Here is a 115343-nt window from a genome sequence, read left to right as displayed (position 1 = left end):
GACGGTTCGTTTGTCGGGACAGTCGAATCCATTGACCTGCGCTCCACCCTAATCCGTGGGTTCGATCAGATCCCACGGCATGTTCCGAACTCCGAGTTATCCAACGCAGTTGTCCTAAACTATTCACACCGCCGACATCGAAGGGTCATGCTTAGCATACCGTTGCTTCTAGACAGTACCGAGGCTCAGGTCCTTCAGGTGCGTGATACGTTGCGGGAACATTTGTCGGCCTGTGGAGATTTCGAATTGTCTGAAGAGGCACCGAAACATGTCTATGTCGAAGGGTTGTCAGAATGCGCCGTAACCATCATTTTTTACGCGTGGACGACTACCCCTGAATACGACAATTTCCTCCGTGTGAATGAAAGTCTTTCGCTCAAAATCCTTGAGACGGTGCGCGCGGCAGGAACAGAACTGGCCTATCCAACACAATCGATCAATCTGCGCGGGTCAGCCATTCCGTGACCTCCTGATGATACCGATCAGTATTTCCCAAGCGTCTAGCTCTGGTTGTCTAAGTTTTGCTCAAATTCCTGACGGATTGCTTCTGTTTCGGTATCTAGTTCGGATTTGGATACCGTCAGCTTAGATTTTCGAGGTGCAGCTTCAGTGGCTTCGCCCTGTGCTACTTCCCTTACTGGATTGTCTTTGTGACTACCGTCGGACAAGTTACCATCGCCCGACATCAGTATTGCGAGTGACGTCGTCGATGGGATGTTGGCTAACACGATCATAGTACAGACGGTAATCGGCACGCTTAGTAGAGCCCCTGGGATACCCCAGATTGCGGTCCAGAACGTCAGTGCGAGGATGACCATCAAAGGCGACAAGTTTAGTGATTTTCCGGTTAGCGATGGTTCCAGAATATTCCCGATGATGAACTGAACCGCCCCACAGCCCACCAAAATAATTAGAAAAGGCGTGCTAGTATCAAACTGCACAAGAGCAACGAGCGACGGCAACGCTACCCCGATGATTGAACCAATCGTTGGAATGAAGTTCAGTACGAATGCCAGGATGGCCCAGGTTTCGGCAAAATCCAATCCCACGGGCTTCATTATCGCGTAGCTACCGACACCCGTTAGGAAACTAACGAGTGTTTTGATCCCTACATAGCGCTGCACGCTTTCCGAAATGCGTGTCAGCACGCGGTGTAAGTTTTGTGCGGATTCCGCATCTGGCGCTGCCAGTGCGACTTTCAACCTCATGGGCCCCTGTTCCAGCATCATGAAAGGAATATAAAGAAGGATCAGAAAGAAGGCGCTCAAAAAGCTTCCGGCTGAACCGATTGCTCCGCCAGCGAAGCCGGTGAAGTCCATCTCCAAGATCGCTTGTTGCGCTGCCTGATAGTTCTTGTCTCCAACAAGAGTGACCACTCGGGCCAAGATTTCAGAGAACCTTGCTTCATATCTAGGCAACGCATCGGCAACCGCGCCCGCTTGACTGGTCAGAATTGACAGTAATCCGAGCAATCCCAACACTAAAAGAGCGGCGCTAATGACATGGGCCAACCATCTGGGGATCCGTGTCCCGAGAATTTCAACCTGACATAACCTGTCGACTGCGGAAGTCAGAAGAATGAAAATCAAGGAAGCAATCGACAATGGAACTAGAACATCAGCCGCCAGGACCAGTCCTGCGATAGTAAAAAAGGCGATCACGACAACCCGGTGCCAAAACGCCAGACTAAAAACGTGTGTTTGCTGTTGATCTGGCACCGGCTGGGCTACTTCCTGTCTATTACCCTACGGATTTCCGAACCTTGTCATATACGGCTTTCATTTTCAAACCAAGTTCCCGCGCAGCTTCGCCGACTTCATCCGCCGACTGATTAAATTGTGATGTAGACAGGAACCTATCCCACTCCGAAACAAGTGAATCCCATTCATCTTCCGCCTCCATTGTTCCAAGGTTCAACTGAAGTTTAATTTCATCTCTCTTTTGTTGTAGCTCGGCCATCATGGCCTTCAGATCTGGCATTTCTTTCACCTTTTGTAACACGTAATTGCCGCGAGACGGCTCTCGGGTTTATCTGCACTGCCAATTTTAAACGGTGCTGGTTGGATTTTTAAACATCTTACTAAAAAGAATTAGGTCAACGCTTCTTTGGCCAGTGACATTGACGCATCTAGCTTGGCCTTTCGTTCTTTGTAGTCTGCCTGAATTTCAGCTTTACGCTTTTCAAACTTGTTCCTTGTATTTTCTTTGGCCACCGCAATTTGCTCTTCAATCGCCTCGAGCCTTGCAGCTGTTTGGCTGTTCAGTTCGGTGATACGTTGCGAGATTTTTTCTTTGGCTATACTTGCCTTTGCCTTGGTTGCGTCGATTTTGTCGTGGATTGCTTGTTTGGTTTCTTCGTTAGATTGCTTCCACTCGTCTTTTAGCTCTGCAATTTCCCGATTAAGTTCCGCCATTTCAGCAGCGTATTGTTCATCGATTGCATCGGCGCGTGGCTTGCGGAAAACCACTCCTCCAGCCTCGCTCATTTTGACATCCAATGGCGATGTCCAAACTTCGTCAACCGAGGCCACCAAGCAAGATTTACCAGGAATAAGTTCGATGCTGATTTCGTCAAGCATCGTAGAATCTATTCCCGCAACCCAAAGATCTCTGTAGACACCAAACAATCCACCTGTCATCGATCCGACAGCCATTCCTGAGGCGGCCACTGATGCTGCAGCCGCAGATCCGGCGACTGCAGCTCCGGATGCGACTGCCACCGGGCCGGCCAAAACACCAACCATTCCGCCGAGAACGAGGCCCAGTGCCGTTCCCAACGGCCCTTCATCTTCCACCTTCTTAACTTCAACTTTGCCTTCGAGATCTTTCCCAATGACTGCAGCGGCATACACCGCGAGATCTCCTTGGGAATGTAGCGCGCGCAGTGCGGTTTCACCCTTGAATGCAGCAGCATCATCCTCGAAAACGACGGCAATAAACTTTTCCATGTTGGTACTCCTGATGGTTGATTTTAGGCGGGAATTTCTTAGTGGACAGGAACTTTTCTAAACACTAAATGCTCATTGAAACTGCATGTTAAGTGCCGCGTAAATTTGCCATTTGGGCAGACCGCTTCCTTTGTCGAAAACCGAGTACTGCGGTTCGACAAAAAAGTTGTAAACGGTATTGCCGCGTTTGGTGACCTTGCCTAGGCGAATGCCCAATGGGACAGAATAGCTGTCATTAACAAAATTGTAGGTCCAGATCGGGGCGCCGCCCGTGTAGTACCCATTGCCCAGTTGGTAAAAAACAAAGGGTTGAAAGGCACCCAAATTGGCACGTGGGCGCCCATTTGTATCCCCAACGCCTCCACGCCATGTCAGAAGATATCCATACTGAAAGACAGGCGAAGTTGCATTGAAATAAACGTTGGCTAACCCAAGCTGCCATTGATCGGCTCCCAAGCGGTCGTCGGAGGCTGTTGGCACGACCACTTGCGGACCAAGCGCAAAACTAATTCCGGGGTTACCCGTACTAAACTGATAGGCCGCAAAAACATCAAAATCTCCGACGCCACTCAAAGTTTGGCCATCTGTTCCCACCGGTAACGAGTTAAATGGCAACGAGGCTCGGATCAGCCAATTTGAGCTGCCTAAAGTGACTGGCTTTGCATAGCGCAGAACAAATTGATTTCCGGTCGCATTACCTGGTCCTGTAAAGTCACCGATATAGTAGTTTTGGATATTGAACGCTGTGATATCAGCCAGAGGATTGTTGGCTTGCGCTGCATCAGATTGCGCATAGGCCGGAGTGCTGGCGACGCACAGAATGGAAAGTTGGGCTAAGCGCATAAAGAAGGATTTCATGGGGCTGCCTTTGTCTCGGGCATCGCTTCTGGCAAAGGTACACCCACCGCTCCGGAAGGGGGCTTAGTACCCAGAAGAGACGCAATCGTAGGCGCGACATCCACAGTTTCGACGCGTCGTGCGACGGTTTGTGGAACAATATTTGAACCTGTAAAAATTAGGGGAACGTGTGTGTCGTATGTCCAGGGAGAGCCATGAGCAGACGCAACGTGCAACCCGTCAAAATCAGCCACAAACCAATGCGGTTCGAACACCACATAGATATCTCCCGACCTATCTGGATTAAAGTTAGCCAAGACGGCATCGCTAATCTTGGTTTTTGCAAACGACCCGCGTCGCAAATCTGAACTCCCAACCGCATAGGCAATGCCGGGGAGCTTTTGAAGTTCCTCAGCAACAGCTCGCTCGACGACCAAAGGATCTAAAGAACGTTTGGAAATAAGATCTTGGTTCAAATAGACGTAGGGGTTGGAAAAGTTCTGAACCAGATCAGCGGATTCACCAAAATCCATTTGAAGACGCACAAATCCTGGTTCTGTATCGACGCGTTCAAAGCTGAACAAACCAGCTTCAATGCCTAGAGTCGCCAGAAACTCCGGGTGTTCCGGTGCGCCGTGATCTGCCGACAAAACGATCAATGTGTTTTCCAGACCAACTACGGCATCCACATGTGTTAAAAGGTCAGCGATTTGCCTGTCGAGATGTGCGAAATTGTCTTCGGCTTCTAGGCTTGAAGGGCCGAACATATGGCCGACATAGTCTGTAGATGACAAGCTGACCGACAGATAATCAGTAACGTCATCTTGCCCCAGTTGTTCTGCATCCAACAGGGCTTTGGCAAAATCTACTGTTATTTCATCCCCAGCCGGGCTGAGGGTTAAGAGCGTTGTGAAGTATTTCCCTTCTGCCGCTCCCCAGTTATGCGGAAATGTCCGGCCAAACCCCTGTATATCGGTTTCCCACGGTTGGTCGTCGCGGTCTGCAAAGGCATACTTCCCGACGTCTCCCAGAAGAGTCCAAGATCGATTGGCATATGATGCGACAAGGCCCTTTGAGTTCCAATCCTCAATCCAACCGGGGTAGGCGTCGCGATAGAACGTGCTTGTAACAAACCGGCCTTCTGACTTTGAGAACCAGTAAGCGTCACCAGCGTGACCTGCCATTGCAATTGCACCGCGATCCTTGACCGACACACCAAACACTTTTGAAGTCGGCCCAAAGTGCAGGCCAATTTCATCGGAGATAGTTGAACTGATGATATTGCGAGGAGACCGACCGTCAGTTGTGGCTGCTCGTTGGGTCGGATCGATTTCGTTCTCCGCATCGACTCCGGAAGCCCCGACCAAAGGATAGTCCGGATCCTGCACGTTATAGAAAGGCTTGCCAGTTTTTCGATCAAACCACAGGTTGGCGACCATACCATGGATAGCAGGGTCCGTGCCGGTTGCGAGCGTCGTGTGTCCGACAATTGTTTCAGTGTTGGCATGGCGGTGATGAGCATTTGTAAAATTGACGCCATGATCCAACAAATAGCGAAAGCCGTCCTCTCCTATGTGGATACTGAATCTGTCGATTAGGTCTCCACGCAACTGATCAACAGTAATTTGAAGAACCAGTCGAGGCTTGCCTTGAGCGCTTGAGACAGACGGAACGACCAAGCTGACTCCAACAACCAACCATTTGATTAGCAGGGGAAGAGTTTTCGGTTCGATCACGTATTTCGTCCTTTTTGTAACAGTAGAATTTGTGTTTACCCAACGTTTGCCGCAGTTTTGGGTCGTTTTTTCAGGCCGCGACCGACACGTCGTTCCTTAGGCCATGGGCAAAGCGGATATATCCTGCGCCCTCACCGATCAGCGATACGCCTGCAACGATCCCCAACAGCATCACGCTCACTTCGGGGTACTTCGCTAACAGATATCCCGATGCCGGTACGGACACACAACCAATGGAAATGACCCAGCCAGAACCTTGATCCGGTCGCGCCAATACGCCCACTGCAATCCGCACCAAGCCATTCACAAAAATTGCAACAATCAAGACCAACGTAAGCGCCATGAGCCCTTCAAGAGGGCGAAATATCAGCAACAACCCGGCAATCAGATTGAAGCCCCCCAAGATGGAATAGATGAGCCTTGCATTCCAGCCATCTTTGGTTGTGAAAACCTGCACTAGCACCACGAAGCCACCTACAGCGAAAACAAATCCCACAGCAAATTCAATGGCCAATGATACCAAAAAAGGTGCAAAAATTGCGAATACACCCCCGATAGCCGACACAATCCCGAGTCCAAGAAACCAGCCCCAGTATTTTTGCAGATCGTTGTCTGAGTTTCCCATACTCATTGTATCTTTCCCTTGGTCGATTGCATTTTCAAACACTGGCGACTGCTTTTGCGTTTAGGCGCCCTCAAGCAGGTCAAAGCCTGTCGAGTGCGACCTTCCGTTAGTTTCGAGCGTAGTGAAAGCGCGGCAGGCTTTTCAGATTTTCCTTGGTCGCATTGGGCAAAACCAGATCGCCATCCGCGTTGATCTCGAAGGCGACCGCTGGCAGCGCGATCAACTTTTCACCGATGTTCAGGAAGCCGGCGACGTTGACGATCACAAAGGTCGTATCACCATCCGGCAAGACGAGCGCATCATGGACATATCCCACAAAGTCGCCACCAGCATTGTATACATCACCGCGTAAAAGCTCGACTACGCTCCAACCGGAAGCGACTAAGGCGACATCAAGATTGTTGTACTCGACAACAACACCGCCAGCCACATGAGGTGTGGACTGTGCGAGCGCATACATTGGGTCTCCAATTGCGAAAGCACACAAGAGAGCCGTTGTTCTCAGAACTTTTTTCATATTACTGATCCCGTCTCGACAATGTGAAAATTGAATTCAGGTCGCCGGGTGATCAAGCAGCCCGCCCCCAAAACAAACTGGTCAGTTTCCGGACAAAGCGGCACGAAGCTCTTTTTCATCACTGACAGACAATGATGTCTCGATAACCTCGCCCTTCATGCCCTCCAATTCGCCCAACAACTTCGTAGGTCGGTTTGACCACCCGATAACGGCCAGAGCCGATAAGTCAGGGCCCATCTTTGAGCCGACGCGAGCTGCCAATGCGTCCTCTTCGTCTGCTTGATCCAGCATTCCTGCAAGTGTCCCAGAGCCAGCACCAACAGCCGAACCTGCAATAAACCCGGCAGCAGGGTTACCGACCATGGCACCGATCAACGTTCCGGTCAGTGCTCCAAGAGACGTGCCTCCGACGAAACCCGTTGCTGTAAGAGTATCGGAATTCCGGGTCCGCACTACGCCGTTCTTATCGCGGGTCATTACCACGACCTCGTCGAGATCGACTTCCCAATCCAGGCTCATTTTTTGCAGACGCAAAAGTGCTTCGTCTGCTGTATGACGGCCCTCGAAAACAATAATGACCAAATCACTCATCGTATCTCTCCCTAGTTGAAAATTGTTTTTTGCAGCGCAGTGACACACAAAAGAATGTACGTCCTGACGCTATCCCGTGACGATGTTTCATCTCTGAACTCCATGCGCGGTTCTCTCCCAACACCGCGCATGAATTAAGTTTACCAAGCTCGAAACTACTTACTTCCGTTATTTGCCGTCATCAGTTCCATGACTTGATCAATTGAAAAGCTGGCTGGCTTCTGACGCGGTGGGAACTCCTGGAATGTAGCTAGGAACTGGCCTACATACTTTTGTGCGGGCACTAGGAAATAGATCCGATCAATCATCCAGTCGTAGTAAGTATTGGATGTTAGATGCGCCTGTTCGAATGGATCACGCCGCAGGTTGGTGATCAAAGGGACGCGAAGTGGGGTCCAAGGTTCGATCCACGCACGCAATGTCGAAACAGCTTTTTGCTCAAGGAAAATCAGTTTCCAATCGTCATAGCGCAAGGCTGTTAGTTCTCCGGTATCCGCGAAATAGAAAATCTCATGTCGCGGGCCGTCTTTTGTTTCACCAGTAAGAATGGGCAAGAAGTTGTAGCCATCCAGATGCACTTTATATTCGCGACCAATGGCTTGAACGCCACCTGCTTTCAAGTCTTCCTTGATGGTCTCATTGCCCGCTGCTGCCAACAACGTCGGCAACCAATCCATGTGGTGCATGATTTCGTTTGAGACAGAGTCAGGTTCTATTTTCCCAGGCCAACGCACGAGCGAGGGCACGCGCCATCCACCTTCCCAGTTGGTGTTCTTTTCACTGTAGAACGGGTTGGTGCCAGCATCTGGCCATGTATTCTTGTGGGGGCCATTGTCAGTCGAATAATGAACAATGGTGTTGTCAGCAATGCCCAGTTCGTCAAGCACATCCAATAGCTGACCGACGTGCATGTCATGTTCGACCATGCCATCGCCATACTCATCTTGTCCCGAGATCCCGAACAATTCGTCTTTCACATGTGTACGGAAGTGCATCCGTGTGCCGTTCCACCAAACGTAGAAAGGTTTGCCTTGTTCGTGCGCATTTTTGATAAAGCCGACGGCAGCTGCAACGGTTTCATCGTCGACTGTCTCCATCCGTTTTTTGGTCAACGGTCCCGTGTCTTCAACAAGCCCATCAGCCGAAGACTTGATAACGCCACGAGGGCCAAATGCCTCGCGGAAGGTCTGGCCGTCCGCCAAAACCGCGTCGCCGGGATAGTCGCGATTTTCTGGCTCTTCTTCCGCATTCAAATGGTACAGGTTTCCGAAAAACTCATCAAAACCATGGTTTGTGGGAAGCATGCTGTCCTGATCACCAAGGTGATTTTTCCCAAACTGACCGGTCATGTATCCTAATGGCTTCAGAAGGCCCGCAATCGTGGGATCTTCTTCCTTCATACCCAAGTCTGCGCCCGGGAGGCCTACCTTGGACAAGCCGGTTCTATAGACAGACTGTCCCATAATGTAAGAAGCCCGACCAGCTGTACAGGACTGCTCCCCATAGTAGTCGGTGAACATCATGCCTTCATCAGCAACCCGGTCGATATTGGGCGTTTCGTAGCCCATTAGTCCCCTAGTGTAAGCGGATATGTTGGATTGCCCAATATCGTCTCCCCAAATCACTAGAATGTTTGGTTTGTCTTGTGCAGAAACTGGTGTGCCAACCACGAGGATAGCGACCGACAAAGCACCCAATATCGCTGACTTTGTTATGCCCAAATTATGTTTCATGTGCTCTCCTGAAGAATTCGAAACCAACGCATCAATCGACAGACTGGTGACATCGCGATCAAAGTTCATTCCCACGATGACCCCATTTGTTAGCGGTGTTTGCCCTTCAATCTGTCGGCAAATACGAATCAAGGCTGCAAAATCAACATTCATATTCACGAAAAACGTGTGTTAGCCTGCCAACGACAGGAAGCATTCATGTATAAGAAGTTGTATGAAGAGATTCGCTAAACACGTCGAAGCACATAATGAATCAGTGTCCGAGCACAGTGTATGAGTGAAAAGATCAACGAATTCACGATTAGAGCGGGCTCATTCCATGGTCCAATCTCCTTGCTTACTGACAACGCTCGGATGTTTCAAAAAACGCTGCTTTCTTTCAACCTGCCAACGGAGCCAGAGGAGATTGTTGACGTTTCCAACTACCTAAAGGGCATGAAGGAAATAACTCGGTTCGCTGGCGATGATGATTTCTTTGCCCGAGCAGGATATGTTCAAAAAGTGGAAGATTTGGGCGTTTTTGGTCGCGCAATCGTTTCTGCTGATACCTTGTGGGACGCTTTGCAGATCGCCAAGTCTGCGCTGTTGTACTATCAGAGCGATTCAGAGTTAGTAATCAGAACCTACAAAAAGCGTTGCCATATCTGGTATTTCAATCCTTTTGACGCTTTTGAAGGAGCCAAAGATGTTCAATACACAATAACTCTATTGGCCAACGTTGTCTGCCTTGCAAACAATCGCACCGATCCGGACATTGGTGTTTCCTACCCTAATGGCTGTTCGACGCACGTTCTGTTCAACTCCGCTATCAGTCGCGTTAGGGCTTCCACTCAAGGATACATTTCGTTCGACGAAGAAGCACTCAAGTCGCAGATGTCCAAAGTGGATGCACTGAGAGCCGAAGTGTTTTCGCGCTATTTGGCCGATGAATCCATAAAGGCTTGCGAAAAACCACTGACGAAGGACATTGTCGCCGGCCTAGTTCGTGCTTCATTCGGAGTTGCGCCATGGTCTCTAGTCAACACCTGTGAAGCACTGCAATTACACGAGCGGACGCTTCAACTTCGTTTGAAGTCTGAAGGAACTTCTTTTCGTGAAATCGTTCAGACTGAGCGGCACCTTGCATCAAAGCGCCTCCTAGTGGCTGGAAAAGACATAGTTGAAACTGCCGAAATACTTGGCTTCGAGCATCGGCAGAGTTTTTCAGAGGCATTCTCAAGTTGGGAAGGCCTTTCTCCGTCGGCCTTCACAAGTAGGGTTTAGGTTCATTGTGGCTCATTACATAGCCTATTGCCTGCAAACTGCGAGATGCAACAACCGTAGATTTCCTATTGTCGGAAGGGTCGGTAGATTTCTCTAAGCATGTCCTATAGCAGACGTTGTTTACCGACGAATTATGCTGTCGGTTGCGCTGGTGCGTCACCAAGGGCGTATAGCAATAGGTTGGCCAGAAGTGGTGACGCAACGATACTGATCAACACCCAGATCAGTGCGGGCCGGTTGCGGTTCTGCGCCATCCGCATCGGCACAATGATCCATAATCAGATCACGAACACGAGTCCGACGATAGCGAACAATGCGCCCAGTATTGGTTCCATGGCTTGTGTTACCTTTCGTTCGATGGCGTCACGTGAAGCGCGCCGCTGGGCGGTGTGTAGCCGGCAAAAGGACAATGCGCGATCTAACGCCTGCCGCGATCTCGCTAAGTTCTTCGGGACGCTCCTTGGTTATTCCTGTTCTTGATCCAAACTCTGAAGATAGTTCTCACAGTCCTCAAATGCTCTGAGGAGCTCGAAGTTTGTGTTCGTAGTTACTCCCCTAGGCTCCACCAAATCCCCATGATATGCTTTGAACTCAATAACTTCATGGTTTTCAATGGTTTCCCCAAGGGTCTGTTACATTGAGGTGTTACAGTGAGGAACCTTGAGAAGATGCCTGGACACCCCCGTCTGTACCGCCGTGGATCGACCTATTATCATCGTGCAGCCGTCCCCAAAGATATCGCTGACTCGTACGGTAAGGTCGAAGAAACCTTCTCTCTACGCACCAAAAACAGGGCTGAAGCTCTCGTTAGGGTCCGTATCGAAGCAGCCCGCATTGACCGCCTGTTTGAGAAACACCGGAGAGCGCTGAGCAGGCAACAGGAGAAGGACGCAGAGGAGCCTCTGGAAGAACTCACCCCCACCCAGATAGCCCGGGCAAAGCAAGCCTACCTGCATCATCTCTTGGATGAGGACGAAGAGGCTCGGTTGGAAGGCTTCGAGGACCCAGAAGATCCAGACGAACCCATCGCCTATGAACCACGCCCAACCTTTGAGGAATGGAAACAGGTCAATCAAGACATGAACGAGGTCAACCGAGCCAACCTCGCTCGAGGCAAACGCGATGAGTTCTTCCGGTCAGAGGCCGTGGAGATTCTCACGTGGGAAGGCATTGACCTGAAACTGGCCGAAGGTTCCCCAAGTTGGCCAAGGTTGATCAGGGCGCTCCAAGAGGCATCTGTGGAAGCCCATGAGGCGACGAAGGATAGAGACCTTGGCAATCCAGTTGCTACCCCGCCCTACCCCGAGGTTACTCCAAGCGAAACTGACGGTGGCACGGCGGGTCCTCTCCTGTCTGACGCGGTAACGAGTTGGGAAGCCGAGAAGTCACGAGGCGCATGGTCACCCAAAGTACGCGATGATCATTTGGCTTGGATGGCCGCGCTCAAGGAGATCGCAGGCGACAAGGCCCTCTCTCAGTACAACAAGGACGATGCTCGACGTTTCAAGGCAGTTCTGCTCAAGCTCCCAGCGAACTGGAAGAAGAAACCCGAGGTGCGAGACCTTTCGATCCTAGAGGCCGCTGAGACGGGTATGCCACCGATGAGCAGTGCCACGCTGAACAAAGCCTTGCGCCGGGTCGGTGCCTTCTGGAATTGGGCAGAGGCGCACCATGACGGGATCAGAACCGGGTTATTCAAGGGGTTGACGATCAAAGAGACGGTCAACGCCCGTGAGCAACGCGACCCGTTCAGCACAGAACAGTTGTCCAAGCTGTTCAATAGCCCCCTGTACACTGGATGCCGGTCTGAGCGTTTCTGCGCGGAACCGGGAGATCACTCAATGCGTGGAACCGCGCGTTACTGGTTGCCGCTCCTCGGGTTGTTCACCGGTGCAAGGCTTAACGAACTCTGCCAGTTGACCGTCAAGGATGTACGCAGAGAGAACGGGATCATGTTCTTGGACATCACGGACGAAGCAGAAAACCAGAAGGTCAAATCAGCGAGCGGTAAGCGACGAATACCTGTTCACCGGCGACTTGTTGAACTTGGGTTCCTTGAGTTCCTTATCGAGCAACGGGATGCCGGTGAGGAGCAACTATTTCCGGAACTTAAGGTTGATGCCTCAGGGTATCGCTCAGGAGAGTTCTCAAAGTTCTTCAGTCGCTACCTTGAGCGTATAGGTGTGAAAACAGATAAAACGTCATTCCAATCAAATTTTTCGCACTGGATCAGTATCGAACCAAGCACACGTTCGGGTTGATAGGCTAGGGACACCTCATATTCACTCAGGGAGATGTGGCGGATCTACCCTGCTGAGCGCATTGACGCGCGGGTCAGCCAGGCGACTGATCTCTACTTACTGAAACTCCCAGAACAACAACCGAAATATCAGTTAGTTAATGTTTTTGCGTGAGCAGCCTCAACTGACTGGTCCAAGTTGATTGTTAGTGCATCATCGGCCTGTGATCCATCGGGATGATGGTTTCGGGCGCTGGCGGGCGGTAACCCAGAGCACTGTGGGGTCGTTTTGTGTTGTAGTGTTTTCTCCATTGTTCGATCAGGATTTGTGCTTCGCGCAAGCTGTAGAAGATCTCTCCGTTGAGTAGCTCATCCCTGAACCGGCCATTGAAGCTTTCACAATATCCGTTCTCCCATGGGCTGCCGGGTTCGATGTAAGCCGTCTTGGCGCCGACGGCAGCAATCCAGTCTCGGACAGCCTGGGCGACAAATTCCGGCCCATTGTCAGAACGTATGAAACTCGGCACGCCGCGAAGTATGAACAGATCCGTCAGAACGTCGATTACATCGGTCGAGTTCAGTTTCCGCTCGACCCTGATTGCCAAGCATTCCCTACTGTATTCATCAAGGATGTTCAGCGTTCGGAAGGCTTTTCCATCATCGGTTCGGCAATGGACGAAGTCATACGACCAAACATGGTTGCGAAACTCTGGCCGTAGCCGAACACACGACCCATCGTTCAGCCAGAGCCGTCCTTTCTTCGGTTGTTTCACTGGCACTTTCAGCCCCTCCCGTCGCCAAAGCCGTTCAATCCGCCCATCACTGACAGACCAGCCAGCCTCTCTCAGCAGTGCAGCGATCCTGCGATAGCCATATCGACCGTATTGACGGGTCAGCTCGATCATGTCGGCCACCAATCGGTCTTCGTCTGCGCGACCTTCTGGGACACGCCGTTGCGTGGACCGGTGTTGTCCAAGCACGCGGCAGGCGCGTCTCTCGGAAACGTTCAGATGGCTACGAACATGATCGATGCAGGCACGACGACGAGCGGGGCTCAGTAGTTTCCCTTTGCGGCTTCCGTCAGGATCAGTTTGTCCAGCGTCAGATCTGAAACCGCGCGTCTCAGTCGCTCGTTCTCTTTCTGAAGCCGCTTGAGTTCTTTCAACTGATCTACACCCATTCCACCGTACTTCTTTCTCCAGCGGTAATAGGTTTGTTCAACAACGCCGATCTGCCTGATCGCATCAAGACGGGACATGCCTTGCCCCATCAGAACTTCAACCTGCCGTAACTTCGAGACAATCTCTTCGGGCTTTGGTCTCTTGTTTGCCATTCGTGGTCCTCCGTTTCCTAAACATAACGGTGGACCAGTTCAGTGGGGGAGGCTCAACCATCAGTGCATTAGACGTTCGGCGGCGTTACCCCTAGGCTCCACCAAATCAATTGATTTTTTGGATCGATTTTGGCGTCAGCACCATTGCACCCAATTACCCCTAAATTACCTGGCTTCACGGAGATTTCGTTGGCGCCCACACATCGTCACCCGAGCACGAATGTCGCTCCTCATCCACTGGCCCAACTTGAACACCGCTCGATTTTACTCAAGTCCCACGCCCATCACGCGCGGGGGGGCTGGACTATTTAACTGATAAGGCAGACGAGATGAGGGAACGCGTACGGTTACAAATGCGTTGCGCCGTGAATGAGTGAGATGTTTTGACCTTTTTTTGCACAAAGAACGAACGACCGCTTTGCATTCCAACAAGACCGGGGCCCCCTTGCGATCAGTGTCCGGCTGGCGGACAAAGCCGCTGTTCAGTTTTTGGGTGGTTCGTAGGGATCAAGCGTTCCCGGTGGGATTGGAGGGTACTCCTCGAAGGTTGCAATGTGTTCCTGCAACTGCGGCAGCGCTTTTTCGGCCGCCCATGTGTGCGGGAAGAGTACGCTTTCACGCTCGTGTGGATCATTCAGAAGGTTGTAGACCCTTGGTGTGTCGAAAGACTCCGTCGCGCCAAAAGCCGTTGTGTTCTCTTTGAACAGAACTTTCCAGTCCTTCCATTTTACGCCGAATATCTGCTCACCCATGTAGACGATCACGCCTTCTCGGTTCGATTTTGGCTGGTCGCCAAGAAAGAACTTTGACTGGTCGATGCCATCAAATGCCCGGTCTTCCGGCACGTTGCCGCCTGCGAATGCCGCAAGTGTTGGAAAAAGGTCCATTGAATGGACAACGTCATTGCTTTCTGAACCAGCGGGGATCTTCCCCGGCCACTTGATGGCGAAGGGCACGCGCATGCTTCCTTCGAGGCTGGTAAACAGAGTACCGCGCCAAGGTCCGGCTGTACCATGTACCGCTGGCACCGGCGAGACGTTGGCGTTTCCAACCGGAAGAGCTTCGGGGCCGTTGTCAGCAGTAAATATCACCATGGTGTCGTCGGAAACACCTGCCCCCTCGATCGCATCAACAATACGTCCGATATAGCTATCTGTTTGAAGTAGAATGTCAGCCCAGACACCGTTTCCAGTGGCCCCATCAAATTCTTCGGACACGATGTTTGGATAGTGGGTCTGCGTGTAAGCAAGATAGATGAAGAATGGTGCATCTTCCCCGCTTTTGGTTTCGATGAATTCGATGGCTTTTTGTGTCAGGTCTCCATCTATCTCACCGCGATAATCCAGATCATAGTCGCGCGCTACTGTCGCGGGCTCGCCAGCAACACCTTGCATCACCACAGGTTCGTCCATGTTCGCTTCGGCAAATCCCGGAAGCGTGCGCCAGACTGTAACGTCAGTGGTCTCAACGCCGTAAAACTCGTCGAATCCTTGATTCGTTGGATAGCGCCCTTCGGTCCATCCAAGGTGCCACTTGCCGTACATGGCCGTGTTGTACCCTACCTCCTTCAGCATCTCGGCCATCGTGATTTCCCACTGAGTCAGACCGTAGACGCCGCCGCCCAGTGGAACCGTGTGGTTGCCGCTTCGGATACCGTATCGTCCTGTCATGGTCGCTGCACGGGACGGCGTGCATTGGCTTTCCACGTTGAAGTTCGTGAGTCGTAATCCTTCCGCAGCGAGGGCGTCCATCTCGGGAGTCGCTGTTCCTCGGATTATGCCGCCGCCGTTGAATCCGGGCTCGCCCCAACCAAAATTATCTAAAAATATGAATACGATGTTTGGCTTGTCTTGAGCTGAAGCGACCGTGGCAAACAAAAAAGACAAGGATAGTAGGAATGCTCGCGATAACCACTTCATGACAACGCCTCCAATCAAGATCACGGGCTCAAGACTGACGAAACAGACCACCAGTCGTCAAGAAGTCCACTCGTTGCGGTTCTTTTTGCCCCGGCCGAGCGTCGGAGTTCCGGCGAAGCTGTCGCCTGGGATTAGTCGTCCCTCACCCAAAGTTTCTTGAGCTCACCTAAGAAAAACCTTCGTTTTCCTTGACGAACAGCCACTTCAGATGCTGCCATAGGCTGGCATTCAGCGCGGCTGGGAGGTTCAAATGAAGTTTTTTCTGACGACATCGACAGCAATCGTTTCCGCAGCATTCATATCAAGTTCTTCAAATGCTCAAGAGACCGCACAAGGCGGGCAAGTTGGAGAGATGACCATATCGGTTGATGATATGCGCGAACCCGCGCCTGCTGATTTTTCGCCTTATGCAGGTCGAGACTTTCCTACACGCCCGTTGTGGGGTGACACGCACCTGCACACGTCAAATTCACTCGATGCTCGCGGATTTGGCGTCATTCTGAGCCCCGATGATGCCTATAGGTTTGCGCGCGGCGAGGAAGTCACCACGTCGCACGGCCTCCGCGTGCGGTTGTCGCGTCCGCTTGATTGGTTGGTCGTATCCGATCACTCAGATGCCATGGGCGCCATGAATGAAATCGTCGCCGGGAACTCCACGCTGATGCGTGACCCAACGCTTCGCGACTGGAACGAGCGCCTTAACGCCGGGGGGGACGTCGCTCTCGGCGCTACAATGGAAGTTATCGAGACTTTTGCTGGCATCACCGGGGACGCTCTTCCCGAGGCTGTTTCAGATCGCAGATTTGTACAATCCGTCTGGGACGACTTCACACAGACTGCGGATCATCACAACGCCCCCGGCACATTCACGGCGTTCATCGGATACGAGTGGACGTCTACTGAGGGTGGCAACAACCTCCATCGCAACGTGATTTACCGGGATGATGCCATTCGCGCTCGGCAAATGCTGCCCTTCACAACCGCGGAAACCTTTAACCCGGAACGGTTATGGGACTGGATGGAAACATATGAACAAGAGACTGGCGGTCGTGTGCTGGCCCTCGCCCACAACGGCAATGTCTCTAACGGTCTTATGTTCCCGGTTGAGACTAATCCGGAAACCGGTGAACCGTTGACGGCAGAGTACGCAGAACGGCGCGCGAAGTGGGAACCGATGTACGAAATCACCCAAATCAAGGGTGACGGCGAAACGCATCCGTTTCTGAGCCCAAACGATGAATTCGCAGACTATGAAACTTGGGATAAATCCAACCTTGGCCCAACGCCCAAAGAAGATTGGATGCTCCAATACGAATATGCTCGTGAGGCCTTGAAAAACGGTCTCAAGCTAGAGGCTCAGCTCGGCACCAACCCATACAAGTTCGGAGTAGTGGGCTCGACCGACAGCCATACGGCTTTGGCAACAGCGGAAGAAGATAATTTCTTTGGCAAACACTCTGGAGTCGAACCAGAGCCCGGCCGTTGGCAGCATGTCGTTGGTGAGTTTGATGCCTTGAGGATACTCGGGTGGGAAATGGCAGCCTCTGGCTATGCAGCAGTCTGGGCTCAGGACAACACTCGCGAAGCAATTTTCGACGCTATGGAACGGAAAGAGGTCTATGGGACGACCGGCAGTCGCATCGCAGTACGCTTCTTTGGTGGCTGGGACTTTACGGAAGCTGATGCAAGGTCTCGTTTGCCCGCCGAAATAGGTTATGAAAAAGGCGTTCCGATGGGAGGAGACCTCGCAGACACGACAGAAGGAGCGGACGCCCCAACATTTTTGGTTGCTGCGCTGAAAGATCCGTTCTCCGGCAATCTCGACCGTGTTCAGATTGTGAAAGGTTGGCTAAATTCCAGCGGCGAAACCGAAGAGCAGGTCTATGACGTGGCTTGGTCGGGAGACCGAGAACCCGATGCGGACGGCAACCTGCCAGCGGTGGGGAACACCGTGGATGCAGCAACGGGCACGTTTACGAATTCAATAGGATCTCCGGAACTGATCACTGTTTGGAAAGACCCCGACTTCGACCCTTCTACGCCCGCTTTCTACTATGCCCGTGTTCTGGAGATCCCCACACCGAGGTGGACAATTTACGATGCTGTTCGGTTCGGAGACGAATTGCCAACCGAGGTGCCTACGTCAACTCAGGAACGTGCTTACACTTCGCCAATTTGGTATACTCCCGAGGGCTGAGACCTTTTGAAAAACTCACGTTGGTCACAACTAATGACCAGACCCCCTCGGGTCATTTCGGTAGGAATACTCTATCCACGCGAAAGTGCAGTTAGGACTCAACGCGGTCATTCGTTGCACTTTGTACGAACGAACGCTCTGCGGACAAAACCGACTTTGAAAACTTCGGTTGATATTTGCTCCCAGGAAGTCATTTTTGCGCGCTCTACGGCCAGCCAATTTGACCTTTTCGCCTTATTGGCCCCAGTATGGCCAAACTGCCACTGGAGGCCTCATGCCATATAAACCAACTGACTTGGTCACTTCGGAACAGGAGCTTCGTGCCATTGCTCCCAATCCGCCGCACGGTACGCAGGACGTAAAAATAATCGATCATATCGACAGACACTGTCAGGTTTGGATCGAGCGTTCACCTTTCCTCGTAATGACCACTTCCGATGCCGACGGTCGCCTCGATTGTTCTCCCAAAGGTGACCCAGCGGGCTTTGTGAAAGTGTTGGACGAAAAGACTCTTGCCATTCCAGACCGCCCCGGAAATCGTCGTTTTGACGGGTTTCTTAACATCTTTCAGACAGGGCGCGTCGGGCTAATCTTCTTCGTGCCTAATCGCAACGAAACGGTACGCATCAACGGCACAGCCGAACTCGTGCGCGATCTTCCGTTGCGGGAAAGTATGGCTATCAAGGGACGGGTGCCTGAACTGGCTGTGGTCGTTCACGTGGAGGAAGCGTTTTACCATTGCGGCAAGGCAATCATCCGGGCTGGTCTCTGGTCGCCAGAGAAAGCCACGCCGACTGACGGGTTGCCCACCTACGCAGAAGCGAATGTGGATCATACCGGGCGAAACTATCGGCTCGAAGATGTGACGCAGTGGTTCGACGACAACGATAAGTTTCGCCTGTATGATGACTGATCGTAAAGTCGCATTGTCGTTTGCAGACTGAGTCCGCTTTGGGCTCAAAGCAGCTATTAGCTGCACTCGGCTTGAATGACTGCTATGCGGACGATTTGGTCATTCGCTGCTCTGGCAAGAATGTCAACTTTTTGGGCAGTCCAGAAATTTGGCGGGATTGAGTACTGTTCGCCATGAAGCGGCTTATGAAGAAACGCGGGTCGGATACTCCTGGATACAGTTTCTGTCGAACGCTCAAACAGACGAACACCTAGTTAAGTTCCGAGTATGAGTCCCAATCTACCCAACTGCACCGCTCTGAATTTTTGAGAGTTAATCAAAAGTAGTCTGATCAAGCAGATTTTGGGCGTTGTTCACGTCGACTGTTAGCTCTCCTCCTATGATAGTTTCTAAGACAGCATTTAAGCCAAAGTTGGGAGTGGGGGTCTGTCTAAATTTTTGGCAACTCTTGATGTAGTCTACAACAATCCGAAGTTCGTACATCCTTGCCTGCTGTCGTTTTGCCGTGTTCAAAGCCTCACAAAACTCTACTTCGGCGAACCGACTTTCAGAAATTGCGAGAGCATAAACGCGGTCGGTCTCAGCTTGCGCCCATCCTTCGTTTGTAAGGCTTTGGTACCTGCGGGCCTCGGCTAACAACTGTAAGGCACTTTCCCGATCACCCGTTTTCAACGTGAGTTCCGCAATCATCGTCAAAAAGAAAGGTTTGTAATTCCCAGCTCCGCTGGCCCACCACGCTTCCGATGCTTGTCGCAATGCGTGGATGTTTTCGGGCTCAGGGGAAAGGTAGGCATCCACCCAGCTTCGCCAGAGCGTTGCAGTCAGCGACATGAAGGTGAACGAGTGTTTTGAAGACAGTTCCTCCAACTGAGTTGCGGCTTCTATTACTTTTCCAGGTTCGCGGCGCAAAAGATAGAGCATACACTGGTAGGTTAGCGACTGTGCTATGCTGTGCGCATGCTCCAGCTTTTGAGCTGCAGCAACCGCTTGTTTTTGTATCTCAAGTGCTTTGTCTGGTGCACCGCGCATCCATACAGCCATGCTTAAAAAGCACGACGTTATCGCTGCGTGGTCCGAACCGTATATGTAGGCCAGGTGCCCATCGCGTTTCCGACTGTAAAGCTCTAGCGCTTTACTCAAGTGCTCGTATGCAGGGTTTAGTTCTCCAATATGAAACAGCACTGCGCCCATGGCTCGATGCCCTACCATCTGATGGTGTGTCTCACCCGTTGTATCTGCCAAATTCAGCAACTGCGCTGCAACACTTCTGGCTAAATCATACTCAGCACGCACCAAATGGAAGGAATACAAGCCATTCAAAACAGGGAACAGATGTTCTGTTTCGTCCACCCGTTCACACAAGTCGCGTATTCTTGCATAAACGGTCCCTGTTTCATCAGCAGCTATTCCTGCAGTCGATCGTAGAACACCTGCTCTGAGAACCTGAACCTCAATTTCTTTCTGATCCCGCTCAACACCATGAGACAGTTGGCTCAACTGCTCGATCGCCAAAGAAAGCTGTGTGTTCGCCTCGATATTGGCAGAACGTTGGACTGCGCGTTGGCCTGCGAGATAGCGATAGTCGATTGCCTCCTTGCTCATACCCGCCATCGTGTAGTGGTGCGCAAGTATTTCCGGACTGGCATCGCCAATATGGGTTGATTTACCACTTAACGCTCGCGCAACACGTGCGTGCAAGACCCTGCGCTCGGTCTTCAAGAGACTGTTGTAAGCTGTGTCGCGAATTAGCGCGTGGCGATAGCTGAAAGTTTCAAGGTTTTCTTGTTCAGAAACTGTCACAATGCCTGCGTCGACCAAAAGTTCCAATCCCGCGCGCAACGCCTTGTCGCTGATCCGAGCGACCTTGGCGATCAACGGAAAAGAAAATTGAGGTCCGATAACCGCCCCAATCTGGGCGACCTCCTTGACGGAACTCAGTCGGTCAAGCCGCGCCATTAGTGCATCATGCAACGTGCTTGGGACCGAGCTTGCCGGGGACGCCCCACCCTTTGAGTATGCGTCCCTTCCTTTTGTCAAAACCCCTGATTCCAATAGATCTTTTGTCACTTCTTCGACATATAGCGGGACGCCATCGGATCTGGCAGCGACGACATTGTACATTTCGTCAGAAATCGAATGCCCTTTTGCAACTTCGTCCACAATGTTTTTGACCTGGTGAAAGTCCAATTGCTTCAAGACCAATTTAGAAAGGTTGGATTGCAATGCCCAACCCGGGTCAAATTCAGGTCTGAACGTCATCACGACCAATACTGGAAGGTCACGAATCCGATCGGCAACTCGGTCGAGCAACAATTTAGTTGTCGGATCAATCCAATGCGCGTCCTCAAACAAGAGCAACACTGGCTTTTCCTCAGCCTGCGAAGTCAGATTGCCCAACAGCATTTCTAAGGTCTGATCCATGAGTTGCTGTGGCGTCAGATTCAGTTCACCCAATTGGTCTTCAAAAGGAACTGAAAGTAGGGACGCGGCCAGTTTCAGTGTGTTATCCGACTGGTCACTTAGAACAGAGGATATCTTTCTGAGTTTCACTTCGTTCTTGTCGTCTGAACGAAGGCCCGCTGCATTCTCAATTTGGCGAATGGCCGGATAAAACGCACTCGCGTAATGGTAGGGAGAACACTGATATCGCGTTTGAGCGTGCGACATCGTCGGAATGCTCTGCCTTAATTCTTCAACCAATCTAGACTTGCCAATTCCTGGCTCGCCGGACACCAGCACAACTTGTCCTTGACCGCCACTTGCCAACTTCCACTTTTCATTGAGGGTTTCATATTCTGCGGCGCGTCCGATCAAAGGGTTCAGTAACTCGTCTTCTTCTGCCATGAAACGGCTGACTGTTTCCCGTGCTCCTGTCACCTGCCAAGCTTCGACCTCTCTGGCAAAACCTTTAAGCTTGAATGCGCCACGCAGAACGTATTCGAAAGCATCACCCGCCAAATGATGAGTATTGGGAGCGACGATCAATGTCCCGGGCTCAGCCATTGCTTGTAGACGTGCGGCCAGGTTCGGCGTCTCCCCCATCGCCGTTCCGTCCTCAAACATTTTTTCTCCACGTAAATCACCAACTACAACCAACCCAGTTGCGATCCCAATTCGGACATTCAGTTTCGCATGAGTGCGGATAGCTGGAATTTCCTGGATAATGCGAAGACCTGCGCGAATGGCTCGCTCTGGGTCATCTTCGTGCGCATGAGGAAACCCGAAAAAGACCATTATCCCATCACCATAGTAACTTGCGATGTGGCCATCAAAAGCGGCCACCGACGCAGCGCAGGTTTCTTTGAACAGGCGGAGTACTTCCGCCAAATCTTCCGGATCGACGCGCTGGGATATTTCCGTTGATCCAACCAAATCTATAAACATGACGGTAAGCTGCCGGCGCTCAGCGACGATCGCGGGACCTAACGCGGTGTTGTGCGGGTAAGTCACTCCCTTTGCTTCAGCTCGAACAGCTTTCATGAAACGGCGCCTCGGACCTAGGGGAAGCCCGATTGTAGTGAGATCTTTGTCCGTTAATTCGGTTAAATCACCTAGTTCGATTTCATGCTCTGCAAACGACCCAGCATACTTGGACAAGCCATGTTTCTCTAGCCAGCGCGAGATTTCAGACATTTGATCCTTTCGCGTGCGGCGGCTGCAGAACTATCGCCTGCGATGCACCAGCATGCATCCCTTTCTCCGGTTGGTCGTTGCGGTTTACTGAGTCGCAATTTCCGCGCACTTGAACTCTTTTTACGCATTGAAAATCACCGTATCTAATTTGGTCAAGGACTTCGTCGCTCTGGATGGGACGGGTCCTTCGGCATCGGGTCGGTACAACGTGATGGTATCGTAACATAGATATTTAGTGCGGTTCCGTATCCAGTGGATAGCTGTATTTCTGCTCTGGGCTTGGCACGGACATTCGCTGCACTCGGCGTGAATGACTGTTATGCGGACAAAGCGGTCGCTAGACTGTTCTGGGATAAGAAGCTAGATCATCCAAGCTCAACTGCAAAACTACTCAGTATTTCCACGTTTTTTGCAGTTAGTGCGAGATCGATCTCGGGGGTTATTCCAAACACTCAAGAATTGGTTTCAAGCTAAGAAGATGGAAAATATACGGCTTGCTGGCAGCGAACATTAGCGTTTGCCGCCCTACAACTAGTGATGGCGCTTGTCTGCCTTGAACGGGGCTAGGCTCTCTTGGAACTGCTCGATGAACTCAAGCGTCACTAGTGACGGTTGCTTCAAAATCGGACGCACAAGGGAAAGCGTATGTGACAAGAGCGGTTTGAACGGTCGGTAGCTCAATCCGTTGTCTGCATATTGGACGGCGTCCAACTCGCTGACCACGGAAATCCCGACACCTTTTACAGCCAATTCACAAGCCGCCGTGAACTGCCTGACTTCGATGTGGGAATTCAATTTGACGTTGGCGTTTTGAAACGCTTTTGAAAGCTGTCCAAAAAAATCGCTGTCGCGCCGTGTGTGAATAATCTTGGCGTTTGCAAGATCCGTGGGTGTCACCTCGGAGAGTTTTTCCAATTCATGCCCGGTAGGAAACACGCAAACTGTACGGACATCGATGTCTCTGCTTTCGACGGCCGGATGCCCGTTAAAGTTATCTGTGATTCCGAAATCATATTGCTCACCGATCATCCACTCGAGAATGCGTTCCGGTCTGTCAGGTTCGATCGTCATTGTTACACCTGGCCGATCTTCTAAAAACGTGGCAATGACGTTGGGAAGGTGACTGGTGGCGAACCCGGGCAAACATGCGATGCGGATGTGTCCCGCTTTGCGTTGGGTTATGTCTTGGCTAACGTCCGAGATCTGCTTCATCAATTCCAAAACGCGCTCTACGCTGGGTTGCAGATAACGCACCTCCTGCGAAGGAACTAAGCGACCTTCACGGCGATCAAAAAGTTGAAAGCCAAGCGATTTTTCCAGATCAGAAAGCAGTCGGCTGACCGCAGGCTGGCTTATCCCAAGATCCGTAGCTGCAGCGGTGACCGACCCATTTGTGGAAACTGCCATGAGCGCTTCCAATTGGCGGATCCTCAAAGTTTGACTCATACTTTGAACCTGGTTCGTTGTTTCTTAGTCAGTTTATAATGTAATGTTATGTTTTTCTCAAAAATTAAATGCTTGAATTATAAATTTGTAACGTTAACGTCGTGAAATCGTCATGTGTGCTGATTACGCGTTGCAGTTGGCATTCAACGAAGCATCAAAACTGATGCATGGGAGGAATCATGAATAAGCATTTTCTCGGCGCTCTTGCCGTAACCACTGCGTTGTCCCCCGTGGCGGCGATGGCGCAAACTGAAGTTCAGTTCTGGCACGCCTTCACCGGCCGACTGGGTGAGCTTGTTAAAGCGCAGGTCGAAGAGTTCAACGCCAGCCAGGATGAGTTCGTCGTGGTCGAAAGCCACAAAGGCAATTACTCAGAAACTCTGAACGCAGGAATTGCGGCTTTCCGCGCCGGTGAGCAGCCCCACATTCTAATGGTTTTCGAAGTGGGCACTGCAACGATGATGTCGGCCGAAGGTGCGATCAAACCCGTCTATGAAGTGATGGCTGAAAGCGGTGCGCCGTTCGATCCTGACGCATATATTGGCGCTGTCAAAGGGTACTATACTACAACGGACGGAGAAATGCTCTCACTGCCTTTCAACTCGTCCACACCGGTTCTGTGGGTCAATCGTGATGCCTTCGAAGCGGCGGGTGTTGATCCGGACACAGATCTATCGACCTGGGAAAAGGTTGGCGACGTGCTTGAACAGCTGAAGGCTGGCGGTGAGGACTGCCCGCTGGTGACCGCATGGCAAAGCTGGATTCACCTCGAGAACCTGTCCGCCTATCACGACGTTCCGTTCGCATCGCAGGACAACGGTTTTGCCGGTCTGGATACCGAGCTGATGCTGAACGGTCCGGCACAGGTCGCACACCTGACAGCAATGGGGGACTGGGCCAAGGATGGCAAGTTCATCTACACCGGGCGCAGAAACGAAGGTGGCGCAAATTTCCGGGCTGGTGAATGCGCGTTGTTCACCGAAAGCTCGGCTGGTTATGCCGGTATCAGCTCTGAAGCTGAGTTCGAGTTCGACGTGCGCCCGCTACCCTATTGGGAGGCCGTCACCAGCGAGCCTCAGAACACCATTATCGGCGGCGCATCGCTTTGGGTAATGGAAGGCCATGATCCCGAGGAATACAAAGGCGTTGGCGAGTTCCTGAGCTTCCTTTCGTCGTCGGACGTTCAGGCTTCTTGGCACCAGAATACCGGTTATCTTCCAATCACGTCCGAAGCTGGTGAAGCTACTCGTGCTGCAGGTTTCTATGACGAAAACCCAGGCACCGACATCGCGGTGATCCAGATGACTGCGAAGGAACCAACCGCAAACTCGAAAGGTCTGCGTCTTGGATCGTTCGACCAGATTCGCGGCATCATCGACGAAGAGCTTGAGGCCGTCTGGTCCGGTGAAAAGACCGCTCAGGAAGCGATGGACAGCGCAAAAGAGCGCGGTGACGCACTGCTGCGCCGGTTCGAATCCGCCAATCAATAAGTCTTAATTTGATGCGGGCCTGTTAAGGGCCCGCATTTTCTTTTTTCGGTGGAATATCAGGATGGAAAAACGCGTCACCTTCCGCGGCTGGCTTTTGCCATTGGCGCTGATTGCCCCTCAGGTCATCATTTCCGCCGTTTTCTTCTTTTACCCCGCAGGCCAGGCTGTTTGGCAATCTCTGTTCATACCTGACCCCTTTGGGCTGTCGTCCCAGTTCGTGGGACTCGGCAACTTTGAATTCCTGCTGAGCGATAAATTCTACCGAGCCTCCTTCGTAACGACGGCAGTGTTTTCAACGCTCGTCACATTGTGCTCGATGATACCGGCGTTGTTTCTGGCGGTCATCGCGGACCGCTTGATCAAAGGATCGGGCGTTTACCGGACGTTGCTGATCTGGCCCTATGCCGTTGCCCCTGCGGTCGCAGGCGTGCTTTGGCTGTTCATGTTCAACACACGCGTTGGCGTCGTCTCGTGGTACCTCGGCCAACTCGGTTATGACTGGAACCATGTCCTTAACGGAACCGAGGCCATGGGGCTGGTTGTTGTCGCCTCGGCCTGGGGGCGCATCAGCTATAACTTCCTGTTTTTCTTCGCGGCATTGCAGTCAGTTCCAAGGTCCGTGATTGAGGCCGCTGCAATCGACGGCGCGCGCTTCTGGCGTCGGTTCTTCACGATCGTGCTGCCGCTGTTGTCTCCGACTGCATTCTTCCTGCTGGTGGTGAATGTCGTCTACGCCTTCTTTGAAACCTTTGGCGTTATCCACACGATCACCGGAGGCGGGCCGCAGCAAGCGACGACTATTCTGGTCTACAAAGTCTTCTCGGACGGGTTCGTTGGGCAGGATCTTGGCTCATCGTCGGCGCAGTCGGTCATTTTGCTTATCGTCGTCGGCCTGTTGACCGTCATCCAATTCAAATACGTGGAAAAAAGGGTGCATTACTGATGGCGGCCCAACAACACGGAATGGTCGAAAAACGCGGGATGGGGATCTGGTTGACCCACGCATTGATGATCCTTGGAGTGCTGATCGTCTTTTTCCCAATCTGGCTGGCATTTGTCGCCTCGACTGTCACTCAGCCAGAGATCGTGTCACCGCCTATGCCGTTGGTGCCGGGTGACCAGTTCTGGGAAAACTACAAGGCCGCGCTGTTTTCCGGTGTGAATGTCCCGGTCGCTACAATGTTGTTCAACAGCCTCGTGATGGCCATTGGTATTGCGGTGGGCAAGATCGTAATCTCACTATTGTCAGCCTTTGCGATTGTCTATTTCCGATTTCCCGGGCGCACGACGTTTTTTTGGCTGATCTTCCTGACCCTTATGCTCCCGGTAGAGGTCCGTATCGTTCCAACCTTTGAAGTTGTTGCCGGCTTCGGTATGCTCAACAGCTATTACGGATTAATCTTCCCACTTATCGCTTCGGCTACGGCGACGTTCCTGTTCCGGCAGTTCTTTCTGACCATCCCAGATGAGCTGGCCGAAGCAGCGCGAGTCGACGGTGCTCGCCCGATGCGGTTCTTCATTGATATCGTTGTACCCATGAGCAGGACCAATATTGCGGCGCTATTCGTAATCCTGTTCATCTATGGCTGGAACCAATACCTTTGGCCGCTGCTTATCACCACCGACCCTGAAATGAACACCATTGTGATGGGCATCAAACAGATGTTCCCGTCCGGCGATGATGTGGCCGAATGGCCGGTCATCATGGCCACATCAATTCTGGCAATGATCCCACCGGTCATCGTGGTGGTGTCGATGCAAAAGCTCTTTGTCCGTGGCCTTGTCGATAGCGAGAAGTAAGAAATGGCAACAGTAACCCTAGAGAACGTCAAAAAGAGCTTTGGCCCAACGGACGTCATCCACGGCATCGATATCGATATTGCTGATGGTGAGTTCATCGTGATCGTTGGGCCTTCGGGCTGCGGCAAGTCCACGCTGTTGCGGATGGTTGCGGGACTTGAAACCGTGACTGATGGCGAAATCCGAATTGGAGAGGAACGAGCCAACGACAAAGAGCCGATGGATCGTGACATCGCGATGGTCTTCCAGAACTATGCGCTCTACCCACATATGTCTGTGCGCCAGAACATGGGATATGGCCTGAAAATCGCCGGGTTGCCGAAGGTCCAGATTGATCAGAAAGTGACCGAGGCCGCCAAGCTGTTGCAGCTGGAACCCTTGCTGGATCGCAAACCCAGACAGTTGTCAGGTGGTCAGCGTCAGAGGGTGGCGATGGGTCGGGCTATTGTCCGCGAGCCAGCAGTTTTCCTGTTTGATGAGCCGCTCTCAAACCTTGATGCCAAGCTGCGGGTCCAGATGCGTCTGGAAATTCGCGAACTCCAAGAAAAGCTGGGGATCACGGCGCTCTATGTGACCCACGATCAGGTCGAGGCCATGACGATGGCCGACAGGATGATCGTGATGAATGGTGGCATTGCCGAGCAGATTGGAACGCCGTTGGAGGTTTACGAAACGCCCAGAACTCTGTTCGCGGCACAGTTCATTGGCAGCCCTGCGATGAATGTGTTTGACGCCTTGCGTGAAAACGGGACGATCAAGATCGGTGAAATTTCAGTCGGCCGATCTGCAGGTCCTGATACCGCGTTGAATCTGGGGATTCGCCCAGAGCACCTGCTGTTGGATGATAATGGTCCGCTGGAAGCAGCGATTCAGATGGCAGAACCGTTAGGGGCCAACACTCTGTTGCACGGTCAACTCGCGGGCGTCGGCGGAGCGATCACGATAAGCCTTCCAGGCGTCCATCCGATCGAAGGCAGGCATCCGAACATGCGGTTTTCGGTCGACCCAGAACACATGCATCTGTTTGACCAATCAACCGGCGAAAGGCTGGACGGCTAATGGCGTTTCCTCAAGTCGAAGCCTTTCGTGGTGGAGAAAACCTGATCCGGGTCGTGGGCCATCGAGGGGCAAGAGGCGTTTTGCCTGAAAACAGCATGATTGGCTTCGACTTCTCGCTGTCCATTGGCGTACCGCTTCTTGAATTCGATGTCGTTCTGACGGCTGATGACGTTCCGGTTATTACCCACAATCATCGTCTGCACGCATCTGGCTTTCGCGACGCCAATGGCCTGTTTCTTTCTGGAGAGGAGCCGAAAGTCTCATCTCTGACTTTCGACCAAATCCAGCAATTCGATATTGGACGGTTAGACGGGCATTCTGACTATGGTCAACGCTTCCCAGATCAGGCGCAACTGGACGGTGTTCGTGTCCCAAGGCTGATAGATTTGCTCGATTTGGTCGCCGAACCAAAATACGGCAATGCCTATCTGATGCTTGAACTGAAGTCGGATCCTGACCTGGCTCACGATGCAGTGTATCGAGAGAACTTTGTTGGGCGAGTTCTCCAAGAGGTTCGCGCCAAAGGTCTATCTATGCGCGCGGTTTTGCACAGTTTTGACTGGAACCTTTTAGAAGAATGCCAGCGACAGGCTCCGGATATGCCGTCTTCTTACCTTACGCAGCTTCCGGAAAACGAGGACGATGTGGGCGAGGATTCCTCGAAAGCGGTTTGCCCAGACCTTCGCGGTCGTCGCGATGAAATTCCAAATTTGGTCAAGCAAGCTGGCGGTTCGCTTTGGTGCCCGTACTACGCTGATGCAACAGCTGAAAATGTGGCGCGCGCAAAAGATCTGGGCCTATGTGTTGCCGTTTGGACGGTCAATGAGCACGAAGATATAAGCAGGATGATCGACCTGCGCGTGGATGCAATCGTATCTGACTACCCCGGCCGGGTTCAAAGGCATCTGTCGGATTTAGGCCTGGGATGGCAAATCGAAAACGGGTGAATTCTGCGTCGCTAATTCGTGACGTTTTTTGTGTTTCTGCCAGTCACAATCGGAAAGGATCGATCACATCATCACTTCAACCTGCTGTGGAGGGCGAGAACCATAGTGGATCAGCGTACAAAACAAGTTGCAGCATTGCCTCTGCAATTGTTCGGCGGCCGCCTCAAGGTGCTCCTTATAACGTCACGTGACACAGGGCGCTGGATCATGCCCAAGGGCTGGCCGATGGACGGCGAGCAAGACTGGCGCGCGGCGGAAATTGAAGCGTTGGAGGAGGCTGGGGTAGAAGGTACAATTTCCCGCAAGCCGATCGGTGAGTTTGAGTACGCCAAGGTTTTTAACGACGGAACCAGTGTCCAAGTGAAAGCCACGGTCTACCCTCTCTACGTCGATAAGGTGAAGCGCCGGTGGAAGGAAAGGCACCAAAGAAAAAGGCATTGGTTCTCGCCCAAGGGTGCTGCGAAAGCACTCAAACAGCCAGAGCTGGAAGACTTGCTCCTCGAACTAAAAAGCAATCCTAGAAAGAACAAATCAATCCGCGAGTTGCTACCTTGAGCCGATACCGCGTACTTTATCCAGACTCAGGTCGATAGCTACTTTGCTCTGGAAAACCGACCTAACCCTTTCATTCAGAAATTGCTATCTAGGCTTGAAACCAGCGGAAATCTGATCTCTTGGGACGAGCGCCAAACATCAAAGCCTCAGTTTTCAACGAAGGTTGAATGTCCGCATCGCAACTCGATGAAACCATCTTGAGGTTCGTTCAATTCAAAAACCTCTTCTGAAGGCAAGTTCAAGTAAATCCCTCGAAAGACGCGCAGGGTTAAGCCGTGGCCAACAACTATGACAGCCCCCTCAAAAGACTTGCTGGAATACCAAGAAGAAACCCGGTCATGTACGTCAGCATAAGACTCTCCGCCCGGTGCGGAACAGTTCCAACGGTCAGCGCAACGCGCCTCCCATTCTTGGGGAAATCGTCTTTTGATCTCGTTTTCCGCCAAGCCTTCCCATCGCCCGAAACTGCATTCCATCAAACTGGTTTCATACTCGATGGCTTCCGGGGGGAGGCCAAGTTCCTCGACAACGATGGAAGCCGTCTGTACCGCTCGACCAAGTGGGCTTGAAAATACCGTCAGAGGGTGACGGCTGCATAGGCGGTGCCTTAGTCTTTTTGCACTCGCCACTGCCTGAGCGACCCCTCGCTTGGTCAAGGGCGAATTCTGCCGACCTTGACGTCGTTTTTGAAAATTCCATTCGGTTTCACCATGGCGAAGCAAGAAAATAGTAGGGTTGAGTTTTTGGTTCAAAACGTATCGAAGCCTTCCTGTACTGAAGCAAACCGAAAAACCTGATTTATCTTCCACGCAGTGCAAGTTTAAACGGAAGCCCCAGAATTCAATAGAAGCTTCGGATTTGTGCGATTAAGTCTAGGGCGTAAAACAACGTGGTCATACAATCTTCGCGTCCAGTGCTTTGTCGCTGCACTTGTTCCGCATTGGGCTCAATGCGGTCGTTCGCTGCAACTTGCTTGAACGTCGACTTTGCGGACAAAGCGGTCTGTGGTTCTCCAATCAAATCGGCCGACCTTGGGTTTACAGTACACGGTTGTGGAGAGTGAGAAAGAATAGTTGTCTTCACTTACGGAAGCATAGTATCTCAATTGGCACCCTTATTACACGCTAAGCAGGACGTTATGGCTCACGGGCGTCCAGATACTCTCGGGTTAAGCCCTTTTGAGTGTCAGATGGTATCGTCCCAAAATTAGGTTGTTGGTTGTTCGGGTGCGTCACCCAGAGCCAGCAGCAAAAGAATAGCCAAAAGGGGTGATCCAACCAGACCGATCAGGAACCAGATCAAACCAGATCGGTTGCGCCGCCCTGCCATCGTGATCGGCAGGATATAAAGCCAGATCACGACAACCAGCAAGATGAGCATAAAAATCAACTGGATAACTGGTGCGTCCATGAAATTTTGCCTTTCGTATCTTGACGCCATTTTTAAAACGGCTGATCCGGTAAGATAGACAATGGCCCGAAAGCGTTTTCGGGTATTAATTTAGCTCGACATGGGTCCCGGGCGTCCCAACCCTCTCCCTTTGGGTTCCTTGGCTATCAGACAGTGCCGTCCAAATGGTTGGTGCTTTCCGGGTCACAAGGTAGCAAGGTCGGCAAAACGGATAAAGTGGGTGTTTAAGGAAACTTTTAAAGCGCCTTTTCAATGAACTTTGAAAAAAGCTCACCCTGCGAGTTGATCCTAAGTTTCGCGTAAATGTTGCGTCTATGGATGCGGACTGTGCCTGGAGAGATGCCGAGAATTGTGCCAACAGCTTCTGCCGAATGGCCCTTCAATGTGAACTCAACGACTTCTCGTTCTCGTGGCGTCAGAACGCCATCGCCAAATGCCTGGAATGCTAGATCGACGCGACGACTAACGCCATTCGCGGCGGCGCCGCGGGCTATCGTTGGAAAGTCACGCCAATGTTTGCAACAGGCTGCCCGAACGAGCGGCCATAGAGCGTGCAAATGACGAATTTCCTTGGCGGAAAAAGGCTTCTCAGCTCGCATGAGCGAGACCACAACCATCCCAGTGCTCGGGATATCGACAAAGTAGCCAATCTCCTCCGCTAACCCAGTCCTTTTGTAATAGCTGCGATAGTATTCGCCCTGATAAAACCTGTCCGGTGCGATATCGCGCATGCGGTACAGACCCGGTGTAATTGGTTTTGTCGCGGCCAAAAAAAATGGATCAAGTACGTAGGGCCCGGCTTGGTAGTCCTCAACAAAAATACGCCGTTTGCCTTTGGGGAAATCGTCGTGAAGGTCTATTGGTGCTTCGGTTCCGACATGACCAAACACCACCGTAAAATCGAATGGTGCGACCTGCCGTAAGCCATCTGCCAAAGCACATGGAAATTCTGGGGTTCCGATCTTCTCCACGACCCTGCCGGCCTCTTCCATCCAATCGTACACACGCCGCTCCAGATTTTCGAAAAGCACCTCTATACCCCAATTGTGGTATATACAGTTATTCCGAGTTATTGTTACTTTTTCCTTGTTTGAGTGGTATGCCAACAAATGCCAAAAAATCAAGCAAAAGGAAAACGGCAGTATATGAGCTTTGACATGAGCGTCACCATGCAGACGATTGCGGAACTCCGAGGAGTGACCAAGACCTTCGGGAATGTGGTCGCCGCCAAAGACCTGAATCTTTCCATTGGGAAAGGAGAGTTCCTGTCGTTCTTAGGCCCATCTGGTTGCGGCAAAACCACTGCGCTTAGAATGTTGGCAGGTTTCGAGAAGCCAACCGAAGGTCAGGTTTTGCTCGATGGAGAAGTCGTCAACGACTTGGATGCGCACCATCGCCCAGTCAACATGGTGTTTCAGCACTATGCTCTTTTTCCTCACCTAAGCGTGTTCGACAACATTGCGTACGGCCTGCGCCAACAACGACCACGCGTAGACAAACAAACAATCACGACAAAGGTTGAGCAAGCGCTGGAAACTGTCCGTCTTGGTGGGTTTGGCCCACGTCGCATCTGGGAGATGTCTGGTGGTCAACAGCAACGCGTCGCTTTGGCGCGTGCGATCGTAAACGAGCCCAAGCTTTTGCTGCTTGATGAACCAATGGCTGCTCTGGATCGAAAGCTTCGAAAAGAAATGCAGTTTGAACTGCAGAACCTGCAACGACAACTGGGAATAACTTTTGTCCTCGTCACGCACGACCAAGAAGAAGCGCTTTCAATGTCCGACCGAATTTGTGTGATGGAAGGCGGCAGTATTGTGCAGGTTGGCAGCCCACGCGAACTCTATGACATGCCCCGCAGCCGCTACGTGGCTGGATTTGTAGGCACCTCAAATTTCTTTGATGCAACTGTGACTGACTCAGCAGCCGACCAAATCACCGTGCGTTTAGCGAGTGGCCAAAGGGTGCACGGAACTCCGGAGATTCCAATAGATGCAGGGCAGGAAGTGTGCGTTAGTATCCGCCCAGAACAGATCACGCTGACCCGCGCGCTACCCGCAGCTGAAATCGCTCTGCCAGTTACCATTCAAAATCGGATCTTCCTTGGGGAGCACACAGAATACCTTGCGCGCAACGAAGCACTGGGTGATTTCCACGTACTTGTGCCAAGGCAAGCGGAATTGAACGAGGGGACGTTCAATGCAGGAGAGCAAGCCTTTGTTTCATGGGGCGAAGGCGCACTGCTGATCCTGGAAAAATAACAAATCCCGCAATCCAACAACAGAGAGGTTCACAATGACCAAGGATAATGGGACTATTTCCAAGCAAAAGTTCATGGAAGAGCTTCGCCGGTACCAAAAGGGTTCGGTTACACGGCGACATTTCTTAGGCGTGACAGGTCTTGGGATGGCAACGGCCGTTCTGGGCACGGCCATGCCTGGGTTGCGTCCACGCCCGGCATTTGCTGCCGGAGACATTGGCGACCGAGTGATCCTCGCCACGTGGCCGAACTATCATGACGAGATGAACTTCGAAGCCTTCACGGAAGCCACTGGCGCCCATGTTCAGGTCAATGTTTTTGGCTCGAACGAAGAGATGTTGGCAAAACTACAGGCTGGAGGGTCTGGCTGGGACGTTTTCGTTCCAACTAACTACACGATCACTACGTATGTGGGTGAAGATCTGATCATCCCGCTCGATACGTCCAAACTGCCAAACTACGACGCAGGTTCATTCGAACAGCGCTTTTCGGATGCCGGTTCTGTCGATGGCCAGCTTTACGCGGTGCCAAAAAACTGGGGCACAACTGGCTTTGCAGTGAATACCAGCAAGCTTGACGGCGCTCCGACTCCGACCACATGGAAAGAGTTCTGGGACCTGACTATGGCAAGTTACTCAGGCCGGACAATGGTGCATGATTACCAACTAACCACCATCGGTAATGCCCTGAAATACTTCGGCTACTCCTTCAACTCGGTCGATGAGAAGGAACTGGCGGATGCCGAGAAATTGTTGCTGGATGCCAAACCACATCTGTTTGCAATCTCGTCGGATTATCAGCCACCGATGCGTAACGGTGACGCCTGGATGACGATGTGCTGGACAGGTGACGGTAAGCAGATGAATGTCGACATGCCTGAAATCGCCTACGTTCTGGGAACTGAGGGCGGTGAACTCTGGTCCGACTACTACGCTATTCCTAAGGGTGCACCCCATATGGATGCCGCTTATGCCTTGATCGACTTCCTGCTGAACCCGGAAGTTAATGCGAAGGAAGTCCTCGCTCATGGCTATCCATCGGCTGATGCTCGCACCAATGCGTTGCTGCCGAAGGAACTGCTGGAAGATCCGATCCTTTATCCGGCAGCTGACCTTCTGAATGCGCTCGAGTTCGGCGCAGCGGCTACGCTGACCGATCCAAACCGTGCCGAGTTGCTCGCCCGCTTCAAGTCGGCCTAAGCGGCAAGGCCGCCAATATCGGAAAAGACGAGGACAATATGACCGAACGAGGCAGAAAAGCACTGTTGCTGGCTCCAGCAGGAATATGGCTTTTGGTAATGCTTGCCCTTCCTCTGCTGGTCGTCTTCGTCTTTTCCTTTGGCGAACGGGGTGCCGCCGGAGGCTACGTTCCAGCGTTCACGTTGGAACAATATGCCAACCTTCCTGCGCGATGGACGGCGTTTAAGAACACTTTGATCCTTGCACCTCTGGGAACCATCGCTGCGTTGGTAATTGCCTACCCGCTCGCCTACTTTCTTGCGGTGCGTTGTTCACCAAAGTGGAGAACTTCACTGTTGATCCTGGTGATCGTGCCGTTCTGGACATCGATCCTGATCCGGTCATACGCCTGGATTTTCATCCTTGGGGGGCGTGGCTTGCCCGCTTTACTGGAGTCGATCGGCATCGACGATGTGCGCCTGATAAATACGCCATTCGCTGTGCTTGTGGGAATTGTCTATGGGTATCTACCTCTGATGGTTTTCCCGATTTTTGTAAGCTTGGACAAACTGGATAAACGCCTTCTGGAAGCATCGGCTGATCTCGGCTCTTCCCCATGGCGTACGTTCCGTCAGGTGACACTTCCTTTGTCGGTACCTGGTATCGCAACTGGCTGCATGCTGGTCTTCATCTTGCTGATGGGCGAGTTTCTGATCCCAGCGATCTTGGGCGGCGGAAAGGTCTTTTTCGTCGGAAATGCGCTGGTGGACCTGTTCCTGCAGTCTCGGAACTGGGCGTACGGATCGGCGGTCGCAATGACTCTGGTTGTCGTGATGCTTGTCACTGTCTCAATTTACATGAAATTCATCTCGCGCCTGGGTGGCCAGCGCGAAGATGTCTCGCTGATGTGAGGGTCCGATGCGCTTATACGCGATTTGCGTCTACCTTTTTCTCTATATTCCGATCGGCATCATCGCGCTTTTCAGCTTTAATGCCGGACGACACGCAAGCCAGTTTATGGGGTTCTCGACCCAATGGTATGGTAAAGCGCTTAACAACCCATTTGTTATGGACGCGCTCGAGACCAGTCTGCTTGCGGCATTCATAACTGCTTGCCTCGCATCCACTCTCGGAACCATGGCGGCCATCGCTTTACAAGGGGTTACGGGATGGCTCCGAACTTTGTTTGATGCGATGATTTATATTGCGATAATGATACCTGGTATCGTCATCGGCATCGCGACACTCATTGCCCTCGTCACCGTATTCGGTTGGCTAAACCCGCTTCTTGCAAGCCTATGGCCCGATGGAGCAAATCCCCCGCAACTTTCCATGGGGATGCCCACGCTTATCGCCGCACACACCATGTTCACAATGGCGCTGGTCATAATCATCGTACGTGCAAGGCTATCGGGTATGGACCGCGCGCTCATGGAAGCTTCGGCTGACCTCTTTGCGACGCCCTGGGGCACCTTTCGACAGGTGACCCTGCCGTTGATAGCACCGGCAATTTTGGCAGGCTTCCTGCTCAGCTTCACTTTCTCATTTGATGATTTCATCATCGCGTTCTTCGTAGCTGGCTCAGAAACAACCCTGCCAATCTACATATTCTCATCCATCCGGCGCGGCGTAACGCCCGAGATCAATGCCATCGGCACTATGGTTATGGGCGCGTCGCTCTTGTTGCTCGTTGCAGCGCAGCTGCTTTTGCGCCGAGGCGCCTCAAAATCGAATAATTAAATAAAGGAACCAAGTGACATGCGGCTTGCAGGTAAGGTCGCGCTCGTGACGGGCGCGGGATCAGGAATTGGTCGGGCGGGTTCAATGGCAATGGCACAAGAGGGTGCGCATGTTGTGGTAACCGATCGCGATGCAACACTTGCTGAAGCCACTGTGGCCGCGATCGTTGCACAGGGAAATCAAGCATCTGCCATACAGCTTGATGTGACCGACGACGATGCCCTTACCAGAACCATAGACGAAGCAGTTAAAAACTTCGGTTGTCTTGACGTGTTGCACTCTCACGCTGGGTTGCAGATCGAAGGAACGCTGGAAGAAGTGGAACCAGATGGAATGGATGCTTCTTGGGCATTGAATGTCCGCGCTCACTTCATTGCCGCGCGTGCAGCCGTCCCCCATATGAAATCACACGGTGGAGGCAGCGTGATCGTCACGGCCTCCAATTCTGGGGTTCAATATGACCGGGGTATGATCGCCTATGCGACTACAAAGCACGCTGCTGTTGCGATGGTCCGGCAGATGGCAGCCGACTACGCTGTCCATGCAATCCGTTTCAATGCCCTATGTCCAGGATTTGTAGACACCCCTTTCAATGCAGGCTTCGAAAAGCAGATGGGTGGCCGGGCCAAGCTGGAAAGCTACATCGAGCAGGCGATCCCCATGAGTCGATGGGCAACAGTTGAAGAGATTGGCCATGGGATCGTCTATTTAGCTTCAGATGAATCCGCTTTTATGACGGGGCAAGCCCTGGTTATCGATGGCGGTGAATGCATTTAGTGATGGGTTAGACCGCTCAAGAGAATGTCTATCGCCGCAATTCATTTTGGCGAGCACATTTCAGTCCGCTTTGGGCTCGGTCCGGTCATTCGATGCGGATCATACAAAAGCCCGCTTAGATCTAACGTAGATTTTGCAGCACATTTTTGTGGGACGGTATCTAAATGCACTTTGTAACCAGTTGCCACCATACCCCCGTCAGCGGGTAGCGACCGCTGCAAACGCTACTGCATTTTCTGAATTACAGGGTTTTATTTGGGGCAAAACACACTTGCAGTGTTGCAGGACCTTATCGACTGTGAGAGTGTCAAGCTACTGGCAACGCAAGACATCTTTCAAAAGGATGGTGGCGGCGGCAGTGGAATACAACACCTTGATGTACGAGCGGGTTGGGATAGATCGCTTCGTTTGCAACTAAGATGTCGGGAGTTCGGGTCTCTCATCACCCACCAGTCTCCCAATGAACAACGGTACCCAGCGTCTTTGCGCCAACGCATTGCAACCGATTGCAAGTCCGATGCAATAGTGCATAGTGCTTTCACCATGAATTCACGAGTTAGCCTTACCCTGAACCGAGGGTGCCAATCATGGCTGTGACCCTAAAGGACGTGGCCGCATTGGCCGGTGTTTCGCGGTCCGCCGTTTCCAGAACATTCACTGAAGGTGCGTCCGTTTCCGCCAAGACACGCAGCAAGGTTGAAAAGGCCGCGAAAGAACTGGGGTACAGCCCAAATGCGCTGGCCTCCTCGCTCACGACTGGGCGCACTAAACTGATCGGCTTGATTTCCAATAACTTTCACAACCCGATCTTCCTTGAAGTGTTCGACCAGTTCACGCGTGCTTTGCAGGAACGAGGTCTGCGCCCCCTCATCGTGAATTTGACCGATGAAACGGAACCGGCCAATTCGGTCCGGATGCTGCGGCAATATTCGGTCGATGCCGCGATCGTTGCTTCGTCCACTTTGCCTCCCAGTTTTGCCAAGGCCTTTCACGACGCCGGAGTTCCCGTCGTCCACACATTTGGGCGCTCGGCGACCTCACCCGAGGTGCATGTGGTTGGGATCGACAACGTCGAATGCGGTCGTATGGCTGCCCGCGAGCTGCGCGCGCGCGGCTACAAGCGGATCGGATATCTGGGCGGACCCAAAGATGCGACCTCGGCGATGGACCGATTTCGCGGCTTCATGGAAGAGGTCGAGAGACACCCTGTTCTGGAAGTATCTCACTCGTTCGCAGGCGCATATTCATTTGAGGCCGGACGTGAGGAGATGCTGAGGCTGTTGAAGGATGATCCGGCAGAAGGGTACTTCTGCGGTGATGACATTCTGTCCATCGGCGCCTTGTCCGCATTGTCGGATCATGGCCTGAAGCCCGGCAAGGACGTCGGAATAATCGGCTTGAACGACATGGAGATGTCCCGATGGGAAAGTGTGAACCTGACGACGATTTACCAGCCGATCAAACAAATCATCACATCGTCGGTCGATCTGGTCGAAGAGATGCTGAAAGACCCACAGCGCTATCCCGAGGCGCGAATTTTTCCCTGTCGTTTGATCGAGCGGGGCACTCTGCGGCCCCGCCTCTGATCAACGGAAAATCGGCGGGCGGGCGTCCGTCCAGGCTCCGTCTGCCTTGGACGAGGCGACCGCGGCATGGACCGCCGCAATGGACCGAACCCCATCGGACGGCGTGGGCAGACTGTCCCGGACCTTTCCCACAATCGCGTCGGCCAAATCGCAATAGATATTTGCAACCGCCAGAGGGAACCCTTCAGGATGCGCGATAGCGACCCGGGACAGGCGCTGCGCTTCGTCATGCAACCCGCCTTCGCCTTTTTCGATGATCTGCGTTCGGCCACCCACCGGGGTATAGATCAACTGATTGGGCTGCTCGGACGCCCAGCGAAGGCCGCCGATTTCACCAAACACCTGAATGTCAAAGCCGTGCTGGCGGCCGATAGCCACTGACGAAGTCCACAACCGTCCCACTGCGCCGCCTTCGGTGCGGAAGTTGACCATCGCGTCATCTTCCAGTTCGCGGCTTGAGATTGTCGATGCCATGTCGGCGGACAGGCTTTTGACTTCGTCATCACTGATAAAGCTCGCCATGTGCAGCGCGTGAATACCGCAATCGGCGAACTGTCCCGACACGCCCGCCATGGCGGGATCGTAGCGCCAACGGACACGAGGATTGTCCGCATCGGTGGCGTCGCCGTGATGGCCGTGGCTGAAATTGGTCACGACCAGTCGGACTTTACCGATATCCCCTGCTCGCACCATTGCTCGGGCCTGTCGGACCATCGGATAAGCGGAATAGCAGTAGTTCACCGCGCAAATCTTGCCTGAGGTTTCTGCCACGCGCACGATCTCTTCCCCCTCTTCTACCGTCATGGTCATGGGTTTTTCGCACAGGACGTTGAACCCGGCTTCAAGAAACGCCTTTGTGATTTCGAAATGGGTCGAATTCGGCGTGGCGATCGTCACCAGATCAATTCGGTCCGCCCGGTCCTTTTCACCCACCAGCATTTCTTGCCAGTCGCCATAGGCACGATCCGCAGCGACGCCTAGTCTTTGGGCGTATTCGCGACCGACATCGGGCCGATGATCCAGCGCGCCAGCAGCGAATTCGAACATCCCATCGGCCAGTGCGCCCAAACGGTGCGCAGGTCCGATCTGGCTGCCTTCGCCACCACCAATCATTCCCCATTTCAGCTTTGCCATGGTTCTCATCTCTCTTTGGTGTTTTTGTAGTTTTCAGCGCTCAGAAGTCGCCGATTTGTTTCCATTGCCGCTGCTCGGATGATGCCAAAGCCGCGGCCAGAACGCGGTTGACCTCATGCCCGTCGCGGAACGTTGGCCAAATAGCTTTTCCGGTATGAATTGCCTCGAGGAAATCCTTGGCCTCGATGATGATCTGGTCCTGATACCCGGTTCCATGTCCAGGTCCTTGACAGAACGGCTCATAGTCCGGATGGGCGGGGCCTGTCAGGATCTTGGTAAAGCCTCTTTCCGCCTCAGGCCCTTCTCGACGATAGAGCCACAGGGCATTCTGATCCTCCTGATCGAACCGGATAGCTCCTTTTGTACCTGATATTTCATAGGCATAGCCCATCTTGCGGCCCGTGGAAATCCGACTGACGTAAATATTCCCCATCGCACCATTTGCGAAACGACACATGATCTGAGCGTGGTCATCATTTGTCACAGGACCGCCAGGACGCTCGTGGTGAACGGTTTCGACCTCGGCCATAATCTCGACTATCGGCCCGACCAGGGCCATGGCGCCGTTGACCATGTGGGGGGCCAGATCGCCGATTGTTCCGTTGGCCATTCCGGTCGTGCGCCACGTCGCCGGGGCCTCGGGATCGGCATAAAAATCTTCGGTATGCTCGCCGCGGAACCAGGTGATGTCCCCCAGTTCTCCCTGCGCAATCAACTGGCGCGCGAACTGAGTTGCCGGGGTCCGGACATAGTTGAACCCGACCATGTTGGTGACACCTGCTGCCTCAGCCGCTGCGACCATGGCTTGACCATCCTCCAGCGATGAACCGAGTGGTTTTTCACTCAGAACCGGCTTGCCCAGGGCGAACGCCGCCTCAGCAATCTGACGATGCGTCGTTTGCGGCGAGGCAATCACGACGGCCTCGACCGCCGGGTCATTGACCAGCGTGCGCCAATCCTCGGTCGACCGTCGGAAACCATAGGCTGCACGATACCGCTCGGCGCTTTCCGGGCTGGACGCGCAAACCATCTCAAGACGCGGTCGAAGCACAGTGTTGAACACCGCGCCGACGGCAGACATCGCGACCGAATGAGCCTTGCCCATATAGCCGCCACCAACGATTCCAATTCCGATTTCAGGCATCTGTCACGGCTCCGAACAATGTATTTGCAACCGGTTGCAAAATCAGTATCGTGTGAATCGATTCAACGCAAGGACCAACGATCCTCGCCAGCCCCTTTTTGCCGGAGGTAACGACGTGAACGCTTTGATAGACGGTATCAAAGGAAACCGGTTTGCGGTCTTTGGCCGTGCTGGCATGGACCTTTATGCCGATCCTGTTGGCGTCAAAAGCGAAGACGCGAACACGTTTCACGCGGATCTGGGCGGGTCATCGGCGAACATCTGTGCCGGGCTGGTCAAACTGGGCAGCCAGGCGTCGCTGATCACTTCTGTCTCAGATGATGCCGTGGGCCGGTTCTGTTTGAACAAGCTGGCGCATTACGGCGTCGATACGTCCTACATCCGGGTCGTAGGTGGCGAATACCGCATGTCGCTGGCCGTCTACGAAAGCCGGATCGAGAATTTTCAGAATGTCATCTACCGAAACGGTGCCGTCGACTTTCAGGTGACCGAAGATGATATGGATGAGGTCGACTACGGTAAGTTCTCGGCGGTGATCTCTGCCGGAACGGTGTTCGCCTCGGAACCTTCGCGCAGCGCTACGTTTCGCGCGTTCGACAATGCTCGCAAGGCAGATTTGCCGGTCATTTTCGACATTGACTACCGCCCGTATAGCTGGCCATCCCCGGAGGTCGCCGCTGAGGTTCTATCGCGCGCAGGTGAAGCCAGCGACCTGATCGTCGGTAATGACGAAGAGTTCGGGTTCATGGCCGGAGGCATCGACAAGGGCTTGGACAAGGCAAAGGAACTGGCCGCAAAACCGGGCCGGATCGTCATTTACAAGATGGGCGAAAAAGGCGCAGTCACATTTGCTGACGGGCAAGAAATCGAAACTGGCATCTATCCGGTTACGGCCGTGAAACCCAATGGCGCAGGTGACAGCTTTATGGCTGGCCTGTTGGCCTCAATTGCAGCAGGCAGCGAGCTGAAAGAAGCCGTTATGCGCGGCTCGGCCTGTGCATCAATCGTCGTATCAAAACCCGGGTGTGCCCCGGCTATGCCAACATCGCCGGAACTGGACGCGTTTCTCGCCTCTCACCCCGGCCCTACGACATAGGAGACTTCCATGCATATCGCGCCCTTTGACAATCAGAACAAACCCATCGTTGACGCCGATGACCCTACTGTACCGCTGAATTACTTTAACATCGTCAAACTGAGAAACGGCGAGGCGTTCGAGTATCAGGTGCCGGGCTATGAGACCTGCATCGTTCCAGCCACCGGCAGTGTCGACGTTGACGTTGAGGGCGTACAATTCGCCAAGCTGGGCAACCGGGGCGAAGACGTTTGGGACGGTGAGCCGGAAGGCGTTTACGTTCCTGTCGGTGCCAAGGTCCAACTGGTCTGCGTGTCGGACGAGACGGAAGTGTTCGTTGCAGGAGCCAAATACGACAAGGTGCTGGACCCTTTCGACGTGCGCGAACATGACTTGGTTCAATACGGCAGCGACGACACTAAAACTCATCGAAAGATCAAGCACATCCTCGGCCAGAAACAGCACGACAAGGTTGGCCGTCTACTGGTCAGTGAACTCTTCACCGTTGGCCAAGGCGGCTGGTCCGGCTTCCCCAGCCATAAGCACGACACCAATCGTCTGCCGGACGAGACCCGGCACGACGAGACATACAACTTCCGCTTCAAACCCAACTGGGGCTCGGGCCTGCAAATGTTGCAACGCGAGGACAACGAGCCGGGTGACGCCTATCACATCGTCGACGGCTCAACGATCTGCATCGACAAGGGCTACCACCCCTGCTGCGTGCTACCCGGGTACGAGATGTATTATTTCACCATTCTTGGCGGTCTTACACAGCGTTCTCTGGTCCAGTTTTTTCAACCCACCCATGCCTATCAGATCGAAACGATCCCGGGCATCAAAGACATGATTGCCAAGTTCAAATGACACTGGCCACCCTGAAAGACGTTCTGATCCCGGCGTATGAACAAGGTTATGCTGTGGGTGGCCTTGTCACCCTTGGGTGGGAAGACATGCGCGCCTATGTGGCCGCAGCTGAAGCCGAAAACGCGCCGGTGATCCTGCAGGCGGGCCCAAGCTGCCGCGAGCATACTCCGCTGCCCATTCTGGGTAAGATGTTCCGCCACCTGGCCGAGAACGCCTCGGTCCCGGTCGTGGCACATCTGGATCATGGTTACACGTTCGAGGAGTGCAAGATCGCGTTGGACAGCGGGTTCACCTCGCTGATGTACGACGGCTCGCGCAAGCCGCTGCAGCAGAACATCGACAAAACCGCCGCCATTGCCGAGATGGCGCATGCGGCCGGTATATCCTGCGAAGGCGAGATCGGGTTCGTGGGCTATTACGGTGGCGAAGGGTCGAACGGCACAGACCCGGCCGAGGCCGCAAATTTCGCCCGCGAAAGTGGTGTGGACGCGATGGCAATCTCGGTCGGCAACGTCCACCTGCAGCAAAACAAAGAGGGCGGGTTGGACGAAGAGCGCATTGCGGAAATCGACGCCGCGACCGAGGTGCCTTTGGTCATTCACGGCGGCTCAGGCGTGCCGGTCGAACAGCGCAGCCGGTTGGCGCGAGAAACGTCGATCTGCAAGTTCAACATCGGAACAGAGCTACGTATGGCATTCGGCCACGCCTTGCGCGAGGCGATTAATCGCGACCCGGAACGGTTCGATCGCGTGACTATCCTGAAAGAAACCCATGACCCGGTCGAGGCCGCAGCGAGAATGGTGATCCGCGCCTTCGGAGCCCCGCCGCAGAGGTAAAGCCCGGGGCGGGGTTGGTACAGATTATCCGTCCCGCTCCATGATCCATTCGACCTCAGGGGCCGGGACGAACCGCCATTTCCGCAGCGGTCCCGCCATGACGTTCAGATAGTACATCTCGAACCCATAAGGCGCGCCGCAGGGATGATGGCCGCGCGGGACGGTCACAACATCTCCGTCCGAAACGGCCATGGTTTCATCCAACTGACCGTCATCGGTATAGACCCGCTGAATGCCAAAACCGTTGGCCGGATTCAGTCGGTGGTAATAGGTCTCTTCCAGATAGGTGATACGTGGATAGTCGTCCTCGTCATGGCGGTGGCTGGGGTAAGACGACCAGTGGCCGTTGGGTGTGAAAACTTCGGTCACCAGCAGACTGTCGGCGTAATCCTCGGTCTCCATCGCGATGTTGTTGATATAGCGCGTATTCACGCCCTTTCCCCGTTCCGTCAGGGTGATACCGTCCGGCCCGATCCGGCGCGCTTCGTGACCACCTTTGCCTGGCGCGGAACACGCAGCGATTACGCAATCGGTTTCAGCCACAGCCGCCCAATCAGTACCATTCGGAAGGTACAGGCAATGCGGCGGCGTCTTCTCGAACACGTTCATCCGATCGCCCAGTATACCCCAATTCTGCCCTGCCCCAGTAATGCTGGCCTTGCCCTCAACCATGACCAGAATGACCTCACGATCGCCGGTTGCCTCGCTGACCCTATCCCCTGCCCGCAGATGGTAAAGACCAAACCCGACATAGCGCCACCCGGCACTGGCCGGAGTTATGTCATGCACTTTTCCTCTGCGCCCAAAGGGCTTTTTCAGCAGGTCCGACATGTGTTCTCTCCGTATTAGGCGGGCTTGACGAGCCCGCCTGTAGTTCCTCAGGCAGCTTGCCTTGTTTGTAGGGCCGAGAACGCCTCAGCCAGTTGTCCTTCGCTCCATCCTTCGGCCACCGCACGACGTAGAATATCGGCCTGACTTTCCGGAGCGTTGCCATTGATTGGTGGATCTGTGTCCAGATTGGTCGGGAATGGATAGCCCTCTGCCGTGGCTGCAATAGTAGCGTCCAGCGCGCGACCACTCAGTTCACCACGTTGTTTCAAGGCGACAAGCGAGGGGAACACCGCCTCGGACATGGATCGCCGATCGATGGCCTCCATCGCGAGTCCAAAAGCGGATGAGATTTGCAACAGGTTGGCCATCCGGTCGATATCCGCACTGCGGTTTTCGCCCGCCGCGTGAAACAGCGCGGGGTTGAAGAAAACGGCATCTCCCTTGTCCAGCGGCAACTGAATGCAGGTTTCCTCGAAATGGGTCCGGTGGCTCTCGTCGTGGAACGCAAGGTAGCCCGGCGGATACAACTGGGAAAAGGGCAACAGCTTGGTTGGTCCGCTTTCTACCGGCATATCGCAATGGGCGACCGCGCCCTGCAATGTCAGCGATGCCGTGACCAGATGAGCGTGCGCGGGATAATTCGCTGCTCTTTCCGCGCTCTGAAACCCCAGGTGGTAGTCCCTATGCGCCTGTTGTGCCTTGCCGCCCGGACGCACCTGATTGATCTGAGCGGTAACCTGAAAATTTGGTCCCAACCACGCCTCGCACGCCGCCGCAATTGCCGTATTCCCGAAATAGAGCGCAAAACCTTCAGGGTCGCGCAGGCACTGTTTTTGCAGCGCGTTCCAGATCCGGTCATTCGCGCCAGAGGCGGCGAAGTGATCACCTTCGCCAGCACCGCTTTGACGTTCCTCTACGATGATCTGGCGGAAAACATCGCTGGCACGGTCGATGACGGATGTATCAGCGAACGCTCCTTTCAGAGCGATCACTCCGGCCGATTTACCCAAAACATAGCCCCACTCGGCCAACAGAGCTTTGCGCTTGCCTGCGTTCTCCAGCACCGGGCGCAATGCGTGCATGTCGTAGATCGGAACATTCTTTTTAATCGAGGCGGCATGGGGCACCGCGTCGGCTGCCAAACTCTGCGAGGTCAACACCTTGAATTCATCCAGATCACAGGATTCACGGTCGAAGTAACCAACAAAACCCAGTTCCTGATTTACCATGAGACATCTCCCTTTTTCATGGCTTCGGTGTCGCCCCGCGGGGTCGATCGTTACGCTTGGACCTCCAATCCTGCTTTCGCGCAGACCTCGAGAATATGCTCGTAGCCCTTCTTAGAGTATTCGTAGGGCGGTGCCTTGGCCGGGTCTTGCTCGGCCTCGACCACGATCCAGCCGTCGTAGTCCATGGATTTCAAAGCGTTCGCCACCGCCTGAAAATCGATGCACCCGTCACCCGGGACAGTGAACGCACCGGCAACAACGGCATCCAGAAAACTGCGGTCGTTTTCACGCACATCCTGAACAACCGTTGGACGGATGTCCTTAAAATGAACATGATGGACCCGGTCCCCCCAACGGTTCAAGGTCGCCATGACATCGCCACCGCCGAACAACAGGTGGCCAGTGTCAAAGCACAGTTTTACCTCAGGTCCTGATCCTTCCATCAGCCAGTTCACGTCATCCTCGGTCTCGATGATCGTGCCCATGTGGTGGTGGTAGGCCATCGGCATCCCCTGATCGCCCATCCATTTGGCCAGTTCGGTGATCTTGGCGGCATAGACCAGAACCTCGTCCTTGGACAGTTTGGGTCGGTTATTGACCGGGGTCTCAGCCTGCCCCTGAACGGTGTTCGAACACTCGGCATAGACGATGCACGGGCTATTCAGGGCAACAAACTGCTCAACCTGTTCGCGCACCGCTTCGCGCTCTGTCGCGAAATCGTTGACCAGCGACGCGCCCGAGCACCACCCGCCGCACAGCGCGATGTTATTGCCTTCGAGATAGGCGCGTAACCCTTCGGTATCACTGGGCATGCGCTGGCCGCGTTCGACACCGACATAACCGATCTCGCGCGCTTCCTTCAGTGCTTGTTCCATCGTGTAAGCCGCCGTCAGGTCAGGCAAATCATCATTCTGCCAGGCGATCGGAGAAATCCCGATTTTCACGCTCATCTCGTGTTTCTTTCCTTAATCGCCAGCTCATAGGCTGCGCGTTTTTCGTTCACTTCGGGGCGGATGCTGACTTCCGGAACTGCCACTTCCCACCACGTACCGCCGTATTCGGTCGAGGGGTACGGATCAGTGTCGATGACAACCACATAGGGCCCTTTGACATCGCCCCGTTTGGCAAGCGCGCCTTCCAGTTCAGCAACCGAGCTAACCTTGACGGATGTCGCCCCCATCGCCGCCGCGTGGGCCGCGAAATCAATGGCCGAGGGGTTCTCATGCACTGCATGGTCCAGAAGGTTGTTAAACTCGGCTCCGCCAGTGCCCATCTGAAGACGGTTGATGCAGCCAAAGCCACGGTTGTCGGTAATGACTACGGTGAACGAGACACCCATCATCGCCGCCGTCGCCATTTCCGAATTCGCCATCATGTAGGTGCCGTCGCCGGTAAAGCAGATCACATCGCGATCCGGTTGAGCCATTTTAATTCCCATTGCGCCGGCAATCTCATAGCCCATGCAGCTAAAGCCGTACTCCATGTGATAGGCACCAGGGCGCGGCGCTTTCCAGAGTTTGTGGAGTTCTCCCGGCATGGTTCCCGCCGCGCACATGGCAACTGTATCGTCATGTGACGCCCGCTGAACCGCGCCAACAACCTGCATATCTGTTGGAAGCGCGTTTCCGTCGCCCGGCGCGTCAGTCAGCTTGTCGACCTTGCCGTACCATTCGGCCTTCAGCGAGGCCGTCACAGGATCGGCGCGGTATCCCTGCAATGCTGCGCCCAATTCCTCCAGCCCAACACGCGCGTCCGATTGCAACGGCATAGCGCCGTGTTTTTCCGCGTCATAGGCAGCCGTATTCAGGCAGATCATCTCGCGTTCCGGATTGGAAAACAGGCCCCAAGACCCGGTGGTGAAGTCTTGCAACCGAGAGCCAACGGCCAGCACAAGATCCGCCTCGGCGCAGACCGAGTTAGCCGGTTCGCCACCGGTCACGCCTACAGGTCCCAGGTTCAACGGGTGATCCCATGCCAAGGCGGACTTACCAGCCTGCGTTTCCGTAATCGGGATGTTGTGCGTTTCCACGAAACTCTGCAGCGCATCCGTCGCGCCCGAATAGTGCACCCCACCCCCTGCGACGATGACCGGACGTTTGGCCACCTTGATGGCCGCGACAGCGCGGGCCAGTTCGCCTTCATCCGGACGGATGCGGCGCTGATACCAGACACGCGGTTCAAAGAAGCTTTCCGGATAATCGTACGCCTCGGCCTGAACGTCCTGACAGAAAGCCAAAGTCGCCGGCCCACATTCAGCGGGGTCCGTCATGGTGCGGAACGCGCGCGGCAACGCGGTCAGCAGGTGTTCCGGCCGTGAGATGCGATCAAAGTACCGGCTGACTGGTTTGAAGCAATCATTGGCGCTGACCGTACCGTCGCCAAAACTCTCGATTTGTTGCAGCACAGGATCGGGACCTCGTGTCGCGAAGACATCGCCGGGAATGATAAGAACCGGCAACCGGTTCACATGGGCCAGCGCGGCCGCCGTCACCATATTGGTTGCACCCGGCCCGATGGACGAGGTTACAGCCATGGCCCTCGTACGTCGCATTTGCTTGGCATAGGCGATGGCACAATGCGCCATGGTTTGTTCATTGTGGCCGCGATAGGTCGGCAGGCTGTCCTTTACGGCATGCAACGCCTCACCCAGCCCGGCCACATTGCCGTGACCAAAAATAGCCCAGACACCTGCTATGAATGGCTCTCCGGCCTCATTCATCTGCGCGCCCAGATAGCGGACCAAAGCTTGCGCTGCGGTCAGTCTGATTGTCTTGCCCATTGTGATCCCTTTCAACTTAAGGCCACCCCGGCCAATCGGTTGAATTCCAGTTTCTCAAATATGTACAGTCCAAGCGGGAACGCGTCAGACCGTGCCGCCCAAAGACCCTTCCAGCTCGGCCAGCTCCTGACCACCTGCCATCAGGTCCTGCAGTTCCTCGGGTGAGATTTCGCCCCGTTTCGCGGTGCCCAGCGTCTGGCCCCGGTTCAACACGGTAAAGCGATCGCCGACGGCCAGTGCGTGACGCACGTTGTGGCTGATGAAAACCACACCCACACCCTGACTGCGCACCTTGTCGATGGTCGCCAGAACATTGGACGTCTGGCGCACGCCCAACGCCGAAGTTGGTTCGTCCAGGATCAGGATCTTTGCGCCGAAATGAACCGCACGAGCAATTGCAACTGTCTGACGCTCACCACCGGACAAGGTACCTACGGCCTGGTCCGGTCCACGCAGGTTGATGCCCATCTTGCGCATCTCTTCCATGGTGATTTCATCGGCCAGCTTCTTGTCGAAGAAATTGATCCCGGCGACCTTGCGCGTGGGTTCGTTGCCCATGAAGAAATTCCGACTGACACTCATCAACGGGATCATCGCCAGGTGCTGGTGTACCGTCGCGATCCCGGCTGCAATGGCGTCACGCGGGTCTTCGAAATGCATGGGCTTATCTTCGAAGAAGATCTCACCCGCTGTTGGTTTGTGGACTCCGGACATGGTCTTGATGAAGGTCGATTTGCCCGCACCATTGTCGCCCAGCAGACAGTGACACTCCCCAGGTTTCAGATCAAAGCTGACACCGGCAAGGGCGATCACAGAGCCAAAGTGTTTCTGAATGTCTACCATCCGAATGATCGGTTTCTGGTCCTGGGCGTCGCCGTGATGGAATTTGGTATCTTCGGTCATCTCACCGTTCTCCCGTGATGATGCGACGGATGTAGGTGTTCAGGATTACGGCGCCCAGCAGGATCACGCCAAGGAACACCCGGAACAGCGAGCTTTCGACCCCTGCAAAGAACAACCCCTGCTGAACCACACCAAAGATCAGTGCCCCGAGAGCCGCACCCAGAACCGAGCCATAGCCGCCGGTCAGCAACGCGCCACCGATCACCACCGCGATAATGGCCTCGAACTCTTTGAGCAGGCCCCGGTCCGCACCGGCCGAGCCGAACTCCATCACCTGACAGGTCGCAAAGACGGTCGCACAGAAGGCGGTAAACATGAACATCAGAACTTTGACCCGGTTCACAGGAACACCCGAGTTCCTTGCGGCCTCGGCGTCTCCGCCCGAGGCAAAGATCCAGTTTCCGAATTTGGTTTTGGTCAGCAGCACATGGCCAAAGATGATGATCACCAGTGCCCAAATCAGCAGCATCGGAATACCGTCGACCACAGGCTGACCTTGACGCGTGCCGCGTTCAAAGGTTTCGATCAGGCCGTTGTCACCGAGCCAGACGAAAAAGCCCTGCCCAACTTTGCCGCCGAACACCGACGCCAGCCAGTCGCCCTCGGCCACGTCGCGGATACCGCCGATGATGGTTTTCCGCTCGATGGTCTGAGGCAGGTAGATGGTGAAGCCGCGCAGAATGAACAGGAATGCCAACGTCACGATAAAACTGGGCAGGCCGGTACGCACGACAATGTACCCGTTGACCGCCCCGATCGATACGCAAAGCGCGAAGGTTACAATAATGGCCATCCAGACCGGCCAGCTGAGCGTGACGGAAAAGATCGCGATCATCATGCCTGCAAAGCCGATCATCGAACCAACGGACAAATCAAATTCGCCCGCGATCATCAACAAACACGCACCTACGGCAATGATCATGAACTGAGCAGAGACCACGGACCAGTTCATCACGCCCTGAGCGGTGAACATGCCGCTATCAAAGGCGAACAGCAGGAAAAACGTGAACACTGCCACCGTGCCGACCATGCCACCCAATTCCGGGCGGATCAGGGCTCGGCGCAGGGGTGAGATCTCTTTGATCCGCTCGTCGCCGCCGCTTACGGTTTGCGCTGACTCAGCCATTGTTGCCTCCTTCGCGCTTCGTTCTGAATGCTTTTATAATGGGGTGCGGACACACATCCGGCGTCCGCACCGTTTCAAAAATCAGCGGTATTCGCCCGCGAATTCTTCGATCTTTTCCAACCCGTCTGCGGTCACGAAACCGGGACCCGAGTTGATGTTGTTGCCCGGCAGAACGCCGTAACGGTGGTAGTTGGCCATCACGACAACCGGCAGGTAAGCCTGCAGGAAGGGCTGCTGGTCGATGCCCCACTGGATCACGCCGCTTTTGATGCCTTTGACGATCTCGCCACCCAAGTCAAAGGTGCCAAAGTAGATGTCGCCGGCCATGCCGTTTTCTTCCAGCGCCAGAATGGTCGGGTCCGCCGAGGTCGGGCCAAGCGTCAGAACTGCTTCTGTTTCAGGGTTGGCCGACAGATACGCCAGAACACGATTCTTAATCTCGGCCGGGTCCTGACCCGCGTCGATCATCTGCTCGCCCAACTCGATACCCAGACCGTCGGCAAAGCCCTGGCAACGTTCCTGGCTGGACGGCTGCACGATGTAATGGTTCACACACAGGAAGGATCCGATGCCATCGTCTTTGGCCCGTTGGCCTGCAGCGAAACCGGCGTCATATTCAGGCTGGCCAACATACATCAGCGCGCCAACTTCACGCGCCTTTTCCGGTGTCCCGGTGTTCATGATGATGACGTCGATACCAGAATCCACGGCCGCCTTGATCGGGCCTTCCAGAATGTCCGGGTCAGCCAGGGTAGTGATGATGCCGTTTGGTCCCGATGCTGCGGCCTGATCAATGATCCGCGCCATGTCTGCAAGGTCACCGGTCGGCGGGTTGCGGTATTCAACCTCAACGCCCATTTGCTCGCCCGCCAAGGCGATGCCGTTTTTTATGGTGTTCCACCAGCTGTCACTGTCCGGGGCGTGGCTGATCAGAATGTACTTCTCGCCCTCCGCTGCCGCGCCAGTGGCACCGGCGAATGCGACGGCGCTGGCCATCAGAACCCCTTTTACGAACGTTTTCATTTCCATTCCTCCCAATAGAACTGTCAATCGTATTGTCTGGGCTTCAGCCCCAGTCATTCGGCATTGGCCGAATCTCCTCCGCCCCCAAGTGAACCGGGGCTGTGTCCAGTTTCAGGAAATCCGATCATTTTGCAACCGGTTTCAAAACATCACTCAGCATGACCGGCATTCCGGAACGCGCCGAACGGGTCGCAGCTTCGGCCATCGCCAGTGCTGCGACGCCGTCTTCCAGAGTAACCGGCATATCCGACCCGGCTTGTACGGCGTCAACAAATGCGCCCCATTCTGTCCGGTAAGCAGTCATGTAACGTTCCAGAAAAAAGTAGGTCGGCTTGGCACCGACAACACCATCCACCGTCGACTTCACCACCGAGTTTTCCAGGATGTTGTGCGCCTGAAGCAGCCCCTTCGACCCCAACAGCTCAACCCGCTGGTCATAACCATACACGGCGCGTCTAGAATTCTTGATTGCAGCGACCCGACCATCTGCGTAAGTCATTGTAACAACAGCGGTATCATAGTCCCCCGCCTGACCAATCTCAGGGTCGACAACTGATGTTCCGACAGCTGAAATCACTGTGGGCAACTGCCCCATCAAATAGTTTGCCATGTCGAAATCGTGGATCATCATATCCCGGAACAAACCGCCCGAGACTTTGACGTAGCTGATAGGTGGCGGGGCCGGGTCAAAGGACGTGATCGATAGCAATTCCGCCTTGCCAATCTCTCCTGCCTCGAACGAGGCTTTTAGTGCCGAGAAATTGGGATCAAACCGACGGTTGAACCCGACCATAACCGGCTGACCGGTTTCCGATGCGTTTGTCTGACACGCAATAGCCCGATTCAGGTCCAGATCGACGGGTTTTTCGCAAAGTACGGCTTTTCCCGCGCGAGTCGCCGCCTCGATGAGGTCGGAATGTGTATCGGTGGGCGTGGCAATCAGAACCGCATCAATGGACGCATCCGCGATGATGTCTTCCGAACTGCGTGTTTCGGCCTGATATTCTCCCGCCAGACTTTCTGCCGCTTTGGGAACGGCATCTGACACCGCAGCCAATACGCTTTTAGGATGCTCACTGATGGCTTGCGCATGTACACGGCCAATCCGTCCGGCCCCTAACAATCCGATCTTGAGCATGCAGCTTCTCCGAATCCAGTCTTCGCGCGCAGCATGTTTCTCTTTGCAACCGGTTGCAAGATATTTTTTCATCAACTTGGGAAAGTTGCGAGGGATCGCCTTGTCCTCAGCGGCCTTCAACAGTTGGGCAGGCACGCAGCCCGCGCTTGATTTTGTTGTGTCTTGGTGAATTTGAACGCGGAACGAAGCCGAAATCTCCTTCGGCTTTATCATCCTGTCGTTGATTTACTTGCGCCCGCTATACGCCAGATTAAACGGCGTCCGCCTCAACACGGTTAACGAAGAAGACAACATCTTCGAAATCAAAGCCCCCTGCAACGGTCAGGTCTTCGAATCCGATGATCATTGCCTCACCGCCCCTGGCGGTTCCGGGCAGCGCGTGTTGCCAATCATCGGCATCAGACAATTCTGCCGCCCAAGCGGCCCGTCCTGAACAACAAAGAACCCAAGACGAAGTTTGCGACGAGTTGGAAGACGAGGCCGACGACGATCGCGCATATCTAGAAGAAGAAGTCGATGAAGCGTGCATAGATTTGAAGCAGGAAACGGGAAAGGACTGCGATTGGTCAGGTTGTAAGTCCAGCCCACCTTTCGCACTGCCCTATTAAGACCGGACTAGTTATATTGATCTCTAGCCAGTCGTTCGCATATGGCATCTTGTCCATGACGCTTCACCGACTGCTTTGAGCTATGCCTCGGGAAGCCCTACTTTCAGTAGCCGCAACGGAAGCACGTTTTGAAAATCCGTTATCCTCGGTTAACCTCCCAAAGCAATCTGCACGGGACAAGAGGGGCACTTATCATGAACGGATTGAAGACAGTCAGCGCCGCGGGTTTTCTGACTTTTTCCCAGTCAATCGAAGCGCTTGCTCAGGAGCAGCCAACCCCAGAGATGCAGAAAGCAATCGAGTTCTTCAACCAAGCGGGAAATCCTGAAGGACGATGGATTGAAGGCGAGACGATGGTGCCTTACGTCGAAGCTGCATCCCATTTTAATGCAGCCATGCTTTACTATCCCGGAACTGAAGAATTGCAGGACAATGAGATCCGCGTGAGCTTCATGGGTTCGACATACTACCCATCACAGGATCAATCCGGGATGAGCATTTATGTAGAACTCGGAAACGGTGATCGTTTCGTTTTTGACATGGGGATTGGTTCACTGCGGAACTACAACAGCTTCTCCGTTCCCTTCAATACAATCAATCACGTCTTCATTTCCCACCTTCATATGGATCACGTGAGCGACCTGCCCTACTTCACGATGTTCCGTCCCATTCAAGGTGGTTACACACCATTGAATATTTACGGCCCGAGCGGGTCCGAACCTCAGTATGGAACGCAGCATTTCGTCGACAGCATGATGGCCATGACATCGTGGCACCAAGATAGCTTTAATGCCTGGCCCGTCGGCGAAGGCTATAACCCTAATGTAGTGGAATTCGACTACATGGATGAAGGTGGGACGGTGTACGAAGCCAACGGGGTCAAAGTCACCCATTGGCCAACATCGCACACCAAAGATGGCGCGACGAGCTACAGATTGGATTGGAATGGTAAAAGCCTTTGCTACACAGGTGACAACCGTCCGAACAGCTTGACGATAAAGTATTGTGGAGGCGTGGACATGCTGATCAGCGAAGTTCAAACCGCCACTGTCTCTGTTACCTCTCGTGCACTGGGAATGCCGGCTGCAATGGCGGCGTACACAATCGACACATCGCACACGCCAGCCTATGGCCTAGGTTATATCTGTGAGCAGACTCAGCCTAAAGTCTGTGTCGCCTCGCACTACAGCTATGACGATGTTTTCAACAACGAAACGGTTGCCGAGGTGCGCTACCATTATAAAGGAGCGTTTGCGTTCGGTGCGCCTGACCTCGTCGTTTTCAACTTGCACGGTGACGGAAAAGTATGGTGGCGCGAGGGGGTCACAGGTGAATCCAATCAGGTGCCACGACCAGTGTATACAGATGATGAGATCACGTTCCCCGCTCCAAAACATCAAGTTTACGATGTGATTAACGAAACTATTGAGGCCAACGAGATAGACCCAGAACTCTGGTATCCACCTGAGAAGAAGCCAGAGCTTGTACGCGAGTGGCCTTTAACCGAAGACATCACAATACCAAACCCGTTTGCCAATTAAAGCGGAGCCAATGCGAATTCCGTCAATAATGCTGATCCTCACGTTGCTAGGTTCAGCAAGTTTCGCCGGGCCTGCTCGACCGGTCGATTGGAGTGATTTAGGTAACAACTTATCTTCGCAGAAGAACCCGTATTACGGCCTAACCGCAGACGAAGCCAGACTGGTGGGAGTTCTTGTGCATACAGCAGAGATGCGGGAAGCCGGTAAAGCTCTTTCCCCGCATGTGCTACAGGGCGAAAAAATAGCACTGTCGGCGCTAAACAGTGTTGGCATCGACGGCGCTGCCAAAGTTACTGATGTAGCAGAGTTCGGCAAAATGATGGACTCCAGTCGCAATGACCTGAATGATCGTCTTATGGGTCAATCTATTGAAATTTCCGGCTTCGTTTTACCTCTGAACTTCACCGACACAAAGATAACTGAGTTTGTTTTGGTTCCTTTTGCAGGAGCATGTGTTCACACACCCCCTCCGTCGCGAAATCAAATGATAGTGGTCAATTATCCGGAAGGTTTTTTGGTAAACGGCTTATTCCAGGCGGTGGCTATTTCTGGGCAATTGGTTAGGGGTGATACGGTACGCTCGATTGGATTTTCCGATGGTATTTCATCACTTGATATCGGGTATCAAATGGAGGCGGTTTTTGTTGATCCATTGTGAGAACCAGCAAGGCTGCTGTGTCCTGTTGGGCGATCATTCGCAAAATTCCGCTAACGTTCGCAGCGAGCCCTTGGTGACCAATGCCGCTCCATACCACAACCGCTGAAAGGGGCGAAAATCAATGTATTCCGCGGTTGCATGTTAGAAGTTCCAGGAAGCTAGTACGAAAAAGAGTTATGGGAGACATATTGGGCAAGAACTGCTCTGCTCCCACTTTTCCAAATCTCGTTTAACCACCCGGAAAAGGCTGCAATAAACGGTGCACCATGGCCAAATTCGCCACAATACAGGTCCTGCTCAAGCCAAAGACCTGGATCAGCTTTGGCCGCCAGCGCCGTTTTTCTCAGATCCTCCCAAACGGGATCATTGGGGGCGATCTCTGAGCCGTCTTCGCGAATCCCTGCGCACATCCTGCACCAAAAAGCTTCTGCTAGAGCGAGTCCGTTTATAGAAGAGCCTGAAGCAATTGCATCACGCACCGAGGGCAGAACGAACCCAGGGTGTCGCGCCGATCCGTCGAACGCGACTCGGCGCGTTGTGTCGTGAATTGCAGTGTTTTCAAACCGACGTTCAACCAGCCCAAGGTACTCTTGCGGGGTCGTTCCAGGAACAGCGTCGACCTGAGGTAGAATTTCTTCGATTTGAACTTTTCTGAAAAACGCCGCTATGTCGGGGTCTTGCATACAGGCCGAAATCGTGGGGACATTCAGTATCTCCCCGACATTCGCGAGCAGTTGGTGGCCCCCGTTCAATATGCGAAGCTTCAATGCCTCATACGCGTGAACATCCTTGGTCAGTGTGACACCTACATGTTCAAGCGACGGTCGTCCGGCGCAGAAGTCATCCTCGATGACCCATTGACGAAAGTTCTCGTGCGAAACCGGAGCGTGATCATCAACACCAAACGCTTGGCATTGCGCAATCACCTGGTCAGTCGTTGCCGGCACGATGCAGTCCACCATCGAATTGGGAAAAGCAACGTTCCGGTCGATCCAATCGGCTAGATCAGGGTCCGAGAGGCGAGCCAGTCCTACAATACAATTTCGAAGGATAGTGCCATTACCCTGGAGATTATCACAACTCAGCGCGGTGAAGGGGGACAAGCCGTTCGCGCGGCGTATCCCGAGCGCTGCGACCATTGCGCCAAAAACCGTTCGCGGATGGCTTGGGTTTGCGGCATCATAGCGGATATCATCGTGATCCGTGTCCAAACCGCCGGTGCTTGCACTAAGGAAATAACCGCCCTCGGTCACAGTCAGGGACACAATCCGGATAGACGGATCAGCCATCGCCCGGATAAGCGCGGCGTTGTCCTCTTCGATCGGCAGGTAATCAATCAACGGGCCTATGACCTCTGCGGATACTCCTTTGGGATCCAGCTCAATCAGGGTGGTCAGACAATCTTGCGCCTGCAACTTCTCGCGCATCTTGGCATCATAACTGCGTACGCCTGCTCCAATGATGGCCCAATCGCGGGCCTGGCCCTGCTGCAAAAGCTGATGAATGTACCAAGCCTGATGGGCGCGGTGGAAATTGCCAAGCCCGATATGGACGATGCCCGGCGTCAGGTCCGAACGTTGATAAGCAGGGGTTCTGACAATCGCTGGCAGGTCTGCAAGCCTGTCGCGCCTTAGCTGGATGGGAGGGGTTGAATCTGCCACAGGGGTCATCAGTTCATCCAATTTCCGCCGTCAACATTGTAGGTCTGGGCGACGATGTACTTGGCCTCGTCCGAGGCTAGAAACACTGCCATCCCGGTTAGGTCTTCAGCCCGGCCCATGCGGCCATAGGGAACGGCCGCCGCCACTTCGCGTTTCTTCTGCCCCGAAGGTTTGTCTTCGTGTTTGGCAAAGAACGCATCGACACCGTCCCAGTGTTCGCCATCCACCACACCCGGAGCTATCGCGTTCACATTTATCCCATTTGAGATCAGGTTCAGGCCCGCAGATTGAGTCAGGGAAATGATCGCAGCCTTGCTGGCGCAATAAACGGCGACCAGAGGCTCACCGCGCCGCCCGGCTTGCGACGCCATGTTGATGATCCTGCCTTTGGTGCCATGCGCAATCATGTGGCGCGCCACGGCCTGCATGGTGAACAAGGCACCGGCGACGTTGATGTCGAAGACACGCTGGTAGTCGGCGCGCTCAATCTCAACAATCGGAGCGGCAGTGAAGATCGCCGCGTTGTTGATCAATATGTCGATCGGGCCGAAATGGGATGCCGTGCGGGTGATGGCGTCGTCGATACTTTGCTGGTTTGTCACGTCCATCTCGATTGCTAAAGCCGTCACGCCGATCTCGGTCGCGGCCTGCAGCGCGCGCTGGATGTCGATATCGGCGATCGCGACACGGGCGCCTTCAGCAACATATGCTTTGGCAAAGGCCAGCCCTATGCCGCGCGCAGCCCCTGTTATCAGGGCGGTTTTACCAGCCAGACGTGTCATTCGATCCGCAAGCCTTTCGCATCGAACCGGTGGATCACATCGGCGCGTGGTGTCAGGTGAATGCGGTCGCCATGTCGGAAACCGACCTCGCCATCTGCGCGGACAGTGATCGTATCGGCCAGCCCGGTTTCGTGGACATGGAAAAATGTATCCGAGCCCAGATGTTCGGAAACGCTCACCACCCCGGACCAGTCCCCTTCGGCTTCTGAAACTGTGATATGCTCAGGCCGTATTCCGATGGTCTGAGCGCCGTGTTTCGCGGCCTCTTCGCCCTCAATGAAGTTCATTTTGGGGGAGCCGATGAAGCCCGCAACAAACAGGTTGCGCGGTGTCCGGTACAGCTCTAGCGGGCTCCCGACCTGTTCGATAACGCCAGCCTGAAGGACGACAATCTTGTCGGCCATGGTCATGGCTTCGACCTGATCGTGGGTTACGTAGATCATTGTGGTGGCGAGGCGTTCGTGCAATTCGCTGATCTCTAGCCGCATACCGACCCGCAGCGCCGCGTCGAGGTTGGACAAAGGTTCGTCGAACAGAAATGCCGCCGGTTCGCGCACAATCGCGCGCCCGATGGCAACCCGCTGGCGTTGGCCGCCCGATAGCTGTCCTGGGCGGCGGTCCAGATAGTCGGTCAGGTTCAGGACGCTGGCGGCACCTTCGACGCGTTTGTTGATCTCGGCCTGATCCAGTTTTGCCATCCGAAGGGGAAAAGCGATGTTCTTACGCACCGTCATATGCGGATACAAAGCATAGGATTGGAACACCATCGCCAGCCCTCGTTTCGCCGGCGGGACATCGGTGGCATCAGAGCCGTCGATGTCGATGGAGCCCGAGGTAATGTCCTCCAGCCCCGCGATCAGACGCAGCAGGGTTGATTTGCCGCAACCCGACGGACCGACGAAGACAGTGAACTCGCCATCTTCGATGGTCAGGTCAAGTGGTGGAATGACCTGCACATCGCCGAAGCTTTTGGTCACGGACTTGAGTTGGATGCGTCCCATGTGTCGTGTTCCTTATTTCACAGCGCCGAAGGTCAGGCCGCGGACAAGTTGTTTCTGGCTGAACCAGCCAAGGATCAGGATTGGTGCAATTGCCATTGTCGAGGCCGCGCTAAGTTTGGCAAAGAACAGGCCCTCGGGGCTGGAATAGCTGGCGATAAAGGCCGTCAATGGTGCCGCGTCGACGGCGGTCAGGTTGAGGGTCCAGAACGCCTCGTTCCAGGCTAGTATGAAGTTCAGCAAGACGGTCGAGGCGATGCCGGGGATAGCCATGGGCGTCAGGACATAGAGGATTTCCTCTTTCAAGGTCGCCCCGTCCATCCGCGCGGCCTCCAGAATTTCGCCGGGGATTTCGCGGAAATAAGTGTAAAGCATCCAGACAATGATCGGCAGGTTGATCAGCATCAGGACCACGACCAACCCTCCGCGCGTGTCCAGCAGTCCCAGCCGAATGAACAGCAGGTAGATCGGATAGAGAACGCCAACCGCAGGCAGCATCTTCGTGGACAGCATCCACAGTAGGATGTCTTTGGTGCGTTTCGAGGGCACGAAGGCCATGGCCCATGCGGCGGGGACGGCGATGATCACACCCAGAACAGTCGAGCCCCCGGCGATAATGACCGAATTCCACAGGAACCGCATATAGTCCGAGCGTTCCTGCACGATGGCATAGTTTTCCAACGTCCAATTGAAGTTCAAGAACAGCGGTGGGCTGGCAATCGCCTGTGCCTCGGTCTTGAAGCTGGTCAGGATGGTCCAGAGGATCGGGAAAAAGATCAGCAAACCAACGGCCCAAGCGAGAGCGGTATTCAGCGATTTACGGCGGGTGGTGACAGCGCGGGCCATGGTCTTACCTCCTCACGCGTCCAGGTTCTTGCCGACGATGCGCATCAGGAAGATCGCAACGATGTTGGCTAAGATGATTGCGTAGACACCTCCGGCTGATCCAAGGCCAACGTTCTGGCTTTCCAGCACACGCTGGAAGATCAGGTAGGTGAGTGTGCGGGTGCCGAATGCGCCGCCGGTGGTCACGAAGATTTCGGCAAAGATCGACAGAAGAAAGATTGTTTGGATCAGGATCACGATGGTGATCGCCCGGCTCAGATGCGGCAGGATGATGTGGTAGAAGCGCTTCAGTACCGGCGCACCATCCATCTCGGCTGCTTCCAACTGCTCGCTGTCCAGCGATTGGATCGCGGTTAGCAGGATGAGCGTGGCAAAGGGCAACCACTGCCAGGACACGATCATGATGATCGAGGTCATGGATGCCTCGGACAACCACGAGATCGGCTCGGCCCCAAAAAAGCGCCACAGGTGGGCCAACAGACCGTTGACCGGGTCCATGAACATGTTCTTCCAGACCAGCGCGGATACCGTTGGCATAACGAAGAAGGGCGCGATCACGAGGATGCGGACAATACCTTGGCCCCACATCGGTTGATCCAGAAGCATTGCCAGTAGGATGCCCAGGATAACAGTAATGATCAGAACGCCTCCGACGATCACCAGCGTTGCCTGAACTGCGGGCCAGAAGGAGCTGGACGACACGAACCGAACGTAGTTGTCAATTCCAACCCAGCCCAGATCACCACCGCGCAGAGGCAGATATTTCTTGAAGGAGAAATAAAGCGTCATCGTCAGCGGCACGAGCATCCAGCCAAGCAGCAGGACCACTGCAGGTGCCATCATCAGGCGAGCAACCGAGCGGGAATGTAGAGTTGCCATAACGCAAACCCTCTATTTTCAGGCGTAGCGTAGCCTGCGAGAAAAACGCGAGTCGTGGAAGAGAATTGCGGGGGGGCATCAATGCTGCCCGCCCGCCGGGGAGGAGGCCTCAGTACCCTGCGGCTTCCATTTCTTCGGCTGTGAAAGCCTGCGCTTTGGCCAGCGCTTCCTCAACCGTTTGCTGTCCGGCATAGACGGCTGAGAACTCCTGGCTGACTTGCGTCGCAATACCTGCAAATTCCGGGATCGCCGCAAACTGAATGCCGACATATGGCACCGGCTTGACCGTCGGGTTGTTCGGATCAGCCGACAGGATCGAGTCCAATGTCATCTTGGCAAATGGAACCTTCTGGTATTCCGGGTTCTCATACAAAGAAGATCGCGCGCCCGGTGGGACATTTGCCCAGCCTTCGTTTTCTGCGACCAACTCGATGTAGTCTTTTGAAGTGGCCCATTCGATGAATTGCTTGGCCGCGTCTTCTTGCTGTGTACCGGCCGGAATGGCCAGTGCCCAAGCCCAAAGCCAGTTGGAGCGCTTGCCCAATCCGGTGTCGGGTGCCAGAGCAAAACCAACGCTATCCGCAACGGTCGAGTCATCGGGATTGGTCACAAATGACGCCGCAACAGTGGCGTCGATCCACATGCCACATTTACCCTGTTGGAACAATGACAGGTTCTCGTTGAACCCGTTGGTCGCATAGCCTGCGGGACCGGATTCTGTCATCATTTCAACGTAGAAATTCAGCGTGTCGGACCATTCAGGCTGATCAAACTGGGGCTTCCAATCTTCGTCGAACCAGCGTGCGCCGAACGAGTTGGACATGGCCGTGATGAACGCACCGCCTTCACCCCAACCGGCTTTGCCGCGCAGGCAGATTCCGTTGATGTCGGCGTCCCGGTCAGTCATGGCCGCTGCGGCCTCTTTGATGAATTGCCAGCTTGGCGCTTCGGGCATTTCCATGCCTGCTTTTTCCATCAAGTCGGTGCGATACATGATCATCGAGCTTTCGCCGTAAAACGGCGCAGCAAAAAGTGTTCCGTCATGGCTCAGACCGCCCGACATAGCAGGCAGGATGTCACCGACGTCATATTCCTCTGACAAACCATCCAGCGGAACCAGCCAGCCGTTCGCACCCCAGATCGGGGTTTCGTACATGCCGATTGTCATGATGTCGAACTGACCACCCTTGGTGGTGATGTCGGTGGTCACGCGCTGGCGCAAAACGTTCTCTTCCAGCGTCACCCATTCGACTTCAACGCCCGTCGCTTCGGTGAATTTGTCGGTATAGCCCTGCATCCGGATCATATCGCCGTTGTTTACGGTTGCGATCGTTATGGATTGTGCGTGGGCCGCTGCCGTTGCGACGAAAGTCAGCGCAGTCGCCGCACGAAGTGCGTGTTTCAAGTACATCCCTGTCCTCCCTGAGCTTGGATGCTGTGCAGAGAGCCTAGTTCAGGATTTGTCGCGCCGTCAATAAAAACTTTACGCGCGTTAATTTTAGATCGTCATGCAGATTCCCTCAGCACCAATCGCGCAGGGAAGAGAGTTTCTGTTCGGCTCTCGAATTTCCCACCGTTTTCAATGAGTTCGAAAAGTGTTTCAACACTTCGCGCGGCCACATTGTCATAGTCATGCGCGGCGGTCGTCAGTGACGGGCAGGTGAATTTTGCAAACGGATGATCGTCGTTCGACGCCACCCGCAGTGTACAATCGTCTTTCCTACCAACGCGAATCCCCTGTTCGAAACACGCCGCCAGAAAGCCGATGGCCAATCGGTCATTGCTACACAGAACTGAATCCGTGTGCAGCTTGCGTTCATCCAAAGCCTTGAGCGCACCCTTTCGGCCAATCTCTTCAAAGGCCCAACCTGTGCCTTCGATTTTGATCACATGCGGCTCAAAACCCAGCCGATCCATTACGTCGACATAAGCCTTGCGTCGCTTGTTGGCATTGGGGTTCGCAGGTGTCCGCATTTCGAAAAACGAAGGCGGCTCGCCGGTGCGAGTCATGTATTCTACGGTCTGAGACACAAAGCTGAAATTATCCGACCCGATAAACGCTGCGCCCAATCCATCGAGGTTACTGTCGAACAGAACCGTTGGCACACTGGCGCAGAATTTCTCAATAGCGGACTTGTCTGAGATACGTCCCAAAGGCGCCAACAAAACGCCCGCGGGTTTCAAGGATTGTAAGCCGTCCAGGATTTCGTTTTCCAGTTTTTGTTCGCCATGAGAGCTGAACAGAAACGGGCGGTACCCGGCTGCGATACAGCTTTGTTCTAGATACCGCGCGATTTCAGCGAAAAACGGATCGGCCAGGTAGGGCACGACGATGCCGATATTCTTGGTCAGCTTGCGGTTCTGGTTCACAGCATAGATGTTCGGGCGATAGTCGAACTGTTCCAGTGCTTCTTCTATGCGTGCCCGTGTAGTTGGGCGAACGCTGTCTGGGTCGTGAAAGTACTTGGACACCGTGGGGCGCGAGATCCCGCTAAGGGCTGCGAACTCTTCCATGTTCTTTATCTTGGTCATACCTGTCTGCCTGCCGACCTGAGCCGCCTTGATCTTATCCTATTTTTACATATTCTTTGCGCGCGGCAAAAAGATCAATAGCAAGACAAGTTCCGAACTTTAGTGCAGGTAAGGGGTTTGAATGTATCTCGGGATCGACATCGGAACGTCTGCGGTCAAACTTGTCTGTGCAGACACTGATCGAATTCTGACGACGTCTTCTGTAGGGATAAAAACGTCCTCACCGCAGCCCGGTTGGTCAGAGCAGCATCCGGATCTTTGGTGGCAGGCGACACGCGACGCCTTGGACCAACTATCTGGGCAAATCACGCTGTCCGAGGTGAAAGCGATCGGGTTGTCAGGCCAGATGCACGGAGCCGTTTTGCTGAACCGTGATTTGCGCCCAATCCGCCCGGCAATCCTGTGGAATGACAGCAGGGCAGTACAGGAATGTGAGGACCTACGCGCGGCCCAGCCGGAGATTGGTCATATTGCCGGCGTCCCTCCCTTGCCGGGCTTTACCGCGCCCAAAATTGCTTGGTTGAAAAAACATGAGCCTGCCAACTATGCAAAGCTTTCCCATATTCTGCTGCCCAAGGACTATGTCGGGTTGCGCCTGCATGGAGAGTTGGTAACCGACGCATCCGATGCCGCCGGAACATTGTGGCTCGATCAGGCGTCGCGCGACTGGCACGCCGGTATCGTCGAAGCCACTGATGTTGCAGGGGACTGGCTTCCGCAGATATTCGATGGCCACAATTGCGTTGGGGCTGTGTCAGCGCAAGCGGCAACTGAGACGGGCTTGAAACCCGGCACGCCAGTCGTTGCAGGAGGTGGAGATGCAGCAACCGGGGCAGTGTCTTTGGGCGCCACCGAACCGGGGCGAGGTTTCATCTCGTTAGGAACTTCCGGCCAGTTGTTCGTGGCGGACCGGGCTTACAAACCGAATCCCGAACGTTATGTACATGCTTTTGCGCACACTTTGCCCGACCGGTGGTATCAAATGGCAGCGATGCTGAATGGCGCAAGGCCTATTTCATGGATTGGCGGTCAATTAGGACTGTCCGCAGCCGAAGTTGTTGCGCTTGCCGAAACGGTCAGCGGGGACCGCGTACCAATTTTTCTGCCCTATCTAACGGGGGAACGTAGCCCGCATGGCGACCCGCATATCCGAGCCTGTTTCTTTGGCCTGGAGGATTCCACAACACGCGCAGACATCTGCCGTTCCGTGGTGGAAGCGATTGCTTTCTGCTTTGCCGATGCGGCACAGAGTTTCGGTGACAGTATTAAAGAATTGCCGGAACTCGCAGCAATCGGAGGAGGCAGCAGATCAGAACTGCTGTTGAGACTGATCGCGACAGTGACCGAAAAACCGGTTGTGAGGTCGGATGGGGCAGATTCCGGTCCGGCATATGGCGCCGCCCGGCTGGCGGCTTTTGGAGAAGGTGCATTGGACAGAGCTGACCTTGCACTTCAACCACCAACAACAGACATGTTTGAACCGGCGGATATGGCACCATTGTTCGAACGGTTGGCGCGGTTTCGGAAGCTTTATACAGCAGTCAGTCTAGCTGAATAATTACCCGGCACGGTCAACCAAATTTACGCCGCCTGCCCTTCCCACGGTGGGTTTGTTGGGATCTCAACGATCCGCAAACACGCGCACCTTGACCAACAGAACATGCGATTTCGAACAAAAGAGCCACAGAACCACTTCTGCCTCTGTTTTCTAGCCCGGAAAAACCTGACGAAGTTTGCCCAACAAAGGCTCCCCCTGAACGCTGCACAGCGAGTTTACAGAGATGCCGCGCCGGTAACGGCGATGAGCTTTTGGGATCAATTCTGTAGGTTATCGCTGGCGCGCCTTTCGGTTTTTTGCGACGGCCCAACTCCGAACCCAGCCTAGAACGTGCCTTCGAACGGACTGATACCGCGTTTCTCGCCAAACAGTTTGATTCCTGTGCAACCAATACAGTGGTGCCAACGGATGTAGACACTTCACGTCCCACGGTTTGTGCCGATCGGTGAAGTGAATGATCTTGGGATGGTTGGCGCCTTTCAGTTCTTAGAACTCCATCTGCCCGACGTGGAAATGCAGCGGGTCAAACGGCGCTCCGCGCAGCTTTCCTAGGGTGCGAAACTTCCCCTCGCCCGATCTATCTAAGTTGAAGAAATAGTCGTATTAGCGGTTCTGGCGACAACGGCAACGCTCACGAGCGTACTAAAGTTTCTGAGTTAAGTAGAGCGCTGTGCTTCATACCACGGAGTTAATCTGGAAGGTCGACCTAACTGGAATCTGTATGAACCAAATTCGTTAGGTTCATTGCACTGTCTCAGCCCACTACAATTAGTGGCACATCCCCACAGAAAGCGCATCTGATATCAGCGCGATGGTTAACCGTGGGTCTTTTGGAAGAATGTCTCCAGACACACTGTCGACCGGGCGCCTATGGATCCCAACTCTATAGCGATCCTCGCACCACCCGAGCTGAAACAAACCTTATAACCCCTATCAACCCAAATTTCTTAAACAAACGACGCTTTATTGATCTGTTTGACTTACGCTGAATTAGAAAAAGAGAGTTAGTGTAGGCGGAATAGTCGCCAGCCTGAATGGATTGAAAAATATATAACCGTTTGGCGCTGTTATTTCTGCATGATTCAAAAGAAGCGCCTTTAAAGGCGGCACGCTGGCAAACCTCATGAAATGCTGAAAATATTCCCTTTTTTTCTTCCTCGGACAGTTGAGCCTCAATAATTTGCGAATGTCGAACTAACCAAGATTGAAAATAACCAAAAGCCTTCTTGTCGTTTTTCTTTTTCAATTCCTCAACAATGGAAAGCGAGTGCGGAAGGAAAGAAGTGTATCTATTTCCCGATTCTACTGTCGTCTGCCCATCTCGATTAACGCGGTGAAGGTACCCGGTTTGTGGCACCAAAACGGCTGATTTTGCATTGGTACAAACATTCCAATGGAACGGATAGTCCTCATTGAAGTGATCTACCTCGGGAAATTTCAAACCTTTTTTTCTCAAAAAATCTGATTTGTAGATTTTCCGCCAAGGTTCTGGAGACAAAGCCAGCGCTTTTCTCGGGTCAATTGTTCGATCCCGCCCTTTGTCCGCAGACCAAACGTCGAAATCGTAGGCAGGGTTCTTCTCAAGCGTTTCCGCATCTATACTCACATATGAGGAGATTGAAAAATCGGCGTCCGATTGCTTCAATGCAGAAAGCTGTTTTGAAAAGTACCCACGCTGGACCCAATCATCACTGTCCAGAAAGGCCACAAAATCCTTCTTCGCTCTTTGCAAACCAATATTCGAAGGAATTCCAGCGCCACCAGGAGTATTAACCGGAAGTTTTATCAAAGTTATTTTATCATTTTGCTGTGATAACTCTTCTACAACTGCCGCGGTGCTGTCAGTAGAAGCATCGTCCACCACAATGATTTCGTAGTCTTCAACACCTTCGTTGACAACACTACGGATCGCAAGCTCGATCCATTTTTCAGTATTAAATGACGGAATAATTACGGAAAGAGACATCCTACCGAACCAAAATCTCTTCTGCGAGCAGCGCGCTTGTCATTGCATTTCCATGAGAAAGGCCCAAGTAATCTACAAATGCCTTTTCGAGTTCGCACGTTTGAGAAAGTTTCAATATATTGAATTTTGATTTGTAGAACGACAGACAGGACCTGAAACGGTTCCTGAGATACGTTTTCTCAAAAACCGCCCCTCCCCTGTCGTTTTGGACGATAACCTGCACTGCAAAAACCAGAAAATTTAAGATATCATTGTAACGAACATCTTCCTGGCGAAATGCAACATCATGGAATGAGGAAACGAGGTCAAAGTCCACATCCAATCCCAGGATTCTTGAAATGTTTAGCTTAATTTCCTTATCCACTTTTATCTGACCTGCCCGCTTATCGTTGTGACTGACACCGGCCTCATTGTAGTTGTAAGTAAGCAGGTCCTGATCTACTCCAATAGCTGGTCTATTGCTTTCAATTACGAGCTTTGAGAAAAAATCATAGTCTGCACACGGTACCATACCAGGTGCAAATTCAATCTTCGTCTGGGCAAGGCAGCTTGTTCTGACTACAGCCGTGGGGGTCGGAATTGGGTTGTGGAACAAGCAGTCAACTTTTACTTTGCTCGGCTCCTCTGACACCCGCCAACGACCTCCTGTTAACGCAACTCTGCAAGACGCACCGCAAATGTCCAGGGACGGATCTCTGTCCAGGATATCAATTTGGGTGCTAAGCCTGTCTTTGCGACAAACATCGTCAGCGTCCATAAAAGCGATGTAGTCGTACCCTTGCTCGATTGCATTCCTGTTCATCCGGTTTCTGGTTTCAGCAGGGCCCTTGTTTCTATCGTTTTTGAAGGGGCGAACTCTTGGGTCCTCAAAAGAAGATGCAATCTCGAAACTTTCGTCCGTAGATCCGTCGTCACAAAGGAATAGATCAAAGTCCTCGTAAGTTTGCCCGAGAATGGATTGAACACTGTTTTTGAGCCACGGCTCGGCATTAAAGACAGGCATGCACACAGCCACCCGACGCTTCCGCTCACTTGCCATATCTTTAGCTCCCGCCACTCATATAAGGCCTTATTTTCCCAACACAAATGATCGGGATTGTTGTCAATCAGCGATCAGACAATTTCGCTGACAATCTGCATTCGGCCCTCCTTCAATATTGTTTAACTGGTTGGTGCGCAATGGCCTGTCAGCCAATTCGAAGCTGCAAAACGAGAAGAAAAAGTTGCTAGAAACACGTGCCGTTAGTTTTGAACAGGACAGCCGGGACTATATTGGGTTGAGTTAAGGTACAGGTATCATCGTGCAATCACTCACACTTATCGAAATACACCTTGCGTTCAACTTGCGGAGGGCCTAAGCTGGCAAGCTGCGCGGGGCACCGCTGACAAACACAGTAAGATAATTTACCGCTCTGTAGCGTCAAGAGCCTTCCTCAAAAAAGGGATTTCTTCATATCCGTGACACCCTAAGCTTGCCCGGCTTTTCAAACATTGACAATGTGTCACGAGCGTTGGATTAAAAGTGTGTCCTAACGGACGATAAAAAGAAACATACACACTGAGCATCAGGACCTCCAAGTACACGCTTCAACAGGCAAGCTAAACTGAAAAATTCAGCCACTGGCGTGGAAGAGCAGAGAAACAAATATGGATATTGTCAAATACTTCCGAGGAAAGCGCATAGTCATTACAGGAGGCGTTGGGTCCGTAGGACGAGAAATCTTTGCCTGCCTAATTGAACTTGAACCCGAGCTGATCCGCGTAATCGACAACAACGAAAGCGCGTTGTTTGAAATGGAAGTCGAATACCGGGGCAATAAGGGTGTCGAGTTCTACCATTGCGACATCACCGACGAACGAGAAATGAGTCGCACATTCTCTGACATGGACCTGTGCTTTCATTGCGCCGCCCTCAAGCATGTTCCGTCCTGCGAACGAAGCCCTTTCTCGGCGATCAACGTGAATATCCAGGGTTCCGAAGTTGTGGGCCGGGTGGCCATTGCCCAGGGATTGGAGAAAGTGATTTTCACGTCCTCGGATAAAGCCGTAAATCCTACCAACGTGATGGGCACATCCAAGCTGATGGGAGAGCGCCTGTTCACTGCCATGAACTTCCTTCGTTCAAAAGAGACGAAAACAGTCTTTGCCTGCACAAGGTTTGGCAATGTTTTGGGTTCACGTGGTTCGGTTGTTCCGCTGTTTGCTCAACAAATTGAAACTGGTAGGCCTGTTACAATCACTGATGAGAGAATGACTCGTTTCGTGATGACAATGAGAGAAGCCGCAGATCTGGTAATCGAAAGCATGATGCTGGCGCGAGGCGGAGAGATCTTCATTACGAAAATGCCCGTTTTGAAGATTGTTGATCTGGCGCGGGTAATGATCGCTCGGCTCGCCCCTCTCGCCAACGTGTCGCCATCTAGTGTGGAAACTAAAATAACAGGGTCGCGACCTGGAGAGAAACTTTGGGAAGAACTTTCTACAGATGAGGAAAGCAATCGACTCCTTGAGAGTGAGAAGTTTCTTATCGTGCTTCCATCCGGACATACTTCTGAGCAGCGCCAAGAGTACAAGTATGATTGGATCACAACACAGCCAAGTACTATCATCTATCACTCGGATCGGTCTGAACTAATGTCGGATTCTGAAATTGATGACATGTTGCTGCGCGAAGGTGTTCTTCCGAACAGGTTGAGAAACCGAGCGCTCGAAAACCTCTAACACATTTCAAATCAACTATTTCGGGAGGATCCTTTCATGCGTGTTCTTGTTCTTGGCGGTGACGGCTACATTGGTTGGCCAACAGCGATGAAGCTATCGGCGGCAGGTCACGAGGTGATGGCCGTAGACAATTACCTGCGTCGTCGCCTCATGATGGAAATCAACACTCCGGCCTTGTTTGATGTGCCAAATCTGCAAGAGCGGGCAAGGCTGTGGAGCGAGAAATCTGGCAAGGACGTTTCAGTCCGCATCGGCGATTTGGACAACTGGGATTTTATCTCATCGGTTTTCGAAGAGTTTCGCCCGGATTCTATTATCCATTATGCAGAACAGCCTTCTGCTCCGTACTCGATGCTGGATCGCGCTGCGGCGCGCCTAACGCTTGATAACAATCTTGGCGCGACATTCAACGTAATTCACGCAATGAACGAGTATACTCCGAATGCCCACTTGGTAAAGCTGGGGACCATGGGCGAATACGGTACGCCGAACATAGACATTGAGGAAGGGTGGATCGAAATCGAGCATAAAGGGCGCAAGGGAACCTTCCTGTTCCCGCGCGCTGCAGGTTCTTTCTACCACACGACTAAGGTGCTCGACACCGACATGCTATGGTTCTACGTGCGGGTGTGGGACCTTAGGGTAACTGACCTCATGCAGGGTCCTGTCTACGGTGTTGCTACCGAAGAAAATGACAATGATGATGCTCTGTATTCCTTCCTAAACTATGACGAGGTTTTCGGCACTGTTCTGAACCGCTTCATGGTTCAAGCAGTGGCTGGGTATCCTTTGACAGTTTATGGTGCCGGAGGTCAAACGCGCGGCTATTTGCACCTCAAAGACGCGCTTCAATGTGTACAGCTGGCCGTTGAAAACCCGGCTGATAAAGGCGAGTTGCGGGTATTTAACCAGTTCGTGGAAACATTTTCAGTTAATGACCTTGCATCACGTGTACAGGCGTCCGGGAAACGCTTGGGGCTGGATGTGGAAATTCGCAACCTGGAAAATCCTCGCAAAGAGATGGAGGATCACTACTACAATCCTGCACATACAGGTCTGCTTGATCTGGGCCTCAAGCCCAACATCCTGACAGACGACGTCATGGATGAGATGATGCAACTTACTGCGCGCTACAAAGATCGGATTGTAGAGGAACAAATCTTCCGAGGCGTTAAATGGAAGAAGTAAATTTTCTAGATGGCGAACGTGTGTAGCTGACTTAAGCGCACTGCAACCCTGGGCCTAAACTTAGAGCTAACAACCAATAGATCGTGAGAGTTGCAAAGTCTGAGATTGGTAAGAAGACTCTATGGCAGCCGTTAATGCGGGTAGCGATACGCTTCCGGCCTTGCTGCCCACCAAATAAGTCTAGGCACGGTTAAGCCGCTTGTAGCTACGATTCGTCATATCGGATCGTTGCCTTGCGGTGCCGTCGGCCAAAGATACAGGCGCTTGTCCCCCCGTCGATCTGTGCTTCTCTAAACCAACTGGTGTCATCGCCAGGGCCATTGAGCAACGCCCCCAAGTTTCGGCAAACTGCAGACTAAAGTCTTGGTATCAGCGTAGCAAAAAAGATCAGACGTTTTTAACGCTTGTGTTAAGCCGCGAACCATACAACAAATCAAAAACCAATCAGCCTTTCAGTGATGTAGCAGAGCCGCACATTCGCCGTGCGTGCTACCCGTCGCGCCTGGATAACCGGCATCATGTCGATCAGTGCGCGGGCTAGGGCTTAGGCTGTCACCAGCGGCAAATCAGTAGAATCTGCCGGAATGTCCAACGGCGTCGGCCCCTCATAGTAATATGGGCGCCGTGCCTTCGGGCGGATACGGTGTATAGGAACATCCATGGCGCGTGATCCTCCTACGACGGACAGCATGGTCTATGGATTACTTGGTGAAAGCAAGCTGATTGAAAACAAATACGCAGGCCTCACGAAGGCATTCCAAATGCTGTAGGACTCCTCAGTAGGGAGGGTTTTGGGTCGTCAGCATTGTCGGCCGGATGCTTCGGACTGCGAAATCGCGATTGCATGCTTCAAAGCCTTCGTTATAAGTGAGAGTGTAAACTAAATGACCGATTGCACAGCAGCAAGGTCAGGCGGATGGCAATTTAGAAAAACCGAGAACGCATTGCCGGTCTGGCATTGATGGAAACGTATGCGATGAAATGGTTAGTGACCGGTGGTACAGGATTTGTTGGATCGAACCTTATTTCGGAGATTCTGTCTGAACGAGCCAAAGATCAAGTCATAGCATTCGACAACTTTTCGGAGAGTTCGTTCGATGAGTTTGTCACTGCCTCTCCACTCGATACAGCGGTTCTTGTTGATCCGGATGCTCCGGTGTGGGTTTCCGGACGTCGCCTCGGAGTGGTCGAGGGCGACATCCGCGACATGGATGAGGTCATAAGGGTGACAAAGGAGGCTGATATCATTGTTCACCTTGCAGCCAATACTGGTGTCGGCCCTTCGGTCAAGAACCCGCGTCTGGATTGCGACACGAACATTTACGGTACACTCAACATGCTCGAAGGAGCTCGTGCCGCCGGAGTGCAGCGCTTTGTCTTCGCCTCGTCTGGTGCGCCGGCCGGCCTCTCAAAACCCCCGATCACAGAGACAATCGCTGCCCGTCCGGTTTCGCCTTATGGAGCTAGTAAGCTAGCTGGGGAAGCGTATTGCTGTGCTTATTCGGTAGCCTTCGGTGTACCGACAGTTGCGCTAAGGTTCTCAAACATTTACGGACCGCGCTCGTGGCGCAAGGGATCGGTCGTCGCAACGTTTATTCGCCAAGCGATTGCCGGAAAGCCGATAACAGTAAACGGCGACGGTAATCAGACGCGCGACTTTATCTACATCGACGATTTGACGCGTGCCATTCGGCTGGCGGCGACAGTCGACGAATTGTCGGGCGAGTTGTTTCAGGTGGCTACAGGACGAGAGACTAGCGTGAACGAACTGCTGGTCGTACTACAAGAGAAGTTCGCCGCAGCCAACCTACCCGCAATCGAGCGACGTCGAGGAGAGCGCTCATCGGCCGATGTAATGCGCAATTTCGCAGACGCCGCTAAAGCAAATCGAGAAATCGGATGGCGTCCGCAGATTGACCTGGAGGAAGGCTTAGGAAAAACGATCGACTGGTTCTTGCAATACCGAAGGGATTAAAGCGAGTCGCGTTACATCGAATTTTTTTTCCTACGATTTTGACGAAATTGTGGAAATACTCGTAACTGAGGAACCGACGAGCAGTCTGCCAGAATTCGTGAAAAAATTTTATTCACACTGCGGCCTTTCTGATCAGTGCCTTCAACTTTGCAAAAGCCATCTCCATTTGATCTAGACCAGGGCCATAGAGTGGAAGGAACATTAAACACTCGCTGAACGTAAGTAAGGCGTAAGTCGCTTTGGGGCTTTTGTGGCTGGAAGTACTTTCGAGGTGGTGGCCTCAAAAGTTTTGGCGTTTCGTGATCCATGTGTAGCGCCGGTCAGCCACGATCTAGGGTTTATATTCAAGCGCCTTTAGGTTTTTAACTAGGACAAAGTCGGCGCCGCAACCTACCAATGCCGAGAAGTAAACCTTCAAACCGTGTTCTTCAGTTCATTCGTCAATCATCAAGCCAAGCTGCATGGGAACCCGGCTTTGCCCCAAATCCTTTACACCGGTGCGCTTACCTCGTCCCGTGTCACTTGACAGTTTAAATACCTAAGTGTGGGCCTCGAGCCTAACCTCATACGTTTAGTTCGAAAACTTGATTAAATCACAAAGCCTCCTCCGACCCGTCTTAATATGCGTATTGCCTTCCTTAACGAGCAGGCGCATGCCTAAACTCAATCGGATGCGGTTTCTACATATCTGACACCTAAAACTGCCTCGAAGAACGGGACAAATAGGCAATCCCGAACCGATCAAGACAGACGCAATTCAAAGGTAGACCGATTTAGGTTCCCGGTTCGATCTGGCCCAATAACCCTTCAAGGGTTAAATTCAGTTCCTGAAAGATCTCGTCGTTGGAATCGGGCGCATCATGCCAAGTATGACTACTGCTGTCTCCTCTGCGCTCAACCACTGCATTCAGTGCATCTGCGCGGAGACATAGAAGATTGCCCTCATCTTCGATTGCGGCCAAAAAACTGGTGTCAGCAGCGGCGAGGACTCCCTCCGGATATCCCAACCTTTTCAACAAGGAGCGTTGAACGACATGGGAAAAGCCTGCCAGATGGCCGCCGCCCGAGAAGATCCTAGAGCTTTGATAGAATTCCGGCCTGTTCACTGGAGGGATCATAAGTAAGCGACCGTCATCCACATAGTGGAAGAATGCCGCCCTCTTACCCATCACGTCCGGCCACAACGCAGCTGCTCCTAGCATGAGATCTTCGACGTAGTTTGGACCGTAGTTGTCATCGTCGTCCATGCGAATAACGTAGTCACCGCCGCCACGAGCAGCGCCGAGATTTAGCGCAGTCGAGGGGCTAAACCGACGCGGTAGAAACACTATTTGCTCGCAATCTTCTGGACAAAGGGCGGCGCTGTCCCACTGTCCGGGATCGTCGGTGTTTGCGACAACAATCAATTCCTTGTTCGACCAGGTCTGCGCACGAAACATCTGAAGCACCTTCTCGATCTGACCGGGACGGTAGGTGGGGGAGACAACCGTTGCGCGCGGGCCAAGAGGCTCGGTAGCCTCCGTGTCCACGCATCGAGCTAGTTGCAGCGCAAACGAACCCGCGGAATGGTTTCGGTGCACCTTGCGCCATGTCGACTGTATGCTCATCTGTGCGCATACAGGGTCCATCTTGAAACGGCTAATGAAGGCGCGAAGCTCTCTGGGGTTATGAACTATCTGAGCGAAACCACGTCGCGGGTCATCTTCAGCGATCTCACCTAGTATAACGACAGCACACCGACTTGCGGCAGCATGAAGTGCATGCTGCACGTCCGGCCCCGGGTCGCGATCTGGCCAAGCGATCTGGACAAGCAGATCGGACGCCGCGAACAGATGGCGCAGTTGGTCTGCCGAAACTGTGCCAAGGCAGGCATCGACTAAAGTCGAAGGCAGCAAATCGACACGGAATTTCTTTACGACATGATCGGCGGAGCAGAGGGAAAGACCAAATGGAGCAAGGCTGTCAAGCAGTTCCTCGATTCTAGAATCCGTTACAACGCGCGCCAGATCAAGCGACAGAAGTCGAAAGGCACTAGGCGCATGCTCCGGGCCAGCAACGAAACCATGATAGAGAGCAGGTTGAAATGCTGCCGAGATCAGTTCCGCGGCAATCCCTTGGCAGCGGAGCGCATCTTGAACAGCTGGATCCGAGACGAAGACATGATCCGCCTCGATCGCAAGGGGCGCGAAAAGGGGAACTTGTCCACGATTCCCTCTCATAAGAGCAATACGCGGCACACCGGCATTGGCCGCCAGACGCATCAAGTCTCGAGCCTGTTGCCCTGCGCTCGACCAGTCAAAGAAAGAAAGTTTCCACTCTCCGCCAAGGTCGTCGAGAGCGGATTCGACGACTAACGCATCGATCAGGCCAGAGGCCAGAACCGCCGGTGCCGTGTTTGGGTTGAGCGCAAGCGTTGGTGCCTCGAAGCGTAGCAGGTCGAACCCTTCTGCCGAGCCGACAAACCCAAACCGTGTCTTCAAGCGCGGCGCCCGGCGCGACTGTGCCAGTGCCGTCGGCTCAAAATTCGCGCATGCAACGACATGCCGCGGAAAGAAGGGTTTCTCCAAGTTCTCAATGCGAAATTTCTGGAATGGCACGCTGGTGTGACCTCTGTCGGGCGATCTCCAGCATTTGAGCTGGTCAATAAAGACTGTTAAAGGCACATCGTAGTAAACACAACAATCACCGTCCTTGCATTCTATCCGGCGTTGCAAATAATACCTTACATTGTGGCGGGACGATTGTTGGCCCAGAACCCACTCGAGGATATGTCCCAATGTCAGAACACCGCGCAGTGCCTTCTATCTATTCGACCGATAAGGACACGGGTAACCGCGCAGTCGTGATTCTTGGTAGCGGGCGTAGCGGCACATCGCTTTGTGCGAAGATTCTGAGAGAGCTGGGCGTCGAGATGGAAAAGACCCTGGAACGGCCCAACGAGATGAACCCCGAAGGATACTTCGAGGACAGGCGGCTTGTCGAAATCAACAAGCGGATTCTTGACAAACTCGACGCGTCCCTTGAATTTGGGCCGCTCGGCGAAATCCACCGAGAAACGATTTCACCGGAGCTGCAAGATCTGCGCGAACACTTGGCAGATTGCTCCTCTGCCTATCCTAAGCTTTGGGGATTCAAGGACCCGCGTGTGTCTCTCCTTCTGCCAGTTTACCGTTCGGCGTTTCAGAACGTCGGTATTGTTCCTCGATATGTCTTTTGCGCCCGAAACGCCGGTTCGACCATAGAATCTCTCCATCAAGCGACCGGCCGTTCGCGGGAAATTTGTGAATGGACATATTTTGTTCGTAGCTACATGGCTCTGCGCGACAGCGCAGCGAATTGTTACGTCCTGCATTATGAAAAGTTGCTGAAAGCGCCGGTCGAGCAAATCGAAAAACTATGGAGTTATGTAGGCGATGACGCGACACCGTGCCCGTTAAGCCCGGAGGCGCGCGAGCGTCTTGTCGAAAGAAAATACAATCGTTCAGAATTGCGAGCACAGCCTGTTTCTAACCCCTTGGCCGGCCGAATCGCGTCACTAATTAATGAGATAGAGGGTTCTAAATTCAACCGTGATACCGTTTTTGCGGAGTTGCGGGAAATCGACTCCATTAACTCAGCCTACGAACTTCGACTCCAGAGGGAAATCGAGGTTCGACTCTCGTCGCAGGCCAAGAAACTGCAGCGTGACGCAATCCAAACCAAGTTTGCAGATGTCCTAAACACTGAACTTTCCACCCTACAGGCCAATGTCGCCCGACTCGACAAGGAGCGGAATGCGGCGATTGCGAGATCACGTTCGAACGAGACTGAAGTCAAGAAACTGGCGCGAGAAATCGAACGGCTCAATGCGGAACGCGCGAGGCTTCAAAAACTACAACAGGAGACAAAGAGCGAGAAGAAAATGAGTAAAAAGGAAAAATACAAGAGGTCGATCCAGAAAAGACTGAAGCGCCTCTCCTTGCCATGGCGCTCTACGCAAAGCCATTCGGGCGAAGCCTCAAAAGATGCTACTAGGTAGATGCAAGATTTGACGAAGATATTCCCGAATGACCGAAATGGGGCGCTGCGTATTTCGATCGTCAGCCGAAGTCTTCTGTTCGGCGCGGGCGGGATGGAGCGGACCGCGGCAAATCTAGCAAACCAAATGGCTCAGCAGGGTCATGTGGTTGCAGTTTCGTATCGTGATCAGCCAGGAAGAAGCTCACTTTATCCTCTAAACGACGATGTCGAGCACGTTCCTTTCGACGGATCGGCCCGATCGCTAACTGGCGGGATAGAGAATTTTCGCCCTGATGTAATTGTCTATTTCTATGCAACGTCCATAGAGGCCCCTAGTATCCTTGCGGCCTGTCAAACCGGCGTCCCGGTTGTCCTGCACGAAGGGTCCAACCCGGAACGGGTGATCAACAACAACTGGGCCTTGCAGAAGGGCATATCCCTTGAACATGCAAGGCTGGAGCGACTTGCGATGATGTCCGTCTGCACACGCGTCCGCTTCACGCTGCCTCAATATCGTGATAGCCTGCCCCTGCCGCTTCGGAAAGATTCCGTTGCTTTCCCCAATGCCTTCGCACCTGCCGAGCCGTCAGATCTGACCGTCAGGTCGGGCAACGGCCGCAGGATCTTCCTGAATATAGGTGGTCTGAAAAGGGTGAAGAATGTGATGGCCGCAGTGCGTGCTTTCGCCCTGATAGCGGACGACTTGCCCGAATGGGATTTCCACATCTTTTCCGCAGAGGGAGTCCGCAATCAGGTGCGCCCAGAACTGGAAAAGTTCGTTGCGAGAGAAGGACTGGAGGGGCGCGTCAAGCTCTTTTCCCCAACGCCCTACATTGGGCGTGAATACGGGCGGTCCCACGTTCATGTCATCGCGTCGAAGGAGGAAGGCCTGCCAAACTGCGTCGCCGAGGCCGCGCGCCATGGCTTGCCGTCTATCGGCTTCGCCTGCTGCCCGGGCACAAACTCAATGATCGTCCACGAGCACAATGGCCTGCTGGTCGAATGCGGGGCGGACGAAGTCCAGGATCTGGCTGCAGCGATGCTACGCGCGGCAACGGATGACGCAGCCCGAAAACGATGGGCGGACACTGCTCTGGAGGAGAGCGAGCTTTACGAACCGGAACGAATCTTTGCCCAATGGGAGCAGCTGATTATCGAGGCGGCTACTGACCGTGTGAGCCCTGAAGAGCGGCTTCGGAGACGGTTCGACAAGGATGGGGAATGGCGTCGCTTGCGCGCCGTACAACGCGCCTCGCTCGCGGCCGAACCCTGGTCTGTGCCGCGTCGGTCGGCCTTCGACGAAGTGCAACCGCGCATCAGTATTGTCGTCGCGCTTTTCAACAAAGAGGAGCACATCGACGAGACATTGGACGCGATCACCGCCTGCGCCTATCCGTTCAAGGAGGTGATAGTCGTAGACGATTGCTCCACGGATAGATCCGCCGATGTCGCCACCGAATACTGTGCCCGCCAAAACTGGAAATTGATCCGGCATGCGAAGAACCGCGGAGTTTCAGCGGCCCGCAACACCGGGCTCGCTGCAGCCCGCGGCGACTATGTACATTTCTGGGATGCAGACGATTTCTATCATCCTGAGGGGATCGTTACTATTTTGCGTGCCATGCACGACAGTTATGCCGATATCGGTACCGGTATTGTGACTCGCGACGGCGAGGCAATTGAACGCAACGCAGCGTCAGTAGGCGACGCGGGTGTCAACTATGCGCAGGAGCCCGAAAGCCTTGCCAACTTGTCCGTATGTTCCAACATCTATCGCCGCGGATTTCTTCTAGAAAACGGCCTGCAATTCACGCTGGGGCTACACGTCGAAGACGCTGTCTTCAATCTTTGCGCCTTTCCGTTGGCCGAACGGATCGCTATGACATCTGCCATTCTCGGGGAGTACCGATTTGTCGAGAAGTCCGAATCGCGAAAAATCCACCCAGCCCGATACGATTCGGCGCTTCGAACCGAGGAAATAACCCATGACTTTTATTTTGAGAACGGGTTGCATGCTCTGGATGCGCTAAGGCAGGACCAGTTGATAAGTAAAGTTCTTGCTTTTTTCGTGCGCCGGGCGCGGCACGGTTCTCTGCCGATTGACGAACAAACGCGGCCCGAGGATCTGGACTTCAACTTTCTGGCTGAACTTCAACGAAGGCTTCCTCGGCTTTCCGAAGGCCTTTTGATGAATTCGGACCGCAATATCCGTACTCGGTTAGCCTGCTGCGCTATCAGAGCAGGATATCTGATATGGGTACCGTTCCTACTCGGCGGCGTACGGCCAGATGGCCTTCGCAGCGATCTGCTGGCCGCCACGGAATCCGAAAAACCCATCATTGACGCGATGCTGAAAAAACTCCGCCACGCCGGGAAGGTGGCTACAAAGTAACGGCTATGCGCATTCGTCTGCTCTTTCAAAATCGGCACAAGTTCTTCGGCTCTGCGATATAAATTCACAGGCAGATACGAAACCGATTTGCCCGCGCTCTACAGGCCTGTATCTGACAAGGCAATCGGTGAACTGACAGAAGCGAACCAGCGATGTAATGTTGCTGTCGAGGAACAGGATTCAGAAAAATACTATTGTAAAAATGAGCAGTTCCACGCGATCTGGTACCGAGAATCTGGAAATAGCTTCCTCGAACAAGAGTGCCTTCGCTTCCAGCGTAGACTTCAACCGTTCCTGTGCCGCGAGGAACAGCATGGTGCGCTTCCACCATTCACGGCAACATAAGCCGTGGCACCGGTATATTAGATAATGAACTCCACGTTGGACGCTTGGTTTGGAACAGGCGTCGCTACGTCAAGGATCCTAAAACCGGGCACCGGATTTTACGGCTCAACTCGCCTGAAGACTGGGTTTCAGTGCCGACGCCGAAATTGCGCATTATTCCACAGGAACTATGGGACGCTGCAAAGTCGCGCCAGCAACAAACCACGCTCCCCAAGCGGGTCAACCTGAGTCGCGCTATGGGCAACGCCCGACGCGCAAAACACCTGTTGTCAGGACTGCTTCGCTGCGGTGCCTGCGGCGGTGGCATTGCAGTGATTTCGCAAACACACATCGGCTGCTCCGCTGCGCGCAGCAAAGGCACCTGCAACAATCGTAAGTCCGTTGCACGAACCAAGGTTGTAGTCCGGGTGCTCACCGTCCTCTCCGATCACTTGATGGCCCCAGAACTGTTCCGTGCATTTTGCAAAGAGTTCGTCGCAGAGACCTATCAGTTGCGAGCCATGTTACAAACGTCTCATGCATCCGAAGCAGCTGAACTCGCCAAGACAAGTCACGCTCTGGAACATCTCGTCCAAGCACTGATAGACGGCGCTACAGCATCGACCGTCAAAGACAAAATGGCTGAGTTGGAAGCGAGGAAAGCCCAATTGGAAAATGACTTGAACGCGGCGCCAGCGCCCCAACCTGTGCTGCATCCCAACATGTCAGCAATCTATCACTCAAAAGTCAGCAACCTTGCCGAAGCTCATAATGAGCCCGATGTGCGTGGCGAAGCTGCAGAGGCGCTGCGCGTTCTGGATATGGGCAGTTTCAGCGCATTCCAAAATCGACGCGTCGTCAACATCAACTCCTACATAATATGCCACTGTTCTGTGTTGCATTCCCGACCTCCGCCCGGAATTTCACTTCGCCCGAAAGCCGTGCGCATTGATTGAACCAGCCAATAGCCGATGTTGTTATTCGTTCTTCTTACTTCGGCAGCATGAAAAACTCTTCCAGCACAATCTTGCCCTCCGCCACCGAATACACCGCGATCTCGCGCAGGGTCATACGCTCACCCGTAGCCTTCTGAATCACTTCAGCTCTGAAGCGCACTCCAAAGCGGTTGGGTGGGTGGACGTAGGGGCCATCCACTTCTAGTTCTTGGATTTCATGCGACGCCAACCAATCCTCTCTTTTTCCTTTGATGGCTTCTCGACCCTTTGTTACGCGGAATTGTCGAACCGGAGGCACAACAGCCTCTATCGACTGCGCGTTTTCGGCATACATCTCATCAACACTTCCAAGGCCCCTGCGCTCACGCATGGCCTGGACGAATGATCTTCCGATTTCAATCAACTCTTCCATGAGCCCCCCTGAATTACCGTTGACTGTACCACTTCTTGCCCGCGCAAATCTTGACACGGATCAATGAGCACAAGGGGAAATGCAATGAGGCCGATTCGTACTCAACTCTGCTCAGCCAGAAGTAACACACTTAATACAGCGCCAAATTCGCATCAATCTGCAGGAAAGGCGGACAGCGTCAGCACGCTAGTGTCGCAGTTGCTATTTGGTTTTTAGTCAGTGCGACCGTGCATTGGCGGCTGGTTGCAACCTAAAGCTGCCATGGAGATGTAATGGTATACAAGAGGAAGTGCTGAGGCGATTGCCACGGCCGTTTTTACCAAAAACACATCTTCGCCCTTGCTTGCCAGACAATATCCGGCCCCCGCTCCTTCCCCCCGGTCTTGCGGGAGAAGGCCCTTCGCTTTCAGGTTCGTATCCGCGCGATGCCTTTTGTCGGAGGCCAGCCGCTTCCCCGCAGGCTTCTCACCTGCCCCGCTTTGACCGCGTACGGTCTCGGCGGTCCCCGGTCAGACGAGTGTCTGAAGACATACGTCGACCGGTGGGTTCCGTAGTCGCGTTTCTGCACCGGGCCAGAAGGAGCCGCGTCGGTGCGGGATGTCCGACGGGTGCTTCAAGAGTTCTCCGAGGGCATTCTCCCAAAGCCATCGCGCGCCGCCTGAACGCCGAAGGTATTCCCGGTCCCCGTGGCAAGTTATGGCGTGACACGGCCATTCGAGGGCACCGAGTGCGTGGGACGGGCCTTCTCAACAATGAGCTCTACATCGGCCGCCTGGTCTGGAACCGGCTGCGTTATATCAAGGACCCCGAGACCGGCAAACGTGTGTCCCGTCTCAATAAATCGGCCAAATGGATCATCACTGAGGTCCCCGAGCTGCGGATCGTCGGGGATGAGCTTTGGGAGGCAGTCAAACAGCGGCAAGGCGAGATCGAGGCCGAGCCCCGCGTCAAAGCCATCAAGGAAACCAAGTTTTGGGAGAAGCGTCGCAAGAAGCACCTTTTGACAGGTCTTGCATTCTGCGGCACCTGCGGAGGGCCACTCGCCACAGTCGGGCGCGACTACCTCGCCTGCTCTGCCGCTCGCAAACTCGGTACTTGTTCCCATAAGCAATCCATTCGTCGCAATGTCCTGGAAGACCCCGTTCTGGATTTGCTTCGTCAGCGTCTGATGCAGCCCGACGCAGTGGCCACTTTTATCAAGTCCTTCAGCGAAGCCGCCAACGCAGAAGCAGGCACAGCGGAGGTAGCCCGGACGCGTCTGCAATCCGAGCGGGACAAAGCTGCGCGCAAACTGAATGGGTTTTATGATGCAATCGCAGAGGGCATTCGTAGCCCCGGCCTTCAAACACGGCTCGAGGAACTCGAAGCGCAGATTGCCGATCTTGAGACGAAGCTCTCCGAACTTGCGCCCTCACCGGTGCGACTGCACCCAAATCTGTCCGAACTCTATCGCTCCAAGGTCGCAGATCTGGCGCAGGCTCTATCGGATCCGTCGATCCGCAAAGGGGCTTTGGAGATCATTCGGAGCCTGATCGAACGTGTCTCGGTCCAACATGAACGGGATGGCGTGCAGATCGAACTGGAGGGTGCGCTGGCAGCAATGATTGGGCTGGTCCAGAACGACAAAAGCCACCTTGCGGCGGCTTGTTCGAGACTCTGTTGGACCCAAGTGGTTGCGGGAGGGCGCAACCGCCGTTGTCGAACGCAGTTAAAATGCATGATTAAAGCGTATTCCTTCTGAAAGCAGACGTTACTATCAAAACACTTGTATGACCGCATTGAGCCCAAAGCAGACGACGTCAGCACCGCTAACCAAGCCCAATATGTTGCCGAAGCGCCCACAGTTCTATCAGCGTCAACGGAGTTGATTTACCACCCTTGCCTATTGAGTTTCCAGCGGATCAAACCTTTTGCTGGGATCACCGCCTCGCTTCGCTGCCATTGCCAGTGCCCAATCTCGTGCAGCGGTGTTCTTGTCCTCGTAGCGCCCATGCACCACGCAGAAGAACAGTGCGCTGTCGTCGAGGCCGTTTCGAGGCGAAAACCAGTCGAAAGGATCATTTGGTTTGACATATGCGAACTGTTTCGAGGCAGGTGTATTGCGCTCAAGTTTCGCCTCATCATTTGTGATGTCCTGCAGTAATGTCGGGCGTGCCGTACCAGTATCCGGTGTCAAAATCCCCATGATTTGCTCGCGACCAGCAGGTACAAATCGTCCCTCTTCCTCGACCGGGAACCGTATGGCTTGCCCTGCAAAAACATCTCGCTGAACAACACTATCGCGGACAACAACGGTTCCGTTCACCAAAACAAAGGGAATTCCAGTAGACGGCAAGCCCTGCTGCCCCAGTGTATAGTTCGCATTTTCAGTGACGTTTTCAGGATCAAAAATTGTGATGTCAGCCACCATGCCTTCCTGCATGCGTCCGCGTACTTGCATCGCACGCAAACCGGTATCGCCAAGGCGTTTAGCATGAATATAGCTCAATTGGGTCAATGTGAGCATCAGTGGCACGTCCGCTTCTCGCGCCATCCGAAGCACAAGTGCATGGCTGCCTGCCGACCTTGGATGCCCGGCATAGTCTTCATATGGCGATTCCCAGCTCAAAGGCTGACCCTCGACATCGAGACCCATCATACCATCACCTGAAATCCCATAACCCGCGATAGTGATCCAATCGTTCAACCATTGCTCCCTTGGTGGGCTAAAAACAATGGCAGTTCGCCCCGGTTCATTCTCAGCGAATTCGAGAAACTCTTCTTTGGTTACGTATCGATTGAGCTGAGGGTCAAAGATGGTTTCTTCGTACTTGTAACCCATTGAGCCTTCCCAGTTTTCAGGGGCGATAATCGAGGCTCCGTAGTTTCCCGAACCGGCTGTCCAAGGGTAATAGCTGGACCAAACATTGTAGCCTTGGTCTCTCGCCATCTGCAGCTTTTCCTGGTTCTCCCACCAACCGTAGTCATTGTCGTGATGGATGTGCAGCGGTGCCTGCAGAACCATCGCATTGACAAGGATTTCATTCACACCAGTCTGGGTCTCGGTCGGTGTGGATGCGCTCGGGTGAAATCGGTGATGGACAGAGGTGAGCCTGCCATAGCGAGCGGCCGCGCGTTGCGCTTCGAACATTTCATAGGTGGTAATGCCTTCACGGGCATAGCCGATGGTCGACCCGACGCCTATGGCTCCCAGGCGCAAACCCTCGTCGAGCTGCGCTGTTATCTCGTTCATCTGTTCGCGGTTGCTCGGTACCGAAGACCAGCCTTCAACTCCATCTTCTACGGATTCTGCACGAAGCGCGAAGAAATTTCGAAAATCGATGTCTCCACCTTCGAGCACAAGCCCGTCGTGGACCCGCATGCGCGCATATTCCTGTCCTACAACAGTCCCATAGTTCGCTTGGGTGACACCGGCCCGCGCGTCGTACCACTCGCCAATGTTGGCCGCACCCACCTCAAAGTCCATTTGCGTGGTGACACCATCCCGGAGGTTTACCTTGATACCCCAAGGATCAAGCCCATGCTGTTCAAGATCAATAAATCCGGGTGCAACGACGTGGTTGGTGGCATCTATCGTCTCCTCGCCCTCGACAGCCTCGGTCGTTATTGCTGTGATCCAACCGTTGTTGATCCCGACATTTGCAATTTGGTCGAACCCAGTTTCGGGGTCCATGACCCGACCGTTCAGGATTACAACATCGTAGCTTTGTGCGTGTACCGAAGTCGCAGCCAAAGCTATGGCCGCCGCTGTAGAAATAAGTCTCATGCGAATCCTCCCGTCCACCAAAGCTTACGGTGACTGCATAATTCCAGCAACGTTGGGGGTGGCATCACAAAAGCCAATGCCGAGCAACACCACATGCTCGCCTTGTTCCGTTTTTGAGCGACGGCTTTGTCCGCAAAGCGGACGATCATGCCTAGTGCAGCGAACGACCGCTTCGAGCCCAAGGCTGCCATTGCCATTTCTCGCTGCGTGCGCTCGCAGCACAATAATCGCCGCGATTGCATCATCTTCAGCGCCGCCATGCGGCGTGAAGCGCGGCCATTCGCTCGGGATGCAGCGAGGTTGTCAGCTGCAATCTACAGGTTGCGGACAAACCCGCCGCTCACCAGACTCAGCCAGACGACGGCTAACTGAGCTTTGCCAGCCTTCTCGCATTGTGACGGCTTCGCAAGTGCAACATAACTCCGCGTGCAGCGAACGGCGCAATGCGGCCGTTAGTCAAAACTCTAAGCGGACGACCGCAAAGGGCACCTTGTTCGGCAAGATGTGCTGGTCACAGGTGGGTTTCATAAACCGTTTTTGCAAGCTGCAGATATTACTGGCTATTGAAACAATTAGCGCTCATGCAGTTGCTCACGCAGCGCAGCAATTGCAGACGGAAGATCGTCCTCGAAACCGGGAATGAACGCCTGCTGGATCGCAGCATTCAATGCGTCGTCGGCAACTGCCTCGGCTGCGGTGGCCGATCCGGAAAGAGTCTCGAACTCCTCAAAAGCCTCAAGGACTAGAAGCGGCTCTCGCAGGATGCCCTGAACCGTCATGCTGATCGACATATGTTCGACCTGGTTGTTGTTCTCCGGCGGGCCAACGAATTCGGGTGCGAAGCCGGAAACGCCCCAGATCGATGAGTTGTCCAGTGCGATCCCGGTTTCGTATTGCCAGATCGTTCCGACATGGAAACGCGTGGTGAATCCGTGGTTGAACAGCTTGATATGTGTGAGTGGGTTGCGGCGCGAGGACCCCACAATCAATTGCTGCCAGAGGTAGAGCGCAGCCTGCTCCCTTCCGCGAATGTATTCCGAAGTCTCCAGCATGTGCTCCGGCGGAACTATATCAATCAGTTTGATTGCTGCCTCGAACAGGTCAAGCGCCGTGTCGAGCGCTGTGTCATCAGTGCCGCCCCCTGACATATCGGCCAGCTTGAAGGCGTGAAACCGGGTGTAGGCCCCGCCGAGCGCTTCAAGGTATGGTTCGCCCTCTTCTGACGCAAGCGCGTCGACAACGCGATAGGCATCCCAACCATCTGCGCGCAACTGGTCGGTATCCACGTCCCAGAAGGTCGATGGAATCTGGCGGCCGAAATCACCGGTTCGAAGAGCGAGCGTCCTGAGCCCCTCGGCATACTCCATCAGTTGCTCGGATGTGACCACACCGTCATCGAGGCGGGCGAGATGACCGGAGATAGAAATGTCGCCCAGAACTGGCTCTTCGCTCAGGCCCGCATCTCGCAACGCCTCTTCCACTTGAACTCGGTTCGCCTCGGCAACAGGCGCCGATCCTGTTTCGGCTTTGGAAAATACGCTACCTTCCAGCCGTTGCTCCGGAAGCCCGAAGAACAGGAACCGAACCTGTGGAACGGCCAGAACGACGACCGCAAAGGCCAGACAGGACAAGGTCCCAGTCCACGCCAACCATTTCATAGCTCATCCGGCCCCTGTACAACGCGATTATTTCGTAAGCGCATCGAAATCGGATGTATCAACATTGGCGACAGCTTCCTGTGCGATCGCATCGTAATCCGTCGCTTTGTTGGCTTCCTCAGCGACTTCGGCTGCAAGCGCAGCCGAGGTCCCGATAGTCGCGGCCGTCCGCACCTCGTCTTCGCTGGAGTCGCAGGCGGCCAGCACACTTAGACAGATGGCAATTGCCGGTGCCAGAGCTCGTCTGTTTTGCGATGTCACTTGGTGTAATCCTCGAACCCTTCGACATTGCCGCCGATGACCGTGCAGTTACCTGCGGCTTGAATTGTCGGCTGGTCCCAGTTGACATTCCAGTTCACGACGATGGTGTCGCCGTTTTCCGAAGCGGGGAACACCGAAATCGCAGCATTGGGCAGATCCGCGAACTCGGGAACTTGCCAAAGGTAGTCGTGACAGGTTTTGAGGGCGTTGGTTGTCTGCCTGTCAAAGGCTTGAGCAGCATTGGCTGCAACCACGAAAACAAGGCAGGCGCCGATAGTTTTTAGCATTGAAAATGTCCTCACAGATTTCCATATCAACCAGCTTAAACCCAAGCTTAGTTCGCCATCAGACTTCGTCAAACAGAATATGTTGTTTCTGGACCTTCAATTCTTGCGCTGGACCGACGAGCCAGCACCGCTACTGCTTCTCTGCGCCTTGTTCGGAAAGACCCTTACCCAGCATAGCGTTCACACGGTCGAGTTCCGCGCTCGCTATCTCCCCGATGGAGGTTCCCTTCAGTCCGCCAACTGCGACCATGGCAACCTCCAACGGGTACTCGGCATCGACCAGTGCGACAAGATCCTCGGCATTGCGATCCTCGGTGGTTAGGTCGGTCAGGATGTCGATATAGGCTATTATTGCACCGTTCTGCGCTGGCGAAACCAGTTCCTTTGACGGCAGATCGCTCAATAGTGTTTCGGTGACCAGCGAGACGTATTCCTGCAGCGACATGGCTGTGTCGCCCAGGAGACGACGTTGCATGTAAACCATCCTGACGCTCTTCCGGTTCATGACTTCGTCCATGATCTGCGCCGCTGCGTTTTCGACCGAAATCAACCCTCCGATGGGCCGAAAACGTCCGAGCAAGTCCGGGTCTGCAAAAGCATTGAGGCCATGGATGGCTTCACCGGTAAGAAACTCTACGGCTCTCCTCTGCTCTTCAGGGTCTACATAGGCGAACGGTCGGTCGTCGCCGGAGGTCTGTGTAACACCGCCGATCAGCTTGCCGACGCTTCCAGCGATACCGACATAGCGATTGAGCGCGTCTCCGTAGATCTCCTCTAGCATGGCTTGTGGATTGCGCGCGTCCTCTACTGCGAGGGGCAACGCCGCAAGGCTCGCGTGCAGCGCGGCGATCCCCGCACGCGTTGCCAAGATCCTGTCTGCCCCAATGTTCTCAGTCTGAACACGGTGATCGAACTGGGCAAGATACTCCTCGCCACGTTCGCCTGCTCCCCAAATGAGTTCCGGACGCTCCTCGGCTTCCGCCGCGATGGAATCAAGCTCCTCTGCGTCGACATCGGAGGAATACCCCCATCGGATGGCGTGCCGATCGTAGGAGCCAATGATAGGAATGAGTTGCGTGACGCCATCATCCGGCTCCGCCACGTAGTTGAACCGCCCATAGGCCATGATGGAGGACGTGCTGCCGTTCTCCGCAGTGAATAACGGGTCCCTGAGCTGTGCCGTCGACCAGGCCGTCGAGGCGCGGTGGTTGTGCCGCAACCCGAGCGTATGGCCCACCTCATGTGACACGACGTACCGCAGGATGCGCCCCTGCAATTCCTCCGGCAGCGGCAGTTTGGCCGCGGCGGGATCGGTCCGGTGCATCAGCAAATAGTAGTAGCGGCTGAAAAGGTTCAAGACGTCCGGCCAAACCAGAATATGGGCGGAGAGAATTTCGCCGGACCGGGGGTCGTGGATGTTCGGCCCCATCGCGTTCTGCACCGGCTGTGCAACCCAGCGGATGACACTGTGGCGAACATCTTCCGGGGACCAGCCGGGGACTTCATCCCGGCTTGGCGCGTCACGGGCTATGATTGCATTGGTGAAGCCCGCGGCCTCGAAGGCGGTCTGCCAGTCCTCAACCGCCTGGCGAATGTAGGGACGCCAACGATCAGGGATTTCACGGGATAGATAGAAAACGATCGGTTCAACCGGGTCCGACGGGCGTGGTGCATCCGGGTCGGCGTGTTCCAGGCGGAAGCGAAGGGCGGCACGGTCGCGTGATTGCACCTCGCCGAACGCGCTTTCAAAAACCAGATATTCGGTGAAGAAAAATCCAACCCTGTCGTCATAGGGGCGACGCTCAATCGGGGTTTCCGGCAATACGGCAATCGAATGCGCCGTTTCCACCGAAATCGGCTGTGCCAGCCCGGCCTGATCGGTCGCTTCGAAGGTCAGTTGCGAGCGGACAAAGAGGTTGTCGGGATAGACCGATGCTTCAGCAACGTAGGATCGGTCGGGGTCGTTCGGCCCAGGAACGAGACCAGTGGATGCCAATTGGGCGGCGACCGAGTATCCCACAATATCGCCCCCGAACGCCTCCTGCAAATCCACGAGTACGGCGCCAGTGTTGCTTTCCGCGAGGATCGGGAAATCGACGATGATGGGACCAAGGTTGGCGCGTTCCACAGCGAGGTTCACAGGGCGAAGCTTGTCACGCCCGCCAGTGTAATAGGGATCGCCCGAAACCTTTTCGAACGAGGTCCCTGAAAGGGACCGCACCATGACCCGATCGGGCCGCCGTTCCAACTGGATCAGGCGGGCCCCCAAGGCGTTTCCGCCGAATGCCACTGCGTCGGTGGGATATCTGGAAACTTCGGCGTACCAGATCAGGCTGCGTTCGAACATGTCGCGCGGTATCGCAAGCAACAGATCGCCGTCTTTTTGGTAGAGGTCGAAGACTCCAGATCGAACCTCGGCACCGGCTATACGCTCCTGAAAGCTCGCCGATTGCGCCCTGGCATTTGCGGGCATCAGCGGGACAGCAAAGGCAATGCAAAGTGCGAATGCCAGGCGCATCATGGGTCTCCTCGTCGACGAATTTTCAAGCGCGCTCACGTTTCCAGAGATCGGACATTCCAGTCTGGTAGTGTTGCAAGTGTCCGACATTCGAAAATGCTAACACTGAAGTTTAAATTTGAGAATTCACAAAGCCACCATAGGCCGTATCCGCGGCCAAGCTCCGGAAACCGCCCACCTTAACCGCTTCTGCTTCCATGCCCACATTGACTTTGTGCTCACGGCGAAAATCCGCACGGTCGGCATGGCCGCCTCTGGTGCGGCATGCAGCATCGGGGAAGTATGGGCTCGATCCCACCCACCGCTGCGCCGCGAACGCAGGTCCGCTCAGGATTGGCGAACGGCAAGAGCCGCCCGCCAACGTGGATCAAATGTCGATTTGCTCGGCAATGCTCAGCGCATCTTCGAGTTCGACACCAAGGTACCGTACTGTGCTGTCTACCTTGGTGTGACCGAGCAGAAGTTGAACCGCTCTTAGATTTCCGGTTTTGCGGTAAATCTCAGCTGCTTTGATCCGGCGCAGCGAATGGGTGCCGTATCCACTGGGTTCTAGCCCAATCGCGGCCACCCAACCCCTCACAAGCCGGCCATATTGGCGCGTTGAGATATGCGGGCGGTCATGAAACCTGCTGGGAAACATGAAACGGCAGCCGAGCATCTCCGGTGACTTGATCCATGCGGCAATGGTATCCCGCGTGTTTTCAGAGAGTTCAAACTGAACGGGCCGCTTGGTTTTGCTCTGGATCACGGACACCCTTTCGCGGACGCGATCATCCCTCACTAGGTCGGTGACGGCCAGTTTCACCAAGTCGCATCCGCGAAGCTTGCTATCTATTGCCACGTTGAACAGTGCTAGATCGCGCAGGTTGCCCGCCAGTTCGAGCCGCGCGCGGATCGCCCAGACCTGTTTCGGCCACAGTGGTCGTTTCTGGCCGATGATCCGGCCCTTGTTCCAGGCTCTTCGTTTCGGGGTAACAGCGGGAAGTTGGACTCTTGACATAGTTTGCTCTCCAATCCTCCCGCCAATCCCAGACATCAGCACAGCGCTGACGCCTCAGTTTACTGGTGGCTTGAATGGCCGTTGTCAGGTTGCGTGTTCTTTGGGAAACGCCGCGGATGCATTGGGCAGGTTTGAGCCCAAAATACGGAACGCTGCACCGTGTGCCAATGTCGGCATTGCGGTGCCCAAGGCTGACAACCGACGATGAAAAGGAGGAGCATCGAAACTTTGACACAATCTTTTCATGGCCTCTCTGGCGGAATCAGCTTTGGAGATCTCCAAAAGAGATTCTTCCCCCGCAAATTGTCAGCGCAATGCGCGCATGGGCCAACTGGTTTTTATCAATTGAAAACAGATCCTGTTCGAGGATGGCGATGTCGGCCAGGTATCCTGGCTTCAAGCGGCCCTTTCGGTCCTCGTTAAACTCTAGCCAGGCATTGTCATGCGTGTAGGCAGACAGCGTAGCCATAAGGCTTTGACGGTTGTCCAGCCAAGGAGGTGGCAGCTCAGTGCAGTTAACGGCCCCGGCAACCGTCATCATTGTGTCGACAGGGACGACTGGCCAATCCGTCGAGAAACAGACTTTGGCGCCGCTCTCACGGATCTTGTTCCATGCAAAAGCAAAAGGGATTTGCTCCGCTGTCAGAATATCTCCGGCGGAATAGGGGGAAAACAATCCTCCTGCGGGTGAGTGCAGGGGTTGAAGAGAGGCAACGACGTCAAGGGCAACCAGCCGGGGCAGGTCCGCGGGGTCTATTACTTCAATATGTTCGATGCGGTGTCGGGAATCTCGGGCGCCGTTGGCGTTGCGCGCTGCCTCGTAACCGTCCAACGTACGCCGAACGGCACCGTCGCCAATGGCATGCGTGCTGAGTTGCAACCCCATTGCATCAGCGCGAATACAGGCTTCGTTGAAGTGTTCCGCACTGAAAACGGCATCACCGAAGCTCTTAGGTTTTCCCGGATAAGGCGCAAGCATCAGCGCCGTGTAGCTGTCCAGCACGCCGTCCATGAACATCTTAACCCGCCCTGACCAAACCATATTGGACGCAAAACGGCGGCGCATTTCATCGGCCTCTTGCAACCGATCCAGAGGGTCGGTGTTCTTCAAATGCATGGGCACCTGAACACGGATCGGAAGGCGCCCCTCGGCCTCAAGTTCGCTGAGCAGTTCAAGTTGATAAAAGTTGCCATCCATGTTGTGCAGCCCCGTAATCCCGTGGGATGCACAGTGGTTCAGGCCACGTAGGATGACCTCTTTGTCAAAGGCGCGTTCTTTGGGCGTTGCGGGTGGCTCGGGATCCGCTCCTGTGACGTAGCCCAGCAGATCACGTCCTCCCAGTTGCGACAGGCGCAGAACCGGGCCAAAAGCACCGGTTTCATTCAGCTGACCTTGTGCGGTGCCGTCCCCAGCCATCACGATTTCCGAACCGGGGGGAACAACTGAGCCGTGAAGAATGCCTGCCTTCTCCAAGGCAATTGTGTTCGCCCAGACCGTGTGGTGGTCAGCCGACATCAGCGCAACGGGACGCTCAGACAGAATGCGATCCAAATATTGCCGAGTGGTTTTAACGCCTGGTCCAAGAATTTCGTAATCGGCCGCAACGCCCATCAGCAAAGGTTCTTCTGGGTGCTCAGCCGCAAAAGTTCGCAACGCCTTGGTCAGAGCATCTGCGCCCATCGTTTCGCGCAGGTCCAGCATTCCCAACTCGGCCGCCCCGCCAAAAAGGTGCACGTGGCTGTCAATAAAGCCGGGCATAACTGTGCCACCGGCAGCGTCGATGATTTTGGTTCCGGCCCCAGCCATGGCGCGAATGTCGTCGGTGTCTCCGACAGCCACAATTGTGTCGCCCCGAATGGCCAATGCCGAAGCCTTTGGTGTGGCCTCGTCAAAGGTCAGAAGAGAGCCGTTGAGGATAATCAGATCAGGCGTCGGCGACATGCGGCCTCGTGTGTCTGAGATGGGTTTCGAACTAACCAAGCGCGCGAATGATGGCCTCGCAAGCGCGCACGGCATCGTGGCTAAAGGACTGGATCAGATAGTCGGGCCAGCTGGACAGCTTGACGATAACGACGTCCGCCATCAGATCAATGAAGATCAGTTGACCAAAAACTCCACGCGCCATGAACACGCCCCGACCGGGGTCGTGAACCCACCAGAACCTTCGGTATGCCCCTTGGGGAGACAGCACGTCATAGGGATCACCATGTTTCGAGGGGTCCGCACCCGAACAAATCCCCGAAACCCAGCTTTCCGGCACCACTTGTTGGTCACCAACTTTGCCACCATCGGCCATCATCCGACCGAACCGCGCATAATCGCGCAGCGTTGCGTTGAACCCACCGTCCGCGAGCGCGGTCTTGGCGTCGTCCACTGTGAAAAAGCCGGAATGCACGCAGCCAATTTTTTGCCAGATACGGCTCGACAAGAGCGAAGCAAGGTCTTCTCCGCTGACGCGTTCCAAGGCCCAGGCTACGACATCCGTCTCGATCGAGCGGTAAGAAAACACCTGCCCATGGGGTCTGACTTGAGGCAATGTCAGAATAACGTCCCGAATGGTTGGCTTGATTTCACCCTTGCGAACGGGGCGCCAGCCTGACGCCACATCGACGCGGGTCATGTCGCTGTCCGGAAGGCCGTAATCCTCGGTGAAACGCACCCCTGATTGCATATCAAGCGCCTGATCCACGGTGCATCCGGCATAGCCTGTCGCGGCCAATTCCGGCACGATGTTTTCAAGCGGTTCCGTGAGGTCGAGCTTGCCCTCTCCATGGAGCACACCGGCCAGAGATCCAATCAGGGATTTGGAGACGGATTGGCCCAGATGCGTAGCGTCTGGAGTGAAATCGTTGGCGTAAATCTCGGTAAGTATCTGGTCACCCTTCAGCACCAGGAAACCATCTGTGTAGCTTTCAGAGAGCCAGGCCGCGACGGAAAGGGGGCGGTCGTCAAAAGTTTGAAATTCGATTTCCAACAGGTCGCGGTGGGCCTGTTTCAATTCTCGGGTCTCCGGTCCTGGACGCACATCTACCGTAGGAAACAGGCTTCGCATGTTCTGGAAAGTCCAGCGATTGAACGGAGCAAGGTCCCAGTTCTCGAGCGAAGGACGCTTCTCAGGCGGGGGCGGGAAGCCCTGCATGATGCCGATCTCACGCGCCGTCTTGGGCCTGGTGCCGGATTTGCTGTCGTGCATTTTCCACGCTCCCGCAGGGCGACCAAAAAGGGGTCGCAGTCAGAGTAAGAAACTTCGGAAAGTGACGGCCCGGCCAACGGCGGGCCGTCATTCAGGAGACTTCAAGCCTTATTGCTTCAGGCGGGTCCAAACCTTGTTGTAAAGGTCAACGACATCCTGATCGCAGGGCTTCACAAAGTCCGGAACCGGTGCATCGGCGGGCATGACGATCTCAGGCGCGCTGAGCATCTCGGGGTCCATAAAGGCCTCCGACCCTTTGATACCGTTGGCATAGCGCGCGAAGTTCGAGGTCATCGCGGCGTTCTCCGGGTCCATCATGAAGTTCACAAAGAGCTTTGCGTTTTCCATGTTGGGTGCATCGGCAAGAACGGCAACATTGTCCATCCAGCCAGTGAAACCCTCTTTTGGATAGGCGTATTGCAGCGAGGGGCGATCCGCCCGAGCGCGCATGGCAGCGCCATTCCAGCTTTGCGACAGGTCTACGTCTTTCGATGTCAGCTTCTCGATCACCGCATAATCCATCGTGCGCCAGTCGCCCTTGGCCTTGGCGAGAAGCGCCATCAGCTCTTTCATCTGATCGGGGTTCGAGTTGCAACGCGGGTATCCGAGGTAACGCAGACCGGCGTTGATCACATCGTTCATGTCATTGAGCATGTTGATGCGACCTTTGAGTTCTTCGGGAGTATCAAAGATCAGACCAAGCGTGTTGATGTCGCCGCTGTAGACTGCGCTGTCGACTGTAAAGCTGGTGGTGCCCCACTGGTAGGGAACTGAATACTTGCGACCCGGATCCCAGTAGACATCGACCCAGTTCGGATCCATGTTCTTGAAGTTCTCCATTTCGGACGCGTTGATCTCGGCCAGCAGGCCTTCGCCAACCATGATCGCAATCATGTAGTCGCCGGGCACAACGACGTCATAGCCGGTGTTGCCTTCCTTGACCTTGGCCAACATGGTTTCATTGCTGTCATAGCCATCCAGCGTGACTTCGACGCCATATTGGGCTTCGAATTTCTCGATCATCTCGGGGTTGGTGTAGTTGCCCCAGTTGTAGATGTTCAGTTTGCCTTCGGCGTGGGCCGAGGCTGCGCTAAGCGCGAGGGCTGAGACAGCGGCGGCTTTGAGTAGTGAGTGTTTCATTTTAGTCCTCCGTTGAGTGGTTAGCGTCCCGCACCGACGCGGGCTTCTTGTTATTTTCGTTTGCGTTGCAGAAAGAAGGTGAGCGTGACCATGGCCACGGTCAGCCCGATCAGGATTGTCGAGACGGCGTTGACCTCTGGCGTCACGCCACGACGGATCTGGCCGAGGATGTAGATAGGCAAAGTGGTCTCGCCCGGGCCGGCCACCAGAAGCGTGATGATCACGTCATCCAGCGATACGACAAAGGCTAGCATGGCGCCCGCCATGACTCCGGGCATCAGGACCGGCAGCGTCACATGGCGGAATGTTTGCCAGGGTGTTGCGTACAAATCCGCAGCGGCGGCTTCATAGGTCACGGACATATCTGACAAACGTGCGCGTATCGGCATGTAAGCAAAGGGCACGCAGAAAACCGTGTGGGCGAGGATCAGCCAGCCGATCCCGGTTACCCCCGTGAGCTGGCGCAGGATCGAAAAGAAGGCCAGCGTGGCAATCGCCGTGACAATCTCGGGGATCATCAGGGGTTGGTTTATGAGCGCGATGGCCGCAGAGCGACCGCGATAGACGCCCCCGCGCGTTGTTGCCAATGCTGCCATTGTGGCAATGATGGTGGAAAACACGGTCGCCGTGAGCGCAACCTGAATAGAGATCATCGCCGAACGCCGGATGTCGTCGTTTTCCAAGGCTGCCGCGTACCAGCGCAAGCTGAACTCGGTCCACCGCACAACAGAGCGGTTGTCGTTGAAAGAGAACACGACCAGTACGGCAATTGGTGCGTAGAGGAACAACAGAACCAGCCAGGACATGCCAGTAAACAGGGGTTGCCTGCGCAACTCGCGAGACCCGGTCGACGGGCGGAATATCGACAGCAGTTTATCCATGTCCACCCTCCTTCGAAGCACCTGCCCGCAGGCTGACAAGGAGCGCGATCAACACAACTGCCATCAGGATCAGCGCTGCCGCGGCCCCAAAGGGCCAATTGCGCCCCGACCCGAATTGCAAGGCGATCAGGTTGCCGATCATCAGTTTCTTGCCACCGCCCAACAGTTCCGGCGTGATGTAGGCCCCGAGCGCCGGGATCAGCACCAGCACGCAGCCTGCGACGATGCCCGGGCGGGTAATCGGGATGATGATGTGGCGGAAAACCTGCGTACGCATCGCATAGAGGTCATGTCCGGCCTCAAGCAGCGAAAAATCGAACTTCTCGAGCGAGGCATAGATCGGGAGGATCATGAATGGCAGGTAGCTGTAGACCAGCCCGGCAAGTACCGCGCCGTCGGTGTACAACATCTCAAGCGGTTCGCTGATCAGGCCGATCTTCATCAGCATCAGGTTCACAAAGCCCTCGTCCCGTACGATCAAAAGCATCGAGTAGGTACGGATCAAGAGGTTGGTCCAGAACGGTAGCGTGATGGCGAAGAGCCAGAAATTGCGTTGCTCCGGAGGGCGGGCCGCAATGAAGTAGGCCACGGGAAACCCGAGGATCAGGGTGCCAATCATGGTGGTGATGGCGAGACCAAAGGAGCGCCCGAAGATTTGCAGATAGGCGCTGTTGAAGCTCAGCGTATCATCAAAGATGTCCCTCTCGAAAAGGAACTGCACGTAGGCGTCGTAGGAGAACACCCATTCAACGCCGCCGTATGTTCCGGGCTCAAGAAACGAATAAACCAGGGCAATCGAGAGCGGGAACAGACCAAAGATGCCAATGATCCCGAGTGCTGGGGTCAGCAGGAAGAGCCGCGTTCTGCGCCTTTGACGCGCGCGTTCTTCTTGGGCCGCGCGCAATCTCGTTTCGGCGTCGGTGCGCGAGATATGTGCAGCGGCACTCATCAGTCTTCCAGCACGTGCAGCATGGAGGTGTCACATTCGAGGCCAACCCGCGATCCGACGGGGCGTGGGGTGGAAACCTGGACATGAACGCTGACGCCATCTTCCAACAGCACGAGCATCTGTGACCCGGCCCCGAAATAGATGCTGTCTACGACCTCACCTCGCAAGAGCGCCGTCTCTGCACTCTCATCAACCACGCGGATGGTTTCAGGGCGTAGAGCCACATGCACGGGGCCGGGTGTGAGCGAGGTGCTGGCTGTATGAACCGTGAGTGGTGAACCCTCGCCAAATTGGATTTTTGCCGCATCCCCGTCAAAGCCAAGCAACGTCGCATGCACGATATTGGTGTCGCCAATAAAGTCCGCGACGAACCTGCTTTGTGGAGCTGTGTAGATCTCTTCCGGTGTGCCAACTTGGCGTATCGCACCTGCCGACATCACTGCGATCTGGTCCGACATTGCCAGCGCTTCACCTTGGTCATGGGTGACAAAGACAAAGGTAATGCCTGTCTCATGCTGCAGCCGCTTCAACTCGCTCTGCATCCCTTTTCGAAGTTTCAGGTCCAGCGCAGAAAGTGGCTCATCAAGAAGAAGAACCTTGGGACGCGGCGCCAGCGCGCGCGCCAAAGCCACGCGTTGCTGCTGCCCGCCTGACAACTGATCTACACGACGCGTTGCAAACTCTCCGAGCTGGACCAGGTCCAGCATCTCGTTGATGGTGCTGTCGATTTCGGCCTTGGGCCTCTTCAGCATCTCAAGGCCAAACCCAACGTTGCGGGCCACGCTCATGTGGGGAAACAGCGCATAGTTCTGGAACACTGTATTCACGGGGCGATTGTTTGGAGCCAAATGGCCGATCGACTCGCCATCCAGTGCAATCTCGCCTTCGGTCGGAAGCTCGAACCCGGCGATCAATCGCAAAAGCGTCGTCTTGCCACAACCCGACGGGCCCAAAAGCGTGAAAAAGCTTCCTTCGGGAATGGTCAGCGACACGTCTCCCAGAGCCGTTACGGCCGCTTGGCCTTCGCCAAAGCGTTTTGTCACATTCTTTACGTCGATCATGGTCTGATCCAGACACCTGCACTTGTTGGTATGCAGAATCAGCTTAGAGCCATGAGACCGAACCTGTGAATACCTCCAAAGGGCGGGGTGACTTGTACCCCCAAAGGGGTAGGCCTAGTCGTTGGTCGAATGCAGGAACATCGAAAACAGGGCAGATTGAGAAGAAATTCCCAGCTTTCGGTAGATGTTTTTGCGATGCACTTTGATCGTCGAAGGGGAAACGTCCAGCAAAAGTGCTATCGACCGCGTCGAGTGCCCGCGCAAAAGGGATTGCACCACCTCGATCTCCCGCTGTGTCAAACCCTTGCAAACCTTGTCGATCACCCCATCGAAATCGACCTCGCTATCTTCGAACTGGCCTGATGAGGGGGTGCGATGAAAGTGCTGCTCGCAAAGCGCCGATATTATTGGATGTAGATCCGTTAGCCTTTCGACATCCCGCCGGGAGAACCGGGTTCTTCCCTCCGAGGGACCGAGGGAAAGAAACAAGGTGCCGTTGGCAATTGTCACGAAAACCCCCATCTCATCTCTTAGAAACAGGGTCTTGTAGTAGATGCGAAAGTAGTCGGAGTTGGCAAACCTGTCTGGCGCCACGTCTCTCAGCACCATCACCGGTTCGTGGCGTTCACCGATGAAACGAACAACAAATGGGTCCAGCAACCAAGCGCGATCAAGCCATCGGTCCACAACGACCGAGCGGCGTTCTGCACGTACATTGTCATAGACATGTTCGGGCGCTTTTCCTGGGTTCAGAAGGCTGACAAACGCGCCCTTGAACGAAGCTGCTCCGCGCATGAGGTTCAACAACTCTGGCATAAAGTTGGACGTCCCTACGGCCCGAATAGCCCCAGCTACGTCTTCCGAGTACGTTGGTTGTGCGGACTTACCCAAGTATCCCACCTAGCGATAGGGCGTTTCCAAGCCAATGTGGACAGTCGGAATTAACTTGGCAACCTTTTCACACTGAAATCTGCCTCGAAAAGCTTTTCCGCATCGGCTCGCTGGATCAATTCCGCAATCTGCTCCAGCACAAGTCTTCTAAGATCAAAGAGGCCAGGTAACTTTGAGTTGTCACTTGTATCGCTTCAGCACTTGAACCTGATGATTTGCCAAATCTGGGTAACTTCGTGTCTGTGCAAAGGAACTCTGATCCAAGGAATAGCTGAGTGTTTCGAATGGAAGCGGACATTGCATCAATGGCGATGGATGGCAGCTTTGTCCGCAACTCGGTCATTCGTGCACCACGCAGCGAACGACTGCTCCGTGTCCAGCCCACACCGGATCTTAACACTATCTGAGGTTTACGACGGATTAGGCGCAGTACTGCCCATTGTTATGTTTTGCTTGAAGGATCTCTTGGTGATTTAATGCAAAGCACCGTTCACTTCGGAAAAACAGAAAGTCCAAATGATCATGACCAGTGAGCTTCGCAAAATTCAAACGCAAGGTGTGCATCATATCACCCTTACGGGCGCTGACAGGCAGACTTCCATCGATTTTTGGGAAGGCGTTTTGGGTATGCCATTCATCTTTGATCAACCAAATCTCGATCGTCCGACAGAAGGCCATCTTTACTTCGATCCCGGTGATGGGCGGCTGATAACGATCTTCACCAATGAGGACCGCAAACTCGACCCCACGCATGTACCCGAGGCCACAGGATCACTGCATCACTTGGCGTTCAACGTGAGCCAAGCGACCTTCTGGCAAGTGCCCAAAAGGCTAGACGCGCGCGGTGTCGAACATTCCGGGCCGGTCGATCGCGGTTTCATGGACTCGATTTATTTTCGCGATCCTCTGGGGCTTCGCATCGAACTGGCGAGCTACCGGTTCGAACCACCTGAGGGCACTCGACATGCAGATGTAATGATCGAAGCCCACCGGATCCGGGTGGAGCGGGGCGCTCACCACATCGACAAGGAACACCTTGCAGATGCCATCGAGCTCCTTGTGGAGCGGGGCCAGCAGTCCCTGTCACCTGACCGTGGTCCGCGCAATCCATACTGACTGTAACGTGCAAAATTGCACTATATTCAACGGTGCGCCCTGATTCAATTATGCGCCGCAGCAGGTCATCGTCGAAATCTTAGGTCCACAATAAAGAGCCAGACCGCTACCTGTCACAACAAGGCCCGCCGCATGACAGCCCGGGCGCCATTCATCGCACGTTGCAAGGCGTTGGCACATACAAGACCGAACCAAAGCAGGCCTTCGACCAGAGCTTAACGAATAGCAGCTTCAGGTCTGGGTTGTCGCGAGGCTGCGAATGGCTCATGTGTTTGGGAAAGCTGGCGGCTTCGGTACAATCCTTAGTCCGCTGGCTTTAGCGAACGCTCCATGAAGTAGACATATTGTCGCCACTCATCCGGAAAACCCGGGGGGTGCAGCATATCGACGAAACCAGCGCTCTCATACATCGCTCTTGCATGGGTCAAGAACTTCGCCGAAGAGAACACTACTTTTTCATAACCATCCGAGATCATCTGTTCGAACATTCTCTCCAACATCAATCGACCCAGACCATGGCCCCGGCCTTTTTCACTCACGAACATGCGGTTGAATTCAGCGACACCTGGACCGGCCTCAGCGTACATGACACATCCTGCGGGTTTCCCATCTACCGAGGCGATAAGGATGCCACCTCGCGGACGTGCATGCAGTTCGGGCAAGGCGTCAATCACTGCTTGGAACTTTTCGGGGTCCATCGGATGGTCGGGCCCTTTCGGTCGCCAATCGACGGGATAGTTTTTCCAATGCCAGTCCAACCACTGACGGCATAGTGCACGTGCGGCTTCGATGTCGACCTCATTAGCGGCTATCCTAACCAAAATATCAGCCAATATTGCCACCCCACTGCTCAAACACACTCCAAACAATCCCGTCGAAAGTGAAAGAAGTCAATCGAATGCCCATTATGGAAGCAGACCTTGGTTTGCAAAACACCTAACGGCAGCAAAGTCCCGCAACTCAGCCGTTCAACGCATGCGCAGCGAACGACCGATTTCGATTAGAGCCAATTTGGCAGAGCTCAATGACCGCTTTCGGGACATAACGCTGTACTGCAGCGACTAGTTTCGCAACTTGGTGGGCGAGACGTCGCGAAATTTTCTGCACCCGCATTAGGCGGCTTCGTCCGCGAAGCAGACATTGAACAGAGTTGCGACGAATGACCGTTCTGCGGACAAAGCGGACCTTACGGGGATGTCTTAACTAACGCACGTGACCTAAAGGCTGGTGGAACGGGTTGGTCGGCTTGGTAAGCTCTGGAGCGGCAAGCTACGTCACCCTTTGAATTGCAAGAACTTTCTACAATAGCTCGTGTTCTCTAAAACCAAGCTTCTACGGTTGATTTTTTGACTCAACTCTTTGACTCAGTCATTCTTCTCCAGGGGGGGAACGCGATATGAATGGCGCTGACCAGAAAAGCCAAGCAGACAGGTACGAAGAAGGTATAGCGCTTCTGGATGTGGGTGTCGGCATATTCGATGACGCACTCCGACTGGTTTACTGCAACCCCGCATTTCGCGAGATGCGACGCTACCCACAAGAGCTCTGCCGCCGTGGTGTTAGTCTAGAAGATTTGCTGCATTTCAACGCCGAACGCGGAGATTTTGGCGCGGGCAAAACTGATCGGCTAGTGGCCGATCGAATGAATGAGATTGGTGCCTCTGGTGAGCGCGCGCTCGAGCATGAGATGGCAGACGGGCAGATTCTAGCGATCAGCTATCGCAGAACGGCCTCTGGAGGAACGATGGTCACCTATCAGGACCGCACCGCCGAACGAAAAGCAGAAAGAGCATTGCGAGAAAGTGAGGAGCGCTACGCGCTTGTTTCAGACGCTGCGGAAGAGGCAATCTACGATTGGCACATTACCGACGACCAGTTTTATGCGTCCCCACGACTTGAGACTTTCCTAGGGCTTGAGACCGGTCCTAAGGGAGAGAGAACGTGGGTATGGCAAGACATTATTCATCCCGACGATTTGCCCTCTTACTTGTCAGCGTTGGAGGCGCATATATCCGGTAAGAAGAAACGATGGGAATGTGAGTACCGACTCAAAGTAGCCAGCGGAAAGTGGCGCTGGGTATCGGATCACGGCACCTCGATTCGCGATACTAACGGCTACGCGACGCGTATGGTGGCCGCAATTCGGGACATTACACCCAAGATTGAACGGGATGCAGCCCTTGCCGCAAGTGAGGAAAGATACCAGTTGGTCACTCAAGCTACCAGCGATGGAATTTATGATTGGGACGTGACCAATGATGTTCTGTTTGTCTCTGCTGACCTGAACGATCTACTCAGTTTGGACGAGGCCAATTCGTCTTCGACACGATGGGCCGAGCAGATCCATCCGGATGATTACGACGCTTATGTCAAGGCAATCGTTAACCATTTCAAGGGCGGGACTGATGCCGTTGAATGTGACTACCGGCAGAGGGCGCGTGATGGCGGTTACCGTTGGGTTCACGACCGAGGCGTTGGTGTGCGAAACGCCGAAGGCCGGGTCGTTCGGCTTGTCGGTGCCGTGCGCGACATAACTGAAATCCGGGATGCACGGGAACGAATTGCCCGAATTGAAGGTCGGCTACTCGGAGCAATTGAAACGATCGCCGATGGTTTGCTTTTGGTGGGACCTGAAAATCGCGTCGAGTTATTCAACGACCGCTACGTCCAGATCTTCAGCGACGCCGCTGGCGGCGCCGATTTGAGCAACCTAATTTATGAGGGCCGCGAATTCTTCGACATGATCCGCAACGGCTATGAGCTTGGGATGTTTACCGAACATCCAGACGGCGTTGACGGTTGGATCGCTGCCCGCCGCGTCGCTTGGGAGAAGCCAAAGGCGAACTGGGAACTAGAGTTGGGCAACGGTGTGTGGATCATGCTCAACGAACGTCGCCTGCCTGATGGTGGCCGCATCATGGTTTACAACGACATAACCGAATTCAAACGCAGGGAGGCAGATGCGCAGGCCGCACGGCAGCGGTTTGAAGACGCAATTGAAGCGATTTCGTCTGGTTTTGCATTGTGGGATGCCGAGGATCGGCTAGTTGTATGTAATGAGCGCTACCGCACCTACATGAGCGAACTCGCCGACAAGGTCGTACCCGGCGTGAAATTCGAAGAGATCATCGGTGCCGGCATCAAGCGCGGCCTATTTCCACTTTCCGAAGGAGAAGTAGAAGGGTATCTTGAGAGAATTGCCGAAAAACGCAAGAAAGCCTCGGGCGAACCACGCGAACAGCTAGTCGCCGGGTACTGGCTGCAGATTACGGATCACCGCACTTCGGATGGTGGCATCGTCTCGATCTATACCGACATTACCGAACTGAAGACCAAACAGCTAGAGATCGAACAACAATCAGCGATCCTCGAGTTAACAATGGAGAACATGGGCCAGGGGATTACGCTGGTAGATAAAGAGCTGCGCACAATTGCGTTGAATTCGAAATTCCTCGACCTCATGGAGTTTCCTCGCGAACGCTTTCGCCCCGGATTCACAATGGAAGAGGCATTTCGGTTCAATGCTGAACGAGGGGAATATGGGCCGGGCGACATTGATACCCAAGTGCGCGAGCGGGTGGAACTGGCCGCAAAATTCTTACCGCACAAATTTGAGCGTATTCGTCCTGATGGTACGGTGATTGAGATTATCGGCAACCCTATCCAAGGTGGCGGCCTAGTTGCAACCTACACTGACATTACGGACCGCAAACTCGCTGACGAAGCACTGAAAGCGGCACTGGCAGAATTTAACGCGGTCATCGATCACGTCGACTATGGAATTCTGTTCATGGGACCGGATTTACGTGCGCGTATAATAAATCGGGCATTTGCGCGAATTTGGAACATCGATCAGAAATTCATCGACCAGCGCCCAACTATGCAGGAGCTGATAGAGTACAACAAGGGCACAGGAGTCTATGATGTCGCGCCGAAGGACTGGGATGACTGGCTGTCCATGCGGGTCGAGGCAATACGGGCAGGAAACATGACACCGGGCGAGTTGTGTCGGGCTGATGGCATGACTTTGAGTTTCCAATGCGTGGACCTGCCGGATGGCGGTCGCATGCTGACCTATTTCGATATCACCGAACTAAAACGGCGTGAAGCGGAGATTTCCAACGCGCGTGATGCGGCTGAACAAGCCCTCAACGATCTGCGGCAAGCCCAAGAACGGCTCATCCAGTCCGAGAAGATGGCCAGCCTAGGCCAACTTACTGCCGGCATTGCCCACGAGATCAAGAACCCGCTGAATTTCGTCAACAACTTTGCCAAATTGTCTGGCGAGTTGTTGGAAGAATTACACGAGATATTAGAAGACCCGATCGCGGCTCTGGAGGAAGAGGATCGCGAGGAAGCTAAGGACCTATGGCAGACAGTACGCGGCAACTTAGGCAAGATAAACCAACACGGTCAACGTGCTGACAGCATCGTTAAAAACATGCTTCTGCATTCCCGTGAGGGGCCAAGCGAGTTACAACGTGTTGCACTAAACCCGATCGCAGAAGAAGCGCTGAACCTTGCCTATCACGGTGCTCGGGCGGAGGACTCCAGTTTCAATGTCGAAATACGAGCCGACATTGATCCCGACGTTGACCAAATCGATTGCTATCCGCAGGATTTGATGCGTGTTTTTCTTAATCTCATCAGCAACGGCATGTATGCGGCCAACAAACGTAAAGACGCGGAAGAAGGTGACTTTTCACCGACGATCTGGCTGTCGACGCGAGCCAATGGTGACCGCGTCAACGTCACTATTCGCGATAATGGTACGGGCATTCCAGAAGAAATGAGGGAGAAAATTTTTCTACCGTTTTACACCACAAAACCCGCGGGTGAAGGCACAGGGCTCGGCCTTTCGTTGAGCTATGATACCATCGTCAAGCAGCATGGTGGAACTTTGACTGTGGACAGTAAGCCAGGGGATCACACAATTTTTGTCGTTTCGGTCCCGGTCCATTCTCAGGGGGACCTAGCATGACAGGACAAATTCTGATGGTAGATGACGAACCCGACGCACAGGACCTGATTCGACAGAATTTTCGGCGGGAGATACGAAAAGGAGTCTACAGTTTTGGGTTTGCCGGGTCTGGCGAGTCCGCCTTGGACGCAATAAGTCATTCGAAAGAAGAAGTAATGTTGGTGCTTTCGGACATCAACATGCCCGGCATGTCAGGAATCGAGCTTTTGCAGGAACTGCGCGCTCGCTGGCCTGAATTACCGGTTATGATGATCACCGCCTATGGTGATGCAGCGACCGAGGCGAAAGTCCGGGAACTGGGAGCGGAACAGTTCCTGACCAAGCCCGTCGATTTTGTTGAACTGAAAGAGCGGCTCTCACGATTTGTCGGAGATGCGACGTGACGCCGCCACGCATTCTTGTTGTCGATGACGAGCCCGACCTTGAAGCGTTGATTTCGCAAAAGTTTCGGCCCCGCGTACGCAAAGGGGAACTGGATCTATTGTTTGCTCATGACGGCAAACACGCCCTCGAAGTTCTCGAAGAGAACCCTAAAATAGATATCGTCCTTTCCGACATAAACATGCCCAGGATGGATGGCCTCACTTTGCTTGAGCGGTTGAGCGAGATGGAAACTGATCTGCAAACTGTTATGGTTTCGGCCTACGGCGACATGAACAATATCCGCGCGGCTATGAACCGCGGGGCTTTCGATTTCGTGACCAAACCGATCGAGTTCGATGATCTCGACCGGACCATTGCCAAGACGCTGGAACACCTTGAGTTGCTCCGCCAATTGCGCACGGCCCGTGATAATGCCGAGCAAGCGAGATTGACGCTGTCACGGTATTTCTCTCCTACGGTGGTTGAGACGTTGTCGCGTGATCCAGAGGCAATAGAGGCCAAGGGCGAGCGCCGCGTAGCAACCTTTCTATTTACTGATCTGGCCGATTTCACTCAGCTGGTAGAAAGCTCGGATTCCGACCTGATCGTCGAAATTCTCAACGAATACCTAGATGGCATGACCCGAACAATCTTTTCGCACGGCGGAACAGTCATGAAAATCATAGGCGACGCCATCCAAGTAATATTCGGTGCGCCAGTTGACGACCCGGAACATGCCGCGCACGCGGTGGCCTGCGCCTTGGCGCTCGACGAATTTGCCCAAGGTTTTCAGAAGAAACTACTGGATCGCGGCATCGCGTTGGGAGACACGCGCATAGGTGTGAACAGCGGCGGTGCGATCATTGGCAATTTCGGCGGCAAGAGCTATTTCGACTATACAGCGTATGGCGATGCTGTGAACACTGCGGCAAGGCTGGAACAGGCTAACAAGACGATAGGGACGCGCATCTGCACTTCGGAAAGTGTTGCCAAGGGGATCGACAACTTCTCTGGCCGCCCAATTGGAAGACTCTTGCTGAAAGGCAAAACGCAACCGGTGACCTGCTATGAACCCTTGTCAGAGGCGCTTGTCGACAGCGATCAAGTGAGAGATTACAAGGCGGCGTATGAGCTGCTAGAGGCGAGTGACCCCAAAGCGCGCCAATCCTTTGCGGCGCTTTTGGTCGAGTGCGAAGACGACCCCTTGATCTTGTTTCACCTTGGTCGATTGCTGGCCGGCGAAACTGGTGCAGACATTGAAGCAGTGGGTTGATCGCCAGACCTGTCCCAACGTCATTACCGCTAAACAACCATGATAAGGCTGCCCAACACTCGCCGCGAGCCGGTCGACCCCGACCCAACAATAATAATAGGGTTGCCTATATCGGCGGCAAGAACTGCGATTATGCGACGTTTCATAGACGAGCAATACCACACAGCTTACTAACCAGCGCATGTCCACTTCGGGCTCTTAACAGTCTTTCGCTGCGGAGCTTCGCGCACAATTCTAATTAACGGCAACATTGGGCTCTAAGCAGTCGCTCGGTGGACTGCAAACGAATGGCTGCTTTTTGTGAGAAGCGACTATTACTAAGACTTTTAAAAACCCGCATAGTACTTTCGATCTCACGTCAACTTAAATTTCTGTAAAAAGTAAGCAAAAGGTAAGCAAAACAATAGGTTGATATAACTAAACGCGTCAGATAAACTGAAAGAACTATCAACCTACCAGCCGTGATGGCTGGGCCGCCAATATTGGGATTGGACAGGACGGCACTTCGTCCTCGACGCACTCGATGGCAATGATCCTGATCTCGTTTGAGGTCAGTGTTTTGTCGTCTGGAGTGCGCTCCGAAGCCAGAACATCGCGATCATTGTCTCGAGCGGTTCCTTTAAAAGGAACGTATCGATGACGTGTTCGTCTTCTGCTCCCAAGGGCAACCCGCCCAATTTCACTATTCCTGAACCCCTGATCAACCTTGTGCGGCTGTTGGCACGCGAGGCTGCGCGTTCGGATTTCGCAACCCGTTGCAACGGTGAAGACCCAGAGGTGGATCATGGTTGATCTGCCGATCACAGAGGATGCCGCCTATCTCAGCGTGCGCGATGTCGCTGCGCTGTTCCGCATCAGCACCAAGACTGTTCGTCGCTGGATCAAATCCGGCGAACTGCCTGCGACACGGTTGGGCCGCGATTGGCGCATTGCGCGCAGCGACCTGCACGCCCTTGCCCAGCAACGCGGCAATCAGGCAGCAGCCCATGTTCTCTAAGGCTTTCACAAAACTCGGCTTTTCCGGCGTTCGGAAAAACGGGGTCATGGATTTTGGCTACAAATTCACGACTTTGGTTTCCCGAATGTCCGCAAGAGGGCCGCCATGGGTCTGCATGTCCCCAAATGTCCCCTTTTGTCCCCAATTTCAAAACCGAAGAGGTTTATCATGACACATCACCAAGAGATCCAGCTACCAACAACGCTGGCCGAGGTTCTGAACGTTCTGAAGTCCAATCCAGACCCCGACAAGAAACGTCAACAGTCCAAGCTGTCCGCGATCTCGCGCGTCAGTACATACATGAGCCGTCCGCCGTCGGACATTCCGACAGACATCCCGCAACTGCGCAAACTGCCGGCATCGTTGCATCCCGCCGCCTGCGGGGTGAAGCCCAACACCCTCAGCACCACCAAAAGCGATCTGGCCAGTGCCTTGCGTGCGGTTGGGGTGTTGCAGGATTTTGAAGCCAAATCTGAACTGACCCCGGAGTGGGACACGTTTTTGGCGACTGTGCAGTCCACCCATCAGGTTTGGGGCCTGATGCGGTTTGCACGCTATTGCGGCGCCCGGTCGATCTCGCCCAAGGACATTAGTGGCGAAGTGGTTCAGGCGTTTCAGACGGTCCTCGACGCTGTGCTGCTGAAGAACGAACCAGCCAAGTACATTCAGTCCATGATCGATACATGGAACCACGTGATTGACAAACACGGTCTCGATCTTCCCCGGCAGGACCGTTTGCCGTCTGATCGGTACATGGCCCGCCCGCTGACGGACTACCCGCAAAGCCTGCAAGCAGAGATCAACGCCTACATCGACCGCTTGGCGCAACGTGATCTGTTCAGCGAAGACGGTCCTGACAAACCGCTGCGCGAGACCAGTCTGCGCAATACCAAATCCCATCTGCGGCAGATGCTGGACGCGCTGGTAACATCGGGGCAAAGCCCGGAAAAGTTCACCAGCCTGTCTGTGGTAGTTACGGCGAACAATCTCAAAACAGCTTTCCGGACGATCATCGACCGGCGTGGGACCAATGGTCTGCCGTCCGGGCTGGGTAATGTTGCAGCAACGTGTATCGCCATTGCACGGCACCACCTGAACGCACCGGAAGACGCCATTAAGGCGCTCAAAGACATTCACAAACGGGTCGCCGTAAACCCGCGCGGCATGAGCCCCAAGAACGCAGAACGCCTTGCGCAGTTCAATGATTGGGAGAACGTTGCCTTGTTGTTGAGCCTGCCGGATACGCTGATGGCACGGGCAGAAGACAATCCGACCCGGCGCGACAGCGCTCTGGCGGCAATGCATGCGGCGGCACTGACGATCCTCCTGAGCTGTCCCATGCGCGTCAAAAATCTCGCGAACCTTGATTTGGACAAGCATTTGATCCCTGCCCGCTCGGGGACGCACACCTATTATTCCATCCGCATCGAAGGGATCGAGGTTAAGAATGGGGAGCCTATTGAGGTCAAACTGAACACCCGCAGTTCCAAACTTCTACACCGCTATATCATGCAATTCCGTCCGCAGGTGTCGCAAGCGGGTGGGCGCGCTCTGTTCCCCCGCAGCAGCGATCGAAAGCCTCGTGCGCCCAGCAATTTTGGTGGTGAACTCACCCAGCGGGTCTATCGAGAGACCGGCCTGAAGGTTAACCCGCATCTGTTCCGGCACATCGCAGCCAAGCTGTACCTCGAAGAACGCCCCGGTGACTTCGAGACCGTCCGCCGCCTGCTCAAACATAAACGGCTTCAGACGACGATGGATTTTTATGCCTCGCTTAGCAACCAGTGGGCGCATGATCACTACGACGAGGTGGTACTTTCGAAGATCCGGGGGACGTCCAATGACTAATCCCATTCCGCTTGTTCTTCCTTACAAAGATTGGCCCCAGGCGGACAAAACCGCCTGGAAAGCCTTGTTCGCAACCGGCGACATATTCGACGGAACGGGTCCATGCGCTCATTGGTCGGATGGCAGCCGCAAAAAGAGGCGCCAGAGCTATGGATACTGGCTGTCGTGGGTCACGCGTCATCAGCCTGCCCTTTTGGATCAATCCCCGACGGATCGCATTACCAAAGATGCCGTGCGTGGATTTCTGGAAGAAGCTGAGGCGCGTGTGAACGCAATGACTCTCAAGAACATGATCTGCGATCTCTATGTACTTGCAAAAGCTATGCACCCGGCAGGAGATTGGAACTGGTTGAACACACTGTCCAACCGCCTGATACATCTGGCGGACCGGAAAAGCCTGCCGAAGCCAATCGCCATATCTGCGGCACACATTCTTAACAAAAGTTTGCAGCGGCTCGAAGATGTGGAGAATGATCCGTCTTTCACTGACATCAAGCGCGCAATTCACTTTCGCGCGGGTTTGATGATCGCCTTTCTGATCTCGCGGCCCGTACGTCGTCGCGCGTTGCTGGCGCTGACAACGGACCAGCATCTGCGCAAAAACGCCGAAGGGTTCGTGGTTCATCTTTCGGCGGAAGACACCAAAGACAAAAAAGCACGGTGGTTTCCTCTGCCCAAGGTTCTGGTGCAACCGATGAAGTCTTATTTGGATGTCCATCGCCCGATCTTGCTCGGGCCCAAGACATCCAATGCGCTGTGGATCAGCCAATATGGAGATCCGATCACCCCGGACGGCCTGTCTCGTGAATTGCCGAAAGTGGCGCAACGCATGCTGGGCGTTGAGTTGCGCACACACAAGTTTCGGCACATTGCGGCGACCAGCATCGCCGAGACGGAGCCGGAACATGTCAACATCATCCGGGATATCCTCGGGCATGCCACGTTGGACATGTCCCAGAAGCACTACAATCGTGCCACCGGACTGTCTGCCTGTGACGACTACCAATCTCTCTTGCAGGCAAAGATGAAGACATTGGGTCGCAAACGGTAGGCTTTCGCTCCCACCAGTCGATCTTCGCTTCGGTCGAATACCTATGATCAAGGCATTTTCCGTTGCAACGGGTTGCAATCGAAAGTGGAAGACACCGCCCAATCCATGCCTATAATGGGTTGGGCCAACTTGTTTCTCAGTCCGAAAGGCCCGACCCATGCGCGCCGCCATCTACGCCCGCTACTCCACCGATCTTCAAAGTGACGCCTCCATTGAGGACCAACATCGGCTGTGTCTACGCTTGATCAATGGCAACGACTGGCAGGAGGCCCAGACCTATTCCGACCGGGGGCTGAGCGGAGCGTCCCATCTGCGTCCCGGATATCAACGGTTGCTGGAGGACGCTCGATGCAACGTGTTCGATGTCGTCGTGGCCGAAGGTCTCGACCGTATCAGCCGCGATCAGGAACATATCGCGGCCTTCTTTAAGCAGATGCGGTTTCAGGGCATCCCGATTGTCACCGTGGCTGAAGGTGAGATTTCCGAACTGCATATCGGCCTCAAGGGGACCATGAGCAGTCTGTTCTTAAAAGACCTGGCTCAAAAGACCCATCGCGGACTGGAGGGGCGTGTGCGCAAAGGCAAGTCAGCCGGTGGGATCACCTACGGCTACGACGTCGTGCGAGACATGAACGCAGACGGGTCTGTCACCACAGGGGAACGGCGGATCAATGAAAGCCAAGCCCAGATCGTTCAACGTATCTTTCAGGATTACGGCCATGGGCTGAGCCCACGCAACATCGCTGCCAACCTGAACGATGAGGGCATTCCCGGGCCCCGTGGCACGTGGGGCGCATCGACGATCTACGGCAACCACCAGCGTGGCACCGGCATCTTGAACAACGAACTTTACATCGGACGGTTGGTCTGGAACCGGCAGCGTTTCGTCAAAGACCCGGACACTGGCAAACGACAGGCGCGGCTGAACCCGCCCGAAGACTGGGTGATTGAAGACGTGCCCGATCTACGCATCATGTCCGATGACCTGTGGAACGCTGTTAAGGCACGACAGGAAGAAACACGCAGCACCGCGATCAGCGATGGCATCAGGAAACTGGGTTTAACCAAGCGGGCACGGCATCTGTTTTCCGGCATGCTGACCTGTGGGGGTTGTGGTGACGGTGTCATCCAAGTCGGCAAACACTATTACGGCTGTTCCACTCATAAGAACAAAGGCACCTGCGATAATCGGCTGACGATCAAACGCGCAGACCTCGAAGACCGTGTTCTCTCCGGCCTCAAGGAACAGTTGCTGCATCCTGATCTGATCGCGGAATTCACCAAAGCCTATCAAGAGGAATACAACCGTCTTGCCGGGTCCATTCAACAGGAACGGAGTAGCGCGACACGTGATCTGGCGCAGATCGAGCGCAAGATTGCACATCTAGTAGACGCCATCAGCGATGGCATGTTCCACGCCAGCATGAAGGAGAAGCTGACAGCGTTGGAGGTTCGCAAATCGGAACTCGAAGCCTTGATCGCCTCCGCCTCTGATGAACCACCGGTTTTGCTGTATCCCGGATTGTCCGATGTGTATCGGGAACAAGTCGCCAATTTGACCACAGCATTGCGCGATCCCTCTTCTCAAGCTGAAGCCACTTCGATCATTCGTAGCCTGTTGTCGGAGATTCGATTGGTCCCGGTAGATGGGACATATGCAATTGAGTTGGTTGGGGAGTTGGCAGGTTTGCTTGCGTTGGGAGCACCCCAGAACGAACGAAGCCGCCCGGAGGCGGCTTGTTCGACACTATGTTCGACTGTAATGGTTGCGGGAGCAGGATTTGAACCTGCGACCTTCAGGTTATGAGCCTGACGAGCTACCGGGCTGCTCCATCCCGCGACACTTTGGTTTGGTCTACCGCCTATTGGGCTATTTGAGACCGGGTAGTGTTCTGCTGATCGTTTAGAGAGAATTGGGCTTTTACTAGGTTTGGCGGTGACCTACTCTCCCGGGGCTTAAGCCCAAGTACCATTGGCGCGGCAGTGCTTAACTTCCGGGTTCGGGATGGGACCGGGTGTTTCACTTGCGCTATGACCACCAAACCGAGGAAAAGCCCATGTCGACTTTCTTGCTGTGCAAGAAAGCGACAGGTGGCAGGCAGCGTCTTTTGCTTGCAAAAGGCGCGTTGCCACTCGGTTGTGTTTTCAATCAACACCGTCGCTCTTTTTGCTTTTGCAAAAAAGCGACGAAGTTATCCATGTTCAAGGTGTGTATGCTTTGGTCTTGTCTTTCCATTACTGGATCAAATCAAGCCTATCGGGCGATTAGTACCGGTCAACTGAACGCATTACTGCGCTTACATCTCCGGCCTATTGACGTGGTGGTCTTCCACGGCCCTCAGGGAGACCTTGTTTTGAGGGGGGCTTCCCGCTTAGATGCCTTCAGCGGTTATCCTGTCCGATCATAGCTACCCAGCACTGCCGTTGGCACGACAACTGGTCCACCAGTGGATCGTTCACCCCGGTCCTCTCGTACTAGGGGCAACTCCTCTCAAGTCTCCTACACCCACGGCAGATAGGGACCGAACTGTCTCACGACGTTCTAAACCCAGCTCACGTACCTCTTTAAACGGCGAACAGCCGTACCCTTGGGACCTGCTCCAGCCCCAGGATGAGATGAGCCGACATCGAGGTGCCAAACACTGCCGTCGATATGGACTCTTGGGCAGTATCAGCCTGTTATCCCCGGCGTACCTTTTATCCGTTGAGCGATGGCCCTTCCACTCGGGACCACCGGATCACTATGGCCGTCTTTCGACTCTGCTCGACTTGTCAGTCTCGCAGTCAGGCTGGCTTCTGCCATTGCACTCAACGAGCGATTTCCGACCGCTCTGAGCCAACCTTCGCGCGCCTCCGTTACGCTTTAGGAGGCGACCGCCCCAGTCAAACTACCCGCCACGCAGGGTCCCGGATCCGGATAACGGACCGCGGTTAGACATCAAGAGTGCGAAGGGTGGTATCTCAAGGGAGGCTCCACAAGAACTTGCGTTCCTGCTTCAAAGCCTACCACCTATCCTGCACATCACAATCCTGATGCCAGTGCGAAGCTGTAGTAAAGGTGCACGGGGTCTTTCCGTCTAACCGCGGGAAGCCTGCATCTTGACAGGCAATTCAATTTCGCTGAGTCGATGTTGGAGACAGCGGGGAAGTCGTTACGCCATTCGTGCAGGTCGGAACTTACCCGACAAGGAATTTCGCTACCTTAGGACCGTTATAGTTACGGCCGCCGTTTACCTGGGCTTCAATTCAAGGCTCTCACCTCTCCTTTTAACCTTCAGGCACCGGGCAGGCGTCAGACCCTATACGTCGTCTTGCGACTTCGCAGAGCCCTGTGTTTTTAATAAACAGTCGCCACCCCCTGGTTTGTGCCCCCAGCCCCTAGTTGCCTAGGAACCGGGCCTCCTTCTCGCGAACTTACGGAGGTATTTTGCCGAGTTCCTTCAACATCGTTCTCTCAAGCGCCTTGGTATGCTCTACCAGTCCACCTGTGTCGGTTTAGGGTACGGTCTGATGGAGGGCTATTTCCAGGAACTGCTCAGCAGCCCAACCAATCCGATAAGGCTGAACTACATCCGCAATCCGTCACATCCTCCTGGCCTAGGAATATTAACCTAGTTCCCATCGCCTACGCCTTTCGGCCTCGGCTTAGGGGCCGGCTTACCCTGCTCAGATTAGCTTTAAGCAGGAACCCTTGGACTTTCGGCGAGAGTGTCTCTCACACTCTTTGTCGCTACTCATGTCATCATTCTCACTAGTGATCTCTCCACCGGATCCCTCACAGGCCGGCTTCATCGAAAGATCCTCGCCTCCAATATCCCCGAAGGGATCAAGGAGGCATGGATCTATGTCACACTACGCTCTGCTACCGATGCTTACGCATCCCTAGACTTCGGCTCATGGCTTGAGCCCCGTTACATCTTCGCCGCAGGACAACTTATTTAGACCAGTGAGCTGTTACGCTATCTTTAAAGGATGGCTGCTTCTAAGCCAACCTCCTGGTTGTTTTGGTCGTCCCACCTGCTTTCCCACTTAGCCATGAATTGGGGGCCTTAGTCGTAGGTCAGGGTTGTTTCCCTCTCCACTACGGACGTTAGCATCCGCAGTGTGTCTGCCATCTAGTACTCCCGGGTATTCGGAGTTTGGTTAGGATCAGTAAGCCTGTGGGGCCCCATTACCCATCCAGTGCTCTACCCCCCGGGGTATTCGGATGACGCTCTACCTAAATAGATTTCGCAGAGAACCAGCTATCTCCGAGTTTGATTGGCCTTTCACCCCTAGGCACAGCTCATCCCGATCCTTTTCAACGGATGTGGGTTCGGTCCTCCAGTAAGTGTTACCTTACCTTCAACCTGGCCATGCCTAGATCACTCGGTTTCGGGTCTGATCCCACGAACTCATGCGCCCTATTAAGACTCGCTTTCGCTACGCCTACACCTAACGGCTTAAGCTTGCTCGTGAGACCAAGTCGATGACCCATTATACAAAAGGTACGCCGTCAGCTCGCAAGGAGCCTCCGACTGATTGTAGGCGTTCGGTTTCAGGTACTGTTTCACTCCCCTCGTCGGGGTGCTTTTCACCTTTCCCTCACGGTACTGGTTCGCTATCGGTCAGCAAGGAGTACTTAGCCTTCGAAGGTGGTCCTCCGATCTTCAGACAGAATTTCACGTGTTCCGCCCTACTTAATACGTCCATCAAAGCTTCCTATACGGGGCTGTCACCCGCTATGGCCACGCTTCCCAACGTGTTCTAGTCACTCATCTGGCTCGGCTGGTCCCCGTTCGCTCGCCGCTACTAGGGGAGTATCAATTGATTTCCTTTCCTCCGGGTACTTAGATGTTTCAGTTCCCCGGGTTTGCTCTTAAAACCCTATGTATTCAGGTCTTAAGTACCTGTTTAAACCCCATATTGAGTATCTATCTCACAACTAGGTTGTGAGGGGATAACAATATGAAGCTTTCAGGTGGGTTGCCCCATTCAGAGATCCATGGATCAAAGCTTATTCTCAGCTCCCCATGGCTTATCGCAGAGTATCACGTCTTTCATCGCCTCTTGCTGCCAAGGCATTCACCAAACGCCCTTCTCGCGCTTGATTTGATCCAGAAAGAGAAAGACACATGATAGTGTGCTACCGCCTATTCGGCTACTTGAGCACAAGTATGTCGATCGCGATCATCCAGCTGGTAACTAAAGATGATCTTTCTTCTGAACCAAAAGCATACTTTCCCGCCTTCCATCCTGGAACCCGCGCTGCCGATGTCGGTCGGCCCCACGCAGAGGATAGAAGACAATGCATGATCG

The 115343-nt window shown here is 54.1% G+C and carries 94 protein-coding genes, 1 tRNA gene, 2 rRNA genes and 1 pseudogene (1 of these 98 only partly in view); 42 read left to right on the top strand and 56 right to left on the bottom strand.

The annotated features are described in order from the left end of the window. On the top strand, positions 1 to 465 hold the 3' portion of the coding sequence (locus ACT2B1_RS04780; RefSeq protein ID WP_282021409.1) for a mechanosensitive ion channel family protein. Its footprint begins 423 nt before the window's first position; only the last 465 of its 888 coding nucleotides appear in the window; the start codon falls outside the window, past its left edge; it ends in the stop codon at positions 463 to 465. Between the two features lie 35 nt (positions 466 to 500). Here the strand turns inward: ACT2B1_RS04780 and ACT2B1_RS04775 are convergent, their stop codons facing one another. The 9 genes from ACT2B1_RS04775 to ACT2B1_RS04735 all read right to left on the bottom strand — a co-directional run bounded on the left by ACT2B1_RS04775 (position 501) and on the right by ACT2B1_RS04735 (position 9140). Further along, on the bottom strand, positions 501 to 1718 hold the full coding sequence (locus tag ACT2B1_RS04775) for an AI-2E family transporter (protein WP_481668666.1): 1218 nt from the start codon (positions 1716 to 1718) through the stop codon (positions 501 to 503). Between the two features lie 22 nt (positions 1719 to 1740). Then, positions 1741 to 1980 carry a hypothetical protein gene (locus ACT2B1_RS04770; protein ID WP_271946087.1) on the bottom strand — a complete coding sequence of 80 codons (240 nt, stop codon included), beginning with the start codon at positions 1978 to 1980 and terminating at the stop codon, positions 1741 to 1743. Between the two features lie 110 nt (positions 1981 to 2090). Continuing rightward, positions 2091 to 2948: a DUF1269 domain-containing protein gene (locus ACT2B1_RS04765; protein WP_271946085.1), complete on the bottom strand. Its 858-nt coding sequence runs from the start codon at positions 2946 to 2948 to the stop codon at positions 2091 to 2093. A 72-nt stretch (positions 2949 to 3020) separates the two neighbouring features. Further along, positions 3021 to 3806, bottom strand: coding sequence for a hypothetical protein (locus tag ACT2B1_RS04760; RefSeq protein WP_481668665.1), 786 nt, complete (start codon positions 3804 to 3806; stop codon positions 3021 to 3023). Next, positions 3803 to 5521 (bottom strand): alkaline phosphatase family protein, encoded by a 1719-nt coding sequence (locus tag ACT2B1_RS04755; protein WP_481668664.1) that lies wholly within the window; start codon positions 5519 to 5521, stop codon positions 3803 to 3805. Before ACT2B1_RS04755 ends, ACT2B1_RS04760 begins: the two co-directional genes overlap by 4 nt. A 70-nt stretch (positions 5522 to 5591) precedes the next feature. Then, positions 5592 to 6188, bottom strand: a complete 597-nt coding sequence (locus ACT2B1_RS04750; RefSeq protein ID WP_481668663.1) for an HdeD family acid-resistance protein — start codon at positions 6186 to 6188, stop codon at positions 5592 to 5594. A 64-nt stretch (positions 6189 to 6252) separates the two neighbouring features. Further along, entirely contained in the window at positions 6253 to 6663 is a 411-nt protein-coding gene (locus ACT2B1_RS04745) for a PRC-barrel domain-containing protein (RefSeq protein WP_481668662.1), read from the bottom strand. A gap of 81 nt (positions 6664 to 6744) precedes the next feature. Further along, positions 6745 to 7254 (bottom strand): DUF1269 domain-containing protein, encoded by a 510-nt coding sequence (locus ACT2B1_RS04740; protein ID WP_481668661.1) that lies wholly within the window; start codon positions 7252 to 7254, stop codon positions 6745 to 6747. Between the two features lie 155 nt (positions 7255 to 7409). Further along, complete coding sequence (locus tag ACT2B1_RS04735; RefSeq protein WP_481669002.1) at positions 7410 to 9140, bottom strand: arylsulfatase; 1731 nt, start codon at positions 9138 to 9140, stop codon at positions 7410 to 7412. Between the two features lie 120 nt (positions 9141 to 9260). On the opposite strand from ACT2B1_RS04735, the gene ACT2B1_RS04730 reads away from it, so the two are divergent. Then, complete coding sequence (locus ACT2B1_RS04730) at positions 9261 to 10250, top strand: AraC family transcriptional regulator (protein WP_481668660.1); 990 nt, start codon at positions 9261 to 9263, stop codon at positions 10248 to 10250. Between the two features lie 668 nt (positions 10251 to 10918). Then, complete coding sequence (locus ACT2B1_RS04725) at positions 10919 to 12511, top strand: DUF6538 domain-containing protein (RefSeq protein WP_481668659.1); 1593 nt, start codon at positions 10919 to 10921, stop codon at positions 12509 to 12511. 184 nt (positions 12512 to 12695) lie between these two features. Here ACT2B1_RS04725 and ACT2B1_RS04720 read toward each other — a convergent pair. Both ACT2B1_RS04720 and ACT2B1_RS04715 read right to left on the bottom strand, forming a co-directional pair. Further along, a protein-coding gene (locus tag ACT2B1_RS04720) for an IS3 family transposase (RefSeq protein WP_480721046.1) occupies positions 12696 to 13822 on the bottom strand; the annotation gives its coding sequence in 2 pieces (ribosomal slippage) (positions 12696 to 13558 and positions 13558 to 13822; 1128 coding nt in all). A gap of 482 nt (positions 13823 to 14304) precedes the next feature. Further along, a complete protein-coding gene (locus ACT2B1_RS04715; protein ID WP_481668658.1) occupies positions 14305 to 15741 on the bottom strand; it encodes an arylsulfatase in 1437 nt (478 codons plus the stop codon). A 250-nt stretch (positions 15742 to 15991) separates the two neighbouring features. On the opposite strand from ACT2B1_RS04715, the gene ACT2B1_RS04710 reads away from it, so the two are divergent. Beyond that, positions 15992 to 17938, top strand: a complete 1947-nt coding sequence (locus ACT2B1_RS04710; protein ID WP_481668657.1) for a DUF3604 domain-containing protein — start codon at positions 15992 to 15994, stop codon at positions 17936 to 17938. 274 nt (positions 17939 to 18212) lie between these two features. After that, positions 18213 to 18851, top strand: a complete 639-nt coding sequence (locus ACT2B1_RS04705) for an MSMEG_1061 family FMN-dependent PPOX-type flavoprotein (protein WP_481668656.1) — start codon at positions 18213 to 18215, stop codon at positions 18849 to 18851. Between the two features lie 312 nt (positions 18852 to 19163). Here ACT2B1_RS04705 and ACT2B1_RS04700 read toward each other — a convergent pair whose 3' ends face one another. Both ACT2B1_RS04700 and ACT2B1_RS04695 read right to left on the bottom strand, forming a co-directional pair. Further along, entirely contained in the window at positions 19164 to 22484 is a 3321-nt protein-coding gene (locus tag ACT2B1_RS04700; protein WP_481668655.1) for an adenylate/guanylate cyclase domain-containing protein, read from the bottom strand. A 531-nt stretch (positions 22485 to 23015) separates the two neighbouring features. Then, on the bottom strand, positions 23016 to 23891 hold the full coding sequence (locus tag ACT2B1_RS04695) for a LysR substrate-binding domain-containing protein (protein WP_254428781.1): 876 nt from the start codon (positions 23889 to 23891) through the stop codon (positions 23016 to 23018). A gap of 218 nt (positions 23892 to 24109) precedes the next feature. Here ACT2B1_RS04695 and ugpB point away from each other — a divergent pair, with 218 nt between their 5' ends. From ugpB to ACT2B1_RS04665, 6 genes are all read left to right on the top strand, one after another. After that, positions 24110 to 25420 carry a sn-glycerol-3-phosphate ABC transporter substrate-binding protein UgpB gene (ugpB, locus tag ACT2B1_RS04690; RefSeq protein ID WP_171123596.1) on the top strand — a complete coding sequence of 437 codons (1311 nt, stop codon included), beginning with the start codon at positions 24110 to 24112 and terminating at the stop codon, positions 25418 to 25420. Positions 25421 to 25481: 61 nt separating this feature from the next. Further along, positions 25482 to 26363 (top strand): sn-glycerol-3-phosphate ABC transporter permease UgpA, encoded by an 882-nt coding sequence (ugpA, locus tag ACT2B1_RS04685; protein WP_155150415.1) that lies wholly within the window; start codon positions 25482 to 25484, stop codon positions 26361 to 26363. A 20-nt stretch (positions 26364 to 26383) separates the two neighbouring features. Continuing rightward, complete coding sequence (gene ugpE / locus ACT2B1_RS04680) at positions 26384 to 27220, top strand: sn-glycerol-3-phosphate ABC transporter permease UgpE (protein ID WP_171123913.1); 837 nt, start codon at positions 26384 to 26386, stop codon at positions 27218 to 27220. Between the two features lie 3 nt (positions 27221 to 27223). Continuing rightward, positions 27224 to 28279 (top strand): sn-glycerol-3-phosphate ABC transporter ATP-binding protein UgpC, encoded by a 1056-nt coding sequence (ugpC, locus tag ACT2B1_RS04675; RefSeq protein ID WP_171125965.1) that lies wholly within the window; start codon positions 27224 to 27226, stop codon positions 28277 to 28279. Beyond that, positions 28279 to 29226, top strand: a complete 948-nt coding sequence (locus tag ACT2B1_RS04670) for a glycerophosphodiester phosphodiesterase family protein (RefSeq protein ID WP_481668654.1) — start codon at positions 28279 to 28281, stop codon at positions 29224 to 29226. The genes ugpC and ACT2B1_RS04670 overlap by 1 nt, the downstream gene beginning before the upstream one ends. A 105-nt stretch (positions 29227 to 29331) precedes the next feature. Then, the gene (locus ACT2B1_RS04665; RefSeq protein ID WP_171123589.1) at positions 29332 to 29781 is read left to right on the top strand and encodes an NUDIX hydrolase; all 450 of its coding nucleotides are present in this window, start codon (positions 29332 to 29334) and stop codon (positions 29779 to 29781) included. Positions 29782 to 29927: 146 nt separating this feature from the next. On the opposite strand, the gene ACT2B1_RS04660 is transcribed toward ACT2B1_RS04665, so the two are convergent. The 3 genes from ACT2B1_RS04660 to ACT2B1_RS04650 all read right to left on the bottom strand — a co-directional run bounded on the left by ACT2B1_RS04660 (position 29928) and on the right by ACT2B1_RS04650 (position 32195). Next, complete coding sequence (locus ACT2B1_RS04660) at positions 29928 to 30533, bottom strand: histidine phosphatase family protein (protein ID WP_481668653.1); 606 nt, start codon at positions 30531 to 30533, stop codon at positions 29928 to 29930. Positions 30534 to 30987: 454 nt separating this feature from the next. Then, entirely contained in the window at positions 30988 to 31191 is a 204-nt protein-coding gene (locus ACT2B1_RS04655; protein WP_058283652.1) for a hypothetical protein, read from the bottom strand. Between the two features lie 236 nt (positions 31192 to 31427). Next, on the bottom strand, positions 31428 to 32195 hold the full coding sequence (locus tag ACT2B1_RS04650; protein WP_481668652.1) for a helix-turn-helix transcriptional regulator: 768 nt from the start codon (positions 32193 to 32195) through the stop codon (positions 31428 to 31430). A gap of 153 nt (positions 32196 to 32348) precedes the next feature. Here ACT2B1_RS04650 and ACT2B1_RS04645 point away from each other — a divergent pair, with 153 nt between their 5' ends. The 6 genes from ACT2B1_RS04645 to ACT2B1_RS04620 all read left to right on the top strand — a co-directional run bounded on the left by ACT2B1_RS04645 (position 32349) and on the right by ACT2B1_RS04620 (position 38729). Beyond that, positions 32349 to 33449 (top strand): ABC transporter ATP-binding protein, encoded by a 1101-nt coding sequence (locus ACT2B1_RS04645; protein WP_254447418.1) that lies wholly within the window; start codon positions 32349 to 32351, stop codon positions 33447 to 33449. 34 nt (positions 33450 to 33483) lie between these two features. Further along, positions 33484 to 34647 (top strand): ABC transporter substrate-binding protein, encoded by a 1164-nt coding sequence (locus ACT2B1_RS04640; RefSeq protein ID WP_171127110.1) that lies wholly within the window; start codon positions 33484 to 33486, stop codon positions 34645 to 34647. Between the two features lie 38 nt (positions 34648 to 34685). After that, a complete protein-coding gene (locus tag ACT2B1_RS04635) occupies positions 34686 to 35537 on the top strand; it encodes an ABC transporter permease (protein ID WP_171125429.1) in 852 nt (283 codons plus the stop codon). Positions 35538 to 35544: 7 nt separating this feature from the next. Continuing rightward, positions 35545 to 36366, top strand: a complete 822-nt coding sequence (locus ACT2B1_RS04630) for an ABC transporter permease (protein WP_171241485.1) — start codon at positions 35545 to 35547, stop codon at positions 36364 to 36366. 18 nt (positions 36367 to 36384) lie between these two features. Further along, a complete protein-coding gene (locus ACT2B1_RS04625; RefSeq protein ID WP_171241484.1) occupies positions 36385 to 37143 on the top strand; it encodes an SDR family NAD(P)-dependent oxidoreductase in 759 nt (252 codons plus the stop codon). Between the two features lie 587 nt (positions 37144 to 37730). After that, positions 37731 to 38729, top strand: coding sequence for a LacI family DNA-binding transcriptional regulator (locus ACT2B1_RS04620; RefSeq protein WP_481668651.1), 999 nt, complete (start codon positions 37731 to 37733; stop codon positions 38727 to 38729). Here the strand turns inward: ACT2B1_RS04620 and ACT2B1_RS04615 are convergent, their stop codons facing one another. Further along, entirely contained in the window at positions 38730 to 39863 is a 1134-nt protein-coding gene (locus ACT2B1_RS04615) for a Gfo/Idh/MocA family protein (RefSeq protein ID WP_171125436.1), read from the bottom strand. Between the two features lie 40 nt (positions 39864 to 39903). Then, the gene (locus tag ACT2B1_RS04610) at positions 39904 to 41007 is read right to left on the bottom strand and encodes a Gfo/Idh/MocA family protein (protein ID WP_481668650.1); all 1104 of its coding nucleotides are present in this window, start codon (positions 41005 to 41007) and stop codon (positions 39904 to 39906) included. 175 nt (positions 41008 to 41182) lie between these two features. Between ACT2B1_RS04610 and ACT2B1_RS04605 the strand changes: the two genes are divergently transcribed. The 3 genes from ACT2B1_RS04605 to ACT2B1_RS04595 are packed head-to-tail and all read left to right on the top strand — an operon-like array spanning position 41183 to position 43785. Then, positions 41183 to 42103, top strand: coding sequence for a PfkB family carbohydrate kinase (locus tag ACT2B1_RS04605; RefSeq protein ID WP_481669001.1), 921 nt, complete (start codon positions 41183 to 41185; stop codon positions 42101 to 42103). Positions 42104 to 42112: 9 nt separating this feature from the next. After that, entirely contained in the window at positions 42113 to 42949 is an 837-nt protein-coding gene (locus ACT2B1_RS04600; RefSeq protein ID WP_481668649.1) for a 5-deoxy-glucuronate isomerase, read from the top strand. Continuing rightward, the gene (locus ACT2B1_RS04595) at positions 42946 to 43785 is read left to right on the top strand and encodes a class II fructose-bisphosphate aldolase (RefSeq protein ID WP_481668648.1); all 840 of its coding nucleotides are present in this window, start codon (positions 42946 to 42948) and stop codon (positions 43783 to 43785) included. Before ACT2B1_RS04600 ends, ACT2B1_RS04595 begins: the two co-directional genes overlap by 4 nt. Before the next feature lie 24 nt (positions 43786 to 43809). Here the strand turns inward: ACT2B1_RS04595 and iolB are convergent, their stop codons facing one another. From iolB to ACT2B1_RS04550, 9 genes are all read right to left on the bottom strand, one after another. Beyond that, positions 43810 to 44616, bottom strand: a complete 807-nt coding sequence (gene iolB, locus ACT2B1_RS04590) for a 5-deoxy-glucuronate isomerase (RefSeq protein WP_171241480.1) — start codon at positions 44614 to 44616, stop codon at positions 43810 to 43812. A 47-nt stretch (positions 44617 to 44663) separates the two neighbouring features. Continuing rightward, positions 44664 to 45845, bottom strand: a complete 1182-nt coding sequence (locus ACT2B1_RS04585; RefSeq protein ID WP_171241479.1) for a phytanoyl-CoA dioxygenase family protein — start codon at positions 45843 to 45845, stop codon at positions 44664 to 44666. A gap of 50 nt (positions 45846 to 45895) precedes the next feature. After that, positions 45896 to 46795, bottom strand: coding sequence for a myo-inosose-2 dehydratase (iolE, locus tag ACT2B1_RS04580; RefSeq protein WP_171241478.1), 900 nt, complete (start codon positions 46793 to 46795; stop codon positions 45896 to 45898). Next, on the bottom strand, positions 46792 to 48624 hold the full coding sequence (iolD, locus tag ACT2B1_RS04575; protein WP_481668647.1) for a 3D-(3,5/4)-trihydroxycyclohexane-1,2-dione acylhydrolase (decyclizing): 1833 nt from the start codon (positions 48622 to 48624) through the stop codon (positions 46792 to 46794). Before iolD ends, iolE begins: the two co-directional genes overlap by 4 nt. A gap of 84 nt (positions 48625 to 48708) precedes the next feature. Further along, complete coding sequence (locus tag ACT2B1_RS04570; protein WP_170466954.1) at positions 48709 to 49527, bottom strand: ATP-binding cassette domain-containing protein; 819 nt, start codon at positions 49525 to 49527, stop codon at positions 48709 to 48711. 1 nt (position 49528) lies between these two features. Further along, the gene (locus ACT2B1_RS04565; RefSeq protein ID WP_171212805.1) at positions 49529 to 50653 is read right to left on the bottom strand and encodes an ABC transporter permease; all 1125 of its coding nucleotides are present in this window, start codon (positions 50651 to 50653) and stop codon (positions 49529 to 49531) included. A gap of 81 nt (positions 50654 to 50734) precedes the next feature. Continuing rightward, positions 50735 to 51676, bottom strand: a complete 942-nt coding sequence (locus ACT2B1_RS04560; protein ID WP_170427125.1) for a sugar ABC transporter substrate-binding protein — start codon at positions 51674 to 51676, stop codon at positions 50735 to 50737. 124 nt (positions 51677 to 51800) lie between these two features. After that, entirely contained in the window at positions 51801 to 52814 is a 1014-nt protein-coding gene (iolG, locus tag ACT2B1_RS04555) for an inositol 2-dehydrogenase (protein ID WP_171241476.1), read from the bottom strand. A gap of 250 nt (positions 52815 to 53064) precedes the next feature. Next, a complete protein-coding gene (locus tag ACT2B1_RS04550) occupies positions 53065 to 53220 on the bottom strand; it encodes a hypothetical protein (protein WP_481668646.1) in 156 nt (51 codons plus the stop codon). 396 nt (positions 53221 to 53616) lie between these two features. Here ACT2B1_RS04550 and gntH point away from each other — a divergent pair, with 396 nt between their 5' ends. After that, positions 53617 to 54963 carry a guanitoxin biosynthesis MBL fold metallo-hydrolase GntH gene (gene gntH / locus ACT2B1_RS04545; protein ID WP_171241474.1) on the top strand — a complete coding sequence of 449 codons (1347 nt, stop codon included), beginning with the start codon at positions 53617 to 53619 and terminating at the stop codon, positions 54961 to 54963. 28 nt (positions 54964 to 54991) lie between these two features. Further along, positions 54992 to 55621, top strand: a complete 630-nt coding sequence (locus ACT2B1_RS04540) for a DUF3299 domain-containing protein (protein ID WP_481668645.1) — start codon at positions 54992 to 54994, stop codon at positions 55619 to 55621. A 158-nt stretch (positions 55622 to 55779) separates the two neighbouring features. Here the strand turns inward: ACT2B1_RS04540 and ACT2B1_RS04535 are convergent, their stop codons facing one another. The 7 genes from ACT2B1_RS04535 to ACT2B1_RS04505 form a co-directional block, all read right to left on the bottom strand. Next, positions 55780 to 57291, bottom strand: coding sequence for a mannitol dehydrogenase family protein (locus tag ACT2B1_RS04535; RefSeq protein ID WP_171241472.1), 1512 nt, complete (start codon positions 57289 to 57291; stop codon positions 55780 to 55782). Then, entirely contained in the window at positions 57291 to 58064 is a 774-nt protein-coding gene (locus tag ACT2B1_RS04530) for an L-iditol 2-dehydrogenase (RefSeq protein ID WP_171241471.1), read from the bottom strand. Before ACT2B1_RS04530 ends, ACT2B1_RS04535 begins: the two co-directional genes overlap by 1 nt. Then, positions 58061 to 59065 carry an ABC transporter ATP-binding protein gene (locus tag ACT2B1_RS04525; RefSeq protein WP_171241470.1) on the bottom strand — a complete coding sequence of 335 codons (1005 nt, stop codon included), beginning with the start codon at positions 59063 to 59065 and terminating at the stop codon, positions 58061 to 58063. The genes ACT2B1_RS04530 and ACT2B1_RS04525 overlap by 4 nt, the downstream gene beginning before the upstream one ends. 12 nt (positions 59066 to 59077) lie before the next feature. Beyond that, positions 59078 to 59908, bottom strand: a complete 831-nt coding sequence (locus tag ACT2B1_RS04520; protein ID WP_170448185.1) for a carbohydrate ABC transporter permease — start codon at positions 59906 to 59908, stop codon at positions 59078 to 59080. A 12-nt stretch (positions 59909 to 59920) separates the two neighbouring features. Beyond that, positions 59921 to 60787 carry a carbohydrate ABC transporter permease gene (locus ACT2B1_RS04515; protein ID WP_171241469.1) on the bottom strand — a complete coding sequence of 289 codons (867 nt, stop codon included), beginning with the start codon at positions 60785 to 60787 and terminating at the stop codon, positions 59921 to 59923. A gap of 109 nt (positions 60788 to 60896) precedes the next feature. After that, on the bottom strand, positions 60897 to 62198 hold the full coding sequence (locus tag ACT2B1_RS04510; protein WP_171127046.1) for an ABC transporter substrate-binding protein: 1302 nt from the start codon (positions 62196 to 62198) through the stop codon (positions 60897 to 60899). Between the two features lie 95 nt (positions 62199 to 62293). Continuing rightward, positions 62294 to 63319, bottom strand: coding sequence for a LacI family DNA-binding transcriptional regulator (locus tag ACT2B1_RS04505; protein WP_481668644.1), 1026 nt, complete (start codon positions 63317 to 63319; stop codon positions 62294 to 62296). Positions 63320 to 63440: 121 nt separating this feature from the next. Between ACT2B1_RS04505 and xylB the strand changes: the two genes are divergently transcribed. Further along, on the top strand, positions 63441 to 64877 hold the full coding sequence (xylB, locus tag ACT2B1_RS04500; protein WP_481668643.1) for a xylulokinase: 1437 nt from the start codon (positions 63441 to 63443) through the stop codon (positions 64875 to 64877). A gap of 883 nt (positions 64878 to 65760) precedes the next feature. Here xylB and ACT2B1_RS04495 read toward each other — a convergent pair. Next, positions 65761 to 66843, bottom strand: coding sequence for a glycosyltransferase family 2 protein (locus tag ACT2B1_RS04495; RefSeq protein WP_171127043.1), 1083 nt, complete (start codon positions 66841 to 66843; stop codon positions 65761 to 65763). Position 66844: 1 nt separating this feature from the next. Continuing rightward, positions 66845 to 67846 carry a glycosyltransferase family 2 protein gene (locus ACT2B1_RS04490; protein ID WP_481668642.1) on the bottom strand — a complete coding sequence of 334 codons (1002 nt, stop codon included), beginning with the start codon at positions 67844 to 67846 and terminating at the stop codon, positions 66845 to 66847. Positions 67847 to 68490: 644 nt separating this feature from the next. Between ACT2B1_RS04490 and ACT2B1_RS04485 the strand changes: the two genes are divergently transcribed. From ACT2B1_RS04485 to ACT2B1_RS04475, 3 genes are all read left to right on the top strand, one after another. After that, positions 68491 to 69564, top strand: coding sequence for a polysaccharide biosynthesis protein (locus ACT2B1_RS04485; protein WP_171127041.1), 1074 nt, complete (start codon positions 68491 to 68493; stop codon positions 69562 to 69564). Positions 69565 to 69600: 36 nt separating this feature from the next. After that, positions 69601 to 70752 carry an NAD-dependent epimerase/dehydratase family protein gene (locus ACT2B1_RS04480; RefSeq protein WP_171127040.1) on the top strand — a complete coding sequence of 384 codons (1152 nt, stop codon included), beginning with the start codon at positions 69601 to 69603 and terminating at the stop codon, positions 70750 to 70752. 976 nt (positions 70753 to 71728) lie between these two features. Continuing rightward, positions 71729 to 72727 (top strand): NAD-dependent epimerase/dehydratase family protein, encoded by a 999-nt coding sequence (locus ACT2B1_RS04475; RefSeq protein ID WP_481668641.1) that lies wholly within the window; start codon positions 71729 to 71731, stop codon positions 72725 to 72727. 773 nt (positions 72728 to 73500) lie between these two features. Here ACT2B1_RS04475 and ACT2B1_RS04470 read toward each other — a convergent pair. Continuing rightward, positions 73501 to 75324 carry a glycosyltransferase family 2 protein gene (locus tag ACT2B1_RS04470; protein WP_481668640.1) on the bottom strand — a complete coding sequence of 608 codons (1824 nt, stop codon included), beginning with the start codon at positions 75322 to 75324 and terminating at the stop codon, positions 73501 to 73503. Between the two features lie 179 nt (positions 75325 to 75503). On the opposite strand from ACT2B1_RS04470, the gene ACT2B1_RS04465 reads away from it, so the two are divergent. From ACT2B1_RS04465 to ACT2B1_RS04450, 4 genes are all read left to right on the top strand, one after another. Beyond that, entirely contained in the window at positions 75504 to 76745 is a 1242-nt protein-coding gene (locus tag ACT2B1_RS04465; protein ID WP_481668639.1) for a hypothetical protein, read from the top strand. After that, positions 76746 to 79118, top strand: coding sequence for a glycosyltransferase (locus ACT2B1_RS04460; protein WP_481668638.1), 2373 nt, complete (start codon positions 76746 to 76748; stop codon positions 79116 to 79118). It begins immediately after the preceding gene. An 87-nt stretch (positions 79119 to 79205) separates the two neighbouring features. Then, positions 79206 to 79463 (top strand): FCD domain-containing protein, encoded by a 258-nt coding sequence (locus tag ACT2B1_RS04455; protein ID WP_217351028.1) that lies wholly within the window; start codon positions 79206 to 79208, stop codon positions 79461 to 79463. After that, the gene (locus tag ACT2B1_RS04450; RefSeq protein ID WP_481668637.1) at positions 79415 to 80398 is read left to right on the top strand and encodes a recombinase family protein; all 984 of its coding nucleotides are present in this window, start codon (positions 79415 to 79417) and stop codon (positions 80396 to 80398) included. The genes ACT2B1_RS04455 and ACT2B1_RS04450 overlap by 49 nt, the downstream gene beginning before the upstream one ends. Before the next feature lie 34 nt (positions 80399 to 80432). Here the strand turns inward: ACT2B1_RS04450 and ACT2B1_RS04445 are convergent, their stop codons facing one another. After that, entirely contained in the window at positions 80433 to 80810 is a 378-nt protein-coding gene (locus ACT2B1_RS04445; RefSeq protein WP_171124669.1) for a nuclear transport factor 2 family protein, read from the bottom strand. A gap of 517 nt (positions 80811 to 81327) precedes the next feature. On the opposite strand from ACT2B1_RS04445, the gene ACT2B1_RS04440 reads away from it, so the two are divergent. Beyond that, a complete protein-coding gene (locus ACT2B1_RS04440; protein ID WP_481668636.1) occupies positions 81328 to 82551 on the top strand; it encodes a recombinase family protein in 1224 nt (407 codons plus the stop codon). 141 nt (positions 82552 to 82692) lie between these two features. On the opposite strand, the gene ACT2B1_RS04435 is transcribed toward ACT2B1_RS04440, so the two are convergent. The 13 genes from ACT2B1_RS04435 to ACT2B1_RS04375 form a co-directional block, all read right to left on the bottom strand. Continuing rightward, positions 82693 to 84576, bottom strand: a complete 1884-nt coding sequence (locus tag ACT2B1_RS04435; RefSeq protein ID WP_481668635.1) for an amidohydrolase family protein — start codon at positions 84574 to 84576, stop codon at positions 82693 to 82695. Between the two features lie 572 nt (positions 84577 to 85148). Then, positions 85149 to 86234, bottom strand: a complete 1086-nt coding sequence (locus tag ACT2B1_RS04430; protein WP_093965092.1) for a hypothetical protein — start codon at positions 86232 to 86234, stop codon at positions 85149 to 85151. A gap of 27 nt (positions 86235 to 86261) precedes the next feature. Next, complete coding sequence (locus ACT2B1_RS04425; protein WP_481668634.1) at positions 86262 to 86495, bottom strand: hypothetical protein; 234 nt, start codon at positions 86493 to 86495, stop codon at positions 86262 to 86264. Continuing rightward, a complete protein-coding gene (locus ACT2B1_RS04420) occupies positions 86492 to 86782 on the bottom strand; it encodes a hypothetical protein (protein ID WP_481668633.1) in 291 nt (96 codons plus the stop codon). The genes ACT2B1_RS04425 and ACT2B1_RS04420 overlap by 4 nt, the downstream gene beginning before the upstream one ends. Positions 86783 to 86912: 130 nt before the next feature. After that, a complete protein-coding gene (locus ACT2B1_RS04415; RefSeq protein WP_481668632.1) occupies positions 86913 to 89300 on the bottom strand; it encodes a zinc-dependent metalloprotease in 2388 nt (795 codons plus the stop codon). A 367-nt stretch (positions 89301 to 89667) separates the two neighbouring features. Beyond that, positions 89668 to 90300 carry a tyrosine-type recombinase/integrase gene (locus ACT2B1_RS04410; RefSeq protein WP_481668631.1) on the bottom strand — a complete coding sequence of 211 codons (633 nt, stop codon included), beginning with the start codon at positions 90298 to 90300 and terminating at the stop codon, positions 89668 to 89670. Positions 90301 to 90562: 262 nt separating this feature from the next. Continuing rightward, entirely contained in the window at positions 90563 to 92242 is a 1680-nt protein-coding gene (locus ACT2B1_RS04405; protein ID WP_281995932.1) for an amidohydrolase, read from the bottom strand. Positions 92243 to 92273: 31 nt separating this feature from the next. Next, positions 92274 to 93494, bottom strand: a complete 1221-nt coding sequence (locus ACT2B1_RS04400; RefSeq protein WP_171238375.1) for a serine hydrolase domain-containing protein — start codon at positions 93492 to 93494, stop codon at positions 92274 to 92276. A 108-nt stretch (positions 93495 to 93602) separates the two neighbouring features. Continuing rightward, positions 93603 to 94634 (bottom strand): extracellular solute-binding protein, encoded by a 1032-nt coding sequence (locus ACT2B1_RS04395; protein WP_171238374.1) that lies wholly within the window; start codon positions 94632 to 94634, stop codon positions 93603 to 93605. A gap of 50 nt (positions 94635 to 94684) precedes the next feature. Further along, a complete protein-coding gene (locus ACT2B1_RS04390; protein WP_425595924.1) occupies positions 94685 to 95515 on the bottom strand; it encodes an ABC transporter permease in 831 nt (276 codons plus the stop codon). After that, positions 95508 to 96464 carry an ABC transporter permease gene (locus ACT2B1_RS04385; RefSeq protein WP_481668630.1) on the bottom strand — a complete coding sequence of 319 codons (957 nt, stop codon included), beginning with the start codon at positions 96462 to 96464 and terminating at the stop codon, positions 95508 to 95510. The genes ACT2B1_RS04390 and ACT2B1_RS04385 overlap by 8 nt, the downstream gene beginning before the upstream one ends. Beyond that, the gene (locus ACT2B1_RS04380) at positions 96464 to 97525 is read right to left on the bottom strand and encodes an ABC transporter ATP-binding protein (protein WP_171238371.1); all 1062 of its coding nucleotides are present in this window, start codon (positions 97523 to 97525) and stop codon (positions 96464 to 96466) included. The genes ACT2B1_RS04385 and ACT2B1_RS04380 overlap by 1 nt, the downstream gene beginning before the upstream one ends. Before the next feature lie 114 nt (positions 97526 to 97639). Next, positions 97640 to 98416, bottom strand: coding sequence for a helix-turn-helix transcriptional regulator (locus ACT2B1_RS04375; RefSeq protein ID WP_170352659.1), 777 nt, complete (start codon positions 98414 to 98416; stop codon positions 97640 to 97642). A 284-nt stretch (positions 98417 to 98700) separates the two neighbouring features. On the opposite strand from ACT2B1_RS04375, the gene ACT2B1_RS04370 reads away from it, so the two are divergent. After that, positions 98701 to 98823, top strand: coding sequence for a hypothetical protein (locus ACT2B1_RS04370; protein ID WP_481668629.1), 123 nt, complete (start codon positions 98701 to 98703; stop codon positions 98821 to 98823). A gap of 109 nt (positions 98824 to 98932) precedes the next feature. Beyond that, on the top strand, positions 98933 to 99532 hold the full coding sequence (locus ACT2B1_RS04365; RefSeq protein ID WP_481668628.1) for a VOC family protein: 600 nt from the start codon (positions 98933 to 98935) through the stop codon (positions 99530 to 99532). A gap of 302 nt (positions 99533 to 99834) precedes the next feature. Here the strand turns inward: ACT2B1_RS04365 and ACT2B1_RS04360 are convergent, their stop codons facing one another. Next, the gene (locus tag ACT2B1_RS04360; RefSeq protein WP_481668627.1) at positions 99835 to 100365 is read right to left on the bottom strand and encodes a GNAT family N-acetyltransferase; all 531 of its coding nucleotides are present in this window, start codon (positions 100363 to 100365) and stop codon (positions 99835 to 99837) included. A gap of 563 nt (positions 100366 to 100928) precedes the next feature. Here ACT2B1_RS04360 and ACT2B1_RS04355 point away from each other — a divergent pair. The 8 genes and pseudogenes from ACT2B1_RS04355 to ACT2B1_RS04320 all read left to right on the top strand — a co-directional run. Beyond that, a complete protein-coding gene (locus tag ACT2B1_RS04355) occupies positions 100929 to 104513 on the top strand; it encodes a PAS-domain containing protein (RefSeq protein WP_170527095.1) in 3585 nt (1194 codons plus the stop codon). Beyond that, entirely contained in the window at positions 104510 to 104896 is a 387-nt protein-coding gene (locus tag ACT2B1_RS04350; protein WP_170385089.1) for a response regulator, read from the top strand. Before ACT2B1_RS04355 ends, ACT2B1_RS04350 begins: the two co-directional genes overlap by 4 nt. Continuing rightward, positions 104893 to 106149: an adenylate/guanylate cyclase domain-containing protein gene (locus ACT2B1_RS04345; RefSeq protein ID WP_481668626.1), complete on the top strand. Its 1257-nt coding sequence runs from the start codon at positions 104893 to 104895 to the stop codon at positions 106147 to 106149. Before ACT2B1_RS04350 ends, ACT2B1_RS04345 begins: the two co-directional genes overlap by 4 nt. Positions 106150 to 106785: 636 nt before the next feature. After that, complete coding sequence (locus ACT2B1_RS04340; RefSeq protein WP_170470037.1) at positions 106786 to 106941, top strand: hypothetical protein; 156 nt, start codon at positions 106786 to 106788, stop codon at positions 106939 to 106941. Next, a complete protein-coding gene (locus ACT2B1_RS04335) occupies positions 106934 to 107146 on the top strand; it encodes a helix-turn-helix domain-containing protein (protein ID WP_093965312.1) in 213 nt (70 codons plus the stop codon). Before ACT2B1_RS04340 ends, ACT2B1_RS04335 begins: the two co-directional genes overlap by 8 nt. 168 nt (positions 107147 to 107314) lie before the next feature. Then, positions 107315 to 108994 carry a site-specific integrase gene (locus ACT2B1_RS04330; RefSeq protein ID WP_481668625.1) on the top strand — a complete coding sequence of 560 codons (1680 nt, stop codon included), beginning with the start codon at positions 107315 to 107317 and terminating at the stop codon, positions 108992 to 108994. Then, a complete protein-coding gene (locus tag ACT2B1_RS04325; protein ID WP_481668624.1) occupies positions 108987 to 110045 on the top strand; it encodes a tyrosine-type recombinase/integrase in 1059 nt (352 codons plus the stop codon). The genes ACT2B1_RS04330 and ACT2B1_RS04325 overlap by 8 nt, the downstream gene beginning before the upstream one ends. Positions 110046 to 110202: 157 nt before the next feature. After that, positions 110203 to 110571, top strand: a pseudogene (locus tag ACT2B1_RS04320) (recombinase family protein); the annotation flags it as partial. A gap of 60 nt (positions 110572 to 110631) precedes the next feature. Here the strand turns inward: ACT2B1_RS04320 and ACT2B1_RS04315 are convergent. Further along, the gene (locus ACT2B1_RS04315) at positions 110632 to 110766 is read right to left on the bottom strand and encodes a hypothetical protein (protein ID WP_481668623.1); all 135 of its coding nucleotides are present in this window, start codon (positions 110764 to 110766) and stop codon (positions 110632 to 110634) included. Between ACT2B1_RS04315 and ACT2B1_RS04310 the strand changes: the two genes are divergently transcribed. After that, positions 110713 to 111852, top strand: a complete 1140-nt coding sequence (locus ACT2B1_RS04310; RefSeq protein ID WP_481669000.1) for a recombinase family protein — start codon at positions 110713 to 110715, stop codon at positions 111850 to 111852. The genes ACT2B1_RS04315 and ACT2B1_RS04310 overlap by 54 nt on opposite strands. On the opposite strand, the gene ACT2B1_RS04305 is transcribed toward ACT2B1_RS04310, so the two are convergent. From ACT2B1_RS04305 to ACT2B1_RS04295, 3 genes are all read right to left on the bottom strand, one after another. Continuing rightward, positions 111809 to 111885, bottom strand: a tRNA-Met gene (locus tag ACT2B1_RS04305). The two genes, ACT2B1_RS04310 and ACT2B1_RS04305, sit on opposite strands and share 44 nt — an antisense overlap. A gap of 88 nt (positions 111886 to 111973) precedes the next feature. After that, positions 111974 to 112088 (bottom strand): 5S ribosomal RNA (rrf, locus tag ACT2B1_RS04300). A 201-nt stretch (positions 112089 to 112289) separates the two neighbouring features. Then, positions 112290 to 115137: ribosomal RNA gene (locus ACT2B1_RS04295) — 23S ribosomal RNA — on the bottom strand. Positions 115138 to 115343 lie beyond the last annotated feature (206 nt).

It is taken from the genome of Ruegeria sp. S263, from assembly GCF_056780525.1.
Note: the sequence above shows the minus strand (reverse complement) of the source record. Positions and strands in the feature narration are given on the sequence as shown.

Excerpts from the sequence above, each read along its gene's own strand:
- ACT2B1_RS04770 (WP_271946087.1), bottom strand. The coding sequence starts at position 1,980 with ATGCCAGATCTGAAGGCCATGATGGCCGAGCTACAACAAAAGAGAGAT.
- ACT2B1_RS04765 (WP_271946085.1), bottom strand. The coding sequence starts at position 2,948 with ATGGAAAAGTTTATTGCCGTCGTTTTCGAGGATGATGCTGCTGCATTC.
- ACT2B1_RS04760 (WP_481668665.1), bottom strand. The coding sequence starts at position 3,806 with ATGAAATCCTTCTTTATGCGCTTAGCCCAACTTTCCATTCTGTGCGTC.
- ACT2B1_RS04745 (WP_481668662.1), bottom strand. The coding sequence starts at position 6,663 with ATGAAAAAAGTTCTGAGAACAACGGCTCTCTTGTGTGCTTTCGCAATT.
- ACT2B1_RS04740 (WP_481668661.1), bottom strand. The coding sequence starts at position 7,254 with ATGAGTGATTTGGTCATTATTGTTTTCGAGGGCCGTCATACAGCAGAC.
- ACT2B1_RS04735 (WP_481669002.1), bottom strand. The coding sequence starts at position 9,140 with ATGAATGTTGATTTTGCAGCCTTGATTCGTATTTGCCGACAGATTGAA.
- ACT2B1_RS04730 (WP_481668660.1), top strand. The coding sequence starts at position 9,261 with ATGAGTGAAAAGATCAACGAATTCACGATTAGAGCGGGCTCATTCCAT.
- ACT2B1_RS04725 (WP_481668659.1), top strand. The coding sequence starts at position 10,919 with ATGCCTGGACACCCCCGTCTGTACCGCCGTGGATCGACCTATTATCAT.
- ACT2B1_RS04715 (WP_481668658.1), bottom strand. The coding sequence starts at position 15,741 with ATGAAGTGGTTATCGCGAGCATTCCTACTATCCTTGTCTTTTTTGTTT.
- ACT2B1_RS04710 (WP_481668657.1), top strand. The coding sequence starts at position 15,992 with ATGAAGTTTTTTCTGACGACATCGACAGCAATCGTTTCCGCAGCATTC.
- ACT2B1_RS04705 (WP_481668656.1), top strand. The coding sequence starts at position 18,213 with ATGCCATATAAACCAACTGACTTGGTCACTTCGGAACAGGAGCTTCGT.
- ACT2B1_RS04700 (WP_481668655.1), bottom strand. The coding sequence starts at position 22,484 with ATGTCTGAAATCTCGCGCTGGCTAGAGAAACATGGCTTGTCCAAGTAT.
- ACT2B1_RS04695 (WP_254428781.1), bottom strand. The coding sequence starts at position 23,891 with ATGGCAGTTTCCACAAATGGGTCGGTCACCGCTGCAGCTACGGATCTT.
- ugpB (WP_171123596.1), top strand. The coding sequence starts at position 24,110 with ATGAATAAGCATTTTCTCGGCGCTCTTGCCGTAACCACTGCGTTGTCC.
- ugpA (WP_155150415.1), top strand. The coding sequence starts at position 25,482 with ATGGAAAAACGCGTCACCTTCCGCGGCTGGCTTTTGCCATTGGCGCTG.
- ugpE (WP_171123913.1), top strand. The coding sequence starts at position 26,384 with ATGGTCGAAAAACGCGGGATGGGGATCTGGTTGACCCACGCATTGATG.
- ugpC (WP_171125965.1), top strand. The coding sequence starts at position 27,224 with ATGGCAACAGTAACCCTAGAGAACGTCAAAAAGAGCTTTGGCCCAACG.
- ACT2B1_RS04670 (WP_481668654.1), top strand. The coding sequence starts at position 28,279 with ATGGCGTTTCCTCAAGTCGAAGCCTTTCGTGGTGGAGAAAACCTGATC.
- ACT2B1_RS04655 (WP_058283652.1), bottom strand. The coding sequence starts at position 31,191 with ATGGACGCACCAGTTATCCAGTTGATTTTTATGCTCATCTTGCTGGTT.
- ACT2B1_RS04645 (WP_254447418.1), top strand. The coding sequence starts at position 32,349 with ATGAGCGTCACCATGCAGACGATTGCGGAACTCCGAGGAGTGACCAAG.
- ACT2B1_RS04640 (WP_171127110.1), top strand. The coding sequence starts at position 33,484 with ATGACCAAGGATAATGGGACTATTTCCAAGCAAAAGTTCATGGAAGAG.
- ACT2B1_RS04635 (WP_171125429.1), top strand. The coding sequence starts at position 34,686 with ATGACCGAACGAGGCAGAAAAGCACTGTTGCTGGCTCCAGCAGGAATA.
- ACT2B1_RS04630 (WP_171241485.1), top strand. The coding sequence starts at position 35,545 with ATGCGCTTATACGCGATTTGCGTCTACCTTTTTCTCTATATTCCGATC.
- ACT2B1_RS04625 (WP_171241484.1), top strand. The coding sequence starts at position 36,385 with ATGCGGCTTGCAGGTAAGGTCGCGCTCGTGACGGGCGCGGGATCAGGA.
- ACT2B1_RS04620 (WP_481668651.1), top strand. The coding sequence starts at position 37,731 with ATGGCTGTGACCCTAAAGGACGTGGCCGCATTGGCCGGTGTTTCGCGG.
- ACT2B1_RS04615 (WP_171125436.1), bottom strand. The coding sequence starts at position 39,863 with ATGGCAAAGCTGAAATGGGGAATGATTGGTGGTGGCGAAGGCAGCCAG.
- ACT2B1_RS04610 (WP_481668650.1), bottom strand. The coding sequence starts at position 41,007 with ATGCCTGAAATCGGAATTGGAATCGTTGGTGGCGGCTATATGGGCAAG.
- ACT2B1_RS04605 (WP_481669001.1), top strand. The coding sequence starts at position 41,183 with ATGGACCTTTATGCCGATCCTGTTGGCGTCAAAAGCGAAGACGCGAAC.
- ACT2B1_RS04600 (WP_481668649.1), top strand. The coding sequence starts at position 42,113 with ATGCATATCGCGCCCTTTGACAATCAGAACAAACCCATCGTTGACGCC.
- ACT2B1_RS04595 (WP_481668648.1), top strand. The coding sequence starts at position 42,946 with ATGACACTGGCCACCCTGAAAGACGTTCTGATCCCGGCGTATGAACAA.
- iolB (WP_171241480.1), bottom strand. The coding sequence starts at position 44,616 with ATGTCGGACCTGCTGAAAAAGCCCTTTGGGCGCAGAGGAAAAGTGCAT.
- ACT2B1_RS04585 (WP_171241479.1), bottom strand. The coding sequence starts at position 45,845 with ATGGTAAATCAGGAACTGGGTTTTGTTGGTTACTTCGACCGTGAATCC.
- iolE (WP_171241478.1), bottom strand. The coding sequence starts at position 46,795 with ATGAGCGTGAAAATCGGGATTTCTCCGATCGCCTGGCAGAATGATGAT.
- iolD (WP_481668647.1), bottom strand. The coding sequence starts at position 48,624 with ATGGGCAAGACAATCAGACTGACCGCAGCGCAAGCTTTGGTCCGCTAT.
- ACT2B1_RS04570 (WP_170466954.1), bottom strand. The coding sequence starts at position 49,527 with ATGACCGAAGATACCAAATTCCATCACGGCGACGCCCAGGACCAGAAA.
- ACT2B1_RS04565 (WP_171212805.1), bottom strand. The coding sequence starts at position 50,653 with ATGGCTGAGTCAGCGCAAACCGTAAGCGGCGGCGACGAGCGGATCAAA.
- ACT2B1_RS04560 (WP_170427125.1), bottom strand. The coding sequence starts at position 51,676 with ATGAAAACGTTCGTAAAAGGGGTTCTGATGGCCAGCGCCGTCGCATTC.
- iolG (WP_171241476.1), bottom strand. The coding sequence starts at position 52,814 with ATGCTCAAGATCGGATTGTTAGGGGCCGGACGGATTGGCCGTGTACAT.
- gntH (WP_171241474.1), top strand. The coding sequence starts at position 53,617 with ATGAACGGATTGAAGACAGTCAGCGCCGCGGGTTTTCTGACTTTTTCC.
- ACT2B1_RS04540 (WP_481668645.1), top strand. The coding sequence starts at position 54,992 with ATGCTGATCCTCACGTTGCTAGGTTCAGCAAGTTTCGCCGGGCCTGCT.
- ACT2B1_RS04535 (WP_171241472.1), bottom strand. The coding sequence starts at position 57,291 with ATGACCCCTGTGGCAGATTCAACCCCTCCCATCCAGCTAAGGCGCGAC.
- ACT2B1_RS04530 (WP_171241471.1), bottom strand. The coding sequence starts at position 58,064 with ATGACACGTCTGGCTGGTAAAACCGCCCTGATAACAGGGGCTGCGCGC.
- ACT2B1_RS04525 (WP_171241470.1), bottom strand. The coding sequence starts at position 59,065 with ATGGGACGCATCCAACTCAAGTCCGTGACCAAAAGCTTCGGCGATGTG.
- ACT2B1_RS04520 (WP_170448185.1), bottom strand. The coding sequence starts at position 59,908 with ATGGCCCGCGCTGTCACCACCCGCCGTAAATCGCTGAATACCGCTCTC.
- ACT2B1_RS04515 (WP_171241469.1), bottom strand. The coding sequence starts at position 60,787 with ATGGCAACTCTACATTCCCGCTCGGTTGCTCGCCTGATGATGGCACCT.
- ACT2B1_RS04510 (WP_171127046.1), bottom strand. The coding sequence starts at position 62,198 with ATGTACTTGAAACACGCACTTCGTGCGGCGACTGCGCTGACTTTCGTC.
- ACT2B1_RS04505 (WP_481668644.1), bottom strand. The coding sequence starts at position 63,319 with ATGACCAAGATAAAGAACATGGAAGAGTTCGCAGCCCTTAGCGGGATC.
- xylB (WP_481668643.1), top strand. The coding sequence starts at position 63,441 with ATGTATCTCGGGATCGACATCGGAACGTCTGCGGTCAAACTTGTCTGT.
- ACT2B1_RS04495 (WP_171127043.1), bottom strand. The coding sequence starts at position 66,843 with ATGTCTCTTTCCGTAATTATTCCGTCATTTAATACTGAAAAATGGATC.
- ACT2B1_RS04490 (WP_481668642.1), bottom strand. The coding sequence starts at position 67,846 with ATGCCTGTCTTTAATGCCGAGCCGTGGCTCAAAAACAGTGTTCAATCC.
- ACT2B1_RS04485 (WP_171127041.1), top strand. The coding sequence starts at position 68,491 with ATGGATATTGTCAAATACTTCCGAGGAAAGCGCATAGTCATTACAGGA.
- ACT2B1_RS04480 (WP_171127040.1), top strand. The coding sequence starts at position 69,601 with ATGCGTGTTCTTGTTCTTGGCGGTGACGGCTACATTGGTTGGCCAACA.
- ACT2B1_RS04475 (WP_481668641.1), top strand. The coding sequence starts at position 71,729 with ATGAAATGGTTAGTGACCGGTGGTACAGGATTTGTTGGATCGAACCTT.
- ACT2B1_RS04465 (WP_481668639.1), top strand. The coding sequence starts at position 75,504 with ATGTCAGAACACCGCGCAGTGCCTTCTATCTATTCGACCGATAAGGAC.
- ACT2B1_RS04460 (WP_481668638.1), top strand. The coding sequence starts at position 76,746 with ATGCAAGATTTGACGAAGATATTCCCGAATGACCGAAATGGGGCGCTG.
- ACT2B1_RS04445 (WP_171124669.1), bottom strand. The coding sequence starts at position 80,810 with ATGGAAGAGTTGATTGAAATCGGAAGATCATTCGTCCAGGCCATGCGT.
- ACT2B1_RS04435 (WP_481668635.1), bottom strand. The coding sequence starts at position 84,576 with ATGAGACTTATTTCTACAGCGGCGGCCATAGCTTTGGCTGCGACTTCG.
- ACT2B1_RS04430 (WP_093965092.1), bottom strand. The coding sequence starts at position 86,234 with ATGAAATGGTTGGCGTGGACTGGGACCTTGTCCTGTCTGGCCTTTGCG.
- ACT2B1_RS04420 (WP_481668633.1), bottom strand. The coding sequence starts at position 86,782 with ATGCTAAAAACTATCGGCGCCTGCCTTGTTTTCGTGGTTGCAGCCAAT.
- ACT2B1_RS04415 (WP_481668632.1), bottom strand. The coding sequence starts at position 89,300 with ATGCGCCTGGCATTCGCACTTTGCATTGCCTTTGCTGTCCCGCTGATG.
- ACT2B1_RS04410 (WP_481668631.1), bottom strand. The coding sequence starts at position 90,300 with ATGTCAAGAGTCCAACTTCCCGCTGTTACCCCGAAACGAAGAGCCTGG.
- ACT2B1_RS04405 (WP_281995932.1), bottom strand. The coding sequence starts at position 92,242 with ATGTCGCCGACGCCTGATCTGATTATCCTCAACGGCTCTCTTCTGACC.
- ACT2B1_RS04400 (WP_171238375.1), bottom strand. The coding sequence starts at position 93,494 with ATGCACGACAGCAAATCCGGCACCAGGCCCAAGACGGCGCGTGAGATC.
- ACT2B1_RS04395 (WP_171238374.1), bottom strand. The coding sequence starts at position 94,634 with ATGAAACACTCACTACTCAAAGCCGCCGCTGTCTCAGCCCTCGCGCTT.
- ACT2B1_RS04390 (WP_425595924.1), bottom strand. The coding sequence starts at position 95,515 with ATGGATAAACTGCTGTCGATATTCCGCCCGTCGACCGGGTCTCGCGAG.
- ACT2B1_RS04385 (WP_481668630.1), bottom strand. The coding sequence starts at position 96,464 with ATGAGTGCCGCTGCACATATCTCGCGCACCGACGCCGAAACGAGATTG.
- ACT2B1_RS04380 (WP_171238371.1), bottom strand. The coding sequence starts at position 97,525 with ATGATCGACGTAAAGAATGTGACAAAACGCTTTGGCGAAGGCCAAGCG.
- ACT2B1_RS04370 (WP_481668629.1), top strand. The coding sequence starts at position 98,701 with ATGGAAGCGGACATTGCATCAATGGCGATGGATGGCAGCTTTGTCCGC.
- ACT2B1_RS04365 (WP_481668628.1), top strand. The coding sequence starts at position 98,933 with ATGATCATGACCAGTGAGCTTCGCAAAATTCAAACGCAAGGTGTGCAT.
- ACT2B1_RS04355 (WP_170527095.1), top strand. The coding sequence starts at position 100,929 with ATGAATGGCGCTGACCAGAAAAGCCAAGCAGACAGGTACGAAGAAGGT.
- ACT2B1_RS04350 (WP_170385089.1), top strand. The coding sequence starts at position 104,510 with ATGACAGGACAAATTCTGATGGTAGATGACGAACCCGACGCACAGGAC.
- ACT2B1_RS04340 (WP_170470037.1), top strand. The coding sequence starts at position 106,786 with ATGACGTGTTCGTCTTCTGCTCCCAAGGGCAACCCGCCCAATTTCACT.
- ACT2B1_RS04335 (WP_093965312.1), top strand. The coding sequence starts at position 106,934 with ATGGTTGATCTGCCGATCACAGAGGATGCCGCCTATCTCAGCGTGCGC.
- ACT2B1_RS04330 (WP_481668625.1), top strand. The coding sequence starts at position 107,315 with ATGACACATCACCAAGAGATCCAGCTACCAACAACGCTGGCCGAGGTT.
- ACT2B1_RS04325 (WP_481668624.1), top strand. The coding sequence starts at position 108,987 with ATGACTAATCCCATTCCGCTTGTTCTTCCTTACAAAGATTGGCCCCAG.
- ACT2B1_RS04315 (WP_481668623.1), bottom strand. The coding sequence starts at position 110,766 with ATGGCCGTAATCCTGAAAGATACGTTGAACGATCTGGGCTTGGCTTTC.